Here is a 114,127-nt window from a genome sequence, read left to right as displayed (position 1 = left end):
CATCGTGACCACGGCGCGCGGCAGATCCCAGCCCAGCGAGGTGGCCAGGCAGTACGCCACGAAGCGGGCCAGGTTGTCGCCGAGCGGATCGCCGGGGACGTAGGAGATCCCCGAGGCCATGCCCTGCATCAGGGTCCAGCCCTGCAGGTTCATGGCCGTCCCGTACGCCACGGACGCCACCGCCCCGTACCCGGCGAGCAGCAGTGACTCGGCCCGGCCGCGGAGCCGGGCGGCGCCGGGCAGCAGGCCCGCGCCCATCGCCACCCAGCCCATGGCCAGCATCTGGAACGGCATCCACGGCCCCACGCCGCCGGTGAGCAGCGCGGACGCGAACATCGACACCGCGCCGAGGACGAAGCCGAAACCGGGGCCGAGCACCCGCCCCGACAGCACCATCAGGAAGAACATCGGCTCGATCCCGGCCGTCCCCGCGCCCAGCGGCCGCAGCGCCGCCCCCGCCGCCGCCAGAACCCCGAGCATCGCGATGGCCTTGGCGTCCAGACCGGTGTCCGCGATGGTGGCCACGACCACGGCCAGCAGCAGCGGAAGCAGCGCGGCGAACAGCCAGGGCGCGTCGGCGGCATGGGTGGTGATCCCGGAGTCGCCCGGTGCGAACAGCGGCCAGCCGAAGGCGACGACACCGATCGCGGAGACGAGGGCGAGCGCCGCCACGGAGCGGGGGCCGAGGCGTACGGCCCGGATGCGACCGCTGGAGGCCGCGGTCGGCTTCGTGTCGTGCGTCTCGGTCGGCTTCGTGTCGTATGCCGTGGTCGGCTTTGGGTCGTACGCCTCGGTCGGCTCGGTGGCGTACGCAGCGGTCGGTTGTGCGCCGTACGCAGCGGTCGGCTGTGTGCCGTATGCCTCGGGCCGGTGTGGCTCGCCGCTCAGGGGGCGCTGCCCGCTCACGGTGTTCCCTCCAGCGCCTGGCGCACCTGTGGCACCGTCAGCCACGGCAGCGGCGCCAGAACCTTGGCCACCTGCGGGGCGAACGCGGGGGAGGACACCACCACCTCCGCCGTGGGCCCGTCCGCGACCACCTCGCCCTCGGCCAGGATGACGACGCGGTGGGCGAGTTCGGCCGCCAGCTCCACATCGTGGGTGGCCAGAACGATCGCATGGCCGTCCGCCGCCAGCCCCCGCACCACCTCCACCAGCCGCGCCTTCGCCGCGTAGTCGAGCCCGCGCGTCGGCTCGTCGAGCAGCAGCAGCGGCGGACGGGCGGTGAGGATGACGGCCAGGGCCAGCGCCAGCCGCTGTCCCTCCGACAGATCGCGCGGATGGGCGGCGTCCGCCACCTCCGGCAGCAGCCGGCCGACCAGCTCACGGCAGGTGCCGGACGCCGCGCCCGCGTCCTGGTCGGCCGCCGCGCATTCGGCGGCGACCGTGTCCGCGTAGAGCAGATCGCGCGGCTCCTGCGGTACGAGGCCCACCTGGCGCAGCAGTTCGGCGGGGCGGGTGCGATGCGGTACGACCCGGCCCGGGCCGACCCGCACCGACCCCGAGGCCGGTTCGTGCAGTCCGACCAGGCTCGCCAGAAGCGTGGACTTGCCCGCCCCGTTGCGTCCCATCAGCGCCACCGTCTCGCCCGGCCGCACCGACAGGTCCACTCCGCGCAGCGCCTCGACGCGGCCGTGGCGTACGGACAGCCGCGCCACCTCGCCCACCGGCTCGTCCGGCGGCGGATCGGCCACCGTCCGCGGGGTGAGCGACGCCAGCCGCTCCCGCAGCGGCCCCGCCTTGCGGCGCGCGTCCCGTACGGACAGCGGCATCGGTGGCGGCCACCCCGCGAGGCCGCCCAGCGCCACCACGGGGGGCTGGACGGGCGACACCGGCAGCAACTCGGCCGGTGGCCCGGCCAGCGGGGCGGCGCCGGGGGAGGGCAGCAGGATCATCTGGTCCGCGTACTGCACCACCCGCTCCAGGCGGTGCTCGGCCATCAGCACGGTGGTGCCCAGGTCGTGCACCAGCCGCTGCAACACGGCCAGCACCTCCTCGGCCGCGGCCGGGTCGAGCGCGGAGGTCGGTTCGTCGAGGACGAGGACGCGGGGATGGGTCGTGAGCACCGAGCCGATGGCCACGCGCTGCCGCTGCCCGCCGGAGAGCGTGGCGATGGGACGGTCCCGCAACTCGGCGAGGCCCAGCAGATCGAGGGTCTCCTCGACCCGGCGGCGCATGGTGTCCGGCGCGATGCCGAGGGACTCCATGCCGTAGGCCAGCTCGTCCTCGACGGTGTCGGTGACGAAGTGCGCGAGCGGGTCCTGGCCCACGGTGCCGACGACGTCGGCCAGTTCACGCGGCTTGTGGGTACGGGTGTCCCGGCCCGCGACGGTGACGCGGCCGCGCAGGGTGCCGCCGGTGAAATGCGGTACGAGACCGGAGACGGCGCCCAGCAGTGTCGACTTGCCGACCCCGGACGGGCCGACGAGCAGACACAGTTCGCCCTCGGGGACGGTCAGATCCACGCCCGCCAGTGCTGGCCGCGCCGCCCCGTCGTAGTGCACCGACACCTGCTCGAACCGGATCACGGGCTGGCCTCCTCAGGCCCCGCCTCGGCTCGCTCGTCCTCTCGCTCGCCGGGTGGGGTTTGTGCGGTGGTGGGGTTGGGGTGGTTGTCGGGGGCCGGGGGTGGTTGCGTTGTCGCGTCGCCGGGCTGCCGGTGCGGCTCGGCGGCGGGTCGGGTGCCGGGGTACGGGGGATTGGGGGGTCGCCGGTCCCGGGCGTGGGCCGGGTTGGCGGGGGCGTCGTCCGGCGGGGCCGGTTCGCGGCTCGTGGCTGGGGGCGGTACCGGTGCGGGCGCGGTGTCCGGGGGCGGTTCCGTTGTCGTGTCGCGGGGCCTCTGGTGCCGCCCGGCGGCGGGCCAGGTGTCGGTGCCGGGGAGGTCGGGTCGCCCTCGGTCCCGCGCTCGGGCCGGGTTGGCGGGGGCGTCGTCCGGCGGGGCCGGTTGGCGGGACGCGTCCGGGGGCGGATCTGTGGCCGCGTCGCCGGGCCGCAGGTGCCGCTCGGCTGCGGGCCGGGTGCCGGTGTCCCGGGGGTCGGGGCATCGCCGGTCCCGGGCGTGGGCCGGGTTGGTGGGGGCCCTGTCCGGCGTAGCCGGTTCGCGGGCCGGAGTCCGTGTCGGGGCCGGGGACGCGAAGGCCGGGAGCAGGCCCAGCAGTACCCCAGCCGCGGGCCACAGCGGCAGCGTCGGGGCGGTGAGTGGGACGACGGACGGCTGGAGGGCCCCCGGGGCGTACGAGGCGGCCCGGATCATCAGCGCCGCGACCGCCGCACCCGACCCCGCCACCAGCCACGCCCGGACGCCCCAGCGGTCCGGGCGGTAGCGGCTGCGCACCGAGCGGCGGCCGCCCAGCCACAGTCCGGCGAGCGCGGCGGCGAGGCCCGCGAGCAGCAGCGGCAGACCGTAGCCCGCGCCCTCGGCCGCGAGCAGGCCGTACGTACCGCAGCAGACGCCGAGCAGCCCGCCCAGCGTCAGCGCGGTGGTGGTACGGGCGACGGCGCGCGGGACTTGGGCCGTACGGCCGTAGCCGCGTGCGTCCATCGCCGCCGCCAGGGCCACCGACCGTTCCAACGCGCCCTCCAGCACCGGCAGTCCGACCTGCAGCAGCGCCTTCACGCCGCGGTCGGGGCGGCCGCGCAGCCGACGGGCGGAACGCAGCCGCTGGACGTCCGCCACCAGATGCGGTGCGAAGGTCATCGCCACCACGACCGCCACTCCGGCCTCGTAGAGCGCGCCGGGCAGCGACTTGAGCAGCCGTGCCGGGCTGGCCAGCGCGTTCGCGGCGCCGACGCAGATCAGCAGGGTGGCCAGCCGCAGCCCGTCGTACAGCGCGAACACCAGCCCCTCGGCCGACACCCGGCCGCCGATCCGCACCCCCTGCGCCCAGTGGGGCAGCGGGACTTCGGGGAGCGTGAAGAGCACCCGCGTCCCGGGGATCGGCGAGCCGAAGAAGACCGCGAAGAACAGCCGGATGGCCAGCACCACAAGACCCAGCTTGAGGAAAGCGGTGTACGAGCGGGCCCACGGGGCGTCCGTGCGGCGTACGGCCACCACATAGCCCGCGACCGCGATGAGCAGCCCCAGCAGCAGCGGGTTGGTGGTCCGGGACGCGGCCGTGGCCAGCCCGAGCGCCCACAGCCACCAGGCCCCCGCGTGCAGCGCGCTTCCGCTGCGCGGGGCACTGCCGCGCGGGGCCCCGGCGCGCGGCCGGGTGCGGAACCGGGTGCGGAACCCGAGGCGGGGGCGGCTGCGCGGGGCCGTGGCGTCGGGAGTGGCACGTGGTGGCATGGCGGTCATCCGCGCGCTCATACGCGACGGCGGCGCGCCTGCCACACCGCCGCGGCGCCGAGCAGGACCACGGCGGCGAGCCCGCCGATCAGCCCGGCGGAGGGGCCGGAGCCGCCGTCCGCCTTGCCGCCGTCGCCCTTCGGGGCGGCGTGGGCGTCCACGGAGGTGCTCACCTTGTCCCCGCAACCCGTCTCCGGAAAGCCGGAGATGGCGCACAGCAGCGCGGCGGAGTTGTAGCGCAGCGGCTTCGCGACGGCGGCCAGCGCCTCCCCGGCGGACGCGTCCTCGCCGACCCGTGCGCACTCGGTACGGGGCGTGGGCGGCGTCCGGCGGTCGGGTGCGTCGGTGGCCGTGCCGAAGTCAATGACCACCGCGACCCGTTTGGTGCCGTCCGTGGCCGGGGTGTCGGCGCAGACGGCGGCGAAATCGGCCATGCCGCGCGGCCGGGTGGCGTCGTTCGAGTCCTCGCTGACCGCAAAGCGGAAACCGATCATGTCGCCGTCACCGGGCCGCGCCGAGGAGGGCCCCTGGGCGGCGTAGCTCCAGCCCCCGCCGTCCCGCTGCCAGAACGACCAGTAGCGATACCCATCGGCGGCCTGCGCGGTCGCGGCGCCGAACATCGCGAACAGGACGAGAACGGGCAGCAGCAGGCCGACGACGGGCAACAGCAGCCGGGCGGCGCGGGCTCGCGGGGCGAAGGGCGCGTGCGTGCATGGAGTCGAGGCCGCGTACGCGCGCGGAGCCGAAGCCGGGCGGCTGGGCAGGGCGCGAGCCGTGCGAGTGCACAGGGCCCATGCCGCGTACGCGCACCGGACCCACGCCGCGCGGGCGCGCGGGGCCGAGGCCGCGTGCGTGCGTATGGCCGAGGCCGCGTACGCGCGCGGGGCCCCGGCCACGCGGCTGCGCAGAACCCGAGCCGCGCGCGTGCACGGCACCCATGTCGCGTACGTGTACCGCACCCAAGCCGCGCGAACGCGCCGCGCCTTGGCCGCGCCGGTGCGCGGGGCCGAAGCCGCCTGGGCGCGCCGCGCCCAAGCCGCCTGGGCGCGCGGGGCTGAAGCCTGGGCGCGCGGGGCTGAAGCCTGCGTGCGCGGGGCCGAAGCCTGCGTGCGCGGGGTCGGCATCATGTCCGTGCGGAGGGTCAAAGCTGCCGCCTCTTTCGGCCGCTGAGCAGGAAGCCGATGCCCACGCCCGCGATCGCGCAGACTCCGACGGTCCACCAGACGCCGCCGACCCCGCCGTCGTCGCTCTTCTTCTCGCTCTTGCCGTCCGACTTCGCGCCCGGGGCCGCCGCCTCGGGCTTCGGGCCGGTGGCGTTGAGCTGCTGTACGAGGTCGGCGCCGCCGAAGTCGCGCGGGTCGGCGCCGGCCGCGTGGGCCGCGAGGATCAGCTTGGCGAGTGCGCCCGGGTCGCCCTTGGCCCAGGCCGCCGCGCCGCTGTCCTTGCCCTGCAGCCACTGCAGCGGCTTGCCCGCGGTCGCGCTGTGCTCCCCGGCGGCGAGCGCCACCACCGCGTCGGCGGTGCCGCCGAAGTCGGGCTGGTCCTTGGCGCCGGGCATCGCGGACTTCAGATGCATATCGGTGTCGGACATGACGCGGGAGAGGTGGGCCAGCGCGGCCTCGGCGGCGTCCTTGGGTGAACCGGCTCCATCCGTCCCGCCCGCGCAACGCAGCGGCTTCGGCTCGGCGCCGCCGTCCTTGCCGACCGTCTCGAAGACGAAGCCCTTGCCCTGGGCGGCCAGCGCGGCGCTCGCGGTGGCCAGCTCATTGGCGACGGGCTTGCCCTTGTCCGCGGTGTACGCGAACGCCCCGCGCTCGTCCGCCTTCGCCGAGCACCCGAGCTGCAGTCCGAGCAGCGCGTCGTACGGGCTCTTGCCGCCCTTGGTGTTCAGCTTCGCCGGGTCCTGACCCGTGGCGGCGAAGGCGCCGATGGCCGCCGAGGTGGAGTTGGCGTCGCTCGGCCCGCCCGGGTTCATGCCCCAGCCGCCGTCGTCGTTCTGGTGGCGCTTCAGCCAGCCGATGCCCTTCTCCACGGTGTCGGCGCGGCCGCCCACCGCGGCCAGCGCCTGGATCGCCGCCGCCGTCGCGTCGGTGAACTCGCCCTTCTCCGGGTCGCACGCCTTCGAGGTGTCCGCGCGATACGCCGCGAAGCCGCCGTCCGCGCAGCTCTGCCCGGTCAGCCAGTCGATGGCCGACTTCGCCGGGGTGACGCCCACCGCGTCCTGGGCGAGCAGCGCCAGCGACTGCCGCCACACTCCGTCGAACTTCGGGTCCTTGGCGCCGTAGAGCCCCTCGGAACGCCCGGCCGGGCTGTCGTCGGCGACAGCGGCAGGCGCGACGGCCGCGCCCAGGGCGGCGCACAGGGAAAGAGCCGCCACACTGCGGCGAATGTTCATGGCTGTGGTGCCTCTCGGTCGGTGGACAGGCGCACGCAGCCGCGCACGGCCGTCCATCCGCGTGCGGAACGCTCCGCGACACGTTTGGCACCCGGCTCAGCTCCGCATACCTCGACGGTGCCGCCACCGGTCCTCCGGCGGCGGGAGCCTGCGTCGTCGCGCCCGCCCGGGTGTTCCGGCTCGTACGCCCCGCAGGGCGCGCTCACGGTTGCGGGTCAGCGCCGGAATCGCACCGGCTTCCCCCGATCGGACGCGTATGAAGTTTACGGACACCTTATCCGCCGACTTATCGGGTGACCTCAGCCGCCCTCAGCTCCACGGACGGGGGCCGGACGAGCGTGAGGCAGCGCGTCGTGGTGCCGTCGTCCTCCTCGATGTCGCGGCGGTGCGCGAAGCCGAGCCGGGTGAGCAGGGCCAGCGACGCGTCGTTGGCCGCTGTGACCGTGGCGTGCACCGCGCTCAGGCCGAGCGCGCCGAATCCGTGGCCGACGACCGCCTCGGCCAGCTCCGTCCCCAGGCGGCGTCCCCACGCCTCCGGCGCCAGCGCGTAGACGATCTCGTGGCCGCCGGTGACCTCGGTCGGCTTGATCTCGGCGTGGCCGACGTACCGGCCGTCCTCGCGGACGGCCCAGACGTCGAACAGCCGCCGGGCATAGACCTTGGTCACCTTCTCGGCCGTGAACGGCCGAGCTTGTGTGGCTCGGTGGTTCACGCCTTGTCGCGCTCCCGACTGCCCCCTACGACGGGACGGTCACGGGGCGCATCTCGCTTCAGGCCGGGGTGGGCCCTGGAGCGACGGGCATGGTGACGAATACCCACGCCGAGCGTGCGCGATCGCGCACGTTGACCCCGGCGACGAGGTCGGCGGGGCCAGCGAGCCCGCACCGACGACAACGGAAATGGTCCCGGTCGGGCCGGTTGGCCCGACCGGTGTGCCCACAGCGCGGACAGCGCTGCGAGGTATAGGCCGGATCCACTTCGAGGAACGGCACCCCGGCCCGGCGGGCCTTGTAAGCAAGGTGCTGTCCCAACTGGTGGAAAGGCCAGGCAGAGAGCGTGCCGCGCTGGTCCCGGCGTAGCCGTACCCGGTCCCGGACCCCGCCGAGTTCCTCGACAGCCATCCCGCGACCGGTGCGTTGCGCGACCGACACGATCTCCTTGCTGATCACATGGTTCACGTGGGTGGCATGACGGTGCTCCCTCTTGGCGCGGCGGGCCAGCCGACGGGTGGCCGAGCGGGTCTTCTTGGCCTGGAGTTCGGCGCGTTTGCGGGCCTGCCAACGCCGGTAACGGGACAGGCGCTGTCCCTGGTAGTTGGTGTTGTCGCTGGTGGTGGCCAGATTGACGATGCCGCGGTCCACTCCGATCCAGTCGACCGGCTCGAAGACCTCGGGGTCGGGGATCTCACAGGTCGCGGCCAGGAACCACTTCCCGTCCCGGAAGATCAGGTCACTTTCGCCCTTGCGGTACGCGACCAGGGTCTTGAGCTGGTCGGGCGAGGCGGCGAAGCCGATGTTCTTCAGACGGCCGTGGACGGTCCAGATCGAGACGGTGCGGGCGTCCATCCGCCAGGACAGGCAGCGGTCGTCGAAGGGCTGGGCCGCCTGCGGCCGGAAGGCGATCGGGGAGCCGGTGGCCCTGCGGTACCTCTTCGAGTCCGCCGGGCCGAGATGGCCCGCCTTCAGGTTCGCGCGCAGGGTGGTGTAAGCGTCCACGACTTTCTTCACCACCCGCACCACCGGCTGCGCGGACAGTGCGTACCGGGCCTTCAGATCCGTGTAGACAGCCTTTTGCAGATCGTTGCGGCTCGTCACACCCGTCTCGTACGCAACCCTCGAAGCCTGGTCGGCGGCCCGGTTGCAGGCACGCAAGGTGGCGTCAAGTGCCGCCGCCTGCACGGGCGTCGGCAGCAGCTTCACCTGCACCACCAGCTTCACGCCCCAGACGATAGTGCGACCATGCGACAGACATGTCAGTTGTCCGGCCCCTTCATCACGATCGGCGACCAGCAGTACGTATGTACGCATTGCCCGGCTCGCCGGACATCTGGGGCGGACGCTCCGCGCCCACAGAAGAAGACCGACGCGGCGACGCTCCGCATCGCGGGCCTGGGATGCGATTCCTCCCCGGCGTGAACGCCGGGGCATCCTCGCAAGAATCAGGTGAAGATCCGCCCGAACAGCGCCCGGTCCTCCGCCTCCGGAGCGGGCGTCCCGTCCCCCATCCAGCGGGACACCCGCCGGTCCTGGAACAGCGCCACGAAGGCGTCCTCGTCCTCGGGCCGGTACGGCTCGAGCAGCAGGCGCGCGGTGCGCAGCGTCGCGGTCATGCGCCGCGACGCTACGCGGCCGCCCACCACCCGGCAATCCGATAACGCGGGGAGCCGGGGGACAGCGCGCTCTGCGCTACTACCCGCGGCGCCACCACTGGGCCAGGGACTTCCACCAGCGGCGGCGGGCCTCGTGCTCGGAGCCGGATTCCGGCGCCGCAGACGTGGACGCCGTGGTGGTGGAAGTGTCGTCCGCCGACGGCTCGGTCTCGGCGGGACCGTCGTGCGACGAGGTCTCCCCGGCGACCGGCGGCGTGCTGCCCACCGCTCCCGCGCCGGTCGCCGTCGCCGCGGCGACCATCTCGGCCAGCGCCTCATCGGACTTGGCGGCCGTCCGCGGGAAGCGCACCGGCAGCGCGGCCAGGGCCCGGTGGAAGGGTCCGGGCCGCCACTCCAACTGCTCAGCGGGCACGGCCAGTTCGAGGTCGGGGAGCCGGTCGAGGAGCTTCTCGATGGCGACGGCGGCGATGACCTGGGCCGGGTCCTTCGCGGGGCAGGTGTGCGGGCCCGCGCTCCACGCCAGATGGGCCCGGTTGCCGCGCCGGTTCGACAGCAGATACGGGTCGTTGTTGGCGGCGGCGAGGCTGATGACGACGGGCTCCCCCTTGGGCAGCCGGTGTCCGTCGACCGTCACCTCATGGCGCGGGTAGTGGATGCAGAAGTTGGCCAGTGGCGGGTCCTTCCACAGCACCTCGTTGAGCGCGTCCTCGATCAGCATGGTGCCGCCCGCGAGAGCGCCCGCGAACCGTTCGTCGGACAGCAGGAGCAACAGCCCGTTGCAGATCAGGTTCTGCTGCGGCTGGGTGCCCGCGCCGACGAGGACGACGATCTGGTGGACCAGCTCTTCGTCGGTGAGCTCGGAGGGGTGGGCGATCAGCCAGGACGTCATGTCCGGCCCCGGAGTGGCCCGCTTGAGGGCGATGAGCTCGAAGAGGGTCTCCGCGAGGAGCACATTGGCCTGCTCGGAGTCCTCGGTGATGTCGAAGAGCGCCGAGAGCGCCCTGACGAGCTTGTCGCTCAGCTCGGGCGGGCAGCCGAAGAGCTGGTTGAAGACGAGCAGCGGGAGCCGGGCGGAGTACTCCTTGAGCAGATCGGCCTCGCCCTTGGGGCCGAAGAGGTCGATGAGGAAGTCGGCGCTGCGCTCCACGTAGCGGCGCAGCGCGTGGATGTCCAGCCGGTCGAGGGTGTCGGAGATCGCCGCGCGCAGCCGGTGATGTGCCTCGCCGTCGCTGCACAGCGCGTTCGGCCGGTACATCATCATCGGCACGACGGGGTTGTCCAGGGGGATGGTGCCGTCGGCGAGAGCCTGCCAGTGGCGCGCGTCCTTGGCGAACGTCTCGGGGCTGCGCAGGATGTCCAGCGCGGTCTGATAGCTGGTGACGAGCGAGACGGGGACGCCGGGCGACAGCTCCACGGGCCCGATGTGCCCGTGTTCCCGCAGCCGCGCGTAGGTGGCGGCCGGGTCGGCGGCGAACTCGGGGCCGTGCAGCGACTCCAGCCGTTCCCCGGCCGGGGCCCGACCGGAGTGCGCGGGGCAGCCCGGGGGCGGTGTCGGACCGGCTGCCGGAGTGGAGTCCGGATCTGGGGCCGGGGCGGAATCCGGGCCCGGTATCGCGCCGGAATCCGGGCCGGGCGTCGGCCCGGAATCCGGGCCTGGGGTGGGGGCGGAATCGCGGGTGGGGCTCGTCACGCATGCTCCTGCTGATACGGGGGTGGGTGCGCCGAAGCGGGTAAGGCTAACTGCCCGTCAGGAGGACCGGCACCCCGTACGTCAATCAAATCGCATGGTAGGTAACGGGATCGCTGCCCGGCACCGCTTCCGCCCGGCCCAGCTTCACCAGCCGGCGCAGATGCGCCTCCGCCTCCGAGACCGCGATGTTGCGGGAGCCGTAGGGAATCTGCTCCCAGGGGCGGTTCCACTCCATGGATTCGGCGAGCTGCCACGGGGTGAGCGGGGTGGTGAGCAGGGCCCGCAGCCCGGCCAGCCGCTCCTCGTGGTGGCTCAGCAGCGCGCGCACCCGCGCCGGGGCGTCGGTGAAGGCGTACTGATGGGCGGGGAGCACCTCGGCCGGGGCGAGGGCGGCGACGCGTTCGAGGGAGTCGAGGTAGTCGCCGAGGGGGTCGATGACGGTCGTGTCGTCGGGGTCCTCGTAGAGCCCGATATGGGGGGTGATCTCGGGCAGCAGATGGTCACCGGAGAAGAGACGGCCATGGCCGGGCATGCCCTCGCCGGCCGCCGGGTGGGCCTCTTCGAGGTGGAGGCAGACATGGCCGGGGGTGTGGCCGGGGGTCCAGACGGCGCGCAGCCGGCGGCCCGGCAGATCGAGGAGTTCACCGGGGACGATCTCGCGGTCGGGGAGGGCGGCCCGCTGCCCCGGGAGGCCCGTGCGGCCGGACGCGCGGCTGGCGCGCAGCGGGGCCAGATGCTCCTCGGGCGCCCCGGCCGCGCTGAGCTTCTCCTCCAGGTAGACGAGCCAGCGGGAGGGCTCGGCCTCGCGGGTGCGCCGGACGACCTGGGCGTCGGCGGCGTGCATCGCGATCCACGCCCCGGACGCCTCCCGCACCTGGCCGGACAGCCCGTGGTGGTCGGGGTGGTGATGGGTGACGAGGACGCCGTGGACATCGGAGACGGAGGTGCCGCATGCGGCGAGCCCGGCGGTGAGGGTGTCCCAGGCCGTGGGGTCGTCCCAGCCGGTGTCGATCAGGACCGGGCCGCGGTCGGTGTCGAGAAGGTGGACCAGAGTGTGCCCGAGCGGATTGTCGGGGATCGGGACCGGGATGCTCCACACTCCGCCGCCGTGCTCGGTCACCCGCGCCACCTGCGCCATCGGCTCCCCCTCTCCTCGACACAAGCATTGCCCACTATAGCTGGAACTGGTATCAGTTCTGATGCAGCGTCAGATATTGGCGGCCCCGGGTTCGGGCGAGCTGTTCGGCCCCGGAACGGGCGAGCCAGTGGCGGTCCCGCGATCGGGCGAGCTGTTGGCGGCCCCGAGTGCGGGCCGGCTGTCGGCGGCCCCGGGTGCGGGCCAGCCGGACGTACCCCTCAGTCATCGGCCGGAGGCGAACGATGGGCGATCTCATCGAGCACGGGCAGCTCTTCATCGGCGGCACGCTGACCGACCCGGCGGGCGACGACACCATCGAGGTCGTCTCGCCCCACACCGAGGAGGTCATCGGCCGGGTGCCACACGCCGCGCGCGGCGATGTGGACCGGGCGGTCGCGGTGGCGCGGACGGCGTTCGACGAGGGCCCCTGGCCCCGGATGAGCGTGGCCGAGCGGATCGCGGTGGTCACCCGGATCAAGGACGCCATCGCCGTACGCCATGAGGAGATCGCCCGGGTCATCAGCGCGCAGAACGGCTCCCCGTACTCCTGGAGCGTCCTCGCCCAGGCGCTCGGCGCGATGATGGTGTGGGACGCGGCCATCACCGTGGCCCGCGACTTCGGCTACGAGGAGCGGCGGGCCGGGGTGCTCGGCCCGCTGCTGGTGCGGCGGGAGCCGGTCGGGGTGGTCGCGGCCGTGGTGCCGTGGAACGTGCCGCAGTTCGTGGCCGCCGCGAAGCTGGCGCCCGCGCTGCTCGCCGGGTGCTCGGTGATCCTCAAACCGTCCCCCGAGACGCCGCTGGACTCCTACATCCTGGCGGAGATCACGGCCGAGGCGGGGCTGCCCGAGGGGGTGCTGTCGATCCTTCCGGCCGACCGCGAGGTCAGCGAGTATCTGGTCGGCCACCCGGGCGTGGACAAGGTGTCGTTCACCGGGTCGGTCGCGGCCGGCAAGCGGGTGATGGAGGTCGCCTCGCGCCATCTGACCCGGGTCACGCTGGAGTTGGGCGGCAAGTCGGCCGCGGTGATCCTGCCGGACGCGGATCTGGACGCGGCCGTCGCCGGGATCGTGCCCAACGCCTGGATGAACAATGGCCAGGCGTGTGTGGCCCAGACCAGGATCCTCGCCCCGCGCAGCCACTACGACGAGATCGCCGAGCGCTTCGCCGCCGCCGCCTCCGCCCTGGTCGTCGGCGACCCGCTGGATCCGGCCACCCAGGTCGGGCCGCTGGTGGCGCGGCGGCAGCAGAAGCGGTCGCTGGACTACATCGCGCTGGGGCAGCGGGAGGGCGCCAAGGTGCTGACGGGCGGCGGCCGTCCGGAGGCCCTGGACACCGGCTGGTATGTGGAGCCCACGCTCTTCGGCGATGTCGGCAACGGCATGCGGATCGCCCGTGAGGAGATCTTCGGTCCGGTGATCTGTCTGCTGCCGTACGGGGACGAGGAGGAGGCGGCCCGGATCGCCAATGACTCCGACTACGGGCTGTCCGGCTCCGTGTGGACGGCGGACGTCGGGCACGGCATCGGCTTCGCGCGGCGCATCCGCACCGGCACCTACTCGGTCAACACCTTCAGCCTCGACATGCTCGGGCCGTTCGGCGGCTACAAGAACTCCGGTCTGGGCCGGGAGTTCGGCCCGGAGGGGTTCGCCGCGTATCTGGAGCACAAGATGATCCACCTGCCCCAGGGCTGGGACGGGGAGACGGACTGATGGGGGACCGCTGGCGGATCGAGGTGGACCGGGGCGTGTGCATCGGCTCGGGGATGTGCGTGAGCACCGCGCCGGGCGGCTTCCGGCTCGACGGGGCGCGGCAGTCGCATCCCGTCGAGCCGGAGGCCGATGCTTCCGAGGCGGTGCTCGCGGCGGCCGAGGGCTGCCCGGTCGAAGCGATCGCCCTGCGCCTGGCGGACACCGGCGAACAGGTCTTTCCCTCTGACGAGTAGCGGCTCCCCCAGCCGCCGTCGGCAGGGGTCAGACCCAGCCCTCGCACTGGGATATCCGTATGGCGTCCACGCGGTTGCGCGCCCCGGTCTTCCGGGTGATCGCGGCCAGGTAGTTGCGGATCGTCCCGGTGGACAGGTGGAGCGTACGGGCGATCTCCGGGATGGAGGCGCCGTCGGCGGCCAGCGACAGCACGCCCAGCTCACGCTCGGTCAGTGGGATCTTGGCCGCCTGGAGGAAGCCGTAGCCCAGCGCGTCGTCGACATAGCGCTCCTTCCGTGCCACCCGCCGGATGGCCTCGATCAGCCGCTGCGGTGGGGCGTCCTTGTCGACGTATCCCAGTGCCCGGGCCTCATGGGCGCGGCGCAGTGGGCCCGGCCGCTCCGAGTTGACCAGCACCAGCAGTCCGCAGTCCCCGCCCTCCCCAGAGGCGGAGGCGACGAACTTCCCCCACTCGCCCTTGCGTGCCGCCTTGTCGGCCGCCGGGCAGTCCGTGTCCACCACGCACACCTGCGGCACCAAGGAACGGGCCTTGCTACGCGCGTCACGCCAGGCACACGCGGCTGCCTCGATGTCTGGTTCGGCTCCTATCACCGAGGCCAGAGCCGATCTCAGCAGCCCTGACTCGTGTACCAGAAGTAACCTGATCACGAACTTCTCCACCCCCCACGATGCGTTCTCTCGTCGCGCGCCGTTGTCGCTCTGTCGCGCGCCGTTCATGAATACCGGGATTGGGCAGAGCGTGAACGCGGAATTTGAGCCAAGAGGGGGCGCGAGGGCGCACAAACCACGTCCGGAGGCTCGAAGGGGCGCAAGATTTGGCCCATGCGCCCCTGTTGTGCGGTACGCCGCCCGGCTATCGGACGCCTCGGCCCGGAACGCCGCCCGGCTACCCGGCCGGGGCGGGCGCCGTGAGGTCGATCAGACGGCAGACGGTCTCGATGTCGATCTTGACCTGGGCGATCGAGGCGCGCCCCGAGAGCCAGGTGATCAGCGCCGAATGCCAGGTGTGCTCGATGACGCGGACGGCGGAGAGCTGCTCGGGCGTCGGGGAGTCGTCCAGGCCCATGGCGTCCAGGATGATCGCGGTGGTGAGCCGGGAGACCGTGTCCACCTCCGGGCTGACCGACCGGTCGGCGAAGGTGAGGGCGCGCACCATCGCGTCGGCCAGATGGGGTTCGCGCTGCAGGGCGCGGAAGGCGCGCATCAGGGTCTGGGCGACCCGGGCGGCCGGCTCCTCCTCGGTCGGCGGGCGCTTGCGCAGCGTCTCATGCATATGCTGCAACTGGTCCTGCATCGTGGCGACCAGTAGATGGACCTTGGAGGGGAAGTAGCGGTAGAGGGTGCCGAGCGCCACCCCGGAGTTCTCCGCGACCTCGCGCATCTGGACCGCGTCGAAGCCGCCTCGGCTGGCCAACCGGGCGCTGGCGTGCAGGATGCGCCGGCGGCGCGCTTCCTGTCGCTCGGTCAGCTGCAGGGCGGCTGGCTTGACTTCTGCGGTCATTTGTCCCACTTCGAATGTGTTGCGTGTGCGGGTCGGGGGTAAGCGGACACCGTGCATGATCGCAGGACCGGCCCGGGCCTGCGAGTCACTGGAACTCGTTCTAGGCTAGCGCGGGTCCTCCCCGAAGCACCCGTGTCCGCGCAGTTGGGGCAGGTTGCTGTCGCGGCGGTTGGGACGGGTTGTCGCCGCGCGGCGCTCGCGGGCGGGTCGGCCGGTGGCCCGCCCGGTGCACACGCCCATTGCCAACTTCTCCCCGGCGTCTTGGCTACCGAGTGGTAGGGATCACCCGCCCCGGCCCTGGAGCGGCCATGCGGGGCAGGTATCTTCGTGACTCCTCAGGGGATGCGTTAGTGGAACTTGTTCTAGATAAACGGAAGCGGATACGCTCCCGCTGAACTGCACCAAGGAGGGGGCGCGAGTGACCGCAGAGGCCGCGCAGGAGACCGGGGCCGACCCGCTTCGAGCAGCACCCCCCACCGCCACCGACGAACGGCCGCTGCGCATCGCCCTGCTCAGCTACAAGGGGAATCCATTCTGCGGGGGCCAGGGCGTCTATGTGCGCCATCTCTCCCGGGAGCTCGCCCGGCTCGGCCACACCGTCGAGGTCATCGGCGCCCAGCCGTATCCGGTGCTGGACGCCGGGGAGGGCGTCAGCCTCACCGAGCTGCCCAGCCTCGACCTCTACCGCCAGCCCGACCCGTTCCGCACGCCCCGGCGCGAGGAGTACCGGGACTGGGTCGACGCCCTGGAGGTCTCCACCATGTGGACCGGCGGCTTCCCCGAGCCGCTCACCTTCAGCCTGCGCGCCCGCCGCCATCTCGCCGCGCGCCCCGGCCAGTTCGACGTCGTCCACGACAACCAGACCCTGGGATACGGGCTGCTGGGCCTGGAGCGGCTCGGCTTCCCGCTGGTGACCACCATCCACCACCCCATCACCGTCGACCGGCAGCTCGAGCTGGACGCCGCCGACGGCTGGAAGCGCCGGTTCTCCGTGCGCCGTTGGTACGGCTTCACCCGGATGCAGAAGCGGGTGGCCCGGCGGCTGCCCTCGGTGCTCACCGTCTCCGGCTCCTCCCGCCGGGAGATCGTCGAGGACCTCGGAGTGCGGCCGGACCGGATCCACGTGGTGCACATCGGCGCGGACACCGGGCTGTTCTCGCCCGACCCCGCCGTCCCCGTGACCCCCGGGCGCATCGTCACCACATCGAGCGCGGATGTGCCGCTCAAGGGCCTGGTGTATCTGATCGAGGCGCTCGCCAAGGTCCGCGCCGAGAACCCCGAGGCCCATCTGGTCGTCGTCGGCAAGCGGCCGCAGGAGGGACCGGTGGCCACCACCATGGCGCGCCACGGACTCGAGGACGCCGTCGAGTTCGTCAAGGGCATCAGCGACGCCGAACTGGTGGACCTGGTGCGTAGCGCCCAGATCGCCTGTGTGCCCTCGCTGTACGAGGGGTTCTCGCTGCCCGCCGCCGAGGCCATGGCCACCGGCACCCCGCTGGTCGCCACCACCGGCGGTGCGATCCCCGAGGTCGCCGGACCCGACGGCGAGACCTGCCTGGCCGTACCGCCCGGCGACGCCGGCGCGCTCGCCGCGGCCCTGATCCGGCTGCTGGGCGACGCCGACCTCAGACGACGGCTGGGCGTCGCGGGCCGTGAACGGGTGCTGCGCCGCTTCACCTGGGAACAGGCCGCGCGCGGCACCGTCGAGCAGTACCGCCGGGCCATCGGCGTATCCGCGCCGGCCGCCCGCCGCTGAGCCCCGCCCCCTGCCCCCTCCCGCCCCACGAACCCGCCGGACGAAAGCAGACCCCCGTGCTGACCGTCGATTTCTCCCGCTTCCCCCTCGCCGCCGGCGATCGCGTCCTCGACCTCGGCTGCGGCGCCGGCCGGCACGCCTTCGAGTGCTACCGGCGCGGCGCCCAGGTCGTCGCGCTCGACCAGAACGGCGAGGAGATACGCGAGGTCGCCAAGTGGTTCGCCGCCATGAAGGAGGCCGGTGAGGCCCCGGCGGGCGCCACGGCCACCGCCATGGAGGGCGACGCCCTCGCGCTGCCCTTCCCCGACGACAGCTTCGACGTGGTCATCATCTCCGAGGTGATGGAGCACATACCCGACGACAAGGGCGTGCTCGCCGAGATGGTGCGGGTGCTGCGGCCCGGCGGCCGGATCGCCGTCACCGTGCCGCGCTACGGCCCCGAGAAGGTCTGCTGGGCGCTGTCGGACGCCTACCACGAGGTCGAGGGCGGCCATATCCGCATCTACCGCGCCGATGAGCTGCTGGAGAAGATGCGCGGGGCCGGGCTGCGGCCGTACGGCACCCATCACGCACACGCGCTGCACAGCCCGTACTGGTGGCTCAAGTGCGCCTTCGGGGTCGACAACGACAAGGCGCTGCCGGTGCGCGCGTACCACAAGCTGCTGGTGTGGGACATCATGAAGAAGCCGCTGGCCACCCGGGTCGCCGAGCGCGCGCTGAACCCGATCGTCGGCAAGAGCTTCGTGGCCTACGCGACCAAGCCCCACACCCCGCGTGAGGACCAGGCGTGACGGCGCTCGGACCGCGCCCCGGCCCCCGGACCGAACGGCTCGCGCTGCCCGGCGTGCTCAGCCCCGAACAGGTGCTGCGCACGGTCGGGGGCATCGCCGCCGTCCAGCACGCGGACGGCGCCATACCGTGGTTCCGCGGCCACCACCTCGACCCCTGGGACCACATCGAGGCCGCGATGGCGCTGGACGCGGCGGGCGAGCACGAGCACGCCACGGCCGCCTACCGCTGGCTGGTCCGGCACCAGAACCCCGACGGCTCCTGGTACGCGGCCTACCCCGACACCCCGGACGGCGTGGCCGCCGCCGACCCCACCGACCGCGCCCGGGAGTCCAACTTCTGCGCCTACATCGCCGTCGGCGCCTGGCACCACTACCTCTCCACCGGCGACGACGCCTTCCTCGACGGGATCTGGCCCACCGTCTTCGCCGCCATCGAGTTCGTCCTCGGGATGCAGCAGAGCGGCGGCCAGATCGGCTGGCGGCGCGCCGCCGACGGCACCATCGACCCCGACGCCCTGCTGACCGGCTCCTCCTCCGTCTACCAGGCCCTGCGCTGCGCCCTGGCCATCGCCGAGCACCGCGAGGAGCCCCAGCCCGACTGGGAGCTGTCGGCAGGGCTGCTCGGCCACGCCATCCGCCACCACCCCGAGCGGTTCCTCGACAAGCGCCGCTACTCGATGGACTGGTACTACCCGGTCCTCGGCGGCGCGCTGACCGGCGCCGCCGCCAAGGAGCGCATCGAGGAGGGCTGGGACCGCTTCGTGGTCCCGGGGCTCGGGGTGCGCTGCGTCTCGCCCAACCCCTGGGTCACCGGCGGCGAGAGCTGTGAACTGGCGCTCGCGCTCTGGGCGATGGGGGAGTCCGACCACGCGGTGGACATCCTGCGCTGGATCCAGTCGCCGCTGCGGGCCGAGGACGGGCTGTACTGGACGGGCTACGTCTTCGAGGACGACGCGGTCTGGCCGGAGGAGCGCACCACCTGGACGGCCGGGTCGCTGCTGCTCGCCGTGGCGGCGCTGGGCGGCGACGAGGCGACCACGGCCGTCTTCGGCGGCGAGGGCCTGCCGCGCGGGCTGGACTCGGACTGCTGCGGCTAGGGGGTGTCCGGCGGCTCGTGACGCCTGCGGCGGGCTGCTCCCCGCCCCGCCCCTTCCCGCGGCATCGATATGCGGCTCCGCCGCGTGGTGGGGCTTCGCCCCAGACCCTGGGGTCCAGGGCGAAGCCCCTGGTAACGGGAAGGGGCGGGGAGGGGGAGCGGCCCGCCGCAGGCGTCACGGTCCGTCGGAACCCCTAGCCCCGCCGGAGCCGCCCGGCGACGGCGTGGCCGATGAACAGGTACACCACGGCCGGCAGGCCGTAGTTGAGGACGGTCCGGAGCCAGTCCGTGTCCATGGTGAACAGGTCATGGGACCAGCTCGCGAGCCAGCTCGCCGCGTCATGGACCACCGTGACGAGGTCGTTGGCGCGGTTGGCGTCGAGAAGGGCGAACAGAATCCAGAGGCCGAGGATGACGGCCATGACGTCTGCGACGACCGCCACGACGGTCGCCGCCTGGTTGCTTCCGTGGCGATAACTTCGTGACATGCCTCACGTGTTGCCCGCCTCCGCGGAGCCAAACTACGGCGTGGCCGCACACCCGTACGACGCGCTCAGCCCACCAGCTCCGCCAGCACCCGCAGCGTCCGCGGATCCGGCGCCAGCGCCAGCAGATCCGTGATCGGGCCCTTGCGCCACAACTCCAGCCGCTCCGCGATCCGCTCACGCGGCCCGACCAGCGAGATCTCATCGGCGAACGCGTCCGGCACCGCGTCGATCGCCTCCGCGCGCCGGCCCGCCAGGAACAGCTCCTGCACCCGGTGCGCCTCGGCCTCGTAGCCGAAGCGGGCCATCAGATCGGCGTGGAAATTGCGCGCCGCGTGGCCCATACCGCCGATGTAGAAGCCGAGCATCGCCTTCACCGGCTTCAGCCCCTCCGCCACATCGGTGCACACCCGTACCTGTGTCATCGGCGCCACCATGAAGCCGTCCCGGGCCTCGGCCAGCGTCTCCTGATAGAGCTCCGTCCGCGACGGCGACCAGTACAGCGGCAGCCAGCCGTCCGCGATGCGCACCGTCTGCGCGATGTTCTTCGGCCCCTCCGCCCCGAGCAGCACCGGCAGATCGGCACGGAGCGGATGGACGATGGGCTTCAGCGGTTTGCCGAGACCGGTGGCGTCCGGACCGGCGTACGGATGCGGGTGGTAGCGCCCGTCGAGCCGCACCGGCGCCGCACGGCCCAGCACCTGCCGGATGACCTCGACATACTCACGGGTCGCCGTCAGCGGGCTCTTGGGGAACGGGCGTCCGTACCAGCCCTCGACAACCTGCGGTCCGGACAGCCCCAGCCCCAGCATCATCCGGCCGCCGGAGAGATGGTCCAGGGTGAGCGCCTGCATCGCGGTGGCGGTGGGGGTGCGGGCGGCCATCTGCGCGACCGCCGTGCCGAGCGCGATCCGAGTGGTGTGCGCGGCGAGCCAGGTGAGCGGGGTGAAGGCGTCCGAGCCCCAGGACTCGGCGGTCCACACCGAGTGGTAGCCCAGCCGCTCCGCCTCCTGGGCGAGTTCCAGATGGCGGGGGTCGGGGCCGCGGCCCCAGTAGCCGAGCGCCAGACCGAGCCGCATGGAAGCCCCCTCGTTCCGCCGGACAGGGTGGAGAGACGACTGACGGCAGGTCAGCCGCACCGGCCGGACTGTACGGGCCGGGGGCGCACATGGCAACGGCCCCTCGCCCGAGCGTTACGGGCGAGGGGCCGTGGGCCGCGTAGGCGACGCGCGCGGGCGCGTCTACGGAACGCGTGCGGCGGGTGTCAGCCGCGCTGGATCCCCGTGGTGTCCTGCAGCACGCCGCGACGGCCGTCCTGCGTCTGGGCGACCAGCGCCTGACCGCGCTGCTCCACCGCGAGGTACCAGGTGCCGGGGGCCAGTTCGGCGATGGTGCTCGACGAACCGTCCTCGGCGTACAGCGGACGGGCCACCGGCACCGCGAACCAGAACGGGGCGAAGTCCCCGCCGCCCGAGGGCGCCGGAGCCGGAGCCGGGGCCGGCTGGCCGCCGAAGGGCTGGCCGGGCTGCGGCTGCCCCGGCTGCGGCTGCCCTGGCTGGGCGCCGTACGGCGCGGGGGCGCCGGGCTGGGCAGCACCCGGGTAGCCGTACCCCGGCTGCGGGCCCTGGGCACCGTACGGGGCCGGGGCCGGGCCGGAGGCGTTCATCAGTGGGGCCTTCAGGGCCGGGATGCGCTGGGTGAGCAGCGCGACCGCCGCCATCGCCAGCGTGCCGATCAGGCCGAGGATCTGTCCGACGCCCTTGTCGACCCCCTCCGGGCCACCGATGATCGTCCACAGCGAGCTCCAGGCCGCGAAGACCGCGAGCGCCGTGCCCCACTGGTCGAGCGAGAGCCCGAAGAGGTTGCGGCCCGCGGGCTGGAAACGAGCGGAGACGATGAGCACCGCGGCGATCACCCCGGCAAGGAAGATCGACGGCAGTACGGGGAAGAAGTCGGACTTCCATCCGTTCTCACCGGCGTCCTTGCAGAAGCTGCTGCCGCCGCAGTCGATGGTGTAGAAGTCGAGGAAGGAGGCGATGAACAGCAGCACCGCTGCTCCGATCACCACGCCGTCGCCTCGAGTGAGCGAGCGGATGTTCAACGTGAGGTCCTTTGTCGGTTTCGTCTTAACGTAGCGCTGCCGCCAGGCGCGTGGCGCGAAGGCGTCGGGGGTGGGCCCCATCGTACGGGTGAATCGACCTGCGGAGACCGGGGGTGTCCCATCGGTATCCCGCTCGTGACCTCCCGTTCGGTTGTGGGAGCGCTACTCGTTCAAGAAGTCCGTAATGCCCTGTGCGACACCGTCCGCCGCACGCTCGCGCCAGGCCGAGTCGGTCAGTTCGGCGGCGTCCTGGGAGTCGCGCATATTGCCGCACTCGATGAACACCTTGGGGACGGTGGAGAGGTTGAGCCCACCCAGATCGCCCCGGACATCCAGCCCGCTGCCGTCGCCGATGTACTGCGCGGGCTCGCTGCCGGTGGCCTTCGCGAACCGGCTGCGCAGCCGCTCGCCGAGCCGGCGGGAGGGGGCGGTGATGGCGGAGGTGTCCGCGCCGCCGCCGCGTACGGACTTGGGCAGGATCACATGGAAGCCGCGCTCCCCGGCGGCAGCGCCGTCCGCGTGCACGGAGACCACGGCGTCGGCGTGGGCCTTGTTGCCGATCTCCGCACGCTCGTCCACGCACGGCCCGTACGGCCGGTCGCCGTCCTGGGTGAACCGCACCGTGGCGCCGCGCGCTTCGAGCAGGGTGCGGGCGCGGCGCGCCACATCGAGGGTGAAGGACGCCTCGGCGTAGCCGGAGTTGGTGGCCGTGCCGGTGGTGTCGCACTCCTTCTCGTCGGTGCCGATGTCCACGAGCCGGGCTATCCGCGAGGAGTGGTCGCGGTTGTTCGGATTGTGGCCGGGGTCGATGACCACGACCTTGCCCTCGAGGGGCTTTCCGGACCGCTTTCCGGACGCGTTTCCGGATGGGGTCGGCGGCGAGTGCGCGGCGGGCGCGCCGGACGACGGGGGCGACGGGGAGGACGTCGAGGAGGTCGTGGGCGCGCCCGCCCCGTCCGCGCCGTCGTCCTTCGAACCGCCCAGCGAACTCCACAGCAGCCAGCCGGCGAAGCAGGCGGGAATCAGCGCCGCCAGAACGATGGCGAGGGTGCCGCCGCGGCGACCGGGCTCAGGAGGAAAGCTGCCGTTGGACACGCGGGCGATGGTAGCGGCCCGACCGATGCGACAAGGCCGCCGGGACGGCCGCGGCCCCCCGCCGGCGCGGCCGAGGCCGGTGCCGCACGGTGTCACCGGACGGCCCGGCGGCCGCCGGGCTGCTTCCGGCCGAGGCCGACCACCCGGCGCCTTCGTCGGGCGTACGGCAGGGAAGCCCTGCCGCGCGGCAACCGGAGGACCTTCTGCGCGGCGGCGAGGAGGCACCGTCCGCCCTCCGCCGCCGGGGCGGTCGTCGGCGGGGCGGTCGTCGGCGGGGCGAGCCGCGCCCGGGACGCGCGCGAGGTGGGCGGCGGGGGCCGGGGACGCGGCTCGGCAAGGCGGGCCGGTCGCCGGGGCGGGCCGGCCGGGTGCCCTGCCGCGTGCTCGGACCGGGACGGACGACAGGCGGGTGGGCCGTGAGCGGGGGCTCAGGCGGGGTGCGCGGCGGCGGTGCGGCGCAGTACGCGGAGCGAGCGGGTCGCGGAGACCTCGGTGAACGCGCCGGAGGCGAGCGCGCGGCGGTAGATCCGGTACGGCGCCTGGCCGCCGTCGGCCGGATCCGGGAAGACGTCGTGGATCACCAGCAGCCCACCCGGCGCGAGATGCGGCGCCCAGCCCTCGTAGTCGGCGCTCGCGTGCTCGTCGGTGTGCCCGCCGTCGATGAACACCAGCCCGACCGGCCGCCCCCACACCGCCGCGACCCGCGGCGACCGCCCGACCACCGCGATGACATGGTCCTCCAGGCCGGCCTGGTGGAGGGTGCGCCGGAAGGTGGGCAGCGTGTCCATCCGCCCCACCTGCGGGTCGACCACCTCCGGGTCGTGGTACTCCCAACCCGGCTGCTGCTCCTCCGAGCCCCGGTGATGGTCCACGGTCACGACGACCGTCCCCGCCGCGCGGGCGGCGTCGGCCAGCAGGATGGTGGAGCGCCCGCAGTACGTGCCGACTTCGAGCAGCGGCAGCCCGAGCCGACCGGCGGCGTCGGCCGCGGCGGCATGAAGGGCCAGCCCCTCGTCCAGCGGCATGAACCCCCTCGCCTCCTCGAAGGCGTCGAGCACGGTGCGGTCGGGAACCGCGGACGCGGCGGCGGCAGCAGCAGACTGAGTCACCGGTCCATCCTCCCGTACGACCTCCCCAGCAGGTCGGGGAGGGGTCGGTGTGCGGCGCTCACAGCCAGCCGTTCTGGCGGGCGGCGCGGACGGCTTCCATGCGGTTGCGGGTCTGGGTCTTGCCGATGGCCGAGGAGAGGTAGTTGCGCACGGTGGCGGGGGACAGGTGCACCTTGGCCGCGATGTCCGCGACCGTCGCGCCGTCCACCGCCGCCGAGAGCACATCACGCTCGCGCTGGGTCAGCGGGTTGGGGCCCGCGCTGAGGGCGGCGGCGGCCAGGCCCGGGTCGATGACGCGCTCACCGGCCAGGACCCGGCGGATCGCCACCGCCAGCTCCTCGACCGGGCCGTCCTTGACCAGGAACCCGGCCGCGCCCGCCTCCATCGCGCGGCGCAGATAGCCGGGGCGGCCGAAGGTGGTGAGGATCAGCACCTGGCACTCCGGGAGCGCCTCGCGCAGCGCGGCGGCGGCGTCCAGACCGCTGCGGCCGGGGAGTTCGATGTCGAGCAGCGCCACATCGGGCCGGGTCTCCAGGGCCCGGGGCACGATCTCGTCGCCGTTCCCGAGCTGCGCGACGATCTCGAAGTCCTCCTCCAGCCCGAGCAGCAGGGCGAGCGCGCCCCGCATCATCCCCTGGTCCTCGGCCAGCAGGAGCTTGATCACGCCCTTCGCGTCGTTCGCGTCCTGTGCACTCTGCGTGCCCTGTGCACCCGGCGCGCCCTGCGTGTCGCTCACACCGTCCGCGTCGTTCACGCCGTCCGGGCCTCCTTGACCTCGGGCTCCATCGGATCCTCCATGTCCACCGGCAGTTCGGCGACGAGCCGGAAGCCGCGGCGCCCGCCGGGGCCGGACTCCAGCGAGCCGCCCGCCGCGGACAGCCGTTCGGCCAGGCCATTGAGGCCCGTACCGCCGATCGCGCCCTCTGCCGCTCCGCCGCCCGCGCCCCCAGGGCCTGCCGTTGCCGTGCTCGGGGAGCCTACGCCGCCGCCGTCGTCCGTGATCTCCAGCCGTATCCCGTCAATGCCGCCGCGGACCTCGATCTCGCACCGGGCCGCCCCGCTGTGCCGCACCACATTGGTGACGCCCTCGCGGACCACCCATCCCAGCAGCGCCTCGGTCTGCGGGGCCAGCGGCGGTCCGGAGCGGCGGACGGCGGCCTCGATACCGACGGCGTCCAGCGCCGAGCGGGCCCGGTCCAGCTCGGTGGCCAGGCTGCCCTCGCGATAGCCGGTGACGGCCTCGCGGATCTCGGTGAGCGCCTGCCGACCGACCGCCTCGATGTCCGCGGCCTGCCCCAGCGCGGCCTCCAGGTTCTTCGGGGCGAGCCGGCGCACCGCCTCCGCCTTGACCACGACGACCGACATGGTGTGGCCCAGCAGATCGTGCAGATCGCGGGAGAACCGCAGCCGCTCCTTCTCCACCGCCGTACGGGCCAGCTCCTGGCGGGTGGCGCGGAGCTGGGCGACGGTCTCGAAGAGCGACAGGATGGCCGCCGTCACCAGGCCGGACAGCATGGTCCCGTACGAGACCGTGAGCGAGTCCGAGGCGCCGCCGCGGAGCCCCGAGATGACTCCGGCGGAGCACGACAGGACGATGATGACCGGTCCCAGCGTCCGCCTTCCCCCGCGCAGCACGATGCCGGAGGCCAGTGACAGCAGCGGGAAGCACAGCAGCCAGTTCCCGGCGTAGCCGACGCCCAGCGCGTAGGTGACCACCGCCAGCCCGGCGAGCGCCAGCAACGGGGCCCGGGTGTGGCGGCGGCGCTCGTCCAGGCTGGTGTAGATGGCGGTCACGTAGAGCGCGACGAAGGCCGCCGCCCCCGCGCCGCCGAGCCAGGGCAGGGGGGTCTTCCCCTTGAAGAGCGCCTGCACATCCCCCGAGAGCATGAAGAGCCACGGCAGGAAGGCGCGGCGGCCCGGCGGCTTGAGGCGCTCGATATGCGCGGCGGTGGCATACATGCGTCCGACCTTACGGAAGCCCTTATGAGCTGGGCAGATGCGGATGTCGGGGGATGGCCGTGACATTTGTCCCGGGCCCTTGGTCACCTCGGACAGCGGTTGTCCGAAGGTCATCCGACGGCGGTCCGAATGTCTGTCTGATGGGCCGTCAGCACTCTTCCCCCTTCGGAGCGATTGGGCTATACAGGGTGCCATCGGCTAGAACGCGTTCTACATATCCATGCGAGCGACGCGACCCGGCCGACCAGCGACGACCCCGGCACGGCCGACGGTGCGGACGGGCGGGCCGGGGTCTTCGGACCGTGGCCGAGCGAGCGGACCAAGGAGTGCTGTCGCCCTATGCCCATCGATGCCGCCAAGGCCATCTCGGCCGAACCCCGCAGCACCGCTCTCACCTGGGGGCACAAGGACATCCAGCTCTACCACCTGGGCATCGGCGCAGGTATCCCCGCCACCGACCCCGAAGAGCTCCGCTACACCCTGGAGAGCAGGCTCCATGTGCTCCCCAGCTTCGCGACCGTCGCGGGCGGCGGTATGGCGGTCGCCGGGGGCATGAGCGCCCCCGGGATCGACGTCGACCTCGCCGCCGTGCTGCACGGCGGCCAGACCGTCGAACTCCACCGGCCGATCCCGGTCAGCGGGGACGCCACCCAGACCTCGAAGGTCGCCGCGGTGTACGACAAGGGCAAGGCGGCGGTCATCGTGCTGCGCTCCGACGTCGCCGACGCGGACGGCCCGCTGTGGACCTGCGACACCCAGATCTTCGCCCGGGGCGAGGGCGGCTTCGGCGGCGAGCGCGGCCCCTCCGACCGCGTGGAGCCGCCCGCCCGGGAGCCGGACCACACCGTGGAGCGGGCCATCCGCGAGGACCAGGCGCTGCTCTACCGGCTCTCCGGCGACTGGAACCCGCTCCACGCCGATCCCGCGTTCGCCGAGGTCGCGGGGTTCGAGAGGCCCATCCTGCACGGGCTGTGCTCGTACGGGATGGTGCTCAAGGCGGTCGTGGACACGGCGCTGGGCGGGGACGTCGCCCGGGTGCGCTCGTACACCACCCGCTTCGCCGGGGTGGTGTACCCGGGCGAGACCCTGCGCGTGCGGATGTGGCGGGACGAGGGGCGCGTCCAGGTGACGGCGACCGCCGTCGAGCGGGACGACGCGCCGGTCCTCACCGACACCATCGTCGACCACGTTTGATCCGGTTCGAGCGGGCTCGATCCGGCTTGAGCAGTGTTCCGGCGTGGACAGGCTCGTTCCGGCGTGAACCGGCTCGATCCGGCTTGAGCCAGCGTGATCCCAGTGTGATCCCCAAGGAGGCGTCGTGCGCGCGGCCGTACTGCATGAGACGGGACAGGACAAGCTCGAAGTCCTCGACGACATCGAGGCGGTGGGCTTCGGCCCCGGGAAGGTCCGGCTGCGGCTGAGGGCCACCGGGCTGTGCCACTCCGACCTCTCCGCGATGGCCGGGGTGCTGCCGCAGCCCGCGCCGTTCATCCCCGGTCACGAGGGCGCGGGCGAGGTCCTCGACGTGGGCGACGGGGTGACCGGGCTGAGCGCCGGGGACCGGGTGCTGGTGTGCTGGCTGCCCGCCTGCGGTGACTGTCCGGCCTGTCAGCGCGGTCAGACCGAGCTGTGCCTGGCCGGGTTCATGAATGCCGGAACCCCCAACTTCCGGCGCTCCGGCGGCAGTCCGCAGGAGCTCTTCGGCATGTCCGGGACGGGCACCTTCGCCGAGGAGATCGTCCTCCCCGCCGCCTGTGCCGTGCCGATCCCCGACGACGTCCCGTACGACATCGCGGCCCTCATCGGCTGCGGGGTGACCACCGGGCTCGGGGCCGTCTTCAACACCGCCCGGGTGGAGGCCGGTTCGTCGGTCGCGGTCATCGGCTGCGGCGGGGTGGGCATCAGCGCCATCCAGGGGGCCAGGGCGTCGGGCGCCGCGCAGATCGTCGCCGTCGACCCGGTGGAGTCGCGGCGCGAGGCCGCGCTGCGCTTCGGGGCCACGGAGGCGGTGGCGCCGGACGGTCTGGACACCGCCAAGAACACCGTCACGGCGGGCGAGGGCTTCGACTACGTCTTCGAGGTCGTGGGCCGCTCCGCCACCGCCCGCCGGGCCTACGAGATCACCCGGCGCGGCGGCACGCTGTGCGTGGTCGGGGCCGGGGCGCTCGACGACTTCCTGCAGTTCAACATGTTCGAGCTGTTCTTCGACGAGAAGCGCATCCTGCCCTCGCTCTACGGCGGCGGCGATGTGCTCCGCTCCTACCGGCGCACCATCGACCTGTGGCGGGCGGGCCGGATCGACCTCGAAGGGCTGATCACCCACCGGGTGCGGCTCGGCGAGATCAACGACGCGATCGGCCAGATGCGGACCGGGGAGGCACTGCGCACATGCATCGAGATCTGACGGGTCCCCCGGAGGGGAGTCCACTGACCGGGAGCCCGCTGGCCGGAAGCCCGCTGGCAGGGAAGACCGCGATCGTCACCGGCGCCGGACGCGGCCTCGGCCGCGCCGAGGCCCTGGAACTGGCCCGGCTGGGCGCGAATGTCGTCGTCAACGACTACGGACAGGGCGGACGCGACGGCTCGGGCGAGGCATCGGCCGGCCCCGCCGAGCAGGTCGCCGAGGAGATCCGCGCGGCGGGTGGCCGGGCCACGGCCCATGCGGGCGACGTGGCCGACTTCGCGCAGGCGGGCGAGCTGGTCCAGCTCGCGATCGACACCTACGGCGCGCTGGACATCCTGGTCAACAACGCGGGCATCCTGCGCGACCGGATGGTCTTCTCGATGAGTGAGAACGAGTGGGACTCGGTGATCCGGGTCCATCTCAAGGGCCATTTCAACACCATCCGCTTCGCCGCCGCGCACTGGCGCGAGCGGTCCAAGGCGGCGGAGGGCGGCCCGGTCCACGGCCGGATCATCAACACCTCCTCGGAGGCGTTCCTCGCCGGTTCGCCGGGCCAGCCGAACTACGCGGCGGCGAAGGGCGGCATCGTCGGGCTGACCACCTCCACGGCGGTGGCGCTCGCCAAGTACGGGGTGACGGCCAACGTCATCTGCCCGCGCGCCCGCACCCGGATGACCGAGGACGTCTTCGCGGACTTCGAGGTTCCGGAGGACGGCCGGCTCGACGCCCTCGCCCCCGAACACGCGGCCCCGCTGGTCGGCTATCTCGCCTCACCGGGCGCGGCGAAGGTGAACGGCCAGGTGTTCGTGGTGCACGGCGGCATGCTGGCGATCCTGGAGCGGCCGAAGGTGGCGGCGAAGCTGGACGCCAAGGAGGACGCCTTCGGCTTCGAGGAACTGGACGCGGTGCTGACGCCGTACTTCGCGGAGCGGGGCGGGGAGAGCTTCGCGGCGGTGGAGGTGCTGGGCCTGAAGCGGGGGTGACGGGAGGGGGGCCCGGGTGGGGGCCTGGGACCTGGGTCGGGGGGCCTGGGGGCCCAGGCCGGGGGCGTCCCACGATCGCCGGACGGGCTGGACTTCCGCGGGAAATCCAGCCCGTCCCGCGATCGGAAACGCACCCCGGAGGGCCAAGCCGCCCTGTGCGGGACGAGCCTGAGGTGTGTCAGGACGAGCCTGAGGTTCTCACGACGATCCTGGGAATCTCAGATCCTGAGAATCTCAGGCGGCGTTCTCATTCGGGCGTCGGTGGCGGCCGTTGGCCGGTGCCTGGGACTCCTCGGACGCGGCCTGCCCCCGGTGCTTGCCCTGAGAGCCATCGGCCTGGGCGGCGGCGGCGTTCCGCGGGCGCGCCTGGGTCGTGTCGATGTGGGTTTCGGACATGGTGGGTACGTCACCCCGTCAGATCGCTTTGTACTGTGCGAAGGGGGCTGACCACGATGTCGCACGCCCTTCCATGCGCATCGCCCGGGGCGCCCCGCGCGTGACGGTACGCCGGGGCGCGCAGCCCCCGCCCGAGTCTAACCACGGCGGTGATCCCGGACCCAGCGGGGTGGCCGGGGCTGCGGGGGCCGGGCGAGCGGGGCCTGCTGCAGCGGTACGGGCCGCAGGGCGGGGTTCGTACCGGAGCCGGGATCGGGGTCCGGCTCGGGCCCCATCTCCTGCTCGACCCCGGCCCATGAACCGGTCCCGCCCCACGGCTCGACACCCGATCCGCCCTCGGGCTCCGGCATCCGCACCGGCACCGGCATCGATTCCCGCACCGGCATCGGCGACCGCTCCCGCACCGGCACCGGCTCGGGCGAGGGTGTCCGCGACGGTGCCAGTCCGGCCGTTCGCGAGGGTCTCAGCTCAGGCGTCGGTCCGGCGTTTCGCGAGGGTCTCAGCTCAGGCGTCAGCCCGGCCGTTCTCGACGGTCTGAGCTCCGGTGCCGGTCCAGGTGGCCGCAGCGGCGTCAGCCCAGGCGTTCGCGCGGGATCCGAGCCGCCGGGGCCGCCGACCCGGGCCCACGGTGTGATCCGGGTCGCGATCTCGGCCGCGGGGGACGTCGTCCGGGGTGTCCGCACGTCCCGCGCCGCGGCCGGTGCCGGACCCGGACCCGGGGGCTCCTCGGCCACTCGGCCGGAGGGCTTGGACAACACCCGTGTCACCCGCGCGATCCGCCGCGCTCCCGTCGCCTCATCCGGCCGCCACGATCCCGTCGCGTGGTCCGGTGGCCAAGCTCCCGTCGCGCTGTTTGGTCGCCACGCCCCCGTCGCCTCGTCCCGAGGCCATGCTCCCGTCGCGTCGTCCGGTCGCCACGACCCGGTCGCCTCTTCCGGTCGCCGCGCTCCCGCCGCCTCGTCCCGTCGCCACGACCCCGTCGAGTCGTCCGATCGCCACGGCGTCTCCGGCGCCCCGGACGGTTCCGCCGCGCGTGGGGTGCTCAAGGCACCGCCCGAGGTACCGCCCGCGACGCCCGCGGCACCCGCGGCACCCGAGGCGCCGCCCGAAGTGCCACCCGAGGCACCACTCGGGCTGCCCGCCCCCTCCGGCACGTCCGCCACCCGCGCCGCCCCCGCCCCACCCGTCGCCGCCGCCGGTACCCAAGAACCCCCCGACAGCCTCGGCGCCGCCGCCCCCGGCACCCCCGACGGCCGCACCCGGGCCAGCCCGCAGGACACCTGCGGGGTCGCGTACGGCAGCCGCAGCTCGCCGTCCCGGGTCCACAGGCCCGCGCCCGGAAGCCAGCCCTCCGGTGCGGGGAACTCGCGTAGCCGCCGCTCGGCCGGGCGCCATACGCCCACCCACGGCCGTCCGGCCCCGCCCCGTCCGTCGACGCGGAAGGCCACCGCGCACGCCTCCGGCGTCAGCACCTGCCCCGGCTGCACCGCGAACGGCGTGGCCTCCGACCACCCCGCGGGCCGCAGACAGTCCGGGAACCGCACCGGCCGGGTGCTGCCCAGCACCCCCCACCCCAGCCGCTCCTCCCCGGGTGCGTCGGACCGTACGAGCAGCAGACCGCTGTCGGGGTCGGCGAGCAGCAGCCGGTCGTCGCTGCGCTCGGTGATCTGCAGCAGCGGGCTGGTCTCACCGCCGCGCCGCAGATCGACCACCACGGTCTTCGTCCGGCCGTCGAGTTCGCGGTCGAGCGCCAGCAGCCGGCCCGTTCGGTCCAGCCAACCGCCGCCCGTACAGCGGCCGGGCACCTCGGCCAGATGCTGGGGGAAGAGGACGCCGCCCCCGGCCACCAGCCAGACGGAGGTGGACCGCGGTCCGCGCCCCAGCGCGAACGCGCACAGGCCGCCGGGCGCGGGTGGCAGCAGTGAGACCTCGGCGCGGTCGATGCCGCCGAGCGAGCGCTCGCCGGTGCCGGGACCGGCCGGGTAGAGCAGCGAGAAGGCGTGGTGTCCGGCCACCCGGCGGTGGATGAGCACTTGCCCGTCGGCCAGGGGCAGCAGTTCGCAGTCCGGCTCCTCGGGCTGGGCGGCGGGCAGCGGCACGGCGTAGGGCTCCGGGCCGTCCAGCGTCCAGCGCTCGGGGTACCAGCAGCACGCCTCCTCGCTGAGCGCGAGCCGCGCGCCGTACGAGCGGTCCGAGGCGATGGTGAAACCCCCTCGTGGCCGGTCGCCGACGCCCCCGGTGAGGGCGGTGTCGAAGGCACAGGCAGTCATCGGTCAGTCACCTCCGGCCACTGAACGTAGTTTTCGCACTCCCTGCCGAAGGCCGTAATGGGTGCGCTCCACCCGTAAGTGTGGCTCTTGCCCGATTCGCCTGAGAGGTCGGGGGTGAATGTGCTGTAAGCGACGGGAGGATGGTTTGTGATTAAAGTAAGGCACACCTAAGTGCGATTGGCGCGCTCGTGAGAATGGCGCGCCCCTGCTATCCCAGGAGCTCCGTCATGTCCCTGCGCGTCCGCGGCAGTGCCGCCCTCGCCCTCGCCCTGGCCGGGGCGCTGTCCCTCGCCGCCTGCGGATCGTCGGACGACGGGGACGGCGCCAAGCGCAACGGCGGGGGCGGCAAGTCCGTCGCCCAGGGCGGCAAGGACTTCGGCTCGGCGGCCGAGCAGACCGCGAAGATGGGCACGGACGCCAAGCCCGGCGCGTTCCCCCGCACCATCACCCACGCGATGGGCAAGACCGAGCTCAAGAGCAAGCCGAAGCGGGTCGTGGTGCTCGACGTCGGCGAACTGGACAACGTCGTCTCGCTGGGGCTGAAGCCGGTGGGCTACGCACCCTCCGAGGGCGACCAGGCCATACCCGACTACCTCAAGAAGGACGCCGGGAACCCGAAGAACGTCGGCACCATCAACAACCTCAACCTCGAGGCCATCAACGCCCTCCACCCCGATCTGATCCTCGGCAGCAAGCTGCGCGCCGAGCCGCTCTACGACGAGCTGAAGCAGATCGCCCCGACCGTCTTCGCCATCCGCCCCGGCTTCACCTGGAAGGAGAACTACCTCCTCAACGCCGCGGCGCTGGACCGGACCGCCGACGCCGAGCGCGCACTCGGCGCGTACGAGCAGAAGGCGAAGAAGCTCGGCGAGGACATCGGCCCCGACAAGCCGACCATCACCATGCTCCGCTTCATGCCGCAGGCCACCCGGCTCTACGCCAAGGCGTCCTTCATCGGCACCATCCTCCAGGACGTCGGCCTGCCGCGCCCGAAGAACCAGCAGATCAACGACCTCGCCGCCGAGATCGGCCCGGAGCGGATCGACGACGCCGACGCCGACTGGATCTTCACCGGCGTCTACGGCGACCCCAAGGCCACCAAGCGCGACCAGGCGCAGTCCAACCCGCTGTGGAAGAAGCTGAAGGCGGTCAAGGCGGGCCAGGCCAAGAACGTCGACGAGGAGACCTGGTACCTGGGCCTCGGCGTCACCGCCGCCGACCGGGTCCTCGACGACCTCCGCGGCTACCTCGTCCAGGGATGAGCGTTTCCGCTCGGGAACTCGCGGTGCCGCCCGGGAGCGAGCCCCGCTCCCGGGCGGAGCCCGCGTGGCGACCGTCGTCGCGCTGAGTGAAGGCCGGGGCAGGGCTCAGCCGTGATCCGGGAGGTAGCCTTGCCCCGTGCCCGCACTCAACGACGTCATCGCCGCACTCGACGCCCTCTGGCCGCCCGAGCGGGCGGAACAGTGGGATGCCGTCGGCACGGTGTGCGGTGACCCCGAGGCCGAGGTCACCCGCGTGCTGTTCGCCGTCGACCCGGTCCAGGAAGTGGCCGACGAGGCGGTGGACCTCGGCGCCGATCTGCTGATCACCCACCATCCGCTCTATTTGCGGGGGACGACCACGGTCGCCGCCTCCAGCTTCAAGGGCCGGGTGGTGCACACGCTGATCAAGAACGACATCGCCCTGCACGTCGCGCACACCAACGCCGACACCGCCGACCCCGGCGTCTCCGACGCCCTCGCCGGCGCGCTCGACCTGCGGATCGTCGGCCCGCTGGTGCCCGACGCCACCGACCCCGAGGGCCGCCGCGGTCTGGGCCGGGTCTGCGAGCTCGACCACCCCGAGGCGCTGCGGGAGTTCACCGAGCGCGCCGCCGCCCGGCTGCCCGCCACCGCGCAGGGCATCCGCGCCGCGGGCGACCCGGACCGTACGATCCGCCGGGTCGCCGTCAGCGGCGGCTCCGGCGACAGCCTCTTCGACGCGGTGCGTGCGGCCGGGGTCGACGCGTTCCTCACCGCCGATCTGCGCCACCACCCGTCCTCGGAGGCACGGGAGCACAGCGATCTCGCCCTGGTGGACGCCGCGCACTGGGCCACCGAATGGCCCTGGACGGAACAGGCCGCGGCCCAGCTGGACGAGATCTCCGACCGGCACGGCTGGGGCCTGCGTACGCATGTCTCCCGTATCGTCACCGATCCCTGGACGGCCCACGCCACGGCCCCCGCCGTCCGCGCGGCCGCTCCGTCCTTCTCCGCTTGACCCTGCACCGCTCGACCCTGCACCGCTCGACCCTGCTCCGCTCGATCTGCTCCGCTTGAACGCCCGCTCGCAGTTTCCGCCCCTGACCCCGTGACTTCCCTGACCTCGTTTTCCGTTCCACCCGACTCCCCTGGAGCCCCACGCTGAATGCCGCGCCCGCCGATCAGATCCGCCTCCTCGACGTCCAGGCGCTCGACGTCCGGCTGTCGCAACTCGCGCACAAGCGCAGGACGCTGCCCGAGCACGCCGAGATCGAGACGCTGAACGCCGATCACACCCAGCTCCGCGACCTGCTCATCGCCGCGCAGACCGAGGAGAGCGACACCGCCCGCGAGCAGACCAAGGCGGAGCAGGACGTGGACCAGGTGCGCCAGCGCGCCGCCCGCGACCAGAAGCGCCTGGACTCCGGTGCCGTCACCTCGCCGAAGGATCTGGAGAACCTCCAGCACGAGATCGCCTCCCTCGCCAAGCGCCAGGGCAACCTGGAGGACGTCGTCCTGGAGGTCATGGAGCGCCGGGAGTCCGCCCAGGAGCGGATCGCCGAGCTGACCGAGCGGGTGGAGTCCCTCCAGTCCAAGATCGGCGACGCCCAGTCGCGCCGGGACGCGGCGGCCGAGGGGATCGACGCCGAGATCGCGACCGCCACCAAGGAGCGCGAGGTGATCGCCGGGACCATCCCCGCCGATCTGCTGAAGCTCTACGACAAGCTGCGCGAGCAGCAGGGCGGTGTCGGCGCGGCCCGGCTCTACCAGCGCAGCTGCGACGGCTGCCGTCAGGAGCTCGCCATCACCGAGCTCAACGAGGTGCGCTCGGCGGCCCCCGACACGGTGCTGCGGTGCGAGAACTGCCGCCGGATCCTGATCCGTACGCCCGAGTCGGGGCTGTAGGGCGATGGCGCGGCACTTCGTCGTCGAGGCGGACGGCGGGTCCCGGGGCAACCCGGGGCCGGCCGGCTACGGCGCGGTCGTGCTCGACGCGGAGACCGGTGAGCCGCTCGCCGAGGTGGCCGAGTACATCGGCACGGCGACCAACAACGTCGCCGAGTACAAGGGCCTGATCGCCGGGTTGCGGGCGGCGAAAGCCCTGGACCCGGAGGCCGAGGTCCGGGTGCGGATGGACTCCAAGCTGGTCATCGAGCAGATGTCGGGCCGCTGGAAGATCAAGCACCCCGATATGCGGCCGCTCGCCGCCGAGGCCAAGGCGATCATGCCGCCCGGCCAGTTGACGTACGAGTGGATCCCGCGCGAGAAGAACAAGCACGCGGACCGGCTCGCCAACGAGGCGATGGACGCGGGCAAGCGGGGCGAGCAGTGGCAGCCGAAGGAGCCGCCCGGCGGCACACGGGCGGCGGGCGGCACACGGGCGGCGGGCGCGCCGGAGGCCGCGGCCCCCGCCGCTCCGGCCGACGACGCCCTCGCCGAGCCCGCCGCCACCGGCGCCCCGGCGGTGGGCTGGGGCTCGGCGGACCTGGGCACCCCCGCCACGTTCGTCCTGCTCCGGCACGGGGAGACCCCGCTCACCCCCGAGAAGCGCTTCTCCGGCAGCGGCGGCACCGACCCCGGGCTCTCCGACGTGGGCCGCCACCAGGCCGAGCGGGTGGCCGCGGCGCTCGCCGCACGCGGCACCATCCAGGCCATCGTCACCTCACCGCTGCGGCGCTGCCGGGAGACCGCCGACGCGGTGGCCCGGCGCCTGGGCCTGGATGTTCGCGTCGAGGAGGGGCTGCGGGAGACGGACTTCGGCGCATGGGAGGGCCTGACCTTCGCGGAGGTCAAGGAGCGCCACCCGGAGGACCTGGAGGCATGGCTGGCCTCCACCAAGGTGGCCCCCACCGGCGGCGGCGAGAGCTTCGCGACGGTCACGCGCAGGGTCGCGGCCTCCCGCGACAAGCTGATCGCCCGTTACACGGGCCGTACGGTGCTGCTGGTCACCCATGTCACACCGATCAAAACCCTGGTCCGACTGGCCCTGGGCGCCCCGCCGGAGACCCTGTTCCGCATGGAGCTCTCGGCGGCGTCGCTGTCGGCGGTGGCGTACTACGCGGACGGGAACGCGTCGTTGAGGCTGCTGAACGAGACGGCGCATCTGCGGTAGGGGCGCGGGGAAGCCGCGCCAGGGGCGCCGACCGCGGCAGCGGCTGTCACCCTCGCAGTGCCGCGGCTTCCCGGGCCAGGGACTCGACGCGCCCCCAGTCGCCCGCCGCCAGCGCGTCCGAGGGCAGCATCCAAGTGCCGCCCACGCAGCCGACGTTGGGGAGGGCCAGGTACTCGGGGGCGTTCGAGGCGTTGACCCCGCCGGTCGGGCAGAAGCGGGCCTGGGGGAGTGGCGAGGCGAGCGCCTTCAGATACGGCGTGCCTCCGGCCGCCTGCGCCGGGAAGAACTTCATCTCCTCGACCCCGCGCTCCAGCAGCGCCACGACCTCCGAAGTGGTCGAGACCCCCGGCAGATACGGCAGACCGGACGCGTCCAGCGCGCCCAGCAGCCGGTCCGTCCAGCCGGGTGTGACCAGGAAGCGCGACCCGGCGGCGACGGCCGTCTCCACCTGCTCCGGGCTCAGGACGGTCCCGGCGCCGACGATCGCGTCCGGGACCTCATCGGCGATCGCCCGGATCGCGTCCGCGGCGGCGGGCGTCCGGAAGGTCACCTCGATCGCGGGCAGCCCGCCCGCCACCAGCGCACGGGCCAGCGGGACCGCTTGGGCCGCGTCCTGGACGATGACCACGGGGATGACGGGGGCGAGGTCGAGCAGCGAGGAGTCCGGGGAACCGGGGGAGGGCGCGGTGCTAGTCACGGCGCCCATCCTGCCCAGGCGCGGCGCACCGCGCAATGGCGGTTGCACATGCCGCAACGACGCCCGAGGCGGCTCCCGGGCACTACGGCTCGGAACGCCGCCGGGGTGGGTCCCGGGCGCTACGGCTCGGAACGCCGCCGGGGCGGCTCCCAGGCCCTACAGCTCGGTCACCACCACGTCCAGCCCCCACGCCTGCCCCGCCCGCTCCGGCGCCGCGGCCTCCACCGCGTACCCGAGCCCTCGCAGCGCCTCCACCAGCTCGCCCGGTCCGCTCGGCGTGACCCCGGCGGTCAGCAGGTCCCGTACCATCCGGCCCTTCGTCGCCTTGTTGAAGTGGCTGACGACGGACCGCTTCTCGACCCCGTTCACGATCTTCGACTGGAGCACCCGCACCGTCGCCGTACGCTCGGCGAGCGCCCCCTTGGGCTTCCAGGCCGCCGCGTACGCCGCCGACCTGAGGTCCAGCACCAGCCCGCGCCCGGCGGCCTGCGGAATCACCTCGGCCATCGGGGTCCGATTCCGCCAGTACGTGCCCAGCGCGCCGAGCCCCGGCAGCTTCACCCCCATCGAGCAGCGGTAGGAGGGAATGCGGTCGCCGATCCGTACCGCGCCCCACAGCCCGGAGAACACCAGCAGCGACCGGCCCGCCCGGCGCCGGGCGGCGGTGGGGAGGGTGGCCAGGCCGAGCGCGTCGTACAGCACACCGGTGTAGATCTCCCCGGCGGGCCGGGTCCCGGCCTCCCGCAGCGCCGCGTTCTTCGCGACCTCGCCGCGCAGCCCCTCACTCAGCCCCAGCACCTCGGCGGCCTTCGTCTCGTCGCCCGAGCACAGCGACACCAGCTCGTCCAGGACCTCCGCCCGCGCCTCGCCCAGTTCGGGCAGCGACAGCGCTCCCAGGTCCAGCGGGGAGCGGGAGCCTCCCGTGGCCTTTCCCTCGGACGGCGGCAACAGGACGAGCACGGCGGATCTCCTCGAACGGGTCGTTGACGGCAGGGCAACGGGTCGTTGGACGGCAGGGCGCGGGGCGGACCCGGAGAACCACGCCCGCCCCGCCCGAGCCTACGACCTCCCGCCAACGCAGCCGGACCGTCGTATGCGCGGGCGCCCGGTCCCCGTCGACCGGACCGCTGGCCGGCGCCACCTCCAGGCCCTCCGGCAGCGGTGCCGGGCCCGCTGAGAGACTGCCCAGGCCGTGCCAGCCGGTGGAACGCCGGAAGTGCGGCACCCCCGCGCTCAGCTCCTCCACCGAGCCGACCCACGCCACGCCCTCGTGGCCGCCCAGCGAACGGCGCAGCCGCAGCGCCTTCGCGGCCGCCTCCGAGGCCCCCGCGCGCCGGGCCGCGTCCGGCAGTACACAAAGCAACGACGTGTCCGCCCCGGCCCGTGGTCTTCTGTGCCACGATCGAGTGAGGAAGAGCCTCTTGGCGAGGTGCCAGACCCCCCTGGGTACCTACGCTGGCGGCGAGACAGGGGAGAGGGTGGCATGAGCGCCATGGCACACGAACCACTCACGCAGGATCTCGACCACGTCCTGCTGGAGGGTTTCTTGGCCCTGGAGACGCCGGAAGGCTTCCGGGCCGAGTTGATCGAGGGGGAAATCGTCGTGACACCGCCGCCGGACGGCTACCACGAGAATCACATCAATGTGGTCGTGAAGCAGGTGATCAGGATGTCCGCAACGGACATGGACTTCTCCGGCAACAGGGGCCTCACCGTTCCGCGCGGCGGACTGTGCGCGCGGAACCATGTGATCCCGGACGCAACCTTCGCCCCCACCGAGCTGCAGCTTCTCCGCAGTGCCGAGTCCTGGACGCCGTGCGAGGGCCTCGCCATGGTCGCCGAGGTCACGTCGACCAAGCCGGACCGGGACCGTACGGCGAAGCGTCATTGTTACGCACGCGGGGGGATCCCCCTCTACCTGCTCGTCGACCGGGAGAAGAGCGATGTGACGCTCTTCAGCGACCCGGAGCGCGCCGACTACCGGCAGCACGTCACGGTCCCCTTCGGTAAGCGGATCGACCTGCCCGAGCCGTTCTCCTTCGGGCTGGAGACGAATGACTTCGTCTGAGCCGTCCGGGCTGCCCCTCCAGGTATCATGGTCATCACGGCGGACGAGTCGGCCGGGCGGTCGCGTCGGGGTCCTTCGGATCCCGCCGAGGAACGTCCGGGCTCCACACGGCAAGGTGGTGGGTAACGCCCACCCGGGGTGACCCGCGGGACAGTGCCACAGAAAACAGACCGCCGGGGGCTTCGGTCCCCGGTAAGGGTGAAACGGTGGTGTAAGAGACCACCAGCGTCCGAGGTGACTCGGATGGCTCGGTAAACCCCACCTGGAGCAAGGTCAAGAGGAGCCGCCTCACGGCGGCTCTGCGCGGACGATCGAGGGCTGCCCGCCCGAGTCCGCGGGTAGACCGCACGAGACCGGCGGCAACGCCGGTCCTAGATGGATGGCCGCCTCCCCATGGGCCGCAAGACCCACGGGAGACAGAACCCGGCGTACAGGCCGACTCGTCCGCCACCACCCGCCTGACCTGGGTATCCGCCCCGGCCGGGCGCGCCGACTGTGCGGTAGCCCGCCCCTGCTCCTCTCCAAGGCCCTCCCGGGTCTTCAAGGTTCCGGGGGCGAAGCTGCTTCGCTTACGTAGCCCTCCATGGCAGGCAAGCGACGCACACCGGGGCGCTGACGGCTCTCCCGCTTCTGCGGGACGATTTGGCTGGCGTCGAAGCCCCCACGATGCGGCTCGCGGAAGTGGTGGGCCGTATGTCCTGGATGTCGGACTCGGGGAAAGTGCTTTGCGAACCACCTACTCTGAGATAGACATGCAGGTCGCAGAGTCTGCTCCCCGCACCCGCGGGGATGGTCCCCAGCGGTCGAAAGCGTGGCGTTCTGCCGTGGACTGCTCCCCGCACCTGCGCGGATGGTCCCAACCAAGATCGAAAACCGCTGACCAGGCCAGGCTGCTCCCCGCACGCGCGGGGATGGTCCCCCGGCCCGGCAGACGGCAGCGAGCACGGGGATCTGCTCCCCGCACGCGCGGGGATGGTCCCGCTCAGTTCCCCGAGCTGTCACCCCAAAGTGGCTGCTCCCCGCATTCGCGGGGATAGGCCCACCGCTGCTCGGTGGCGGCGGCCGTCGGCGCCTGAAGCGGGCTGCTCAATCGGGTCAGAGGGTTGGGGAGGGGATTTGGTTGGGAGCACCTCCGCGGTCGGCTGCCGGCTGTCACGGTGGCGGACGGCGGCGGTGTGCTTTCCCTGTTCCCCCTGCTTCCCCGCCGGGAAGCCCGTGGCGGGGGCGAACCGATCGGCCGCGGGACTGCCGATGATCTCCGCCGCTGGGGCGTACCCCGACAGCCGTCGAGCTTCCGCGCTCCACGCCGTCACGCGGCCGCCGGGGTCCGTGAGGGCGATGGCGGCTGACGTGTCGAGAGGGTCGCCGATCATGTCGGGGGCCGGTCGGCCGTGCGCGTCCGGTCTGTCCATGGGGTCCTGCCCTGCCCTCCTCTCACGGCCCCGCCCGCCTCGGGATGGCAAGGCGAGCCTGTGACGTGAGGTGCTTCACGGAAGCGGGTGACGTAGCGAGGGGCGGGGCTGGGTACGCGCCCGCGTGATCACCGCTTGAGATACCGATCTGGTCGGTACATATAGGGCGAAAACATCGTTGGAGAGGAGGCGACATGTCGTCGAAGCGACGTCGCAAGAAGAAGGCCCGTCGTAAGAACGGAGCCAACCACGGCAGCCGTCCCCAGTCCTGATCTGAGGCGCTCTGCCGAGTGACACCGACGGGGCTCCCCGAGCACGTGGCGCCATCGCGCCCGGGCACGGGGAGTCCCGTCAGTCGCTCTATGAGGGGGTCGAGCTGTCCGGGCGGCCTCCGGCACGCTCCCACTGGGCCTCGTCCCACTCGACATATTCGATCTGGGCGCCACCGGGCAGCTTGGCGGTCAGGTTTCTGCCGGTGGGGACCGCCTGCGGGCCGCGTACGATCTCTGCTCCGGTCCGGGTGAGACGTACCTGGCACTCGTCCAGGTCATCCACGATCAGCGTGGCCGACGTCGCCCTGTACGGCTCCAGTGTCCGCTCGTCTCCCGCCACCACCAGAACCCGGCCGACGGTGGCCAGCTCCAGGCCGTTGGGCATGGTGAAGCGGGTGGTGATCGGTTCACCGGTGAGGGCGGTGAGCGGTGCCAGCGCGGCGTCCAGGTCGGTGGCGTAGACGCGCGCGTAGGTGCGGAAGATGCGCATGCTCAGAAGCAAGGTGTCTGCACCGCGGTTATTCCGTTAGGGGTGGCGGCTCCCGCAGAGTGCCGTCTGGACGGCGGCCTTCATGTCGTCGTCCTGTGCGTCCGGGCCGCCCGGGTCGACGTTCGCCATGACCGTCGCCTGCCTGCCCTCGACCGTGGCGCCGCCGATCGTCTCGTACCCGAGTACGTCGCCGGTGTGCCCCCAGGAGAGGCCGCCGCAGGGCAGGGGCCTGCTCTCCAGGCCGAGGCCGTACGCCCGGCCGTCCGGGTTGCCGGTCGGGCGGGTGTTCATCATCTGCCGGAGCTGGGCCGGGCGCAGCAGCCTGCCGCGGACGAGGGCGTCCAGGAACCGGTTGAGGTCGGTGCCGCTGGAGATCATGCTGCCGCTCGGGCCCGCGACCGAAGGGTTGATCTCGGTGATGTCCATGAGCGGGGCGTCCTCGCCCGGCCGCACATACCCGCGCGGGTGCGGTCCGGGGATCGACGGGGCGTCGCCCGGTACGTACGTCTCGCGCAGGCCGAGCGGCGCGATGACGCGCCGGCGGATCTCCTCGCCGTACGTGTGGCCGGTCACCTTCTCGATGAGCATTCCGGCGAGCAGATAGCCGGTGTTGGAGTAACGCCAGCCGGTGCCGGGTTTGAAGGTCGGAGGGTGGGCGAGCGCGATGTTCACGAGGCCGCGGATGTCGTGGTGGGCGAGCGGGTCCTCGAGGATCTCCTGCGGGGTGAGGTGGTCGAGGATGTCGGGTACGCCGCTGGTGTGCTGGAGCAACTGGCGGACGGTGATCCGCCGCCCGTCGTTCCCGTGTCCGCGGACGACACCGGGCAGATAGCGCTCTACGGGCGCGTCGAGGGCGACGCGATGCTCGCCCACCAGTTGGAGCACGACCGTCGCCACAAACGACTTGGTCATGCTGCCGATCCGGAATCTGCTGTCGCGGTGTATCGGCGCATGGCTCTTCACGTCCGCGACGCCGCTGGTCAGCACGGAGCTGCCGCCGTGGCGGTTCCGCACCTCCACGAGCGCTCCGGGCGCGCCGTCGACCGTGGTCAGCCGCCCTAGGAGTGCGCGCAGCCGGGTGTGGTCGGCGGCGTTGGTGGACGTGGCAGTGGTGGACGTGGCAGTGGTGGATGTGGCCGCGGTGGATTCGGCCGTGGTGGCCGTGACAGCCGTGTTCCGCCACGGCGTATCGGCCGGTGTCACCGCCGCGACGCCCATCGCCACCGCCAGCGTGAGCAATCCACCCCGCACCCGCCTGCGCTTGATCACGTTCATCCGACGTCCCCCTCCGAGCCCCCACGCGACCGAATGGCCACGCTAGAGGCCGCCGGGCCCGGGAGCGATCCGGCCGGCCACCCGGACCGCCCTGGGGACAGCCCCACCCCGGGCGCGTCAGACCAGTTCGAGCAGGGCGTCGGTGAATTCCTCCGTGGTGGCCGTGCCGCCCAGGTCCGGGGTGCGGACGGGGGTCTTCGCCAGGACGGTCGCGATGGCGTCGGTGATGCGGGTGGCCGCCTCGGGGTGGCCGAGGTGGTCGAGCATCATGGCGGCGGACCAGATCGCGCCGAGCGGGTTGGCGATACCGCGTCCGGCGATGTCGGGGGCGGAGCCGTGGACGGGTTCGAACATGGACGGGAAGTCGCGTTCGGGGTTGAGGTTGGCCGCGGGGGCGATGCCGATGCTGCCGGCGACCGCGGCGGCGAGGTCGCTGAGGATGTCGCCGAAGAGGTTGGAGGCCACGACGACGTCGAAGCGCCGCGGGTCGAGGACGAACTTGGCGGCGAGGGCGTCGATGTGCTCCTGGCCGCAGGCCACCTCCGGGTACGCGGCGGCGCGTTCGGCCACGAGCTCGTCCCAGAACGGCATGGTGTGGATGATGCCGTTGGACTTGGTGGCCGAGGTGAGGTGTCCGCCGCGCCGCTCGGCGAGCGAGAAGGCGTAGTCCAGGACGCGGGTGACGCCCTTACGGGTGAACACCGCCTCCTGGACGGCCATTTCCTCCGGAAGTCCCCGTCCGAGGCGGCCCCCGATCTCGCCGTACTCGCCCTCGACGTTCTCCCGGACGACGACGAGGTCCACATCGCCTGGCCCCGCCTCGCGCAGCGGGCTGGGCACGCCCTCGAAGACGCGGATGGGGCGCAGATTGACGTACTGCTGGAAGCCCCGGCGGATGGGGATCAGCAGACCCCACAGCGAGACATGGTCGGGGACGCCGGGGTAGCCGACCGCGCCGAGCAGGATCGCGTCATGGCCGCGCAGTCGCTCCAGCCCGTCGTCGGGCATCATCGCGCCCTGGTTGACATAGCGCTCGCAGGACCAGTCGAACGTCTCGTAGCTGAAGCCGAGGCCGTGCCGGGTGGCGACGGCGTCCAGGACGCGGCGGGCGGCCGGGATGACCTCGTTGCCGATGCCGTCGCCGGGGATCAGGGCGATGCGGTGAGTGGTCGTGCGGCGGTTCGTCATGGAGGGGATTGCAGCAGGGGTGCGTCCACCGCGTCCAAGACGCAGATTCCATGTGCCTTATAGGTCTGCCCTATGGGACTGCTCGACTTATGGGACTGCTCGATTTAGGGGACTGCCGTGGCTGTTCTTACGAACGCCTCCGCCGCCGGTGTCAGCGGGGCCCGTCGGCTGACCAGGGCGATATGCAGGCTGGTGCTCGGTTCGAGGTCCAGGACCAGCGCCCCCGCCCGCTCGGCGAGGCCGCGCCAGGCGTCGGCGACCACGGCCAGGCCGACGCCCCGCAGGACCAGCGGCAGGATCGCCACCCGGTGCTCGGTCTCGACCACCACGGTCAGCGCGACGCCCTCGGCCCGGAGGTCGTCGACGAAACGGCGCATCCCGGTGCCCTTCTGGCCCACGATCAGCCGATGTCCGGCCAACTGCTCGTGGCGCACCGGCACACCGGGGCGGAACGGCCCGTCCGGGGGTGCCAGCAGCACAAAGCGCTGTTCGAGCAGCGGGTAGGTGCGCACATCGACCTGGGGCGCGGCGTCGGGGGAGGCCAGCAGCCCCAGCTCGCATACGCCGGTGCGCACCATCTCCGTCACATCGCGGGGGGTGAACGCGGCCTGCACCCGCACGGACACCGCGGGATGGGTCCGGGTGAAGCGGTCGATCAGCCCCGTCAGCGGCTCGACGGCCTGTGAGGGCGGGGCCGCGATGTCCACCCGGCCGCCGCGCAGCCCGTGCACCGACTCCACACTGGCCCGCGCGAGCTGCAGGCTGCGCACCGCTTCCCGGGCCGGTGCGATCAGCGCCGTGCCCGCGTCGGTGAGGACCGCCCGGCGGCCGATGCGGTGGAAGAGGTCGCTGCCCAGGTCGCGCTCCAGGGCGCGGATGGCCTGGGAGAGGGAGGGCTGGGAGAGATACAGCGCGGAGGCCGCCCGGTTGAATCCGCCGTGGTCCACCACGGCCAGGAAGTACTCCAGCTGCCGCACATCCACCGCGCCGCCTCCCCGCGTCTCGCCGCACTTATCGGGCCGCTCGCCACCCTCACAGGCTCGCCACCCGCACACGTCCATAGGTGGCGCCTATAAGGATTGTCGTCAACGGGTCTTGGACGCGCACCGCGGCGGCTGCTGGGATCGGATCATGAGCGATCAGCTACTGGGCGACTTCGACCGCCGCACCCTTGACGTCGAGGGTGTGGGAATCAACGTGCGCACCGCCGGGGACGGGCCGCCCGTCCTGCTCCTGCACGGCTATCCGCAGACCCATATGATCTGGCACCACATCGCCCCGGCGCTCGCGGCCACCCACCGCGTGGTCCTCACCGATCTGCGCGGCTACGGCGACAGCCACAAGCCCGGGTCCGACGCCGAGCACACCACGTATTCCAAGCGGGCCATGGCGCGCGACCAGGTGCTGGTGATGCGGGAGCTGGGCTTCGACCGCTTCGCGGTCGTCGGCCATGACCGGGGCGGCCGGGTCGGCCACCGGCTGGCCCTCGACCATCCGGGGGCGGTCTCCGCGCTCGCGGTGCTCGACATCGTGCCCACGCGGTACGTCTTCCAGCACGCCGACAAGGACTTCGGGCTGGGTTACTACCACTGGTTCTTCCTGGCGGCGGAGAACGGCATCCCGGAGCACCTCATCGGCCAGGACCCCGCGTTCTGGATCCGTACCCGGATGGGGGCCCGCCACGGTGGCGGAACCCCGTTCGACGAGGCGGCCCAGGCCGAGTACATCCGCTGCTTCTCGGACCCCGCGGCCATCCACGCAAGCTGCGAGGACTACCGCGCCGCCGCCTCCATCGACCTGGTCCACGACGACGCGGACGCCGCCGCGGGCCGCCGGGTCACCGCACCGCTGCTGGCCCTGTGGGGCGCGCACGGTTTCGTCGGCCGCCACTACGACGTACCGGAGGTCTGGCGCGGCTACGCGGACGATGTGCGCGGGCAGGCCCTGCCGTGCGACCACTACCTTCCCGAGGAGGCGCCGGACGAGACGCTGCGCCAGCTGCGGACGTTCCTCGGGGACTGCGGCAGCGCCTGACCCGGCGGCGCGCCGGGGTGTCACGGTGCCGTCTGGACGTTCTGCTTCCGCGTGCCCGTCTCCTCGGCCGGTTCGGCGGCCCCGCGCGTCTCCCGCGCCAGTGCCACCGTGACCACGGTGAGCGCGCTCATCAGGGCGATGAAGACGACCACGCCCGTGACGCTGTGGTCGAACCAGAGCAGCAGGGCGGACGCGAGCATCGGGGCGAGGCCGCCGGTGAGGACGGTGCCGATGTTGTTGGCGATGCCGACCGCGCTGAACCGGACCGTGGTGTCGAAGAGTTCGGCGAAGAAGGCGGGCTGGGAGCCGAGGACGGCGGACTGACCGATGCCCAGGGTGATGAAGAGCGCGAGCCAGATGCCCCAGGTGTGGCCGCCGTCGATCACCGCGAAGAACGGCCAGGAGGCGGCCAGCAGCACCAGGGCTCCGCCGATCGAGACCGGGCGCCGGCCGATGCGGTCGGAGAGCGCGCCGAAGCCCGGCACCGTCACCAGCTTCACGGCCGCGACCAGCGAGATGCCGCTGAGGAGTGCGCTGGTCGACAGCCCGCGGTCCTCGGCGTAGGTGACCGAGAAGGTGCCGAAGACGTAGTAGCCCGCGTTCTCGGCGGCGCCCGCGCCGATCACGATGAGCATCTCCTTGGGGTAGCGGCGCCAGGCGGCGACGCAGCGGCTCTCGGCGATCCGCTGCCGCAGCGGGCGCGGCGCCGTCGCGGCGGCGGGGCCCGCCTGCTGGACCTGCTGGAATTCGGCGGTCTCCGGCAGTGAGCGGCGCACCCAGAGGCCGAAGAAGGTCAGCCCCGCGCTGAGCAGGAAGGGAATCCGCCAGCCCCAGTCGAGGAAGGCGTCCTCGGACAGCAGCCCGGTGGTGAGTGCGAAGGCGCCGGTGGACAGGAGGGTGCCGGTGCCGGTGCCGATCGCGGGCAGTGAGGTGAGCAGACCGCGCCACTTGGGCGGTGCGTTCTCGAACAGGATGATCAGCGCGCCGGTCTTCTCGCCGCCCGCGGCGAAGCCCTGGACGAAGCGGAGCAGGGTCAGCAGCACCGGCGCGGCGACGCCGATCTGCGCATGGGTCGGCAGCAGTCCGATGGCCGTGGTGGCGAGCCCCATCATCAGCAGGGTGGCCACCAGTACGCCCTTACGGCCCTGGGTGTCGCCCCGCTCGCCGAAGTAGGCGCCGCCCAGGGGCCGGGCGAGGAAGCCGATGGCGAAGGTGCCGTAGGCGAGGACCGTGCCGACCAGCGGATCGCTGTCTGGGAAGTAGACCTTGTTGAAGACCAGGGCGGCCGCGGTTCCGTAGAGGGCGAAGTCGTACCACTCCACCGTGGTGCCGAAGACGGCGGCGAGGGCGACCTTGGGCTGGAAGACCGGCCTTCTGGTGGCGGAACTGCCGGTTTGCGTCATGGGGGACTCCCTTGTCACCGTGAATCGAGTACCACTGTGTGGTTCGCTTGTGCCGCTTGATGGTTCGGTGATGTTATGGAGGCACACACCCCATGGCAAGGGGTCACGCCCTGATTCGCGCTGGAGGTCAGCCCTTGAGCACGCCCGCCCCCGCCGCCCCACCACCCCTGCTCGACGGCATCCGGGTCCTGGATCTGACCAATGTCCTCGCCGGGCCCTTCGCCGGATATCAGCTCGCCCTGCACGGCGCCGACGTCCTCAAGGTCGAGATGCCGGGGGCCGGGGACCTGGCGCGCCAACTGGGCGCCGACCGGGAGCTGAGCGAGGATCTGCTGGGCGCGTCGTTCCTCGCCCAGAACGCCGGTAAGCGTTCGCTGACCCTGAACCTCAAAGAGGAGAAGGGGCGCGAGGCTCTGCTGCGCGCGGTGCGGGAGTCCGACGTCCTCCTCGAGAACTTCCGCCCGGGGGTGATGGACCGGCTGGGTGTCGGCCGGGAGGTCCTCATGCGGGAGAACCCGCGGCTGGTCTACTGCGCCGTCTCCGGCTTCGGCCAGACCGGACCGCTGCGCGCCCGGCCCGCGTACGACCAGATCGTGCAGGGCCTCTCCGGCATGATGAGCGTGACCGGCACCCCCGAGGTCAGCCCGCTGCGGGCCGGGTTCCCGGTCGCCGACACCCTGGGCGGCATGGCCGCCGCCTTCGCCGTGGCGGCGGCTCTGGTGCGCCGGGAGCGCACCGGGAGCGGCGCGTATCTGGACGTCTCCATGCTGGAGGCCGCGCTCACCGCGATGGGCTGGGTGACCTCCAACTATCTGATCACCGGCCGCCCGCCGCGGCCCATGGGCAACGAGAACTTCACCGCCGCGCCGTCGGGGACGTTCCGCACCGCGGACGGATACCTCAACATCGCGGCCAACCGCCAGCAGCAGTTCGCCACTCTGTGCCGGCTCATCGGCCGTGCGGAACTGCTGGCGGACGAGCGCTTCGCGCATCCCGCGGACCGCAAGGCCCACCGCGACGAGCTGCGCGCCGAGATCGAGAAGGGGCTGGCCGAGCGGGCCGCCGGGGAGTGGGAGGAGATTCTCGCCGACGCCGGGGTGCCGGCCGCGCGGGTGCTGTCCGTACCCGACGCGCTGGGCCTGGAGCAGCTCGCGGAGCGGGACTTCGTCCGGACGCTGCCCTTCCCGGACGGGCGCGGGCGCGAGCTGCGCGTCCTCGGCAGCCCGTTCCGGGTCGACGGCGAACCGGCGGCGGCCACCGCCCCGCCACCGCTGCTGGGCCAGCACACCGAGCAGGTCCTGGCCGAACTCGGCTACAGCCCGCAGGAGATCGACGCGATGAAGGAGCGTGGTGCGATATGACCCGCCGGTCCGCAGGCCAGGAGGCCGCGAGGGCTCCGCAGGGCGTCATGCCGACGCAGGACGTCACGGCTCCCCAGGGCGTCATGCCGACGCAGGACGTCACGACTCCCCAGGACGTCATGGCTCCCCAGGACGTCGTGGATCCGCGGGAGGTCACCGACTGGTGGTCCACCGCCGTCAGCCGCATCCGGCCGGGCGAGCTCCTGCTGCGCGGCTACCCGGTCGAGCAGTTGATCGGCCAGGTGTCCTTCGCCGAGACCATCTGGCTGATGCTGCGCGGCGAGCTGCCCACCCGGACCCAGGGCCGGTTGCTGGAGGCCGCGCTCGTCGCCGCCGTCGACCACGGACCCCAGGCCCCGTCGATCGCCGCCGCCCGGATGGCGGCCACCTGCGGCGTGGGCCTGAACAACGCGGTGGCCACCGGGGTGAACCTCCTGGGGGATGTCCACGGCGGGGCCGGTCAGCAGTGCATGCGGGTGCTGGCCGAGCTGGAGCGGGCCGTGGCCGAGGGGGCGGACGTCGATGGCGCCGCGAAGGACCTGGTGGCGGAGTACCGTGCCACGGGCTCCCATGTCCCCGGATTCGGCCACCGGTTCCACCCGTACGACCCGCGCCGTACCCCCCTGCTCGACCTGGTGGACGCGGCGGTGGCGGACGGCGAGGCGCCGGGCTGGGCGCTGCGCGCCGGGACGGCCCTGGAGCGGGCGCTGGCGGAGGGCCGCAGCCGTCCCGTGCCGATGAACATCGACGGCGCCACCGCCATCGTCTACAGCGAACTCGGCTTTCCGCCCGAGCTCGGACGCGGGCTGTTCGTGCTCTCCCGCAGCGTGGGCATCCTCTCCCACGCCTGGGAGGAGAAGTCCGGTGGGGCCAGGATCAAGGGTCCCCTTCCCCGGCGGCTGCTGCCTTCCTACGAGGGCCCGGCCCCCCGGGACCTCATCCGGCCGGAGAGGAGGGAGGCGGGCGAGAAGAGTGAGAAGAGCGAGGAAAGCACAGGGCGCGCGGAGAGCGCGTGAACGTCAGCCGCTCTCGCCGAGGAACCGCAGCTCCGACAGCCGCCTCGCGGCCTCGGTCAGCGCCGGGCGGAACGACTCGACGCGCTCCTCGGTGAAGCGGCTGGTGGGGCCGCCGAGGCCCACCGCGGCGACGACCTGCCCGGCCGCGTCGGTGACGGGGGCGGCCACGGCGGACACCCCGTCCTCGCGCTCACCGTGGCTGACCGCCCAGCCCCGCCGCGCGGCGAGGCGCGCCCGTTCGGCCAGGGCGGAGGTGAAGTCGGCGTCGCGCCCGGCCGCCGAAGCCACCCGGCCCAGGGTCCGGGGCGAGCCGCCGATGAGCAGGACATGCCCGGAGGCGCCGGCCCACAGGGGCATCTCCTCGCCGATGCGCACCACATGGCGCAGTTGCTGGGTGCCCTCGTGCTGGGCCACGCACACCCGGGAGGCCCCCTGGCGGATGTAGATCCGCGAGGACTCGCCGCCGGACCGTACCGAGAGGACGCGCAGGCACTCCACCGCCTCCGGGGGCAGCCGCCAGGCGTCCTGTGCGAGCGCCGCCCAGCGCAGCAGGCCCGCACCGGGGGTGAGCCGGCCGTCCCCCCGGCTCCACAGCAGCCCGCGCTGTTCCAGCGTGGCCACCAGACGGACCACGGTGGACTTGGCCAGTCCGGTGGCGTCGGTCAACTCCCGTACGCTGCGGGAGCGGTGGGACTCGTCGAACAGGGCGAGCAGATCCAGTGCGCGCAGTACACTCCGTACTCCCTCGCCGCCCTCTCCGGCTGCCGTCCCCATCGCCCGTCCTCCTCGCCGCACCACGCGTAAAACCATCTAACGGTGCGACAGTACCACCAGGTGGTTCACGTTAGGCCGGGATGACGGTGCTCAGATCGGCGGGCATCCGGGCCCGCAGATCGTCCCACTCGCCCTCGCTGATATGGCGCTGCAGGGTCTCCAGGACGGTGTGCACGAGCTGTTCGATATCGCCCTGGATCGAGTACGGGAAGTCGTGCCGGATCCGCCGGTAGAACTCCTCGTTGTGCATCTTCACCGGCGTCTCCGCCGGTCTCCACCCCTCGTAGTAGATGCCGCGTACCAGCATCGGGAGCTGCGCGCCGAACTGGACGGCCTCGTCCACCGTCAGCCGGTCCCGCAACTGGTGCAGGACCGCGCGCAGGGCGGCGTAGGACTGTTTGCGGCGCTCCTTGGGCCAGCCGTACGCGTCCTCGATCTCCTTGAGGAGCCGGTTGGTCTTGTCGACCGTCGTGTCGAAGGAGGGAAAGCCGGTGGCAACCATGGTGTTCGTCCTCCGGTCAGGGGTCAGGGGTCAGGTGGAGCGGCTGCGCGGGTGATGCGGTTGCGCAGGGGAAGCGGATACGTGCGGATCACCGCCCGGCGCGGCGGACCGGCCGGACGGAGCTGGAGCGGCGCCGCTCGGGTGGGTGGGTCCGGCGGCGGTGCGGGCGAGGCGGTCATGGACGTGGTGGATGGCCATCGCCCCCTCGCCGGCCGCCGAGGCCACCCGCTTGACCGAGCCGCTGCGCACATCACCGGCGGCGAAGACCCCCGGCAGCGTGGTCTCCAGGCTCAGACAGCCGCGGCCGGGGCCCGCCCGGACGCCGTGGGCCGCCCGGGCCTCGGCCTCGTCGCCGGTGAGCACGAAACCCCGGTCGTCCAGGGCCAGGACGCCGGTGAGCCAGTCGGTGCACGGCTTGGCCCCGATGAAGACGAACAGGGCGCAGGCGTCCAGGGTGCGGCGCTCCCCGGTGCGGCGGTGCTCCACCACGATCGTCCGCAGCGCGTCCTCGCCGCGCACCTCGCGGAGCTCGCTGTCCAGCATCACGTTCACCCGCGGATGGCGCTCGATCTGGTCGACCAGATAGCGGGACATCCGGGCGCCCAGATACGGGCCCCTGATCAGCAGGTGCACCCGGGGCACCCATTCGGCGAGGAAGAGCGACGCCTGGCCCGCGGAGTTGCCGCCGCCGACCACGGCGACGGGGGCCGCGCCGCACTGCCGCGCCTCGTAGACGGTGGCCGCGTAGTAGACGCTCGTCCGCTCCAGCCGCTCCATCCCGGGGACGTCCAGCCGGCGGTAATGGGCGCCGGTGGCCAGGACGACGGTACGGCACAGCGTTTCGCTGCCGTCGGCGAAGGTGACGCGGTAGTGGCCGTGGGCCGGTTCGAGGGAGGTCGCCTCCGCCGGGATCCGCACCTGCGTCCCGAACTTGCGCGCCTGGAGCATGCCCCGCTCGGCGAGTTCCGAGCCGGGGATCCCGGCCGGGAAGCCGAAGTAGTTCTCGATCAGGGACGTGGTGCCCGCCTGGCCGCCGGGGGCCACCGTGTCCACGACCGTGGTGGTCAGCCCGTCGGAGGAGCCGTAGACGGCGGCGGCGATCCCGGCCGGACCGGAGCCGACGACCAGCAGATCGCAGTGGCTGTGGGGGGTCATCGGTGGGGAGAGGCCGATGAGCTGGGCCAGTTCGGCGTTGCCGGGGTTGCGCAGCACCTGGTGCTCGCGCCAGATGATGATCGGGGTGTCCTCCGGGCTGACCGAGACGCGGCGCAGCAGCGCCTCGGCCTCCTGGTCCGCCTCCAGGTCGATCCAGCGGTGCGGCAGCCGGTTGCGGGCCGCGAACTCGCGCAGCCGCCGGGTGTCGGGCGAGTAGCGCGAGCCGAGGATGCGGAAGCCGACGCCGCCCCCGACCAACTGGGCGCGGCGGCCCAGATAGGCGCGGAGGACGAGGTTGCCGAGGCAGGGGTCACGGGCCAGCAACGCCCGCAGCCGGTCCATCGGGAGGGCCAGCACCTCCCCGGCCTCCTGGGCGTGGGCGGTGTAGAAGGCCACCTGCCCCTGGAGCAGGCTCAGTTCGCCGAGGAAGCGCCCCGGGCCGTGCACCCTCAGGAGCCGCTCGTCCGGGGTGCCGCGGTGTGCGGTGATCGCGACCGAGCCGCTGAGGACGACGAAGAAGTCCGCGGGCGGGCCGCCGTCGCGGATCAGCACCTGACCGGGCACCACGGACCGGCGGGTGCCGTGCCCGGAGAGGTAGGCGATCTGCTCGTCCGTCAGCCGCGGATAAGCGCCGGAAATATCCGGGGTCTCGTCCGGTACGGCTTCTTCCGGTGCGGTGCCCGGTACGGCTTCTTCCCGTACGTCGTCCGGTACGGCTTCCTCCGGTGCGGCGGCCCGGGACCGGTCCTCGTCCGTCATCACATCAGGCCATGGCCTCGTGGGCGTAGCACCACCGCCATGTCTCGCCCGCTTCCAGGGGCTCGACGATCGGGTGTTGTTCGGTGTACGCGTGCGAACGGGCGTGCTTGAGCGGTGAGGAGTCGCAGCACCCGACGTGTCCGCAGGTCAGGCAGAGCCGCAGATGGACCCAGGGGGACCCCAGGCGCAGGCACTCCTCGCACCCCTCGGGGCTGCGCGGGGAGACCGGGCGCACCATCGACAGATGCGGATCGGGCTCGATGGCCATGGCGTTCATCCTTTCTCGCGGTCGCGGCACGGTCCGGCTCGGCATCGTTCTCACGCGGCCTTTCCGAGGCCCGCGATCTCCGGCCGGCGTTCGTAGGTGACCACGAGTTCGCCGTGCTGGGCGTCGACCTTGACGGTGGCGCCTTCTTCGACATCGCCGCGCAGCAGGGCGCGGCCGATGAGGGTCTCGACCTCGTGGGAGATGAAGCGGCGCAGTGGGCGGGCGCCGTAGACCGGGTCGTAGCCCTCGTGGGCGATGACCTTCCGGGCTTCTGGGCTGAGTTCGACGGCGATCAGGCGTTCGGCCAGCCGTTTGCGCAACTCGTCGAACTGCAGCTCCACGATCCGTTCGATCTGGGGCTCGCCGAGCGGCTTGAACAGCACGATGTCATCGACCCGGTTGAGGAACTCGGGGCGGAAGTGGCCGCGCAGCTCGCTCATCACCAGGCCCCGGGCGTCCGGTTTGAGCTCTCCGTCGGAGGTGACGCCGTCCAGCAGATGCATCGAGCCGATGTTGGAGGTCATGATGATCACGGTGTTGCGGAAGTCCACCAGCCGCCCCTGGGCGTCGGTGATCCGGCCGTCGTCCAGGACCTGCAGCAGGGTGTTGAAGACATCGGCGTGCGCCTTCTCGATCTCGTCGAAGAGCACCACCGAGTACGGTTTGCGCCGCACCGCCTCGGTGAGCTGACCGCCCTCCTCGTAGCCGACGTATCCCGGAGGGGCGCCGACCAGCCGGCTGACCGTGTGCCGCTCCTGGTACTCGCTCATGTCCAGGCGGATCATGTTCTCCTCGGTGTCGAAGAGCGCGGCGGCCAGCGCCTTGGCCAGCTCGGTCTTTCCGACGCCGGTGGGGCCCAGGAAGATGAACGAGCCGATCGGGCGGCGCGGGTCCCGGATGCCCGAGCGGGCCCGGATGATGGCGTCGGTGACCAGCTTGACCGCCTCGTCCTGGCCGATGACCCGCTCCTGGAGGATCTCGTCCAGGCGCAGCAGCTTCTCCCGTTCGCCCTCCTGCAGACGGGAGACCGGGATGCCGGTCCAGGCGGAGACGATGTCGGCGATCTCCTCCTCGGTGACCACCTCGCGCAGCAGCCGGTGCGCACCCTGTTTGGCGGCCAGCTGCTCCTCCTCGGCGGCCAGCTTGCGCTCAAGCTCCTGGAGCCTGCCATAACGCAGTTCCGCGGCGCGGTTGAGGTCGTAGGCGCGCTCGGCCTCCTCGGCCTCGCGGCGCACCTCCTCCAGCTCCCGGCGCAGATCCTGCACCCGGCGGATGGACTGCCGCTCGGCCTCCCACTGGGCGTGCTTGGCGTCGGCCTCGGCACGCAGATCGGCCAGTTCGCGACGGAGCTCGGCCAGCCGCTGCCCACTGGCCGGGTCGGTCTCCTTGGCCAGCGCGGCCTCCTCGATCTCCAGCCGGGTGACCCGGCGGGTGGTCTCGTCCAGTTCGGCGGGCATGGAGTCGATCTCGGTACGCAGCCGGGCGCATGCCTCGTCCACCAGGTCGATGGCCTTGTCCGGCAGGAACCGGTCGCTGATGTAGCGGTGGCTGAGCGTGGCGGCGGAGACCAGGGCGGTGTCCTGGATCTTGACGCCGTGGAAGACCTCGAGACGCTCGCGCAGGCCCCGCAGGATGGAGATGGTGTCCTCCACACTCGGCTCCTCCACCAGCACCATCTGGAAGCGGCGCTCCAGCGCGGCGTCCTTCTCGATGTGCTTGCGGTACTCATCCAGGGTGGTCGCGCCGATCATGTGCAGCTCACCGCGGGCCAGCATCGGCTTGAGCATGTTCCCCGCGTCCATGGCGCCCTCGGCGGCCCCGGCACCGACCACGGTGTGCAGCTCGTCCACGAACAGCAGGATCCGGCCCTGGGCGGAGTTGACCTCGGCGAGTACGGCCTTGAGCCGCTCCTCGAACTCCCCGCGGTACTTCGCGCCGGCCACCAGGGAGCCCATGTCCAGGGCGAAGATGGTCTTGTCGCGCAGCCCCTCGGGTACGTCGCCGCGCACGATGCGCTGGGCCAGGCCCTCGACAATGGCGGTCTTGCCGACGCCGGGGTCGCCGATGAGCACCGGGTTGTTCTTCGTCTTGCGGCTGAGGATCTGGGTCACCCGGCGGATCTCGGCATCCCGGCCGATCACCGGGTCCAGCTTGCCCGAACGAGCCTCAAGCACCAGATCCCGGCCATACTTCTCAAGCGCCTCATACGCCACTTCAGGATTGGCCGAGGTGACCCGCTGACTCCCGCGGACCTGAGTCAGGGCCCCCAGGAACGACTCCCGGGTGACACCGTGCTCCTTGAGGACCCGCCCCGCCACGGTGCCGGACCCCTCCTCCGTGAACGCGAGCACCAAGTGCTCCACCGACACGTACTCGTCCTTCAGGCGCTTGGCCTCCTGCTCGGCGGCATCCAGCAACTGGGACAGCCGCTGGGTGACGAAGACCTGCCCCGGTGCGGCCCCCGGGCCGGTGACCCTGGGCTTGCGCGCCACCTCGGCCTCCAGCATGGTGCGCACCGCCTCCGGGTCGGCGCCCACCTGGCCGATCAGCCGGGGCGTCAGCCCGTCGGGCTGTTCGAGGAGGGCCAGCAGCAGGTGCTCGCCGTCGACTTCGGTGTGCCCGAACCGCATCGCGGTGGTCTGGGCGTTCTGGAGGGCTTCCTGGGACTTCTGGGTGAGGCGGTTCATGTCCATGGCGGTTCTTCACTCCTCGCGCCACTGCGGCGCAGTGCGGCTTCGAGCCGGTCAATGCGGTCGAGCAGATCGAGCACCAGACCGATGGAGGCGTAGTTCAGGCACATTCCGGCATGCAGCCGCTCCACGCGGCCCAGCACCGCCGGGGCGTCGGGGGCGAACACCAGCCGCCCCGCGGCGTCACGCTCGGCGTCGACCAGGCCGAGGGCGACGAACCTCGCCACCAGGTCGGGATGGAGCCCGGTGCGACGGGCCACGGTCTCAAGCGAGAGCCTGCGCGCGGGCACCAGCTCGTAGTGGATGGACGGGACGGGCGCGTACCGGGTGACCGTGACGGTCCCTCGTGCGTGGCTGCTCATCGCTCCCTCCTGGGGTCGAAGGAGGAGGTGCGGCCCAGCTCCTCGAACAGCTCCCGCTCGCGGTCGGTGAGTTCGGGCGGCACCATGACGCGGATCTCGGCATAGAAGTCGCCGTTCGGACCGCGGGGGTTGGGCATGCCCTCACCGCGCAGCCTCAGCTTGCGGCCGCTGGAGGACCCGGGCGGGACCGTCACCTTGGCGGTGCCGCCGGGCGTGGGCACCGGGACCGTCGCGCCGAGCGCGGCCTCCCAGGGAGCCACCGGAAGGTGGACGTGGACGTTCCGGCCGTCCAGCCGGAACCGCGGATGCGGCAGGATCCGCACCCGCAGATACAGATCCCCGGCCGGTGCCTCACCAGTGCCCCGGCCGCCCTGCCCGGCCAGCCGGATGCGCTGCCCGTCGACGACGCCCGGCGGGACGTTCACCTCGAAGGTGCGCTGCTGCCCCGAGGCCCCGGCCAGGGTGACGCCGCGGCGGCCCCCGTGGAAGGCGTCCTCGACGGTGAGCGGCAGCTCCGCCTCCTGGTCGGCTCCGGGGATATCCACGCGGCCTCCGCCCCGGCCCCCCGTGCCGCCACCGAAGAACGCGCCGAACAGGTCCTCGAAGTCCACGCCCTCGCCCCCGGCGTCGTCGCCGAAGCCACGGGTGAACCGCACCCGGCCGCCGTCGCTGGCGGTCGTCCAGCCGTGGAAACCACCGCCCGGGGCACCGGCGCCGACGCGCTCCTCCCAGTCCTCGGGGATCTTGCGGAAGTCCTCGCCGAACCGGTCGTAGCGGGCCCGGGTCTTCGGGTCGGAGAGCACGCTGTAGGCGTCGTTGAGCTCCTTGAACCGCTCCTCCGCGTTCGGGTCCTTGTTCACATCGGGGTGATGGCGGCGGGCCTGGGTGCGGAATGCCTGCTGGATCTCGTCCTGGCTCGCACCCCGTGAGACACCGAGCACCTCGTAGTAGTCCCGTGCCATGGCCGTCTCACTCCCGCTTCGCCACGGCCACGGCCACCGGCCTGAGTTGGTTGCCGGGATCCCCGTAGCCGGGGCGCAGCACCTGGACCACGGTGCCCGGTTCGGCCTCGGGGTCCTCGATCACACCGAGCACTTCGTGCCGGGCCGGGTCGAACGGCACGCCCGTCTCGCCCCGCCGCTCGTAGCCCAACTGGGCCAGGGTGTTCACGGCCTGGTCGCGGATGGCCTTGACGCCCTCCACGATCGAGCCGGGGTCGGCCTCGGCGTGGGACAGGGCGAGTTCGAGGTTGTCGATGACGGGCAGCAGGGCCGCCGCCGTACGGGCCCGCTCGGCGGCCCGCTCCCGCTCCAGCTCCTTGGCGTGGCGCTTGCGCAGATTCTCCAGATCGGCCAGGGCCCGGCGCCAGCGGTCCTCCAGGTCCGCCAGCGCGGCCGCCTGCTCGCCGGATTCGGTGTCGGCGGGGCCGCCGGCCGCGTCCGGGCCGGGGCCCTCACCGCCCGCGCCGCGCGCCTCCGCGGTGCCCGGGGCGGGCAGGTCCTGCTCCCGCTCCTGCTCCGTCACGGCGCCCTCCGGCACCGGTTCGGGCTGCTGCGGTTGAGTGGACATGGCGGCCTCTCCGTCAGCCTTCCGCTGCCTTCGCCGTATCGGCCGGGTCAGTCGTACGGGGCCGGTCGGTCAGCCCTTGTCGAACTCGGCATCGATGACATCCTCATCGCCTCCACCACCTCCGGCCCCGGTGTCCTGGGCGCCGCCCGCCCCGGGCCCACCGCCCGGCGCGCCCGCGCCCGGACCGGCGCCGGCCGTCTCATGGGAGGCCAGGCCCGCGTAGACCTGCTGGAGCTCGGAGACCAGCGGCCTGGTCCGGTCGACACCGGCCTCGTTCCTGACCGCCTCACGGGCGTCGTTGACCAGCATCTCGGCGCGCGACCGCTCATGAGAGGGCACCGCGTCACCCAGCTCGGAAAGGCGCTTTTCAACCTGGTAGGCGACAGCGTCCAGTTCATTGCGCGCGTCCACGGCCTCACGCAGCGCCTGGTCCTCACCACGGTTGCGCTCGGCCTCCTGAACCATCCGGTCCACCTCACCGCGATCCAGGTTTCCGGTCTCGCTGATCTGGACGGACTGCTCCTTGCCGGTGTCCTGGTCCCGCGCCGTGACATTCAGGATCCCGTTGGCGTCGATATCGAAGGTCACCTCCACCTGCGGCTCACCGCGCGGCGCCGGACGGATACCGGTCAGCTGGAAGCGCCCCAGCACCCGGTTGTCGGCCGCCCGCTCCCGCTCACCCTGAAGGATCACGATGTCCACGGCCTGCTGATTGTCCTCGGCCGTGGAGAACGTCTCGGTACGGCGCACCGGGATCGTGGTGTTCCGATCGATGATCTTCGTCATGACCCCGCCACGGGTCTCGACACCCAGCGACAGCGGGGTGACATCGAGCAGCAGAACGTCCTTCACCTCACCCTTGAGCACCCCGGCCTGGATCGCGGCACCCAGCGCCACGACCTCGTCCGGGTTGACACTCATATTGGGCTCCTTGCCGCCGGTCAGCCGGCGGACCAGGGCCTGCACGGCCGGGATCCGGGTCGAGCCCCCGACCAGGATCACCTCATCGATATCACTCTCCCCCGCCTTGGCATCGGCCATCGCCTGCTGCACCGGGCCCAGACAGCGCTCCACCAGATCGCCGGTGATCTGCTCGAAGGTGGACCGCATCACGGTCTCGGTCAGATGCTTGGGACCGGCGGCATCCGCCGTGATGAACGGCAGGCTGACCTGGGTCTGGGTCACCGAACTCAACTCGGTCTTGGCCTTCTCCGCGGCCTCGAAGAGCCGCTGCAGCGCCTGCGGATCCCGGCGCAGGTCGATGCCGTTCTCCTGCTGGAACTTGTCCGCGAGGTGGTCGACCAGCCGACGGTCGAAGTCGTCGCCGCCCAGATGGCTGTCGCCCGCGGTCGAGCGGACCTCCACCACCCCGTCCCCGACATCGAGAATCGACACGTCGAAAGTGCCGCCACCGAGGTCGAAGACCAGGACCGTCTCATGACCCTTCTTGTCCAGGCCATAGGCGAGAGCGGCCGCGGTCGGCTCGTTGATGATCCGCAACACCTTCAGCCCGGCGATCTCACCGGCGTCCTTGGTAGCGCTGCGCTGGGCGTCGTTGAAATACGCCGGCACCGTGATGACCGCCTCGGTCACCCGCTCGCCCAGCTGCTTCCCGGCATCGTCGGCCAGCTTGCGCAGCACCTGGGCACTGATCTCCTCCGGCGAGTACAGCTTCTCGCGCACCTTGAAGCGGGCCAGGCCCTGCTCGTCCGCGACGACGTCGTAGGCCACCGCCCTGGCCTCGGCGGACACCTCGTCGTAGTGGCGGCCGATGAACCGCTTGGCCGAATAGATGGTGCCCTTGGGGTTGAGAATCGCCTGGCGCCGGGCCAACTGCCCCACCAGCCGCTCACCGGTATCGGTGAAAGCCACCACCGACGGCGTGGTGCGGTTTCCCTCGGAATTCGGAACCACCGAGGACTCACCACCCTCCCACACGGCGATCACCGAGTTGGTGGTACCCAGGTCGATTCCGACTGCCTTGGCCATGGCAACTCCTTCCGAGGCGGCCACGGGCTGCAGTCAGCGCCCGGTCGGCCGCGGGAGCGGGATCGGTTAGCGGGCCCTCTAGGCAAATGGTGACAAATCAGACCGCTGCCGGTCCAGTGCCCGGAGGTCGAATATCGGCGTCCCGAATGCACCCACGGGACAGGGCATCCGTGGTCAGTCCGGGGAGAGGTCCTGCTCGACCCAGATCGTCTTGCCGTCCGCGCCCTGCCGGGTGCCCCAGCGCGTCGCCATCTGGGCGACCAGCATCAGACCGCGGCCGCCCTCGTCGAAGACCCGGGCCCGCCGCAGATGGGGCGCCGTGCTGCTGGCGTCGGAGACCTCGCAGATGAGGCCGCGGTCGCGGATCAGCCGCAGCCGGATGGGCGGGCGGCCGTAGCGGATCGCGTTGGTGACCAGTTCGCTGACGATCAGCTCGGTGGTGAAGAGCGTCTCCTCAAGACCCCAGGCGAGCAGTTGCCCGGTGGTGTTCCGGCGGGCCTCGGCGACGGCGGCCGCGTCCGCGGGGATGTCCCAGGTGGTGACCCGGTCGGCGGGGAGCGGCCGGGCGCGGGCGAGGAGCAGGGCGATGTCGTCGTCGGGACGGACCGGCAGCAGGGCCCGCAGGACGTTGTCGCAGAGCGCGTCCAGGGACGGGGCGGGCCGGCTCAGGACCTCACGCAGCGTCTCCAGCCCCTCGCCGATCTCGCGGTCGCGGCCGTCGACCAGACCGTTGGTGTACAGGGCGAGCAGACTGCCCTCGGGCAGCTCCGTCTCCATGACCTCGAAGGGCAGCCCGCCCAGCCCCAGCGGCGGACCGATGGGCAGATCGAGCGGATCGGCGGTGCCCTCCGGGCCGACCACCAGCGGTGCGGGATGGCCCGCCGCGGCGATGGCGCAGTGGCGGGAGACCGGATCGTAGACCGCGTACACACAGGTGGCGCCGAGCGGCCCGAAGCTCTCGGGCTTCTGGTCCGCGGACAGCCGGGTGACCAGGTCGTCGAGATGGGTCAGCAGCTCACCGGGCGGCAGATCGATATCGGCCAGGATGCGCACGGCGGAGCGCAGCCGCCCCATGGTGGCGGCGGCCTCGACGCCACGGCCCACGACATCGCCGACCACCACGGCGGCGCGGGCGCCGGACAGCGGCATCGCGTCGAACCAGTCGCCGCCCACCCCGGCCCAGGCGCCCGAGGGCAGATAGCGCGAGGCGATCTCCAGCGCCGTCAGGTCGGGCAACCCCTGCGGCAGCAGGCTGCGCTGCAGGGTCTCGGCCGTCATGCGTTCCCGCAGATAGCGGCGGGCGTTGTCGACACAGACGGCCGCCCGTGCGGTGAGCTCCTCGGCCAGCATCGTGTCGTCCTCGGTGAAGGGCGCCGGTGTGCGGTGGCGGGCGAAGAGCGCCGTACCGAGGGTGACCCCGCGGGCGCGCATCGGCGCCACGATCACCGAATGCGCTCCGTGCTCGCGGATCCGGGCGGCCCGGCCGGGGTCCTTGGCCTCCCAGCCCGCCAGCAGGGACTCCGTCACCTGGTGCCGCGCGGCCCGGCCCTCGATCAGGCACGCCGCCGTGGGGGAGTGCTCGGGATGCGTGGCCAGGTCCCCGATGTCGACCAGCGCCTCCGGGGCGCCCCTCAGGACGGACCGGTGGGCCGCGCGCCGCAGGGTGATGGGCTCGCGCAGCGGCCCCGCCGGGGGCTCGTCGCCCTGGTGGAGGAAGGTGAGCAGATCGACGCTGGCGAAGTCGGCGAGCCGGGGGACCGCCACCTCGGCCAGCTCCCGGGCGATCCGGTCCAGGTCCAGGGTGCTGTCCAGCCGCGCCCCCGCCTCGCTGAGCAGCAGCAGCCGCTGCCGGGCCTCCTGTTCGGCGGTGGTGTCGCGGGCCGCGAAGCACACGCCGCACAGCCCGCCGGACCGGTCCGTCAGCGGGGCCAGGGAGACCGACCAGGCGTGTTCATGGCTCTCGCCCGGCCCCCGCAGATGCGTCTCCAGTTCGAGCCGTTCGCCGCTCTCCAGCACCTCCCGCATGGCCCGCTCGACCCGCTCGCTCTCCCCGCGGCCCACCAGCTCCGTCAGCCGCAGCCCGCGCATCTGATCCTCGCCGCGGGCGGTGGCGGCCTGCATATCGGCGTTGGCCCGCGACAGCCGCAGCTCGGTGTCGAAGAGCGCCAGGACGCACGGGCACTGGGCGAACGCGCGGTCCACCGGTGCGCCAGGCTCCTGGGAGAGCGGCTGGGGGAGCGACTCCCCGGGGAGCGGCTCCCGGGGCGCGGCCGAGACCAGCAGCCAGCCCGCGGATCCATCGCCCACCGGGCCGCGCTGGGCCAGCAGCTCGACCTCCACCCGATGGCCGTCCCGGTGGCACAGCGCGACCCGTCCGCTCCACCGGGGCTCGTCCGCCAGGCACGGCCCGGCGCCGCCCGCGGCGTCCCCGAGGGTCTTCTCCGCGCACAGCTCGCCCGCCGACCGCCCTACGACGTCCTCGGCGCGATAGCCCAGCAGCCGCCAGGCGCCCTCGCTCCACCCGGTCACCACGCCGTGCTCGTCGACCGTGGCCGTGGCCAGGTCGGGGGCGCCGGGCGGGGGGTTCGGCCGGACGGGGCGGGTGGCGGGGTCGGGGGGCGTCGTCATCGGATATCGCCTCGACGGCTCAGGGATCCGGCGGCTGCCACTCGATCATCAAAATCGTGGCGTCGTCGCTGAGTTGGCTGTGCCCGTGGTCGAGGATGGCGTGGATGAGCAGCCGGAGCACCTCGGGGGCGTTCTCCCCGGCGGCCGTCGAGCGGATGATGTGGTCGGCGAAGCGCTCCAGGCCGAACTGCTCGCCTCCCTCGTCGCGCGACTCCACGACCCCGTCGGTGTACAGCAGGATCCGGTCGCCGGGCTCCAGGGCCGTCTCATGGATCCGGCGGGGGGTTTCCGACAGCCGCGTGGGCAGCCCCAGCGGCGGTTCGGAGGTCCGCTCCAGCTCCTTGTCCAGCAGTCGCCGGCGGCGGATGACCAGCGGGGTGGGATGGCCGCAGTTGGACCAGCGCAGCGCGCCGCTCGGCATGTGCAGCCGGAGGAAGACGCCCGTGCAGAACTGGTCCGGAAGCCATTTGGCCAGGGCCTCGTCCACGGTGGTGACCAGCTCCGCCAGGTCGGCGCCGGTGCGCCGGGCGTTGCGGCTGCCCGCCATCGCCACGGAGGTGGTCAGCCCGGACGCCAGATCGTGGCCCATGGCGTCGAGGATCGTGGCGTGCAGGACATCTTCGGTGAACGAATGGTCGAAGGCATCGCCGCCCAGCTCGTACGCGGGCTCCAGAACGGCCGTCGAGATCACCCGGCCGGTGCCGATCGAACGCGGCGGGAGGAAGGCCCGCACCATCTCCGTGGGCAGCTCCATGGACCGGGTCCGGGTGCGCCGCGCGAAGGTGTCGATGGAGGTGCGCTTGGACGTGATGACCAGGGAGAGGAGGGAGGCCAGCGTCCGGCAGCGCCAGAGCGTGAACCCGTCCAGGGAGTCCATCCGCAGCTTCAGCACCCCCAGCCGCTCCGCGCCGTTCATCAGCGGCAGCCAGACGTCCAGCCCGCCCTCGTTGTCCTCCTTGACCCGCACGGTGCTGGTCCGGTAGGCGAGTCCGGCCAGGGAGTCGTCGAGGTCCAGGCGCGATACGTCCTCGTCGAGCGGTATCAGCAGCCGCTGCTGGAGGTCGATCAGGTAGACGACCGCATGGCCCATGTGCATGGCCGCGGTGTAGCGGTCCAGGGCTCCCGGGAGCTCCGCGGGTGAAGCCTCGTGGGACGCCCGGAGCAGCTCGTCCAGCGACTGCTCAGCGGTCTCGGCCGAGGTCGACACGCTCGCGTCCACCATGCGGTCCACCTTACGGCGGCGGGCCGCCCGGCGCCCGGACGATCACGGGGGCGTGGGCACCGGCTCCCGCGCCGACTCCCGCACGGGTTCCCGAACCGGTTCCCGCACGGGTTCCCGGGGGACGGCGGCGGGCTCGCGCAGGGCCTCATCGGGTGCGCGGCTCTCCGGTACGGCCGCCTCGCGTGCGGTGGCCCGCCGTACGGTCGCGGCGGCCTCCCGTACGGCCACGGCGTCCCCGCGCACGTCCGCGCCCGCCTTGGGCGCCCGGGAGAGCAGGACCACGCCACGGGCCGCCGCCGCCGCGCCGGCGGCGGCCAGGGCCCAGCCCGCCGGGCCGCCCCGGAAGCGCTCGTCCAGCAGGACGATCCCGATGGCGGCCGCCGCCACCGGGTTGGCGAGGGTCAGGGTGGCGAGGGGTGCGCCGAGGCCGCTGCCGTAGGCGCTCTGGGCCAGCAGCAGACCGCTCACCGCGAAGACCGCGACCAGGACGGCCACGATCACCGTCCGCCAGGACACCAGGGCCACCCCGGGCGCGTGGGAGCCGGCGAGCGCGACGGTGAGGGTCTGGGTGAGCGCCGAGGCGACGCCCGAGGCGACCCCGGACGCGGTGGCGTACCGCAGACCCCGGCCCGACGTATCGCGCCCCCCGCGCCCCGGCCGGACGCACAGCCCGATGAACGCCAGGACGACGCCCGCGAGCGCGACCGCCTGCGGCAGGCTGAGCGTGTCGCGCGGGGTCTCCCCGGCGGTGACCGGCAGCAGGGCGCCGAGGCCGAGCAGAGCGAGGGCCACGCCCCGCCACTCGTTCCGGGCCACCCGCCGCCCCGCGAGCCGCGCGCCCAGCGGGACGGCCGCGACCAGGGTCAGCGCGCCGAGCGGCTGGACCAGGGTGAGCGGTCCGTACCGCAGCGCGGCCACATGCAGCAGGGCACCGGTGGAGTTGAGGCCGACCGCACCCCACCAGGCGCCGCGCAGCAGCAGTCCCGGCATACGGCCCGGCCGCCCGCCGGCGGCCAGCCGCTCCTGGGCCACCGCGGCGGTCGCGTAGGCGACGGCCGAGGCGAGCGCGAGCGCGACGGCTATGACGGTCGGGTTCATCCACCGTGCCTTCCTCTGGGCGCCTCTCTGCCTGGCGCCATCGGCACACAAACGTATCGATACGAGAGTGTACCGGTTCTGAGCTGTATCGGTACATGGGTGTATCGGTACGCCGATGTGTCGGTACACTGCGTGGTCAGGGGGCCGGAGTCCGGTGACCGAGGAGGAGAGCCATGGCGACGCAAGGCCCGGAGACGGCCGCGCCGCAGCGCCGTTCCAAGATCAGCCCCGAGCGGGAGCAGGAGTTCTACCAGGCAGTCCTCGATCTGCTCCAGGAGGGCGGCTACGAGGCCCTCACCATCGAGGCGGTCGCCGCCCGCACCCGCGCCAGCCGCTCCACCCTCTACCGGCAGTGGTGCAGCAAGCCCCAGCTCGTCGTCGCCGCGCTGCGCTCGTGCAAGCGCCCCTTCGCGCTGGAGGGCATCGACACCGGCTCCCTCGCGGGCGATCTGCGCGCCGTCGCGGCGGCGGTGGGGGAGGCGCGGGAGGTGTGCGGCGGTGACACGGCGCTGGTGTACGCCGTTGGGCACGCCGCGCTGCAGGACCCCGATCTGCTCCAGGCGCTGCGCACCGCGCTGATCGAGCACGAGGTGAAGACGATCCAGGCGATGGTCCGCCGGGGCGTGGAGCGCGGCGAGGTGGCCGCGGACAACCCCGCCGTCGAGTTCGTCCCCACCCAGCTGATCGGCGCGATGCGGGTCCGCCATCTGCTGGAGGGCCGCTTCGCCGACCGCGACTACCTGACGCGCTTCCTCGAGGCGTCGGTCTTCCCCGCCCTCGGGCTGGCCCCATAGGGCCGCCGGTCACGCCACCGGGCGCCGTCGGCCCGTCGGCCCGTCGGCCCGTCGGTCCGTCAGCCCATCAGATCACGGGTGGGCGGCCGAGTTTGGTCATGTGCCATACCGTGCGCCAGCGCATCGGGCGGCGTTTGCCGCAGGAAGTGCGCAGCCCCTCCAGAAAGCCGCCCGCCCAGGCCCGCAGCCCCGTCAGGGAGCGGGTGCGGGCGAGCGTGAGCAGCGTCCAGGTGCCGAGATAGAGCGGGACCAGCGGCAGCGGCAGATGGCGGCGGGCCAGCCAGACCCGGTTGCGGGCGGTCATCCGGTGGTAGACGGCGTGCCGGGCGGGGGACGTCTTGGGGTGCTGGAGCAGCAGCTCGGGGGCGTAGAGGACCTTCCAGCGCGCGTCGAGCGCCCGCCAGGCGAGGTCGGTCTCCTCATGGGTGAAGAAGAACGCGTCCGGCCAGCCGCCGATCTGCTCCAGCATCGCCACCGACAGGGCGTGGCCGCCGCCGAGGAAGGTGGTCACCTCGCCGCCGCGCATCGGATCGGAGGCGCGCAGCCGGGGTACGTGGCGGCGCTGGGTCTCACCCGTCTCATCCGCGATGCGGAAGCTCACGATGCCCAGGCGCGGGTCCTCGGCGTACAGATCGCGCACCCTGCGGAAGACGTCGGCGTCCACCAGCAGTCCGTCGTCGTCGAGGTCGATGACGACGTCCACGTCGCCGAAGTCGCGCAGCCGCCGCCAGGCGACATTACGGCCGCCCGAGACGCCGAGGTTCTCCGCCAGCTCGACCGCGGTCACCTCGGCGGGGAACTCCGGGAGCGGGGAGCCGTTGCCGACGACCACGATGCGGGCCGGGGGCACGTCCTGCTTCGCGACCGACTCCAGCAGGGCGGCCACCTCCCTGGGCCGGTTGCCCATGGTCAGGACGGCGATACCCAGGCGTGGTTCGGAGGCGGCGGACACGGTGGGACTCCAGAGCTCGGGTGCGATGCCCGCGATCGTATCCGTTCACCCGGAAGGACACTTCCGTACGGCTGATGTTCATCGAGGACTGAGCCGCCGACCTCAAAGGGCGAGCGGCACAAAACGACCGAGCAGAACGAAACGACCGAGCAGAGCGGGAAGGCTGGGCGGAACGATCAGCCGTCGAGCGCGGAGAGGGCCTTCTTGGCCGCGCTGATGGCGCCCTTACGGATCGCATCGCCGTCGGCGGCCTTGTGGCTCTCGAAGTCGCCGCCGTTGTAGGTCACGGTGACCGTGGCGTTGTCCTGGTGGACCGTCACCACCGCCTCGCGGATGCCCTGGTCGTCGTCCTCGGTGGTCTTCTCGGTCACCGACGCGTCGTCGCCGAGGCCGGGCACCGCGTCGCCGCCCTCGCTCCCGCTCTTCTTCCCCGCGGTGCTCTTGACGTCGTAGGCGATGTCCAGCCAGCGGTATTCGAAGTCGTCCAGGGCGTGCCAGGAACAGCCCGTGCGGCGGCCCAGGTCGCTGGACTTCAGCTCGTTCCCGGCCGCCTTGGCGCCCGGCACCAGGTCCTTGATCATCGACTCGGGGAGGGTGGTGCACGCCTCCGCGGGCGGCTTGGCGTAGCGCGGCGCGGCGGCGCCGGTGGCCGGGGCCGAGGTCTGCGGGGAGGGGCCCGCCGGGGTGGCGCCCGTGTCCGAGTCGTCCGACGTCGTCATGGCCACCCCCGCGGCGGCGAGGACGGCGACGGGCAGCAGACGGGCGACCAAGGTGAGCGGCAGAGAACGCACGGCGGTCTCGCTTCGTTCGGAAGGCGGTCGTGGGGCGGTGGTGAAGGGTGTGGCGCGGTGGGAAACGACCCTGCCATATGGAGCGGGCGTCGAACAGCCCGGGGGCGGGGGAGGGCGCCGGTCCGGGGATGGGTGAGCGGGTGCGTCGGCCGTGGCGTCGGAGCCGCTGCGCCGATGGAGTGAATTGCCCGCATCCTCACATTATCTCCACAATTGGAGGGTTATCTAGGACGGGTGACGAACCCTCATCCGTCAGCCGCGGCCGATGTACGGCATCGCCGTCGCCATGACCGTCGCGAACTGCACGTTGGCCTCCAGCGGCAGCGACGCCATATGCCGGACCGTGCGCGCCACGTCCGCGACGTCCATCACGGGCTCGACCGCCACCTCCCCGTTCGCCTGCGGTACACCGGCGGACATCCGCTCCGTCATCTCGGTCGCCGCGTTGCCGATGTCGATCTGCCCGCAGGCGATGCGGTACCGCCGCCCGTCCAGCGACAGCGACTTGGTGAGCCCCGTGATGGCGTGCTTGGTGGCGGTGTACGCCACGCTGTCCGGCCTGGGCGCGTGCGCCGAGATGGAGCCGTTGTTGATGATCCGGCCGCCTTGTGGCTCCTGATCCCGCATCAGCCGGAACGCCGCCTGGGCGCACAGGAACGCGCCCGTCAGGTTGGTGTCCACGACCGACCGCCAGTCCTCGTAGGCCAGGTCCGCCAGGGCCACGCCGCGCGGGCCGAAGCTCCCCGCGTTGTTGAACAGCAGATCGAGCCGTCCGAACCGCTCCCGCACCGCCTCGAAGAGCGCCTCCACCCGCTCCGGCCTGGCCACATCCGTCGGCACCACGGGGGCCGGGGGACCGCCACCGGCCAGCCGCGCTGTCTCGGCCAGGGCCTCCTCGCGGCGCCCCGCCAGCACCACCGACCAGCCCGCCTCCAGGAGTTCGAGCGCCACCGCCCGGCCGACCCCGGAGCCCGCGCCCGTCACCACCGCCACTCTCGACACCACCGACACACGACCGTCGCTCATGGCGCCGCAGCGTACGCCACGTCAGTTCGCCGTGTGGAGGTGTCGATTCGCCGCAATGGTCCCTTCCGGCAACGGACCTCACCCAGCGGTCATATCGATGTCGGGTGCACGCAAGCGGCCGGCCGTCCCCCGACACTGCAATTCCTCTGACGCCACGAGCCAGGGGAGAGCACATGGCACACGACTCGCACCAGCAGGCCATACGGGACGCTGCCGCACGTCTGGGGCGCCGCCGCTTCCTCACCGTCACCGGGGCCGCCGCCGCGCTCGCGTTCACCACCAACCTGCCCAGCGCCCACGCCGCGCAGGTGTCTCCGCGCGCGCTCGCCGACAACCCCTTCACCCTCGGCGTGGCCTCCGGCGACCCGCTGCCCGGCGCGGTCGTGCTGTGGACCAGGCTGGCGCCCCGTCCGTACGAGCCCGGCAGCGGGCTGCCCGAAGAGGGCACCGTCAAGGTCGACTGGGAGATCGCCCGCGACGAGAAGTTCCGGCGCGTCGCCCGCCGGGGGACCACCTCCGCGCACGCCGAGTTCAACTACACGGTGCACGTGGACGCGGGCGGGCTCGAGCCGGACCGCGTCTACTGGTACCGCTTCCGGGCCGGGAACTGGACCAGCCCGGTGGGCCGCACCCGCACCACCCCCGCCCCGGGCGCCAAGGTCCGGGACGTGCGCTTCGGCCTGGTGTCCTGCCAGGCGTACCACGACGGCTACTTCACCGCCTACCGCCACCTGGCGGACGAGGACCTGGACGCCGTCTTCCACGTGGGCGACTACCAGTACGAGTACGCGGTCAACGCCATGGGCGGCGCCCGGAAGTACACCGACCGCACCCTCCCCGCGGTGTTCAACGCCGAGACGATGACCCTTGAGGACTACCGGCTGCGCTACGCGCTCTACAAGTCCGACGAGGACCTCCAGGCCGCCCACGCCGCCTTCCCCTGGTTCGTCACGTGGGACGACCACGAGACCGAGAACAACTACGCGGACGACATCGACGAGAACGGCGGCCCCTCGGACGAGTTCCTGATCCGCCGGGCCGCCGCCTACCGGGCGTACTGGGAGAACATGCCGCTGCGGATGCCGCAGCAGCCGGACGGCGCCGACATGCGGCTCTACCGCCGCTTCCACTACGGCAAGCTGGCCCAGTTCGACATCCTCGACACCCGGCAGTACCGCTCCAACCAGGCGTACGGCGACGGCTGGCAGTACCCCGGCCCGGAGTCCGAGGACCCCGCGCGCACCCTCACCGGCAGCGCCCAGGAGCGCTGGCTGCTGAGCGGCTTCCAGAGCTCCACCGCCACCTGGAACGTACTGCCGCAGCAGGTCACCTTCTCCCAGCGGAAGAACACCACGGCCGCCCGCTCCAAGCTCTCCATGGACTCCTGGGACGGCTACCCCGCCTCCCGGGAGCGGATCCTGGCCGGAGTCGAGCAGGCGGGCCTGGAGAACTTCGTGGTGCTCACCGGCGATGTGCATGTGCACTACGCCTTCGACATCAAGAAGGACTTCGACGACCCGGACTCCCGCACCCTGGGCGTGGAGTTCGTCGGCACCTCCATCACCAGCGGCAAGGACGGTGCCGACAAGCCCGACAACTGGGCCACCTACCTGGCCGCCAACCCGCATATGAAGTTCTACAACGGCCGGCGCGGCTATGTGACCGTCTCGCTGGACGAGGAGCGGGCACGCGCCGACTACAAGACCGTCTCCGCGGTCACCACCCCGGGCGCGCCGCTCACCACGGCGGCGTCGTTCGTCAGCGAGGCCGGGAACCCCGGGCTGAAGCAGGTCTGACGGACGGGCGGGGCCCGGCGCGCACCCCAAGCGCCGGGCCCGCCCGGGTCACCCCTCGTACCTCGTCCTCATACCTCGTCACACCACGCGCTCGTCCTCGCCGGGATACCGCACCCCGAGCCGCTCCCGCGCCGCGTCCAGGGTGCGCATCACCGCCAGGGTGCCGTCCAGCGGCACCAGCGGAGACTCCGTCTCGCCCGCGCGCAGGCAGCGCATCACCTCCGCCGCCTCCCGCTGGTAGGAGCGCAGCCCGTCCACGGCCGTGATCTCCTCCGGATCCCGGCCGGGCCGGCGCAGCACGAAGCGCTCGGGGTGGAAGAAGCCACGCGGGAACTCGATCCGCCCCGCCGTGCCCGTCACCGCCGCCGTCATCGGCGTATCCGCGGTGATCGAGCAGGAGAGCAGCGCCACCGCCCCGCTGTCCCAGCCCAGCGCCAGGCCCGTGTTCACATCCACGCCCTCGGGGGAGAGCTGTCCCACCGCCCGTACCTCGTCCGGCTCGCCGAGCAGCAACTGCGCGAAGGACACCGGATAGACGCCGAGGTCCAGCAGGGCGCCGCCGCCCAGCGCCGGATCGCGCAGCCGGTGGTCCGGGTCGATCGGGCCGGGCAGCCCGAAGTCCGCGTGGACCGCCCGGACCTCGCCGATCGCGCCGTCGTGGACCAGCTCGGTCATCCGGCGGACGACCGGATCGCAGTACGTCCACATCGCCTCCATCAGGAAGCGGCCGCGGGCCCGGGCGAGGCCCACCAGCTCCTCGGCCTGCCGGACATTGAGCGTGAACGGCTTCTCGCACAGCACCGCCCGCCCCGCCTCCAGACACAGTCCGGCCGCCTCCCGATGGGCCGAGTGCGGGGTGGCGACATAGATCACATCGATGTCGTCATCGGCGGCCAGCTCCGCCCAGCCGCCGTAGGCGCGGGATATCCCGAACCGCTCCGCGAACCGCTCGGCCGACTCCGGCCGGCGCGAGCCGACCGCGGTGACCTGCGCATCCGCCATCTCCAGCAGATCCGTGGTGAACGAGGCGGCGATCCCACCGGTCGCCAGAATCCCCCACCGCACGGCCCTTGACCCGCTTGTCCCGGCCATCCCGACCCCGTTCCCCCCTGTCCACAGGAGTTCGACCCCATTCGAATTGCTGAGAGCATAGAGACGCATCAACGACTCATGGAAGGTACGCATGCAGCAGCCCGGCCAACCGGCCGCCGCTCCCACCCGGGCCGACCGGCCCGGAACCTTGACCCCCGACACCTCCGCCGCCTCCCGCACCTCCGCTGCCGCCCCTCCCGGGCTCACCGCGCAGCGCCGTACGAGCCTCCTCGTCACCCTGATCCTCGGCGGGCTCACCGCACTCCCGCCGCTGTCCATGGACATGTACCTCCCGGCCCTGCCGGAGGTCACCGACGGGTTCCACAGCTCGGCCGCCACCGCCCAGCTCACCCTCACCGCCTGCCTGATGGGCATGGCGCTCGGCCAGCTCGCCGTCGGCCCGATGAGCGACCGGTGGGGGCGCCGCCGTCCGCTGCTCATCGGCATGGTGATCTACGTCATCGCCACCGCCATCTGCGCCTTCGCCCCCACCGCCGGGCTGCTCATCGGCTTCCGGCTGCTCCAGGGGCTCGCGGGCGCGGCCGGTATCGTGATCGCCCGCGCCGTGGTCCGGGACCTCTACGACGGCATCGCGATGGCCCGCTTCTTCTCCACCCTGATGCTGATCTCGGGGGTGGCGCCGATCGTGGCCCCGCTCATCGGCGGCCAGATCCTGCGCTTCACCGACTGGCGCGGGGTCTTCGCGGTGCTCACCGTGATCGGCACCCTGCTCACCTTCGTGGTCTGGCGGTGGCTGGGGGAGACGCTGCCGCCCGAGCGGCGCCAGGACGGAGGGCTCGGCCAGACCCTGCGCACCATGCGCGGGCTGCTCGCCGACCGCGTCTTCACCGGCTACATGCTCGCGGGCAGCTTCGCCTTCGCGGCGCTCTTCGCCTATGTCGCCGGGTCGTCCTTCATCGTCCAGGAGATCTACGGCGCCTCACCGCAGACCTTCAGCCTGCTCTTCGGGCTGAACTCGATCGGCCTGATCGCCACCGGCCAGCTCAACGGCCGGGTGCTGGTCGGCCGGGTCAGCATGGACAAGGTGCTGATGGTCGGGCTGGTCGTGATCACCGTCGCGGCGGCCGCGCTGCTCGTGCTGGCCTCCGGGGTCTTCGGTAAGGCCGGGCTCGTCCCGGTGGCGGGGAGCCTGTTCGTGCTGATGTCCGCGATGGGCCTGGCCATGCCGAACACCAACGCCCAGGCCCTGAACCGCACCCCGCACGCCGCCGGTTCCGCCTCCGCGCTGCTGGGCACCTCCACCTTCCTGCTGGGCGCCGTCGCCTCCCCGCTGGTGGGGATCGCGGGGGAGACCACGGCGGTGCCGATGGCCGTCGTCCAGCTCGTCTGCGCGCTCGCGGCCATCGCCTGCTTCATGGGACTCTGCCGTCCGTGGCAGCGACGTACCAAGCAGAGCGTGACCGTGGTCTGACCCGGCTGCTGGAGACCGTCAGGGCGCTTCCCGAGGGGGAGCGCCCTTGGTGTTCGGGGGTGGCACTGGCCGCCGGGACCGCAACGGGCCCGCTGGCCGAGGAGTCCTTCGGCTGGGCGGTGCGCTACGCGGCGTACGACGAGCGGGCCGACCGGGGCGTGGAGCTGCCGCGCGAGCGGTGGGTGCCGGTGCGCCGCGACACCCTCTTCGACCTCGCCTCGCTCACCAAGCTGTGCACCACGATCGTGGCGCTGCGGGCCGCCGAGCGCGGGCTGATCGCGCTGGACGGGCGGGTCGCCGCGTACGCCCCGGAGTGCACGGCCGCCGCCGAGCACGGCATCACCGTGCGGCAGCTCCTCACCCACACCTCGGGGCTGGTTCCCGAACTGCCGCTGTACGAGGAGGACGGGGTGGAACGGCGGCTGGCCCGGCTCGCGGCCGAGCCGCCGGCCACCCCGCCCGGCACCGCCCGCCGCTACTCCGACCTCAACTTCCTGCTGCTGCAGCGGGTGCTGGAGCGGACCGCGGGGCGTCTCCTGGACCGGCTCGTCCAGGAGACGGTCACCGGCCCGCTGGGCATGGCCGACACCCGCTTCCGCCCGCCCTCCTCCTGGCTGCCCCGGATCGCGGCCACCGAGGACCAGCGGCGGCCCTGGGGCAAGGTGGACCGGGGGATGCTGCGGGGCGTGGTGCACGACGAGAACGCGTGGACGCTGGGCGGGGTCGCGGGCCACGCCGGGCTCTTCTCGACCGCCGGGGACCTGGCGGTGCTGTGCCGGGCGCTGCTGGCCGGTGGCGGGCCCGTACTGTCACCGGAGTCCACCGAGCTGATGCTGACCGCGCCGGGGCTGGGCTTCGAGGTCGACCAGCCGTGGTTCATGGGCGAGTTGGCGGGGCGCGGCGCCGCGGGACACACCGGCTTCACCGGAACGAGCCTGGTCGTGGACCGGTCCCGCGGGGTCTATCTGGTGCTGCTCGCCACGACGGTGCATCCGCGGCGTCGGCCCGGGGACAGTGCGCCTCGCGCGGCGGCGGCGACGGCGCTGGCGCGGGCGGTGGGCTGAGCGGGCTCCGGGCTCTGGGGGGATCTGTCCCCTACCCGCCCCTTCCCGAACCGGGGCTCCGCCCCGGACCCCGCTCCTCAAACGCCGGAGGGGCTGGATGCGTTACCGGTCGGAGGGGCTGGATTACTCCTCCGGCGGCCAGACATCGCCCCAGGAGACATCGCGGGCGGCCCGGTACAGCGGCCCCTGACGCTTGGTCACCGTGGTGCGGCCCAGCCCCTCCTCCGGGGCGCACAGGTCCAGCAGCACCTGGCCCTTGCGAATCTGCGGGCGGCGCACCACCCGCGCCCCGGCGGGCGCGGCGTCGAACCGTACGGCCGCGACATAGCTGAACTTCTCGTCCTCGTACGGCAGCGAACCGCCCTTGACCTGCCGGTGGAGGGAGGAGCGGCGGACCCGGGCGGCGAAGTGGCACCAGTCGGCGCCGGGCTCGATCGGGCAGGCCGCGCCGTGCGGGCAGGGGGCGACGATGCGCAGCCCGGCCGCCAGCAGCCGGTCCCGCGCCTCGCGGATCCGCAGATAGCCGTCCGGGGTGCCCGGTTCGATCAGCACCACGGCCTGGGCCGCGCGCGCCGCCTCGGCCACCACGGCCTGCCGGTCGGCCTCGGTCAGCTCGCCCAGCACATAACTGACGGTGACCAGGTCGGTCCCGTCCGGCAGCGCGAGCCCGTCGCCGATCGCCCGGCGCTGCCAGCGGGCGGTGCGCAGCGCTTCGGAGGGCGCCTGCCCGGCCAGCTCGCGGCCGAGGGCGAGCGCGGGCTCGGCCCAGTCCAGGACGGTGGTGGTGTGCCCGTCGCGCGGCCAGGTGGCGGCCACCGCCCAGCTCGCCGCGCCCGTACCGCCGCCGATGTCGATATGCGAGGCCGGGGCCCATGCGGGCGTCCGGGCGCGGAAGGCGGCGAGGGCGGCGCGCACGGCCTCGAAGGTCGCGGGCATCCGGTACGCGGCGTAGGCGGCGACGTCGGAGCGGTCGCGCAGCACGGGCGCGTCGGTCGGGGTGCGCCCCCGGTAGTGGCCGATCAGCCGGTCGACCGCCTGGGCCGCCTGGCGGGGCGGCAGACCGTCGAGCAGGCCGGCGAGCGCGGTCTGCGGCGTCTCGTCGGTAAGGGCGGCGTCGGGGGCGTGCATTCGGCGAATTCTACCGGCGGGAGGGGGCGCCTTCGGCGCACGGGCCGGGGGTCGCCGTCTGGGCCGGGGCCCTGGGCCGAGGGCCTCGCGGGGGCCGCCGCGCTCAGGGCCGGCTTCGCGCAGGGTCGGCCTCGCCGCCCGGGCCGGGGCGGCTGGTCGGCCCGCTCGCCCACCGCGGACCGCCGCTCATTCCCCGCTGGGCGCCGGCGGCATTCGTACGGGCGTGGAGACCAGCAGGGCCGGTGCGTCCGTGATGATGCCGTCGCACCCCAGCCGCAGCATCCGGTCCCGCTGTGCCGGGGTCTCCACGGTGTGGGCCCACACCCGCGGTATCCCGGAGGCGACGGCCCGCCGCACATCCTTCTCGCGCGCCCGGTAGTCGACGTCCAGCAGATCGACGATCCCGCGCCAGTCGCGCGGGGTGTCGGTGCGCATCTGCCGGGCGGACCGCCATAGCTGGGTCATCAGCCCCTTACGGTGGGCCTCGCGGGCCACCTCGGGGCGGTTGCTGTTGACGTAGACGGAGTGGATCAGACCCCGGTCGCGGATCATCCGCGCCAGCCGCGGCAGGCTTTCGGGGTCCTTGGCCTCCACCATCAAGGTGATCCGGCCGCCGAACCGGTCCAGCGCCTCGGCGACGGTGGGCGGCCGCTCGGGCCGCCAGGTGCCGCGCAGGGAGGGGTCGGGGCGCAGCCGGACGCCCCGCCACTGGGCGGCGGTCAGCGCCCGTACGGGCCCGGTCCGGTCGGTGGTGCGGTCCAGCGTCGCGTCGTGCATCACCACGAGCGTGCCGTCCCGCAACATGCGGGTGTCGAAGTCGAGGACCTGGACGTCGTGCCGCCTGAAGGCATTGGCCAGCCCGGACATGCTGTTCTCGGGCACTTCCAGGGCGCCGCCGCGGTGCGCGGTGTAGACGACGGCGGGCTTTCCGGCCGACGGCGCCGTGAGCGCGGGCTGGAGCCGCGCCGGTTCGCCGGCCGGGGGTATGAGACGTCGTACGGACGGACGAGCGGTGGGGTGGGCCGCGACGGCCGCCGGTATGGAGAGGCCGAGCACCACGACGGCGGTCAGAAAATGCCTGCTGATCATAGATGGAACGCTAGGGGTGAGATGTCTTGCATGCCCTGATATCGACACCCGGTCGAGGTGGTCTCACCCACCCCGGATGCGGACACCGGCCACTTCCGGAGCAGGATGGTGGCAGCATTGAGCGGGTACCGGCCGTACCGCCGGTACCGGCGGTGAAGCGAGGCGGTAGATGGAACGCAAGGGCAGGTTCTCCCAGTGGCTGCGTCGGCCGAGGAGCGGAGCGGGCGGCGACCACGACACGGGAGCGGGCGCCGGCGGCGTCCGCGAGGACCTGCTCATGGCCGCCGCGGCGGCGGGATTCCCGCTCGCGCCGGCCGCCCACCCCTCCGGCTACGGCTGTTCCTGTGACCGCATCGGCTGTCCCACTCCGGGCCGCCACCCCGTCTCGTTCGCCTGGCAGACCCAGGCGACCACCGACCCGGACAAGGTCGCGCAGTGGCTGCGCGCCGATCCGCAGGCCAACTTCATCACCGCCACCGGCATCGTCCACGACGTGCTCGACGTGCCCGCGGACGCCGGGCGGCTGGCCCTGGAGCGGCTGGGCGCGGCCGAGGTCGAGGTCGGGCCCGTGGCCACGAGCAGCGGCGATCTCCAGCAGGGGCGGATGCTGTTCTTCACCGCCACCCGGGGCACGCCGGATGACGAGGACGAGTGGTGGCCCTGTGAGCTGGACTGCCACCCGGAGACGATGGACGAGCATCCGGGGCTGCGGTGGCATTGCCGGGGCAGCTATGTGCTGATGCCGCCCGCTCGGCTGCCGGGGGATGGGCATGTGGGGTGGTTGCTCGGGCCGGAGCGGCCGCTGCCGGATCCGCTGACGTTGCTGGAGACGCTCACCGATGCGTGTGCCCGCTTCGCGGGCGAGGACCAGGATCATGCGGCTGCTTGGCCCATAGGGCGGTAGCTTCGCGGGTTTCGTGGTCGGGTGCGGGCCGGTGGGTGGGGTGTGCCCACCCGTCCCGCCCCGCGGGACGATTGCCCACAACCATGCCTACTCGCCCTTCGCGGCGGTTACGCCTTCCAGGCGGTTGAGGAAGACCACCTTCGGGTCCGCCGCATCCTTGGCGGGGACCCGCACCGCCGACTCCGAAACCCTCGTCAGCGTCACCGCCTTCTTCGCCTCGCCCGTCATCAGCGCCTTGATCTGCGGATCCGGGTTGGGCCGGAAGCCCTTCGCCATCGTCTGCTTCTGCCGGTGGTGCGAGGAGAAGAACACGATCGCCCCGCCGTCCGAGGTGCGCAGCCCCACCGGGGCGTCCTGCGCGCCCCGCGCCGGGGTGTCGATGTACTCCGTCCAGAACTTCGGGGTGCGCAGGAACTTCTTCCGGGTGTCCCGCAGCCCCGAGGTCGACTGGCCGTCGGCGAAGACCGAGCCCTCGCCCGTCATCAGGTAGTCGGTGTACTCCGCGCTCAGCTTGTCCGGGCGGGTCGCCAGCTTCGGGGTCGGCCCGTCCGTCGGGACCGGCTTGGCCCAGCCGTCCTTGTCGGTCGCGAAGTCCGGCACCTCGTCCTGGCTGAGGATCGAGAGATACGCGGCCTTCCACGGCTCGTCCGCACCGCCACGGGTGAAGACGAACAGCCAGCGGTTGTCGTCGCGGTTGCTGTCGGTGTCCGCGACGAAGAACTTCGGCCAGCCCACCTGCTTGGGGATGCGGTAGGTGACGTCGGACAGCTTCAGCGCCGGGTACTTGGGGTTGCCGTTCGGGGAGCTCGCGTGCTGGGCCTTGAGGTCGGCGGTGGTGATGGCCTCCAGCGGGCCCGTCTCCACCTGGCTCGCCACCGCCGGATCGAGCTCCCGGTACGCCTTGTTGTACGCGTCGGTGAACTGCTTGAGCGCCCCCGGCGCCTCAGCCTTGTCCACCGACGGAATGTTCTCCCGCTCGCCGTGGACCGTCATGCACCCCGTCAGCGTCATCCCCAGCGTCAGTACCGCCGCTGCGGTCGGAACTGTCAACTGCCGACGGGGCGGCCTGCGTGTCATGGGGCTCCGGCTCCCGATTCCTGGGGGCTGCTGTGGACGGCGACACCCTACCGGGACGCAGGAACAGCGCGAGCGTGGGGACCAGATAGAGCGCCCACATCCACACCTGAAGCCAGGTCGGGTCCGGCTGGAAGTTGAACACGCCCTTGAGCACCGTGCCGTACCAGGAGTCCGGCGCGATGGTGGAGCTGATGTCGAAGGCCAGCGAGTGCAGCCCGGGCAGCCAGTCGGCCTCCTGCAGATCGTGGAAGCCGTACGCGAGCACCCCCGCGGCCACCACGACCAGCATCGCGCCCGTCCAGGTGAAGAACTTCGCCAGGTTGATCCTGAGCGCACCCCGGTAGAACAGCCAGCCCAGCGCCACCGCGGTGATCAGGCCCAGGACCACGCCGATCAGCGGATCCGCCGTACCGTCGTTGCTCGCCCGCACCGCCGTCCACACGAACAGCGCGGTCTCCAGACCCTCCCGGCCCACCGCCAGGAAGGCCGTGGCCACCAGCGCCCCGGTGCCCATCGCGAGCGCCGCGTCCAGCTTGCTGTGCAGCTCGGACTTCAGATGGCGGGCGGTGCGCCGCATCCAGAACACCATCCAGGTCACCAGGCCCACCGACAGGACCGACAGCGAGCCGCCCAGCGCCTCCTTCGCCTCGAAGGTCAGCTCCTGCGAGCCGAACTCCAGCGCCGCGCCGAAGGACATGCTCAGCAGCACCGCGACGGCGACCCCGAGCCACACCGGGCGCAGCGCGTCCCGGCGCTTGGTCTTGACCAGATAGGCGACCAGGATGCACACCACCAGGCTGGCTTCGAGCCCTTCGCGCAGACCGATCAGGTAATTGCCGAACACGGGGTTCGCCTTCCTTGTCGAGGGTTCCGGAGGGAGTCCGTCAGGAGAACAGCGCCCTGCCCCACCAGTCGTCCGCGTCCCGGACGCCCGGCGGGACCGCGAAGAGCGCCGAACCCACGTGCTGGATGTACTCGTTGAGCGCGTCGGAGCGCGCCAGCCCCCGCTGCACCGGTACGAACCCGTCCCGTACGTCGTGCTGGTAGGCGAGGAAGAACAGCCCCGCGTCCAGCCGCCCCAGACCGTCCGTGCCATCGGTGAAGGAGTAGCCGCGGCGCAGGATCCGCGCCCCGCCGTTGGAGTCCGGGTGCGCGAGCCGGACATGCGCGGTGGGCAGCATCGCCTTCAGATTCGGCTCGTCGCGCTCACGCTGCCTGCCCTGCGGCGCGCCCTCGCCCTTGTCCCGGCCGAAGACGTCCTCCTGCTCCTTGAGGGAGGTGCGGTCCCAGGTCTCGATGTGCATCCGGATGCGGCGCGCCACCAGATACGAACCGCCGGCCAGCCACGCCGGGCCCGCCTTCCCGCTCACCCACACATGCTTCTCCAGGGCGGCGGTGTCGGTGCCCGCGATGTTCCGGGTGCCGTCCTTGAAGCCCATCATGTTGCGCGGTGTCTGGGCGTCCGGTGTGGTCGAGGACGTCTTGCCGAAGCCCAGTTGCGACCAGCGGATGGCCACCTTGCCCATGCCGATCCGGGCCAGGTTGCGGATGGCGTGCACGGCCACCTGCGGGTCGTCCGCGCACGCCTGCACACACAGATCGCCGTCGCTGCGCGCCGCGTCGAGGTTGTCGCCCGGGAAGGCGGGCAGGTCGATCAGCGCCTCGGGGCGGCGGTCGGCGATGCCGAAGCGGTCCTTGCCCTTCTTGTCCTCGAAGAGCGTGGGCCCGAAGCCGATGGTGAGGGTGAGCCGGGACGCCTTGAGACCGAGCGCCTCGCCGGTGTCGTCCGGCGGGGCCTCCGCCAGATCGCTCACCGCGCCGCCGCCGACCGCGTGCCCCTGGGTCATCCGGGCCGCCGCCTTCGTCCACTCCTTCAGCAGCGCGATCAGCTCGGCGCGGTCGTCGGTGGTGACGTCGAACGCCGCGAAGTGCAGCCGGTCCTGCACCGCCGTGGCGATCCCCGCCTGGTGGGCCCCGTGGAAGGGCACCGCGGCGCCGCTGTCGGCGACCGTCTGGGTGTCGTCCGCACCGCCGCTCAGCGCGACCGCAGCGCCGCCGGCTGCAGCGGCGCCGAGCGCTAGCCCGGCGCCTCCCCAGCCGATCAGCGCCCGGCGCGAGGGTGCGGTACCGGTCTCGTCGCTCATGCCCGGCTCCCTCACTTGGTGACGACGGCGGCGGCGAGCCGGGAGAGCGGCTCGGCCAGCGCGTTGACCGCGTCGGACAGCTCCTTGCGCTTGGACTCCGTGACGGTGTCGTACGACACGAAGCCATCGCCCTCGCGGTACTTGTCCAGCAGCTTCCCGACGGCCGCGAACTGCTTGTCGAGCGACTTGGCCAGCTCCGGGTCGTTCTTGGACGCCACCGGCTTGAGCAGCTTGTACGAGGTCTCGGCGCCCTCGACGTTGCCCTCGAAGTCCACCAGGTCGGTGTGGCTGTAGCGCTCCTCCTCACCGGTGACCTTGCCGGTCTGCACCTCGTCCAGCAGCTCCTTGGCGCCGTTGGCCATGCCGGTGGGGGTGATGTCGGCGGTGCCGACGCGCTTCTGCCAGTCCTTCAGGTCCTTGATGAGCTGGTCGGCGAGGTCGTGGTCGGCCGCGGTGATCTTCTTGGTCTGCCACAGCGACTTCTCCAGCCGGTGCCAGCCGGTCCACTTCTGGCCCTTCTCCAGGCCGTCCTCGCGCACATCGACCTTGGGGTCGATGTCGCCGAAGGACTCGGCGACCGGCTCGGTGCGCTCCCAGCCGACGCGGGAGGGGGCGTAGAGCTTCTTGGCGCCCTCGAGGTCGTCCTTCTTGACCGCGTCGGCGAACTTCTGGGCCGCGGGCAGGGTCTCGTCGGCCTGCTGCTGGGCGTAGGCGCGGTACGCGGCCACCGCCTTGTCCAGCTTCGGATCGCGCTTGGCCACCGCGCCCTTGCCGGTGGCGGACACCTTCTGCCGGATGCCGTGGCCCTTCATCCCGGGCTTGCAGGCGATCTCGTACGAACCGGTCTTGATCTCGGCGCTGATCGAGGTGGAGGTGCCGGGCCCGATGTTCTCCCGCTCGGTGACGATCCGGTCGCCCGGGGCGTAGACGTACACCTCGGTCACCTTGGAGCCCTTGTTCTCCACCGCGAGCTTCACATGCCCGGCGGGGAAGGAGGTCTTGGAGACCTCGCACGCGTCGTCGGAGGCGGTGACCTGGACGGCGTCCGAGCCCTTGGCGTCGGACTTCTGGGCGCAGCCGGCGACGGCGGTGATCGTCGCCAGCGCCGATATCGCGGCGACAACGGAGGTGCGAGCGGCTCGCATACGGGCTCCAGACGGAATCAGGGCAGGGCGGACGGAGGGCGGTCGGATAAGGCTGGCCTAACTTAACTGAGCCTTGCCTGTGTGGATCCCGTGCAAGGTCAAGGAGTGGCCTGTGGATGGCAAAGACTTCGCCAAGATGGCTGATTTGATCCGGTTCGGAGTCAGGGAAAAGTGATGCACGCCTCTCGCGGGCGCGGCTCGTTGCATGTCTCCGCCCGGCCACGTCGCGGCAGCGCGATCCGCTCCCCGGGTGCGGGGATGGGGGAGTACCTCCACCGGCTGCCGGTAGGCCCGGGACGGCGGCGCGGCGTCGAAGACCGCCGAGGGTGCCCCCTCCGCCGTGATCCGGCCCTCGTGCAGAACGGCGGCCCGGTCCGCGTAGGTGGCGGCCGGCCACAGGTCGTGCAGGACCCCCACCACCGCGTCCCCCGCCGGTACGGGTGGAAAGGGCGGCGCGGGCGCCCGCGCTCGACGGGTCCTGGCAGATCCGCCGCACCCGTCGCCCGCGCTCGCCGATCCCTCCTGCCCGGTGGGCGCGGGCTTCGCGCGTACGGTGCCTCAGGCGCTGAGCCGGAACTCCTCGGCCAGCTCCTGGAAGATCCCCGCGTTCAGCGCGTACGCGCGCTTGCACTCCTCCGCGACGCGCTGCTTCTCCAGATCGTCCACCGGCAGTGCGTCCAGCAGCGCGCGGTACTCCCGCTTGAAGGCGGCGGGGTTGCCGATCGACTCGAAGACGTAGAACCGCACCCCGTCGCCCTTGCGGGCGAAGCCCCAGGTCTTCTCCGCCGTGTCCCGGACGTACTGGCCGCCGGAGAGATCGCCCATATAGCGGGTGTAGTGGTGGGCGACATAGCCCGCCGGCCAGTCGCGGGCGCACTCGGCCACCCGCGCCGCGTACGCCGTGGTGGCGGGCAGCGCGGTGAGGCCGGTGCGCCAGTCCGGGCCGCCGAGGTAGGCCAGATCGCGCTCCAGCTCGGCTATGCGGGCCAGCTCCGGCCGGAGGAACGGGCCCGCCACGGGGTCCGTCGCGAGTGCGTCGGCAGGGATCTCCAGGGCGCGGTAGACGAACCACAGCTGCTCGGAGTAGCGGCGGTAGGCCGCCACGCCCAGGCGCCCGCCGAGCAGATCGGTCATGAACGACGAGCTGCCGACGTCCGTGTGCGCTTCCCGTGAGGCGGTGCGGATCAGGGTGGAGAACTCCACGGTGGACCTCCGGGGGCCGGGGTATGTAGGTTAGGCTTGCCTAAGTAGGGACCACTGCCTACGTCAATAGCTTTCCCGACAAGCTGTCGGCAAAACGGCCGCCGAAGAATCGGCCCCCGGCACAGGACATTCGGTGAACCGGCCCGGCCGCTACGGAAGGGTGAGGATCTCCGCCCCGGTCTCCGTCACCACCAGTGTGTGCTCGAACTGCGCCGTCCGCTTGCGGTCCTTGGTGACCACGGTCCAGCCGTCCTCCCACATGTCGTACTCATAGGTGCCGAGCGTCAGCATCGGCTCGATGGTGAAGGTCATCCCCGGCTTGATCTCGGTGGTGTGGTGCGGGCTGTCGTAGTGCGGCACGATCAGGCCGGAGTGGAACGAGGAGTTGATCCCGTGGCCGGTGAAGTCGCGGACCACGCCGTAGTCGAAGCGCTTGGCGTACGACTCGATGACCCGGCCGATGATGTTGATCCGGCGGCCCGGCTTGACGGCCTTGATCGCGCGGTTGAGGGACTCCCGGGTGCGCTCGACGAGCAGCCGCGACTCCTCGTCCACCTCACCGCACAGATACGTGGCGTTGTTGTCCCCGTGCACCCCGCCGATGAAGGCGGTCACGTCGAGGTTCACGATGTCGCCGTCCTGGAGGACGGTGGTGTCCGGGATGCCGTGGCAGATGACCTCGTTGACCGAGCTGCACAGCGACTTGGGGAACCCGCGGTAGCCCAGCGTCGAGGGGTACGCGCCGTGGTCGCACATGTACTCATGGGCCACCCGGTCCAGCTCGTCCGTGGTGACCCCCGGCGCGATCAGCTTGGCGGCCTCCTCCATCGCCCGTGCGGCGATACGCCCCGCGATCCGCATGCGCTCGATCGTCTCGGCGTCCTGGACCTCGGGCCCGTCATAAGGCGTCGGGCCCGCCTTGCCGACGTACTCCGGACGCGGGATCGAGGCGGGGACGGGGCGGGTGGGGGAGAGCGTCCCCGGGACTAGAAGCGACTGGCCAGACATATCAGCGAGTGTATCGGCGGCGCATGGGGCAGCATGGCCGCAAGGGCCCTTCGGGCCACTGGGGAACGAGCGAAGGCCGGAGGCCGGGATGGCGCTGTTCAAGAGGGGAACCGCCGGCAAGCCCGGTGAGTGGTACTACTGCATCCGGCACCAGAAGGTCGAAGAGGGCCCGGAATGCCGCGCCGCCGACCGCCTCGGGCCGTACGCCTCCCCGGAGGAGGCCGCCCACGCCATGGAGACCGCGCGCGAGCGCAACGAGGAGTGGCAGAACGACCCCCGCTGGCGGGACGACGAGCCCCCGGCGGCGCGCTGAGACGCACTGGGTGTGGTGAGCTTCCCCGGGTGCTCGGGCCCCTGCCGGGGCGCGGAGAGCTTCCCCGGGTGCGGGGCGCCGGGGGATCAGCGGCCCGGCCCCCAGTGCCGGGCCGCCCACTGCCTCGGCGCGTCCGCCTCCGGAGGAGGCCGCCCGCGCGATGGAGACCGCGCGAGAGCGCGAGCCACCGGCGGCGGGCTGAGGCTTCCCGGGTGCCGTGAGCTATCCCGGGTGCCGAGGCTTTTCCGTGCGCCGTGCGCCGTGCGCACGGCGATCAGCCGGTGGCGGGGCGGAGCTCGCGCGCCTCGCGCGCTTGGCGGGCGTGTTCGTCCGTCCGGGCGTCGTAGCTCATCAGCCGGGGCAGCGCCAGTGCCAGAAGGCCGACCGAGGCCACGCAGGCCAGCCCGCCGGACCACACCGAGGCCCGTACGCCGGTGAGCCCGGCCATGGTTCCGGCCCGGACCTGGCCCAGTTGGGGGCCGGTCGCGTAGGAGAGCAGCTCGATACCGGCCAGCCGGCCGCGCAGCTTCTCCGGGATCGTCTGGTTCCACAGCGTCGAGCGGAACAGGCCGCTGACCATGTCCCCGCCGCCCGCCACCGCCAGGCACAGCAGCACCAGCCAGACGTTGGACAGCCACCCCGCGGCGGCCATCGCCAGCCCCCAGACCGCCGCGCCCGCGACCACCATCCGGCCGTGGCGGTGGATCCGGGCGGTCCAGCCGCTGGTCAGGCTCACCGCCACCGAACCGGCCGACCCCGCCGCGTACATCAGGCCGAGCGCCCAGGGCGCGTCCAGATCGTCGGCGAGGAAGGGGAAGATCGCGTTCGGGAAGGCGAAGAACATGGCGGCCATGTCCACCGCGTACGTGCCCAGCAGCTCCTTGCGCCGCCATGCGTAGCGCGCGCCCTCGCCGACCGCGCGCAGCGACGGCGGCTCGGCGTCGTGCGCGGGCGGGGCGGAGGCCAGCCGGAGGGCCATGAGCCCGGAGACCAGGAAGGTCAGCAGATCGAGGCCGTAGGCGAGTGGCAGCCCGGCGTACGCCACGACGACCCCGGCCAGCGAGGGCCCCACGATGGCGGACAGTTGCCAGCGCAGCGCGTTGAGCGCGGCGGCAGCGGTGAGCTGGTCATGCGGGACGATACGGGCCACCACCGCGTCGATGGCGGGGCGCTGCAGCCCGGTCAGCGCGCTGGCCAGCGCGGCCACGATGTACAGCGGCCACAGCATGGGATCCGGCAGCAGGCTGTTGACCAGCAGCAGCGCGGCGAGCAGCCCGAGCCCGGCCTCGGTGAGCAGGATCAGCCGCCGCCGGTCGACGGCGTCGGCCAGCGCACCGCCGTACAGCCCGAAGACGATCAGGGGCACCAGCTCGACCGCCCCGATCGCGCCGACCGCGGCGGCGGAGCCGGTCAACTCCTTGATCTGCAGCGGCAGCGCCACCATCGTCAGGAAGCTGCCGAAGGCGGTCACCAGCCCCGCGGTCCACAGCAGCCGGAAGTCGCGGGAGGAGTGCCAGGGCGCGAGATCGGGCAGCAGCGCCCGGGAACGCGGCGCGCGGCGCGCCGGGGGGTCGTCCTGGTCGGTCACGGTCACGAGGTGACATCGTCCGGCCGGGCCGCCGTACCGGGCAACCGAATTACGGCCGTGGGGCGCCGACTGGCCGTGGCCGCCTTACGGCCCGAGCGGCGCCGGGCGGTGTGAGCCCTACGGCCTGAGCAGCGCCTTACGGGGTTCGGGACCGACGTGCTGGCGGCGGCTGGCCGAATGGCAGGCGGCAGGCGTGTGGGATGAGCTGCAGCAGGTGCTGCTGGACCGGTTGCGGGCGGCGGACCGGCTGCACTTCTCCTGTGCCACGATCGATGCCTCGCACGTGCAGGCCAAGCGGGGGCGACGCCGCCCAAAAGTCGGTCCGGGTCCGGTCGACCGTGCGCGGCCGGGCTCGAAGCACCATGTGCTGACCGACGGGAACGGTCTTCCGCTGCGGGTGTCGCTGACCGGCGCGCACCGCAACGACGTCACCCAGCTCCTGCCTCTGGTCGATGGACTGCCGCCGGTGCGGGCAAGCGGGGCCGACCCCGGCGCAAGAAGATCGCGCGTCGCGGACAGGCCCACGGGTCGGGGTTGGGCCGCGTCCGCTGGGTTGCCGAATCCGCCATCGACGTCGCCGACCCGCGGTTTCGGCCCGTACATGGGCGCCGCCGGGCCCGGGCCCCACTGCCGTGAACCGACATGGGCCGTCACTCTTAGATGTGGCGCAGCGCCCAGCACGCCCAGACAATGACGGCCACCGCCGCCACGATGGCCACCGTGCCGAGGGTGATCCCGGCCCGCGCCCGGATGCGGCTGGCTCCCTCGTCGCCGTGCATGCGTCGCAGGGCGATGCTTCCCGAGACGACCGCCCAGATTCCCAGGGGCAGGATGAAGTAGACAGGAAGGTAGCGGAGCTGGTTCGGAACGGACTCCGGAAGCAGGGGGCAACCGATCGCCGCGACAGCAATGGCCCCCAGCATGAGTGACCACGCGCCCGTCAACTGCGGGAGAGCCTCTTCTTCGAACGAATCGATCTGCTGTGCGGAACTCATGGTCCGAAGGCTAGGCGGCAGACGGTGTGTTCCGCCTGGGTGCGGCTACCTAGATGAGCGTGAGTAGGCCGGGCGGCCGGAGTTGGCCACGTCGCCCGGCGCGGGCTCCCGGATCCGCTTGCGCCCGGATACCAGTAGCGGCGTTCGTGCCTGGGCAGGAGCGGTTCGATCACCGCCCACAGTTCGTCACTGATCTCCCACGGCTTCAGCCGGGTCATCCTCACCCCCGAGGAACGAGATCACCTGCCCCTCCACCGTGCCACATGAAGATCCTTTTGCAAGGACTCCTAAGGCCCGCAGCGCGCCGTCACCAGCCCGTAGGGCGCGCTCACCAGCCCCCAAGCGCCCCTCACCAATGCGTCGGCGGCGCCGCCAAGTGTTCGGCCAGCCGGGCCAGCCGGTCCTGGAAGCGGCGGCGGCCGGGGCGTGGCAGGCTGTTCTCCCCGGCGGCCGCGCTGACCAGGTGCTGGAGGGTGTCGAGGTCGAGCTCGCCGCCTTCGGGGGCGGACAGCGCGTCATGGGCCAGGGCGTGCAGCCCGGCGTCGCCGCCGTCGAGGGCGAGCACGGTCGCCCCGCCCCGGCGGGCGTCGTTCACCCGCTCCAGCAGCCCGGCCCCGGGGTCGCCCGGCGCGACCACCAGCAGGGTCTCGCCGCGGCCCGCCCGCTCCAGCCGCCCAAGACCGACCGCCAGATGCGTGGGGACGGCGGCGCCCTCCGGCACTCGGTGGCGGACGAGCGTGGGGGACAGCTCGGGCAGTCCGGACCAGGCCGCCTCGTCGTCGAGATGCGCGGCCAGATGCCACGGTTCGTATCTCTCGCTGCCGACCAGCAGTAGTCCGCCCTCGCGCGGTCCGACCGAGGCCCGTAGCGAGCCCGCGAAGCGGCGGGTGGCCTGGAGCCATTCGGTTCCGGCGAGGACCTCGCGCAGCAGTGCAACCCTTACGGCGTCCATGGCATCCGCATCCTGCCGCGGCCAGCGGCCCCGCGGGCCCGATTCGGGCCCGGCTCACTCGTTCGGGACATATGCGGAGGGCATGCCGCTGGCCGGGTCCGTGTCCGTCGGTCGCGCGTGCTCCTGTCGCGTCTCCAACTGTTCATGCGCCGTCTCTTGACGCTCTGTAAGGCAAACCCTAAGGTCGCGGCACACAAGGGACGTCCTACGTCCCATTTTTCTGACTCGGCACTCGATTGCGACGGGCATCGGGAGGTCTGGTGACTCCACCCACGCGTGAACGCGCGGGCTTCCTGCGTCACTGGCTAAGCAGCGTCGCAGAGGGCCAGCCCGGCCCTGTTGAGGACGTTCAGTGCGCCGATGTGGTCCGCGTTGGCGGTGAACCCGCAGGAGACGCATGCGAACTTCGCTTGGGTGAGACGGTTCCTGTTGTCCACGTGCCCGCATGCGGTGCACGTGATCGAGGTGTTGCGGGCGTCCACCGGGATCACGAGGCGACCGGCACTCTCAGCCTTGTTCGCCAGGATTCGGAGGAACTGTCCCCAACCCGCGTCGAGGATGCTGCGGTTCAGCCCGGCCTTCGCGGCGGCCCCGTTCGCAAGGAACGCCCCGTCACGCTGGGGGTCGGGCTTGGGTGCGGGTGCTTTGGTCATGCCCGCCGTGTTCAGCTTTTCGTGGGCGATCACGTCGTGCTCCCGCACGAGCGTGAGCGCCTGTTTGTGGTGGTGGTCCAGGCGCTGACGCCGGATCCTGGCGTGCAGCCTGGTGGCCTTCCGGGCTGCCGCCTTGTGCTTCTTGGTCCGGCGTCGGGTGCGTTTGGGGAAGGTGGACAGGTGCCGCTGGGCTTTGGCCAGTTCCTCGGCCATCGCGCCAAGGAACCCGGGGTTCGGGACGTGCTCGCCGTCCGAGGCGGTGAAGAAGTGCACCGTGCCCATGTCGATGCCGACGACGCTGCTGGTGGGAGGCAAAGGCTCGGCGGGCACGCTGTCGCAGGAGAGGATCACGTACCAGCGGCTGCCCTCGCGCTTGACCGAGACCGTCTTGACGCGGCCCTCCACGGCCCGGTGCTGATGCACGCGCACGTGCCCCACGCCCCGGAGACGCACGCGGGTCTGGGTGTCGTGGGGGGTGGAGTCCCAGCGGCAGCCGTCCCCGTCCTTCGGGAAGGCGACGGTGTCGAAGTGGCCGACACCCTTGAACCTGGGGTATCCGGGTTTCCCGCCGCTCCTGACCCGGCGGAAGAACGCCCGGAACGCTTTTTCGAGCCGCCTGAGTGTGGCCTGCTGGCTGGAGAAGGACCAGCGGCCCTGACGCTCCGGGTCGAACGCCCGGATCTCCCTCAGTTGCGCGGACTGATCTCCGTAGGTGATGTTGGTCTTCGATGCGTGCCGCCATGCGTCGCGGCGTTCCTGCAAAGCCCCGTTGTAGAGCGAGCAGTGGTCGGCCAGCATCTCCGTCAGGGCCTGTGCCTGTCGAACGGTGGGCCGCAGCAGGAACTTGTACGCGCGCAGCAACACAGCCCACCCTCCTCTCAACGTCTCCGCTGGTCAAAGCCGGTGCCTTCACCCTACCGGCCACCACTGACAACGCAGCGAACTACGCCGTTTCGCGGCTCCGTTTCGGCGATTCGATTCCCCCACCGGCTGAGGCCGGTGGCCTCCTTGAAGGAAGGGTGATGGCAGTCGGCACGGGGGCGGCACGCTCGTACGAGGTGTCCGTTCCGTTCCGGGCGGGGACCGAGGGCTATGCGAGCTACCGGATCCCGGCAGTGGTGCTGACCCACGCCGGAACGCTCCTCGCCTTCGCCGAGGGCCGGGCGGACTCCTCCGCCGACTACGGCCGCATCGACCTCGTGCTCAAGCGGTCGGCCGACGGCGGACGGACCTGGGGCGCCTTACAGCTCGTCGCCCGCAACGGCGATGGCACGGCGGGCAATCCGGCCCCCGCCGTCCTCGACGGCGGCCCCCACCACGGCCGCGTCCTGCTAGTGCACATCCGCAGCGCCGCCTCCGCCACCGAGGACCGGATCCGGCGCGGCGAGGTGAGCGCGGCCGACGGGCGGCGGGTGTGGCTGACGTACAGCGATGACGACGGCGCGAGCTGGAGCGAGGCCCGCGAGATCACCGCGAGCACCAAGCGGCCCGAATGGCGGTGGTACGCCACCACCCCCGGCCACGCCCTCCAACTGCGCTACGGCGCCCACGCGGGCCGGATCGTCGTCGCGGCCAACCACTCCCTGCCCCCGACCGTCCCCGGCGACGACGGCACCGAGGGGCGGTACAACGGCGGACACGATCTGCTCAGCGACGACGACGGCGCGACCTGGCGGATCGGGTACGTGGACGACAACTCCGACGGCTACGTCAACGTCAACGAGACCACCGCCGCCCAACTCCCGGACGGCCGCGTCTACTTCAACACCCGCACCGACGCGACCGCGCCCGGCACCCGCGCCGACGCCCACTCCGGCGACGGCGGCGCCACCCTGGACCTCCCCTTCCGGCCGCAGGCCGGTCTGGTGGCCCCCGTGGTCGAGGGCAGTGTGCTGCACCTCGGCGAGCCGGACGCGCTGCTCTTCTCCGGCCCCGCCGACCCCGCGTACCGGGCGCTGATGACCGTCCGCACCAGCCATGACGGCGGTGTCACCTGGCGGCCCACGCACACCGTGAACGGCCTGCCCGCCGCCTACTCCGATCTGGTCCGACTCGACGACGCCACGGTCGGACTGCTCTACGAGACCGGCGACTTCAGCGCCTACTCGACCATCACATTCCGGCGCATTCCGATGGAGGAGCTGGTATGAGCGATACCGCAAGAAACCGGAACACCTGGCTGTCCGGCGCGCCGCGCCGCGCCGTCCTCGGCGGTGCGGCCGCCGCGGCGGCCGGGTTCGCCCTCGCGGGCTGCGGCTCGGACGACGACGGGGGCGGGGACCCCAAGGGCCGCAAGAAGGGCGAGAAGATCACCCTGACCTTCTGGTCCTGGGTGCCGGGCATCGACAAGCCCGTCGACCTGTGGAACAGCAAGAACCCCGAGGTGCGGGTCAAGGTCGAGAAGGTCTCGGCCGTCGACGGCGCCCAGTACGCCAAGATGCACGCCGCCATCAAGGCGGGCAATCCGCCGGACCTCGGCCAGATCGAATACCCGGTCGTGCCCAGCTTCCTGGTCGACAACGGGCTGCTGGATCTGACCAAGTACGGGGTCGCCGAGCACAAGGACATGTTCGTCGGCTGGCAGTGGCAGCAGTCCGTCTTCGGCAAGGCCGTCTACGCCGTACCGCAGGCGTCCGGTCCGATGGGCCTGTTCATCCGTCAGGACCTGTTCGACAAGTGGGGCATAGAACCGCCCACCACCTGGGACGAGTACGAGGCGGCGGCCACGGCGATCCGTAAGAAGGGCGCCTGGATCGAGACCTTCTCGGCCACCAACGGCAACCGTTTCGCGGGGCTGGCCTGGCAGGCCGGGGCGCGCTGGTTCGGCACCGAGGGCGACACCTGGACCGTATCCATCGACGACGAGCCCACCCGTAAGGTCGCCGACTACTGGTACGACCTGGCCCGGCGGAAGCTCATCAAGACCATTCCGGACCGGCAGAACGCCTGGTACAAGGACGTCCAGACCGGCTCCATCGCCGCCTGGCTCGGCGCGAGCTGGGGCGACACCCTGCTGGTCGGCAACGCGCCCAAGACCGCGGGCAAGTGGCGCGTGGTGCCCATGCCGCAGTGGAAGAAGGGCGACGCCTCCTACGCCAACTGGGGCGGCTCCACCACCGCGGTCTTCGCCAAGACCAAGTACCCCAAGGACGCGCTGGCCTTCGCGATCTGGCTCAACACCGACCCCGAGTCGATCAAGCTCCTGATCGAGAACGGCTATGGCACCCCGGGCGCCAAGCAGGGGTACACCACCTCCCAGCTCGATGTGCACAAGGACTTCTTCGGCGGCCAGGCATACAGCAAGGTCTTCGACGAGGCGAGCAAGGGCGTGGACACGAGCTGGAAGTGGGGCCCCGCCACGGACACCCTCTACCAGCGGCTCGGCGACGCCTTCACCGCCGCCATCGGGGACGGGTCCGACTTCCGTTCCGTACTGAAGAAGGTGCAGGGCGAGACGATCACCGACCTCAAGGAAAAGGGCCTCAAGGTGAAGGCCGGGTGAGGCGGGTGAGCAAAGCCCCCCGCCGCTTCACCCGGACCGAGGCACGCAGCGCCCGGGCGGCGTCCGGGTTTCTGCTGCCCTTCCTCGCACTCTTCCTGCTGTGCTTCATCGCCCCCATCGCCTACGCCCTCTACGAGAGCCTGCTGAAGGTCGAGCGCACCGGGCCGCTCGGCCTCGGCGGGGAGACCAAGCAGGTGTGGGCGGGCCTGTCCAACTACGCCCACGCCCTGGAGGACGACCGGTTCACGGCGGGCTTCGGCCGGGTGCTGCTCTTCGGCGCCGTCCAGATCCCGTTGATGATCGCCTTCGCCACCGCGCTCGCGCTGCTGCTGGACGCGGCCTCCGCGCGCTGGGTCGGCTTCTTCCGGACCGCCTTCTTCCTGCCGTACGGCGTGCCCGGTGTGATCGCGTCGATCCTGTGGGGCTTCCTCTACGTCCCCGGGATCAGCCCGCTGGTGGAGATGGCCGATTCGATGGGCTGGGACGTGGACTTCCTGGGCCGCGGGGCGGTCCTGTGGTCCATCGCCAACATCGTCACCTGGCAGTTCACCGGCTACAACATGCTGGTGCTGATCGCCCAGCTCAAGGCCGTACCCGGAGAGCTCTACGAGGCGGCGCGGATCGACGGGGCCAATGCCTGGCAGGTCGCCCGGCACATCAAACTCCCCCTGATCCGGCCCGCGCTCGTGCTCACCACCGTCTTCAGCCTCATCGGCACCCTGCAGCTCTTCGCCGAGCCGAAGGTGCTCAAACCGCTGAGCAACTCCATCGACTCCGGCTACACCCCCAATCTGGCCGCCTACAACGAGGCGTTCACCAGCAACAACCAGCACATCGCGGCGGCCGAGGCGGTCCTGCTCGCCCTCGTCGCCTGCGTGCTGTCCTTCGGATTCCTGAGACTCGTGGGCCGGCGGGGGAAGGACGGCGACAACGGATGAACGAGGCGAACGACCTGGCGGGCGCGGTCGCGAGCGAGCCCGCGGACGAGGCCGCATCCGGTCAGGGGCGGCCCGAGGCGGTCCCGCCCGATGACCGGCCCGGTGCGGGCCGACGAGCGGCGAGGGGCCGGGAGGGGACGGAACCCCCCTTGCGGCACCGGATCATCACCGTCTCGCTGCTCACCGTCGCCGCCATCTACTTCCTGACCCCCGTCTACTGGCTCGTCATCTCGTCCACCAAGTCCAGCAGCGATCTCTTCGGCACCTTCGGCTTCTGGTTCCACGACCCGCACCCGCTCGACTATCTGCACCGGGTGCTCACCTACGACGACGGCATCTACGTCCGGTGGTTCGCCAACAGCCTGATGTACGCGGGCGTCGGCGCGCTCGCCGCCACCCTGCTGTCGGCCGCCGCCGGCTACGCCCTGGCCAAGTTCCGCTTCCCCGGCCGGGAGGGCATCTTCAACGTCATCCTGGCCGGAGTGCTGATCCCGGGCACGGCACTCGCCCTCCCGCTCTATCTCCTCTTCAGCGAGATCGGCCTGGCCAACACCTACTGGGCCGTGCTGATCCCCAGCATCGTCAGCCCCTTCGGGGTCTATCTGTGCCGGATCTACTCGGCCGCCGCCGTCCCGGACTCCCTCCTGGAGGCGGCGCGGATCGACGGCGCGGGGGAGGCCCGGATCTTCTCCACCCTGGGGCTGCGGCTGATGACCCCGGCGCTGGTCACCGTCTTCCTGTTCCAGTTCGTGCACATCTGGAACAACTTCTTTCTGCCGCTGGTCATGCTCTCCGACTCCGATCTCTACCCGATCCAGCTCGGCCTGACGTCCTGGCAGGGGTACGCGGACCGGCAGCCGGAGCTGTACCAGTACACGGTCGGCGGGGCGTTCCTGTCCGTCCTGCCGCTGATGGTGCTGATGGGCGTACTCCAGCGGTACTGGCGCACAGGGCTGACGGAGGGGAGTGTCAAAGCGTAAGAGACGTCACCGTGAAGGTGGCCGCGGTGCGTGACAGGATCACTGTCATGACTACTCCTGATGCCCCGAACTCCGCGTCCGACGCCCCCGCGAAGAAGGCCCCCGCCAAGGACCCCTGGGACCTCCCCGATGTGTCCGGCCTGACCGTCGGCGTCCTGGGCGGCACCGGCGACCAGGGCCGCGGCCTCGCCTACCGGCTGGCCAGGGCCGGCCAGAAGGTGATCATCGGCTCGCGCGCCGCCGAGCGCGCGCAGACCGCGGCACGGGAGCTGGGCGGCGCGGAGCTCGGCATCGAGGGCGCGGACAACGCCGAGTGCTCGCGCCGCAGCGACATCGTCATCGTCGCGGTCCCGTGGGACGGCCACGCCAAGACGCTGGACTCGCTGCGCGAGGAGCTCAGCGGCAAGCTGGTCATCGACTGCGTCAACCCGCTGGGCTTCGACAAGAAGGGCGCGTACGCCCTGACGCCGGAGGAGGGCAGCGCCGCCGAGCAGGCCGCCGCCCTGCTGCCGGACTCCCGGGTCACCGCGGCCTTCCACCACCTCTCGGCCGTACTGCTGCAGGACCCCGAGGTCGAGCAGATCGACACCGATGTGATGGTGCTGGGCGAGTCGCGCGCCGACACCGACCTGGTCCAGGCGCTCGCGGCCCGCATCCCCGGCATGCGCGGCGTCTTCGCGGGCCGGCTGCGCAACGCCCACCAGGTGGAGTCGCTGGTGGCCAATCTGATCTCGGTCAACCGCCGCTACAAGGCCCATGCGGGCCTGCGCGTCACCGACGTCTGAGGGCGCTGCCGCCCGACCGGCGCATCCGGGGCGCCCCGCCCCCGCGGCGGTGCATGGGGGACAATGTGGGGGAGTGCCACATCCCCCGACAGGAGCCGATCGCATGCCCCGCCTCGCCCTTTGCACCCTGGCCGTCTGCGTCCTCGCGATCGCCGCGGCCGTCGTGTCCTTCGCGCGGGGGAGCTGGCTCGGGATCATCTGGGTCATGATCGCCGGTATCTCGTCCAATATGGCCTGGTACTACGTCCGCAAGGCCCGGGTCGACCGTGCGGCCGACCGGGAGAGCACGGGCGCCACGAGCTGAGGCCACGGCCGCGGGCCGAGATCACGGGGGAGCTGCTACGGGTGTCCGGCGGACCACGCGGCGGAGCCGCATGTCGATGCTTTCCGCTGCCCGCCCCTTCCCGAAACTGGGGCTCCGCCCCAGCCCCCGGGGGGTCCAGGGGCGAAGCCTGGTCAGGGGAAGGGGCGGGGAGGGGAACAGCCCGCCGCAGGCACCCCTAGGAGCGGAATCCGGCGATATCGGGCTCGCCCTGCCAGAAGCGGAAGAACTCCTGCCCCCAGTAGGTGTCCCATTCCGATACGCCCAGGGCCCGCATCACCGCGTCGATCGCGCCGAAGAACGCCTCGTTGACCTCGGGTATCCACAGGATTCCGAAGACCGCGAGCAGCCCGAACGGCGCGTACGGCTCGACCTGGCGCCGGATGCGGTGCGACAGCCAGGGCTCGATCACTCCGTAGCCGTCCAGGCCCGGGACCGGCAGGAAGTTCAGGATCGCCGCCGTGACCTGCAGCAACGCCAGGAAGGCGAGTGCGAAGCGGAAGAGCTCCGGCACCTGGTCCGTGGCATCGAGCCAGAAGGGGGCGGTCAGCGCGGCCGCGAACAGCACGTTCGTCAGCGGGCCCGCGGCCGAGATCAGGCTGTGCTTCCAGCGGCCCTGGATCCGGTGCCGCTCGATGAACACCGCCCCGCCCGGCAGCCCGATCCCGCCCATGATCACGAAGACCACGGGCAGCACGATGCTCAGCGCCACATGCGTGTACTTCAACGGGTTCAGGGTCAGATAGCCCTTCGCGCCGATCGACAGATCCCCGCCGTGCAGCGCGGTGCGCGCATGGGCGTACTCATGCAGGCACAGCGAGACGACCCAGCCGGAGACGACGAACAGGAAGACGGCGAAGCCGGGGCTCGCGGAGTACTCCGTCCACACCGCCCACGCGGACACGACCATGATCGCGAACAGTCCGAGGAAGACGGGGCTGATGCGCCGCTCGCGGCGGCTGATGGCGGTGGTCATCGAGTGGGGTCTCCATACGGGCTGGTGAGCGCTGAGGGGGAAACGTCGAACGGGGGGCGCGGAGTTCCGGGCCAGGGTAAACGGGAGAACCGCCGGGCCAGGGAAAACGGGGGAACGGCCGGGCCACGGGAAACGGGAGAATGGCCGGGCCGGGGTCAATGGGAGAACGGCCGGGGCAGGCGCGGTCGGCCGGGTGACGGGCATCCCTCAGAATGGGGCCGTGCGCTACGGCATCCTCGGCACCACCCAGGCCCGCCACGACGACGGCACCCCCGTGGACGTCGGCGGGGCGCGGCTGCGTGCGCTGCTGGCGGCGCTCGCGCTGGCGCCCGGGCGGGCGCGGACCACCGGGGCGCTCATCGGGGAGATCTGGGTCACCGATCCGCCCGCCGACGGGCACGGCGCGCTGCAGGCGCTGGTCGGACGGCTGCGGCGGGCGCTCGGCAAGGACGCCGTGGAGTCCGTGCCAGGCGGGTACCGGCTGACCGCCGACCCCGACGACGTCGATCTGCACCGTTTCGAGCGGCTCGCGGAGGAGGGCGCCCACGCCCTCGCCGACGGCGATCCGGCCAAGGCCGTCGATCTGCTCGACGCCGCCCTCGCGCTGTGGCGCGGGCCGGCGCTCAGCGATCTGCCCGACGCCACCGCACCCGCCGCCCGCGCCGAGGCGCGACGGCTGGACGCGCGGCGCGCCCGGCTCGCCGCCGACCTCGCCCTCGGCCGCCCCGCCCGGGCCCTCCCCGCGCTCACCGGGCTCTGCGACGGCCACCCGCTGGACGAGCCGCTGCACGCGCTGCGCATCCGGGCCCTGCGGGACGTGGGCCGGGTGGCGGAGGCGCTGGCCGCGTACGAGGTGATCCGTACGGAGATCGCCGAGCGGCTGGGCGCCGATCCGGGGCCGGAGCTGCGGGGGCTGTACGCCGAGCTGCTGGCGGCGGCCGATGAGGGCTCTCCCGTACCGCCCGGCCCCGTTCCGCCGCGCCCCGCCCCCGCCCGTGGCGGCGGTGGCAATCTGCGGGCCCGGCTGACCAGCTTCGTCGGCCGCGAGGCCGATCTGGCGACCCTGCGCGGCGATCTGTCCGGCCACCGGCTGATCACCCTCCTCGGGCCCGGCGGTGCCGGGAAGACGCGGCTGTCGCAGGAGGCCGCCGAATCGTTCGCGCCCGACTGGCCGGACGGGGTGTGGCTGGCCGAGCTGGCGCCCGTCGACGACCCCGAGACCGTTCCTGAGACGGTGCTCAGCGCGGTAGGGGGGCGCGAGACGGTCCTCCTCGGCACGTCGCCCGAAGGGCTGCGCGCCGCGACCGACCCGGCCGTGCGCGATCCGCGCGCCCGGCTCATCGAGCACTGCGCCCCGCGCCGGATGCTGATCGTGCTCGACAACTGCGAACATCTCGTCGCGGCCGCGGCCCACCTCGCCGAGTCCCTGCTCGCCCAGTGCCCCGGGGTCACCATCCTGGCCACCAGCCGCGAACCCCTCGCCGTCCCGGGCGAGTTGGTGCGTCCCGTGGAGCCGCTGCCCGACCCCGTCGCGCTGCGGCTGCTCCAGGACCGGGGCGCGGCGGCCCGGCCCGGTTTCCGTACGGAGGACGATCCGGCCGCGTGTGCCGAGATCTGCCGGCGCCTCGACGGACTGCCCCTGGCGATCGAACTGGCCGCCGCGCGGCTGCGGCTGCTCACCCCACGGCAGCTCGCCGACCGCCTCGACGACCGCTTCCGCCTCCTGACCAGCGGCAGCCGTACGGCGCTGCCCCGCCAGCAGACCCTGCGAGCCGTCGTCGACTGGTCCTGGGACCTCCTCGACGCCCCCGAACGCACCGTGCTCGCCCGGCTGTCCGTTTTCGCGGGAGGCTGCGGTCTGACCGAGGCGGAGGCGGTGTGCGCGGACGCGGCCGAGGCGGTGCGCGGATACCCCGAAGAAGACGCGGAAGCCACAGAGCGCGCGAAACACGAACAGCGCGCCGGGCACACCGAGGCCGTGGAGCCCCGGGACGTGGCCGCGCTGCTCGGCTCCCTTGTCGATAAATCGCTGGTCGTCACCGCGCCCGGACCGGAGCCCGGGGCGGACGGGGAGATGCGGTACCGGCTGCTGGAGACCGTCGCCGAGTACGCGGCGGAGCGGCTGGACGAGTCCGGCGAGCGGGCCGCGGTCGAACAGCGCCATCTGGTCGCCTACCGGGAGCTGGCCCGTACCGCCGATCCGCTGCTGCGCGGCCCCGCACAGCGCCACTGGCTGGTCCGGCTGGAGACGGAGCACGAGAATCTGCGCACCGCGCTGCGCCGGGCCGTGGCCGCCCGCGACGAGCAGGAGGCGCTGTGCCTGGTGCTCTCGCTCGGCTGGTTCTGGCATCTGCGCGGCCACCGCGGCGAGGCACGCCAGTGGGCGAACGCCGCGGCCGGCCTCGGGCCGAGCCCCTTCGCACCGCCCGTGGTCCCCGCGCCGCCGCTGTACGTCAGCTGCACGGCCGCCTCGCCGCCGATGGAGCCCGAGCTGCTGGCGGAGGCGCGGCGGGGAGTGCGGCTGTACGCGCTGGCCAACATCGACGGCGACCTCCGGGCCATGGTGGGCGACGACATCCAGCGCGAGTTGGAGGGCATCGTCGCCGCCTACCGGCCGGGGCTGCCCCAGACCTGCCGTCTCCCGGGCGTCCTGTGGTTCTTCGCGGTGTTCCTCAGGGGGGACTTCGTCCTGCTGCGGGAGATGGCCGACGAGGCGGTGCGCACCTGCCGGGAGCTGGGCTACGCATGGGAGCTGGCGTTCACCCTCCAGCTACGGGCCAAGTTCTACCGGGAGCCGAGCGGCGAGCACCAGGGCGCGACCCGCGATTCCGACGAAAGCCTGGAGATCTTCCGCAGGCTCGGTGACGTATGGGGCGAGGCGGAGGCGCTGGCCGGCCGCGGCGAGACCCGGGAGAAGCGTGGCGAGGGCGCGGCCGCGGCCGCGGACTACCGCGCGGCGATCCGCTGCGCCCAGGAGCTCGGGGCCCATGACCAGGTGCTGCTCCTCCGGTCCCGGCTGGCCGGGCTGTTCGTGGAGTTCGGGGACGAGGAGAAGGCCGCCGAGGGCGAGCGGATGCTGCGCGAGGTGGTCGAGCAGGGGCAGCATGCGGGCGCCGAGGCGCTGTCCTACGCCCGGATCCATCTGGCGCAGCGCTACGGCATCACGGGCCGCCTCGCGGAGGCGCGGACCCTTCTGGTCACCATGCACGGGGAGTTCGAGCACCGGGCGCTGCGGATGTTCGAGGGCATGGTGGAGGGGCTGCTGGCCTGGCTGGACCTGGTGGAGGGACGGCCGGGCGACGCCCTGGCGACCGTGCGCGGCGCGCTGGCGAAGACCACCGGCCGGATGACGGAGATGGTCGCGCCGTTCATCCCGGTGACCCATCTGCTGACCGCCGCCGAGGCGCTGAGCGGCCTCGGCGACCCGGAGCGGGCCGCGGCCGCGGCGCGGCTGCTGGGGGCGTACGACACGCTGCGCAAGCGCCAGCAGTACCGGATCTCCACCGGTGAGCGGACGCGCCGGGAGTGGACCGAGGCCGCGGCGCGGGCCGAGCTCGGGGACGCCGTGTACGAGCGGACCCACGCCGAGGGCGGCGACCTCACCCTGGACGAGGCCATCGCACTGGTCTGAGCGGGCCGGTGAGCAGGCCGGGGAAGCACCGGGAGGGGCGAGAGACGACCGGCCGGGCGCCCCCCGTAGGGCGCGCCCGGCCGGTGGCTCGAGACCGTGGACCGTCAGGTGGTCTTGTTGCGGAACTTGCGCACCGCGAGCGGTGCCATGAACACCGTGATGGCCACCGTCCAGACCAGGGTCACCGTCACCGGTTCGGCTATCGCGCCATGGCCGCTGGTGAGCGCCCGCGCGGCGTCCGCGAGCCGGGACAGCGGGTTGTACTCGGTGAAGGACCGCAGCCAGTCCGGCATGGTGGCGGTCGGGGCGAAGATGGACGAGCCGAACTGCAGGGGCATCATCACCAGGAAGCCCATGCCGCTGACCGCCTGCGGGGTGGGCAGCGACATGCCCAGCAGCATGAAGATCCAGGTCAGCGAGGATCCGAAGAGCACGGCCAGCGCCACCGCGGCCAGCAGCTCCAGCGGCCCGGTCTTGAGCTCGAAGCCCATGATGAAGCCCATGATCAGCAGGATGATGGTGGACAGCAGCATCCGGCCGCACTCCACGACCAGCTTGGCGATCAGCACCGAGGAGCGGGCGATCGGCAGCGTGCGGAAGCGGTCCATGACGCCCTTGTTGAAGTCGTCATTGACGCCGCTGCCGATCGACATCGCGATGTTGAGCCCGCCCATCGCCATGAGGCCGGGGATGAAGTAGTTGACGTACTCGGAGCGGTTGCCGCCCGTCATCGCGCCGCCGAAGACATAGGTGAACAGCAGCGCGAAGACGATCGGCATCGCCAGGGCGTCGAACATCGCGAACGGTTCGTACCTGATCTGCATGGCGTTGCGCCGCACCAGTGCGCCGATGTGGCGCAGATTGGCGCGGGGGCCGATCCGGCCGTCGCTCTTTCCCCGCACGGGCGCGGTCATCGTGGCCGTACTCACGCGGCGACCTCTTCCAGCGTCTTGTTGTCCTGCGGTGCGGACGCCTTCCGGCCGGTGATGGCCAGGAAGACCTCGTCCAGGCTGGGCATATGGGTGTCGATCCCGGCGATCGCGAAACCGCGCTGACTGAGCAGACCGATCAGGGCGGTCAGTTGCTCGTCGCTGACGATGGGCACACTGACCTGGCCCTCCTCCGCATCGGCGGTCGCGCCGCCGATGCCGTCGAGACCCGCCTGGGCGATGGCGCCGGCCATGCGGTGCACCTCGGCGGGGTCGGACGGGCGGATCTTCAGGGTGCGGCCGCCGACCTTGGCCTTGAGCTCGTGCACCCGGCCCTCGGCGATGACCCTGCCCCGGTCGATCACCGTCAGGTTGTCGGCGAGCTGCTCGGCCTCCTCCATGTACTGGGTGGTGAGCAGCACGGTGGCCCCCTCGGTGACCATCCGCCTGACCTCGTCCCACACCTCGTTACGGGAGTGCGGGTCCAGGCCGGTCGTCGGCTCGTCCAGATAGAGCACCGAGGGCCGGCCGATCATGGACGCGGCCAGGTCGAGCCGGCGGCGCATACCGCCGGAGTAGGTGCGCACGCGCCGCTTGCCGGCCTCGGTGAGCGAGAACCGCTCGAGCAGGGCGTCCGCCCGCGCACGGGCCTCCTTGCGGGAGAGATCGAGCAGCCGCCCGATCATGTAGAGGTTCTCCCAGCCGGGGAGCTTCTCGTCGACCGAGGCGTACTGCCCGGTCAGCCCGATGGTGCGGCGCAACTGCCGGGGCTGGCGCACCACGTCGTATCCGGCCACCACCGCGGTGCCGGCGTCCGGCACCAGCAGAGTGGACAGACAGCGGACAAGTGTCGTCTTACCGGCGCCATTGGGGCCCAGCACACCCAGGACGGTGCCCTCCGGCACGTCCAGATCCACTCCGTCGACGGCCTTGGTGTCACCGAAGTGCTTGACCAGCCCCCGAACTTCGACGGCATTGCCGTCCCTGATCCTCTGTTCCCGCGTCATGCGCCCAGGATGACAGCCGTCACCGACAGACCGCCGACAGGCGGCAGACAGCCCGCCGACGGGGGAAGATCGGCGGGCTGTCGTTGTACCGCAGTGGCTCGTGGTGCCTAAGCGCTCCGCTGGAAGTGCCGTGATGCGTCGTCGGCCGTCTGCTGCGCCGTCGTGGCTGGTCGCGCAGTTCCCCGCGCCCCTTCGGGGCGCCATCGAACCGTAGCGGACTTCTTCTGACCTGCTCAGTGGAAGGAGTGCTCCTCGGCCGGGTAGGCCCCGCCGACGACGTCCTCCGCGAAGGCCCGCGCCGCGTCGCCCAGGCCCTGGCGCAACTGTGCGTACTGCTTGACGAAGCGCGGCACCCGGCCGTCGGTCATGCCCGCCATGTCCGTCCACACCAGGACCTGGGCGTCGCACTCGGATCCGGCGCCGATGCCGATGGTGGGGATGTGCAGCGAGCGGGTCACCTCGGCGGCCAGCTCGGCCGGGACCAGCTCCAGGACGACCGCGAAGGCGCCCGCGTCCTGGACCGCCTTGGCGTCCCGCAGCAACTGCTGGGCCGCCTCCTCGCCGCGCCCCTGGACCGGATAGCCGCCGTAGGCGTTGACGGACTGCGGGGTCAGGCCCACATGCGCCATGACCGGGATGCCGGACTGGACCAGCAGCTCGATCTGCTGGGCGGAGCGCTCCCCGCCCTCCAGCTTCACGGCTCCCACGCCCGCCTCCTTGACCAGGCGGGTGGCGTTGCGCAGCGCCTGCACCGGGCCCTCCTGGTACGAGCCGAAGGGCAGATCGCCGACGACGAGGGCGCGCCGGGTGCCGCGCACCACGGCGGCGGAGAGCAGCGCGATCTCGTCCATGGTGACGGGGACGGTGGACTCATAGCCCAGGTGGCAGTTGCCCATCGAGTCGCCGACCAGCAGCACCGGGATGCCCGCCTGGTCGAAGACGGACGCGGTCATCGCGTCGTAGGCGGTGAGCATCGGCCACTTCTCGGCGCGCTCCTTGGCGGCCGCGATGTCACGGACGGTGATGCGGCGGGAGCTGGTGCCGCCGTAGAGGGCCTTCTCGGACTGCTTCTGCGCAGGACTGACGTGCGTCATCGCTACGGCTCCTGTTCATCATCTCGAGGCGCCCTGACGGCGTCCCCGGACCAACCCCATGCTGGCACGGCTCCTGCCGGGGCGAAAGTGGGCCCGGATCCCCCGGGCGGTGGCCTCGACCACCTTTTCGCGGGCCCTTCTCCGGCCCGTTGGCCAAAGCCTCGCAAAGATCTTCCGATACGATACGGTCTCGTATCGTAAGTCGCCTAGCCTGGGCGGCATGGCCTCCCCATCCAGCACTCAGGGCGCCCCGGACGGGTCCGGCGTCCCCGAGGCGATCTACCGCAGACGCTGGGCGATCCTCGTCGTCCTGATGTTCAGCGTCCTGGTCGTCGTCCTCGACAACTCGATACTCAACGTGGCGATGAAGACGATCGCCTCGCCCAAGCCCACCGGGCTCGGGGCCACCCAGAGCCAGCTCGAGTGGGCGATCAACTCCTACACACTGGTCTTCGCCGGGCTGCTGTTCACCGCGGGGATCCTCGGGGACCGGATCGGCCGTAAGAAGGTCCTGCTCGGCGGGATGGTGGTGTTCGGCGCGGGCTCGGTGCTCGCCGCCTTCTCCGGTTCGCCCGGTGAACTCATCGGCTTCCGGGCGCTCATGGGTCTTGGCGCCGCCTTCGTGATGCCCGCGACCCTCGCCATCCTGGTCAATGTCTTCGAACGCGAGGAACAGGCGAAGGCGATCGGCATCTGGGTCGCCGCGGTGGGGCTGGCCATCGCCATCGGGCCGATCACCGGCGGACTGCTGCTGGAGCACTTCTGGTGGGGTTCGGTCTTCTTCGTCAACGTGCCGATCGTGATCGTCGGACTGATCGCGATGGTGGTGCTCGTCCCCGACTCCAGGGACCCGGCGCCCGGCCGGGTCGACCCGCCGGGCGTGCTGCTGTCCGTCGTCGGGCTCGTGCTGCTGGTCTACGGCATCATCAAGGGCGGCCAGCTCGCCGACTTCACCGACGCCCAGGTGCTGGGCTCCATCGGCACCGGGCTCGCCGTCCTGGTGCTGTTCGTGCTGCACGAGAAGCGCAGCCACCACCCGGCCATCGATATCGGCTACTTCCGCAACCCGGCCTTCTCCGCCGCCATCGCCGCCGTCGCCCTGGTCTTCTTCGCCCTCATGGGCGTGACCTTCTTCATGGTCTTCTACACCCAGAGCGTGCGCGGCTACAGCGCGCTCGAATCCGGGCTGCTGATCCTGCCGCTGGCCGTGGCGCAGTTGATCTTCGCCCCGCGTGCCCGGCTGGTCGTCGAGCGGTTCGGCGCCCGCGCGGTGTGCACCGGCGGCATGCTGCTGGTGGCCGCCACCATGTCGGGGTTCCTGCTGCTGGGCGTGGACACCCCGATCGTCGTGCTGGAGGTGCTGTTCTTCGCCCAGGGCGCCGGAATGGCGCATATCATGCCGCCGGTGACCACCGCGATCATGCAGGCGCTGCCACGCCAGAAGGCCGGCTCCGGCTCTGCGCTCAACAACACCTTCCGGCAGGTCGGCGGCGCGCTCGGGGTCGCCGTGCTCGGCTCGGTGCTCTCCTCCACCTACCGCGAGGGCATCCGGGGCACCCTGGCCGCCGTGCCCGGACTTCCCGACTCCGTACGGCACTCGGCGGGCGAGTCCGTCGAGGCCACCCTGGGGGTCGCCGAGAAGCTGGGGCCCAGGGGCCAGGAGCTGGTGGGCCCCGCGCAGGACGCCTTCGTCCACGCCATGCATGTCACCGCCCTCGGCTCGGCGGGCGTCGCCCTCGTCGGGGCGCTGGTCGTGCTGGCCTTCCTGCCTGGCAAGGGCGCCTCCGGCGAGGCCCCCGACGGCGGGCGGCCGCACCCGCGGAAGGAGGCGTCGGCCGACCGATGACCGCACCGGAGAGCTCCGCGCCCAAACTCCGCGGCCGACCCCGCAGCCTCGCCACCGACGCCGCGATCATCGAGGCCGCGCTGCGGCTGCTGGAGGAGGGCGCCTCGGTCGGCGGGCTGTCGATCGAGGGGATCGCCCGCGAGGCGGGCGTCGGTAAGGCCACCGTGTACCGCCGCTGGCCCGGTAAGGACGCGCTGATGCTCGATGTGCTGCGCTCCCTGGAGGAGCCCAGCCCCGAGCCGGCCGGGGTCTCGGTGCGCGACGACCTCGTCACCGTCCTGGAGTTCATGCGCCGCCGCGGGCTCGCCAAGCGCAACTCCGCCCTGCTGCGCAGCGTCATCACGCAGATGCACGCGCACAAGGAGCTGTGGCGGGCCTACGACGAGAACGTCATAGCGGCCCGCCGCGCGACCCTGCGCGCCGTGCTGCGGCGGGGGCGGGAGAGCGGTGAGATCCGCGCCGATGTGGACCTGGAGCTGCTCGCCGACCTCTTCACCGGCCCGATGCTCGCCCGCGCCATGCTCCACGAGTGGAAGGAACTCCCCGACGGGCTGGCCGAGCGGATCGTCGACACGGTCCTGGACGGGGTCTCCCCACGCCGCTGAGCGGTTTGTGCCTGTTGTGTCACAACACCCCCTCCCGCGCCGGGAGGTGGAACTCCCGGCCGCCGACCCGACGTCCTCGGACGGGAGACGCCCCGGGGGCGTCCGGAAAAGCCCTGGTCATCACCTAGGGTCGTAGCCAAGGCGCGGCAGTTGAGGCAGTGAGGGACGGCGAATGACGCAGGCGTACACACAGGAGACACGACAGCTCGGGGACGCGCCCGGGCGATCGGGCTCCCGGATCGGCCGCCTGCTCCACCGGCTCCGGGACGATCGCGGCATCTGGCGGCGCGGACTGGTGCTGGCGGCGATCGCGATCCTGCTCGCGCTGGTCATGATCTTCCACGCCGAGATCCCCAACCGGGTGGGCAACCTCGGCTCCCTGCTGGAGACCTTCCTGCCGTGGCTGGGCCTGGCCGTGCCGGTGCTGCTGGTGCTCGGCCTGGTGCGGCGGTCGGCGAGCGCCGTGCTCGCGCTGGTGCTGCCCGTCGCCGTCTGGCTGAACCTCTTCGGCGGGCTGATGTTCTCCGACAAGTCCGGCAGCGGCGGCGAGCTGACCGTCGTCACCCACAACGTCAACGCGGAGAACGCCGACCCGACGGGCACCGCGGAGGACGTGGCCGGATCGGGCGCCGATGTGGTGGCGCTGGAGGAGCTGACGGGCGCGGCCGTGCCCACGTACGAGCGGGCCCTGGCGGGCACTTACCGCTACCACACCGTGCAGGGGACGGTGGGGCTGTGGAGCAAGTACCCGCTGTCCGGCACCAAGCCGGTGGACATCAAGCTGGGCTGGACGCGGGCGCTGCGCACCACCGTCGCCACACCGCGCGGTGAGGTCGGTGTCTATGTGGCCCATCTGCCCTCGGTGCGGGTGAAGTTCAACGCGGGCTTCACCGCCGGGCAGCGCGACGCCAGCGCCGAGGCGCTGGGCCAGGCCATCTCCCGGGAGCGGCTCCGCAAGGTGATCCTGCTCGGCGATCTGAACGGCACCATGAACGACCGGGCGCTGGCCCCCGTCACCGCGCAGATGCGGTCCGCCCAGGGCGCGGCGGGCGACGGCTTCGGCTTCAGCTGGCCCGCCTCGTTCCCGATGGCGCGGATCGACCAGATCATGGTGCGGGGCATGGATCCGGTCGCGGCGTGGGCGCTGCCCAAGACCGGCAGCGATCACCTTCCGCTGGCGGCGTCGGTCGACTACTGAGCCTGCGGACGAACCCAGCCGGATGAACTTCGGCGGATGAACCCCGCCGGATGAACCCCGGCGGGTGAACACCGCCAGGTGAACCCTGGCGGATCGACCCTGGCGGGTGAGCCAGCTCACGGTCCATCCGGCGAGATCTTACGTCCTGTTCATCTTGGGGATCTCCTCGGGAACATCCGGCGTGAGAGACTTTGTTCAGCTAGAGAACATACGCATCCTCTGCACGTTTCTCCTTCGTTTGAAAGGTCTCTCATGCCCCTGGCCCTGCTCGCCCTTGCTGTGAGCGCCTTCGGCATTGGTACTACCGAGTTCGTGATGATGGGCTTGCTGCCCAATGTCGCCGGCGATCTGGGCACCTCGGTACCCACGGCCGGATACCTCGTCTCCGCCTATGCCATCGGGGTCGTGGTGGGCGCTCCGCTGCTGACCGCCCTCGGTTCCCGGATCCCGCGCAAGCGGATGCTCGTGTTGCTCATGGCGCTCTTCACGGTGGGCAACCTCGCCTCCGCCCTCGCCCCCAACTTCGGGCTGCTGATCGCGGGCCGGGTGCTCGCCGGGCTGCCCCACGGCGCGTTCTTCGGCGTCGGTGCGGTGGTCGCCTCGCGGCTGGTGTCCGAGGACCGGCGGGCCCGCGCGGTCGCCACCATGTTCCTCGGGCTGACCATCGCCAATATCGTCGGCGTCCCCGTGGCCACCCTGCTCGGCCAGAACCTCGGCTGGCGCGCGACCTTCCTTGTCGTCTCCGCGATCGGCGTGGTCGCCATGGGCGCGCTCGCCCGGCTCGTCCCGCAGGTCTCCCATGAGCAGCAGGGCGGCCTGAGCCAGGAGCTCGGCGCGCTGCGCGACCGGCAGGTCATCCTGGGACTGCTCACCGCCGTCTTCGGCTTCGCCGGGGTCTTCGCCGTCTACAGCTACCTCGCCTCGATGATGACCGAGGTCACCGGGTTCGGTGAGTCGACGGTCACCCTGGTGCTGGCGCTGTTCGGCATCGGCATGACACTGGGCGCCCTGATCGCCGGTCCGCTGACCGACCGGGCGCTGCGGCCGACGCTCTACGGCTCGCTGGCGGCGCTTGCGGTCACGCTCGTGGCCTTCGACTTCACGGTGCATGTGAAGTGGGCCGCGCTGCTGTCGGTCGTGGTGCTGGGCGCGGTCGGCTTCATGACCACCACCCCGCTGCAGATGCTGGTGATGAACAAGGCCCAGCACGCCCCGACGCTGGCCTCCGCCTCCAACCACTCCGCGTTCAACCTGGCCAACGCCGGTGGCGCGTGGCTGGGTGGCGTCGCCATCGCGGCGGGCTGGGGCTGGACCTCCCCGACGCTGGTCGGCGCCGTGCTCGCGGTGATCGGTCTGGCGATCGCGCTGATCGCGGGGCGGACCGACCGGGCCCCGGCGAGCGGCTCGCGGGTCGTCGCGAGCAGCGAGTCGATGCCGCACCTGTCCGAGGTGAGCTGAGCTACGGGGGGTCCGGCGGATCTGTCCCCTCCCCGCCCCTTCCCGAAACCGGGGCCCGGCCCCGGGCCCCGGTGGGGGCTCCGCCGCAGACCCTGGTGGGGGCTCCGCCGCAGACCCTGGTGGGGGCTCCGCCTCGGGCCCTGGTGGGGGCTCCGCCCCGGACCCCGGCCGGGGCTCCGCCCCTGGGCTCCGCTCCTGAAGCGCCGGAGGGGCTGGATTGGCTCAGACGAGGCCCCCGCCATCCGGCGGGGGCCTTTTCCGTTGCCGGGGCGCCCCGGATCCCGTCTCGCTTGACTTTGACACCGATGTGAGGCTCTAGCGTCCCGGTCATCAGCCGCGAGACGAAGGACACCACTGATGACCAGCACCTCACCCCTGGCCCGCATCGTCCGGGGTACCGGACCCGGGCTGCTGCTCGCCCACGGCGGGACCGGCTCCATCGACGGAAACTACGGCCCGATCCTGGACGGCCTCGCCGAGCGCCACCGCGTGGTCGGCCCCGATTACCCCGGCTCCGGCCGCACCCCGCGCGCGAGCGGGCCGCTGGACCTGGACACCCTCGCCGACCAGTTGGTGGCCGCCGCCGTCGAGGAGGGTCTGGACACCTTCGCCATCGCCGGATACTCCCTCGGCGGTCCGGTCGCCCTGCGCGCCGCCACCCGCCATCCGGAGCGGGTCACCGCCCTGGTCCTGACCGCGACCTTCGCCCGCCCCAGCGCCCGGATGCGGCTCCTGGTCGAGGAATGGCTGCGCCATCTGCGCTCGGACGACCAGGAGGCGGCGGCCCGCTGGGCGGCGCTCATCGGCGCGGGCGCGCCGTATCTGGACCGGATGACCCCCGAGCAGCTCGACATGGTGATCAAGGGTGCCCGGGCCTCCGTACCGCCCGGCGCGATCGACCAGGTCGAACTGGTCGGCCGGGTCGACGTCCGGGAGGACCTGGGCCGGATCCGGGTGCCCACCCTGGTGATCTCCACGACGCTGGACACGATGGCGACGCCGTACCACCACCGCCAGGTCGCGGACGCGATCCCCGGCGCGCGCTTCGTCGAGCTGGAGTCGGGCCACCTGCCGTTCGTGGAGGCGCCCGCTGAGTGGCTGGGCCTGATCAGGGCGTTCCTGGACGCCCAGTAAGTACGCCCATTACGCCCAGTAGAACCAGGCGTAGCCCACAGGGCCCCGCCCACCGGCTCAGGTGCGCTCGCGCCAGCGGTTGGTGATGGGCAGCCGGCGGTCCTTGCCGAAGCCCTTCGCGGAGATCTTCGTGCCCGGCGGGTACTGCCGGCGCTTGTACTCGGCGGTGTCCACGAGCCGCAGGATCCGGGTCACCAGCGGATCGTCGTACCCCGCCGCCACGATGTCCTTACGTCCCTGGTCACGGTCGACGTACAGCTCCAGGATCCGGTCCAGGACCTCGTAGTCGGGGAGCGAGTCGGTGTCGACCTGGCCGGGGCGCAGCTCGGCGCTCGGCGGCTTGGTGATCGAGTTCTCGGGGATGGGCGGGGTCTGGCCCCGCTCTTCCGCCGCGCGGTTACGCCATTTCGCCAGGCGGAAGACGGAGGTCTTGTAGACGTCCTTGATCGGGCCGTACGCGCCGACCGAGTCCCCGTAGAGCGTGGAGTAGCCGCAGGCCAGCTCGGACTTGTTGCCGGGGGCGAGGACGATATGGCCCTCCTGGTTGGAGATCGCCATCAGCATCGTGCCGCGCAGCCGCGACTGCAGGTTCTCCTCGGCCAGCCCGGTGAGCTGCAGGGAGTCCATATAGGCGTCGAACATCGGGGCGATCGAGACCGTGCGGAAGTTGAGCCCGGTGCGCCGCGCCAGCTCGGTGGCGTCGGCGACGGAGTGCTCGGAGGAGTAGCGCGAGGGCATCGCGACGCCGTACACGTTCTGCGCGCCGACCGCGTCACAGGCGAGGGCGGCCACCAGCGCGGAGTCGATCCCGCCGGAGAGTCCGATCAGCACACTGCGGAAGCCGTTCTTCGCCGCGTAGGCCCGCAGCCCCACGACCAGCGCCGTGTAGACCTCCTCGTCGTCGCCGAGCCGCTCGGCCTCGCCGCCCGCGAGCTCCGGCTGGTAACCAGGCAGCGGGTCGGGGGAGAGGGTGACATGGTCGATGCGCAGCCCGTCGTCCACGACCCCTTCGGGGACGGAGTCCGGGTCGGCGGCGGGCAGCTCGAGGTCGAGCAGCACACAGCCCTCGGCGAACTGCGGGGCGCGCGCGATGACTTCGCCGTCCCGGTCCACGACGATCGAGTCGCCGTCGAAGACCAGCTCGTCCTGGCCGCCGATCATCGCCAGATACGCGGTGGTGCAGCCCGCCTCCTGGGCCCGCTTGCGCACCAGGTCCAGCCGGGTGTCGTCCTTCTCCCGCTCGTACGGCGAAGCGTTGATCGACAGCAGCAGCCCGGCCCCCGCCGAGCAGCTCGCCGGCACCCGGCCGCCGTCCTGCCACAGGTCCTCGCAGATGGCGAGCGCGACGTCGATGCCGTGGACGCGCACCATGGGCAGGGTGTCGCCGGGCACGAAGTAGCGGAACTCGTCGAAGACGCCGTAGTTCGGCAGATGGTGCTTGGCGAACGTCAGCGCGACCGTGCCGCGGTGCAGCACGGCGCCCGCGTTCTGCGGTGAGCCGGCCGGCTGGCCGTAGCGCCGGGCGCGCTCGCTGCGGTCGAGATAGCCGACGACCACCGGCAGCTCGCCCAGCCCCTCGGCGTTCAGCCGCTCGGCGAGTGAGTGCAGGGCCGCGCGCGACGCCTCGACGAAGGACGAGCGCAGCGCCAGGTCCTCGACGGGGTAGCCGGTCAGCACCATCTCGGGGAACGCCACCAGATGGGCGCCCTGCTCGGCGGAGTGCCGGGTCCAGTGGAGTATCGACTCGGTGTTGCCGTCGAGGTCTCCGACGGTCGAGTCGATCTGGTTCAGAGCGAGGCGAAGTTGAGGCACGCGCCCAGTGTAATCGTCTGTCTGACGCGATAGCCGGGGGTGTCTCCCTTCTCACGCTTCTCACGCCCGACGGCGGCGCCGGGGCGGACCCTGCCCGGCCCCTTCGCCTCCGGGGGCCGGGCCGTCCCGGACGCCGCGGCTACTTCTGGTAACCGAGGATGGTCATCATCCCGGACTCCGAGTGGTAGACGTTGTGGCAGTGGACCATCCACAGCCCCGGATTGTCGGCGTCGAGATCCACGCTCACCTTGTGGTGCGGCCGCAGGATCGTGGTGTCCTTACGGGGGCCGCCGTCCGGCAGCCCGAAGGTGTGGCCGTGCAGATGCATCGGATGCCACATGTCGGTGCCGTTGATGAAGGAGATCCGCACCCGCTCACCGGCCCGCACCGGATAGCGCTGAGTGGGGTCGTACGGCCGGCCGTTGATCGCCCAGTCGTAGCGCCGCATCGAGCCGGTGAGCCGCATCCGGATGATCCGGTCGGGCTCCTTGGGTGCCAGGCGTACGTCCTCCGCCGCCTTCAGCCGGTCCGCGGTGAGCAGCTCGCCGTCCAGCTCCTTGGGGCGCGGGAACTTCACGGGGCTCTTGCCGCGGGTGCGCAGCACCGCCATCGCGGAGCGCCCCTTGCCCTCGGCGAGGACGGCGAGCGGGAAGACCCCGTCCTTGACGGTGACCAGCACGTCGTAGCGCTCGCCCATGCCCAGCAGCAGCGCGTCCGTCTTGGCCGGTACGACGGGGTAGCCGTCGGTGTGGGTGACGGTCATCCGGTGGCCGCCGAGGGCGACGCGGAAGGCGGTGTCGCCGCCCGCGTTGATGAGGCGGATGCGGATCCGGTCGCCGCGCTTGGCGCGGAAGACCTGCGGGGACTCCGGGGTGCGGCCGTTGACCAGGTAGTAGGGGTAGGTGACATCGCCCGCGTGGCCGCCCAGCAGCTCGCTCTCCATGGGCGCGGCGGGCGCGGCCTTCTTCGGCGCCGCGGGACGGGCCGCGCCGCGCTTCGCGGCGCCCGCGGCCGTGCCTTTGGCCGCGCCCTTGGCGGCTCGTTTGCCGCCGTCCCCCATGGAGTGGCCGCCCCTGCCGCCGCCCAGCCGTTCGAGCTCCGTGTCCGGGGTGCGACCGCCCACCCCGTCGAGCCAGTCGTCGAGGACGACGACCCACTCCTTGTCGTACTTCAGCGGCTCCTTCGGGTCCTCCACGATCAGCGGTGCGTACAGCCCCCGGTCGAGCTGGACGCCCGAGTGCGGATGGACCCAGTAGGTGCCCGGGTAGTACGCGGTGAAGCGGTAGTCGAAGGTGGCGCCGGTCTTGACCGGCCGCTGGGTCACCCCCGGGACGCCGTCCATGTCGTTGCGCAGCCGGATGCCGTGCCAGTGCAGCGTGGTGGGCTGCGGCAGGTTGTTGGCGAGGGTGAGGGCGATCGTGTCGCCCGCGGTCACCCGGATCTCCTGGCCCGGCACCTGGTCCTCGTACGCCCAGGACGCCACCTTGCGGGCGCCGATGTCCAGGGTGGTCGCGGTGGCGGTGAGCCGGAACGTCCGCACTGGGCCGGGGCCCCGCCGCTGTTCGGTCGCGGCGACCTCCGGCCCGTGGGGGGAGACATACTCCGGCGGGGCGTCCTCCGCGGGCGCGCCGGCCCGGGCGGGGGCGCCCATCGTGTTGCTGTCCATACCGTCGCGGCCCGCGGCCCGGGGGTGGGGGCCGGGGGAGCCACAGGCCGCGAGCAGACCGCTGCCCGCGGCGGCGATGCCTGTGCCGAGCACGGCACGGCGAGTCTTTTCGTGCATGAGTCGGTACCCCAATGCTGATGTGTGCCGGATGCGTGAGGGTCGGCGCGTCCGCCGCCCCGCCGGAAGGGCGGGCGGCCGACGCGCCGCTCTATGCGACGCATCAGCGGTCGGCTGTGGGGTGAGGGGCTCTGGTACACCGCCGCCTCCATCTGACCGTTCAGATCATCTGACCGTTTGATCATCGTGATAGTCGGCACACTACCCCCAAGGGGTATGGAGCTCCCGCAGGCGCCACGGTGGGCGCGGAACGCCCGGGGCCGGGACCGGCTGGGTGAAAGTACGATGCACACATCGTGGTGAGCTGAGGGGAGACCGGAGAGCCCGGACGAAACCTCCGTGTAATCCCACCGCGTGATACTGGGCTGCGGAAGGTGCCCCGCGCCCGCGAAAAGAGCCGTTTGACCTGCAAGGATAGGGGACCATGGATAAGCAGCAGGAGTTCGTGCTCCGCACACTCGAAGAGCGCGACATCCGGTTCGTGCGGCTCTGGTTCACCGATGTGCTCGGCTTCCTGAAGTCCGTGGCCGTCGCGCCGGCCGAACTCGAGGGCGCCTTCGACGAAGGCATCGGCTTCGACGGCTCCGCGATCGAGGGCTTCGCCCGTGTCTACGAATCCGACATGATCGCCAAGCCGGACCCCGGGACGTTCCAGATCCTGCCCTGGCGCGCCGAGGCCCCCGGGACCGCCCGGATGTTCTGCGACATCCTGATGCCGGACGGCTCACCGTCCTTCGCGGACCCCCGCTTCGTCCTCAAGCGCATCCTCGCCAAGACCTCCGACCTCGGCTTCACCTTCTACACCCATCCCGAGATCGAGTTCTTCCTGCTCAACCAGAAGCCGGTGGACGGCACCCGCCCGGTGCCCGCCGACTCCTCCGGCTACTTCGACCACACCCCGCAGAACATCGGCATGGACTTCCGCCGCCAGGCGATCACCATGCTCGAATCGATGGGCATCTCGGTCGAGTTCTCCCACCACGAGGGCGCCCCCGGCCAGCAGGAGATCGATCTGCGCTACGCCGACGCGCTCTCCACCGCCGACAACATCATGACCTTCCGCCTGGTCATGAAGCAGGTCGCGCTGGAGCAGGGCGTACAGGCCACGTTCATGCCCAAGCCGTTCTCCGAATTCCCCGGCTCGGGCATGCACACCCACCTCTCCCTCTTCGAGGGCGACCGCAACGCCTTCTACGAGTCCGGCTCCGAGTTCCAGCTCTCGAAGGTGGGCCGCTCCTTCATCGCGGGGCTGCTCCGCCACGCCGGGGAGATCTCCGCCGTGACCAACCAGTGGGTCAACTCCTACAAGCGCATCTGGGGCGGCTCCAAGCGCACCGCCGGCGCGGGCGGCGAGGCCCCCTCCTACATCTGCTGGGGCCACAACAACCGCTCCGCCCTCGTCCGCGTCCCCCTCTACAAGCCCGGCAAGACCGGCTCCACCCGCATCGAGGTCCGCTCCCTGGACACCGGCGCCAACCCCTACCTGGCCTACGCGGTGCTGCTCGCGGCCGGGCTCAAGGGCATCGAGGGCGGCTACGAACTCCCGGCCGGCGCCGACGACGACGTCTGGGCCCTCTCCGACGCCGAGCGCCGCTCCCTCGGCATCGAGCCCCTGCCGCAGAACCTGGGCGAGGCGATCGACCTGATGGAGCGCAGCGAACTGGTCGCGGAGACGCTCGGGGAGCATGTCTTCGACTTCTTCCTCCGGAACAAGAAGCAGGAGTGGGAGGAGTACCGCTCCGAGGTCACCCCCTTCGAGCTGCGGAAGATGCTGCCCGTTCTCTGATCTCCCCACGTCCGATAACTGTCGCTTCTGGTTGCGAGAACCATGAGCTCTTGGACTTATGGCAGCACTGCCGAAACCCTTGAGCTCATGGATCTCGTGGACATCAGAAGAGCGATCGCGGCCGAACGCCGGGAGCTGGCGGACCTGTTGGACACTCTGACGGCCGAGCAGTGGGACGCGCCCAGCCTGTGTGCGGGGTGGCGGGTGCGGGAGGTCGCGGCGCATATGTCCATGGGGTTCCGGTATCCGCTGCCCGCGGTGCTGTGGGAGCTGACCAAGGCGCGCGGCGGCCTTCACCGGATGACCGACCGGCTCGCCCGTAAGGACGCGGCCACCGCCTCGACCGGCGAACTGGCCGCGTTCCTCAGGGACCACGCCGACCACCCTTGGAAGCCGCCGGTCGGCGGGATCGAGACGGCGCTGGGCCACGATGTGATCCACGGCCTGGACATCACCGTCGCGCTCGGGATCGACCGCCGGGTCCCCGAGGAGCGGCTTCGCGTCCTGCTGGGGACGGTCAGCCCCAAGAGCCTGAAGTTCTTCGGGGCCGACCTCGACGGGGTCCGGCTCCGCGCCGACGACCTCGACTGGTCCTACGGCACCGGCGACGAGCTGACCGGCGCGCCCAGGACCTTCTCCTGGTCGCCTACGGCCGCAGGCTCCCGACGGGCCGTCTCCACGGTGAGCCGCGGGCCCGTTTCGTCGTCGCCTGACCCCGCTCGGACCTGCCGCTTCGCCCTCGGGGTCGCTTAGGCTCGTCAGCGGCGCCTTTGATCACCGGTGTGCGCGTGGTCGAACGGCGCGGAGTCGACCAGGGACGGGAGGCGGCGGGATGTCCGTACCGCAGGGACGCAGGAGCAGCAATGTCACCCGGCTGCTGCGGC

The 114,127-nt window shown here is 72.1% G+C and carries 96 protein-coding genes, 1 other RNA gene, 6 pseudogenes and 1 riboswitch (2 of these 104 only partly in view); of the genes and pseudogenes, 39 read left to right on the top strand and 64 right to left on the bottom strand.

What is annotated here, in order from left to right:
- From CGL27_RS15800 to CGL27_RS15755, 10 genes and pseudogenes are all read right to left on the bottom strand, one after another.
- On the bottom strand, positions 1-702 hold the 5' portion of the coding sequence (locus CGL27_RS15800; RefSeq protein ID WP_119994407.1) for an ECF transporter S component. 153 nt of this gene lie to the left of the window's left edge; 702 of the gene's 855 nt are visible here — the first part of the coding sequence; it begins with the start codon at positions 700-702; the stop codon falls past the left edge of the window.
- A 200-nt stretch (positions 703-902) separates the two neighbouring features.
- Positions 903-2,525 (bottom strand): ABC transporter ATP-binding protein, encoded by a 1,623-nt coding sequence (locus tag CGL27_RS15795; RefSeq protein WP_119987584.1) that lies wholly within the window; start codon positions 2,523-2,525, stop codon positions 903-905.
- Between the two features lie 590 nt (positions 2,526-3,115).
- Positions 3,116-4,156 (bottom strand): annotated as a pseudogene (locus tag CGL27_RS52000) (energy-coupling factor transporter transmembrane component T); the annotation flags it as partial.
- 146 nt (positions 4,157-4,302) lie between these two features.
- Positions 4,303-4,905 carry an SCO2322 family protein gene (locus CGL27_RS15785; RefSeq protein ID WP_240450981.1) on the bottom strand — a complete coding sequence of 201 codons (603 nt, stop codon included), beginning with the start codon at positions 4,903-4,905 and terminating at the stop codon, positions 4,303-4,305.
- 521 nt (positions 4,906-5,426) lie between these two features.
- Positions 5,427-6,680 (bottom strand): prenyltransferase/squalene oxidase repeat-containing protein, encoded by a 1,254-nt coding sequence (locus tag CGL27_RS15780; protein ID WP_119987579.1) that lies wholly within the window; start codon positions 6,678-6,680, stop codon positions 5,427-5,429.
- Between the two features lie 168 nt (positions 6,681-6,848).
- Positions 6,849-6,923: riboswitch (cobalamin riboswitch) on the bottom strand.
- 43 nt (positions 6,924-6,966) lie between these two features.
- Positions 6,967-7,392 (bottom strand): GNAT family N-acetyltransferase, encoded by a 426-nt coding sequence (locus CGL27_RS15775; RefSeq protein WP_240450512.1) that lies wholly within the window; start codon positions 7,390-7,392, stop codon positions 6,967-6,969.
- A 58-nt stretch (positions 7,393-7,450) separates the two neighbouring features.
- The gene (locus tag CGL27_RS15770; RefSeq protein WP_240450511.1) at positions 7,451-8,617 is read right to left on the bottom strand and encodes a transposase; all 1,167 of its coding nucleotides are present in this window, start codon (positions 8,615-8,617) and stop codon (positions 7,451-7,453) included.
- 224 nt (positions 8,618-8,841) lie between these two features.
- Positions 8,842-9,009: pseudogene (locus CGL27_RS15765) on the bottom strand (GNAT family N-acetyltransferase); the annotation flags it as partial.
- A 79-nt stretch (positions 9,010-9,088) separates the two neighbouring features.
- The gene (locus CGL27_RS15760) at positions 9,089-10,699 is read right to left on the bottom strand and encodes a cytochrome P450 (RefSeq protein WP_119987576.1); all 1,611 of its coding nucleotides are present in this window, start codon (positions 10,697-10,699) and stop codon (positions 9,089-9,091) included.
- 85 nt (positions 10,700-10,784) lie between these two features.
- Positions 10,785-11,837 (bottom strand): MBL fold metallo-hydrolase, encoded by a 1,053-nt coding sequence (locus CGL27_RS15755; RefSeq protein ID WP_119987574.1) that lies wholly within the window; start codon positions 11,835-11,837, stop codon positions 10,785-10,787.
- Positions 11,838-12,079: 242 nt separating this feature from the next.
- Here CGL27_RS15755 and CGL27_RS15750 point away from each other — a divergent pair, with 242 nt between their 5' ends.
- Both CGL27_RS15750 and CGL27_RS15745 read left to right on the top strand, forming a co-directional pair.
- Complete coding sequence (locus tag CGL27_RS15750) at positions 12,080-13,546, top strand: aldehyde dehydrogenase (RefSeq protein ID WP_119987571.1); 1,467 nt, start codon at positions 12,080-12,082, stop codon at positions 13,544-13,546.
- Positions 13,546-13,779: a ferredoxin gene (locus CGL27_RS15745; protein ID WP_119987569.1), complete on the top strand. Its 234-nt coding sequence runs from the start codon at positions 13,546-13,548 to the stop codon at positions 13,777-13,779. The genes CGL27_RS15750 and CGL27_RS15745 overlap by 1 nt, the downstream gene beginning before the upstream one ends.
- Positions 13,780-13,807: 28 nt before the next feature.
- Here CGL27_RS15745 and CGL27_RS15740 read toward each other — a convergent pair whose 3' ends face one another.
- Together CGL27_RS15740 and CGL27_RS15735 are read right to left on the bottom strand one after the other, a co-directional pair.
- The gene (locus CGL27_RS15740; protein WP_205587702.1) at positions 13,808-14,428 is read right to left on the bottom strand and encodes a response regulator transcription factor; all 621 of its coding nucleotides are present in this window, start codon (positions 14,426-14,428) and stop codon (positions 13,808-13,810) included.
- 238 nt (positions 14,429-14,666) lie between these two features.
- Complete coding sequence (locus CGL27_RS15735; protein ID WP_078641115.1) at positions 14,667-15,281, bottom strand: TetR family transcriptional regulator; 615 nt, start codon at positions 15,279-15,281, stop codon at positions 14,667-14,669.
- A 418-nt stretch (positions 15,282-15,699) separates the two neighbouring features.
- Between CGL27_RS15735 and CGL27_RS15730 the strand changes: the two genes are divergently transcribed.
- From CGL27_RS15730 to CGL27_RS15720, 3 genes are read left to right on the top strand one after another with little or no spacing between them, the layout of a single operon-like run.
- Positions 15,700-17,037 carry a glycosyltransferase family 4 protein gene (locus tag CGL27_RS15730; RefSeq protein WP_119987567.1) on the top strand — a complete coding sequence of 446 codons (1,338 nt, stop codon included), beginning with the start codon at positions 15,700-15,702 and terminating at the stop codon, positions 17,035-17,037.
- Positions 17,038-17,093: 56 nt separating this feature from the next.
- Complete coding sequence (locus CGL27_RS15725; RefSeq protein ID WP_119987565.1) at positions 17,094-17,828, top strand: class I SAM-dependent methyltransferase; 735 nt, start codon at positions 17,094-17,096, stop codon at positions 17,826-17,828.
- Complete coding sequence (locus CGL27_RS15720; RefSeq protein WP_119987562.1) at positions 17,825-18,925, top strand: prenyltransferase; 1,101 nt, start codon at positions 17,825-17,827, stop codon at positions 18,923-18,925. The genes CGL27_RS15725 and CGL27_RS15720 overlap by 4 nt, the downstream gene beginning before the upstream one ends.
- A gap of 193 nt (positions 18,926-19,118) precedes the next feature.
- Here the strand turns inward: CGL27_RS15720 and CGL27_RS15715 are convergent, their stop codons facing one another.
- The 7 genes from CGL27_RS15715 to CGL27_RS15685 form a co-directional block, all read right to left on the bottom strand.
- A complete protein-coding gene (locus tag CGL27_RS15715) occupies positions 19,119-19,412 on the bottom strand; it encodes a hypothetical protein (protein WP_119987559.1) in 294 nt (97 codons plus the stop codon).
- Positions 19,413-19,477: 65 nt separating this feature from the next.
- Complete coding sequence (locus tag CGL27_RS15710; protein ID WP_119987557.1) at positions 19,478-20,488, bottom strand: LLM class F420-dependent oxidoreductase; 1,011 nt, start codon at positions 20,486-20,488, stop codon at positions 19,478-19,480.
- A gap of 185 nt (positions 20,489-20,673) precedes the next feature.
- On the bottom strand, positions 20,674-21,510 hold the full coding sequence (locus tag CGL27_RS15705) for a DUF5336 domain-containing protein (RefSeq protein ID WP_205587701.1): 837 nt from the start codon (positions 21,508-21,510) through the stop codon (positions 20,674-20,676).
- A 162-nt stretch (positions 21,511-21,672) separates the two neighbouring features.
- Complete coding sequence (locus CGL27_RS15700; protein WP_240450510.1) at positions 21,673-22,605, bottom strand: N-acetylmuramoyl-L-alanine amidase; 933 nt, start codon at positions 22,603-22,605, stop codon at positions 21,673-21,675.
- Between the two features lie 428 nt (positions 22,606-23,033).
- Positions 23,034-23,630 carry a class I SAM-dependent methyltransferase gene (locus CGL27_RS15695; protein ID WP_240450980.1) on the bottom strand — a complete coding sequence of 199 codons (597 nt, stop codon included), beginning with the start codon at positions 23,628-23,630 and terminating at the stop codon, positions 23,034-23,036.
- Between the two features lie 142 nt (positions 23,631-23,772).
- Positions 23,773-24,378, bottom strand: a complete 606-nt coding sequence (locus CGL27_RS15690; protein WP_043240772.1) for a response regulator transcription factor — start codon at positions 24,376-24,378, stop codon at positions 23,773-23,775.
- A gap of 86 nt (positions 24,379-24,464) precedes the next feature.
- A complete protein-coding gene (locus CGL27_RS15685; protein ID WP_119987552.1) occupies positions 24,465-25,673 on the bottom strand; it encodes a histidine kinase in 1,209 nt (402 codons plus the stop codon).
- Between the two features lie 339 nt (positions 25,674-26,012).
- Between CGL27_RS15685 and CGL27_RS15680 the strand changes: the two genes are divergently transcribed.
- The 3 genes from CGL27_RS15680 to CGL27_RS15670 all read left to right on the top strand — a co-directional run bounded on the left by CGL27_RS15680 (position 26,013) and on the right by CGL27_RS15670 (position 29,060).
- Entirely contained in the window at positions 26,013-26,867 is an 855-nt protein-coding gene (locus tag CGL27_RS15680; RefSeq protein WP_119987549.1) for a MaoC/PaaZ C-terminal domain-containing protein, read from the top strand.
- A 124-nt stretch (positions 26,868-26,991) separates the two neighbouring features.
- Positions 26,992-28,077 (top strand): Zn-dependent alcohol dehydrogenase, encoded by a 1,086-nt coding sequence (locus CGL27_RS15675; protein ID WP_078641107.1) that lies wholly within the window; start codon positions 26,992-26,994, stop codon positions 28,075-28,077.
- Positions 28,062-29,060, top strand: coding sequence for a 3-oxoacyl-ACP reductase (locus CGL27_RS15670; protein ID WP_240450509.1), 999 nt, complete (start codon positions 28,062-28,064; stop codon positions 29,058-29,060). The genes CGL27_RS15675 and CGL27_RS15670 overlap by 16 nt, the downstream gene beginning before the upstream one ends.
- A 234-nt stretch (positions 29,061-29,294) precedes the next feature.
- Here the strand turns inward: CGL27_RS15670 and CGL27_RS50040 are convergent, their stop codons facing one another.
- Positions 29,295-29,456 carry a hypothetical protein gene (locus CGL27_RS50040; RefSeq protein ID WP_162952987.1) on the bottom strand — a complete coding sequence of 54 codons (162 nt, stop codon included), beginning with the start codon at positions 29,454-29,456 and terminating at the stop codon, positions 29,295-29,297.
- 137 nt (positions 29,457-29,593) lie between these two features.
- Positions 29,594-31,726 (bottom strand): hypothetical protein, encoded by a 2,133-nt coding sequence (locus tag CGL27_RS53480; protein ID WP_205587700.1) that lies wholly within the window; start codon positions 31,724-31,726, stop codon positions 29,594-29,596.
- Positions 31,727-31,953: 227 nt separating this feature from the next.
- Between CGL27_RS53480 and CGL27_RS15660 the strand changes: the two genes are divergently transcribed.
- The 4 genes from CGL27_RS15660 (at position 31,954) to CGL27_RS15645 (ending at position 36,079) form a co-directional block, all read left to right on the top strand.
- Entirely contained in the window at positions 31,954-32,988 is a 1,035-nt protein-coding gene (locus CGL27_RS15660) for an iron-siderophore ABC transporter substrate-binding protein (RefSeq protein WP_119987547.1), read from the top strand.
- Positions 32,989-33,124: 136 nt separating this feature from the next.
- Positions 33,125-33,985, top strand: coding sequence for a Nif3-like dinuclear metal center hexameric protein (locus tag CGL27_RS15655; RefSeq protein ID WP_119987544.1), 861 nt, complete (start codon positions 33,125-33,127; stop codon positions 33,983-33,985).
- Between the two features lie 143 nt (positions 33,986-34,128).
- On the top strand, positions 34,129-34,872 hold the full coding sequence (locus tag CGL27_RS15650) for a C4-type zinc ribbon domain-containing protein (protein ID WP_119987540.1): 744 nt from the start codon (positions 34,129-34,131) through the stop codon (positions 34,870-34,872).
- A 4-nt stretch (positions 34,873-34,876) separates the two neighbouring features.
- Positions 34,877-36,079, top strand: coding sequence for a bifunctional RNase H/acid phosphatase (locus CGL27_RS15645; protein ID WP_119987537.1), 1,203 nt, complete (start codon positions 34,877-34,879; stop codon positions 36,077-36,079).
- Positions 36,080-36,125: 46 nt separating this feature from the next.
- Here the strand turns inward: CGL27_RS15645 and eda are convergent, their stop codons facing one another.
- Together eda and yaaA are read right to left on the bottom strand one after the other, a co-directional pair.
- Positions 36,126-36,785, bottom strand: a complete 660-nt coding sequence (eda, locus tag CGL27_RS15640) for a bifunctional 4-hydroxy-2-oxoglutarate aldolase/2-dehydro-3-deoxy-phosphogluconate aldolase (RefSeq protein ID WP_078641102.1) — start codon at positions 36,783-36,785, stop codon at positions 36,126-36,128.
- A gap of 147 nt (positions 36,786-36,932) precedes the next feature.
- Positions 36,933-37,736 carry a peroxide stress protein YaaA gene (gene yaaA / locus CGL27_RS15635; RefSeq protein ID WP_119987534.1) on the bottom strand — a complete coding sequence of 268 codons (804 nt, stop codon included), beginning with the start codon at positions 37,734-37,736 and terminating at the stop codon, positions 36,933-36,935.
- 532 nt (positions 37,737-38,268) lie between these two features.
- Here yaaA and CGL27_RS15630 point away from each other — a divergent pair.
- A complete protein-coding gene (locus CGL27_RS15630) occupies positions 38,269-38,844 on the top strand; it encodes a Uma2 family endonuclease (protein ID WP_119987531.1) in 576 nt (191 codons plus the stop codon).
- A 44-nt stretch (positions 38,845-38,888) separates the two neighbouring features.
- Positions 38,889-39,291, top strand: an RNA gene (rnpB, locus tag CGL27_RS15625) — RNase P RNA component class A.
- 1,325 nt (positions 39,292-40,616) lie between these two features.
- Here rnpB and CGL27_RS15620 read toward each other — a convergent pair.
- From CGL27_RS15620 to CGL27_RS15605, 4 genes are all read right to left on the bottom strand, one after another.
- Complete coding sequence (locus CGL27_RS15620) at positions 40,617-41,018, bottom strand: hypothetical protein (RefSeq protein WP_119987528.1); 402 nt, start codon at positions 41,016-41,018, stop codon at positions 40,617-40,619.
- A 36-nt stretch (positions 41,019-41,054) separates the two neighbouring features.
- On the bottom strand, positions 41,055-42,293 hold the full coding sequence (locus CGL27_RS15615) for a serine hydrolase domain-containing protein (RefSeq protein ID WP_240450507.1): 1,239 nt from the start codon (positions 42,291-42,293) through the stop codon (positions 41,055-41,057).
- Positions 42,294-42,410: 117 nt separating this feature from the next.
- A complete protein-coding gene (locus CGL27_RS15610; RefSeq protein WP_119987526.1) occupies positions 42,411-43,481 on the bottom strand; it encodes a tartrate dehydrogenase in 1,071 nt (356 codons plus the stop codon).
- Positions 43,482-43,585: 104 nt separating this feature from the next.
- Positions 43,586-44,464 (bottom strand): LysR family transcriptional regulator, encoded by an 879-nt coding sequence (locus tag CGL27_RS15605; RefSeq protein WP_119987523.1) that lies wholly within the window; start codon positions 44,462-44,464, stop codon positions 43,586-43,588.
- Between the two features lie 148 nt (positions 44,465-44,612).
- Between CGL27_RS15605 and CGL27_RS15600 the strand changes: the two genes are divergently transcribed.
- Positions 44,613-45,515, top strand: a complete 903-nt coding sequence (locus CGL27_RS15600) for an alpha/beta hydrolase (protein WP_078647375.1) — start codon at positions 44,613-44,615, stop codon at positions 45,513-45,515.
- A 20-nt stretch (positions 45,516-45,535) separates the two neighbouring features.
- Here CGL27_RS15600 and CGL27_RS15595 read toward each other — a convergent pair whose 3' ends face one another.
- Entirely contained in the window at positions 45,536-46,918 is a 1,383-nt protein-coding gene (locus tag CGL27_RS15595) for an MFS transporter (RefSeq protein ID WP_119987520.1), read from the bottom strand.
- 134 nt (positions 46,919-47,052) lie between these two features.
- Here CGL27_RS15595 and CGL27_RS15590 point away from each other — a divergent pair, with 134 nt between their 5' ends.
- Entirely contained in the window at positions 47,053-48,279 is a 1,227-nt protein-coding gene (locus CGL27_RS15590) for a CaiB/BaiF CoA-transferase family protein (protein ID WP_162952986.1), read from the top strand.
- Complete coding sequence (locus CGL27_RS15585; RefSeq protein WP_240450506.1) at positions 48,276-49,295, top strand: citryl-CoA lyase; 1,020 nt, start codon at positions 48,276-48,278, stop codon at positions 49,293-49,295. The genes CGL27_RS15590 and CGL27_RS15585 overlap by 4 nt, the downstream gene beginning before the upstream one ends.
- Before the next feature lie 3 nt (positions 49,296-49,298).
- Here the strand turns inward: CGL27_RS15585 and CGL27_RS15580 are convergent, their stop codons facing one another.
- From CGL27_RS15580 to CGL27_RS15525, 12 genes are all read right to left on the bottom strand, one after another.
- The gene (locus CGL27_RS15580) at positions 49,299-50,069 is read right to left on the bottom strand and encodes an IclR family transcriptional regulator (protein ID WP_078641095.1); all 771 of its coding nucleotides are present in this window, start codon (positions 50,067-50,069) and stop codon (positions 49,299-49,301) included.
- Between the two features lie 70 nt (positions 50,070-50,139).
- Positions 50,140-50,571, bottom strand: coding sequence for a DUF2267 domain-containing protein (locus CGL27_RS15575; RefSeq protein WP_119987515.1), 432 nt, complete (start codon positions 50,569-50,571; stop codon positions 50,140-50,142).
- 30 nt (positions 50,572-50,601) lie between these two features.
- The gene (locus CGL27_RS15570) at positions 50,602-52,485 is read right to left on the bottom strand and encodes a cyclic nucleotide-binding domain-containing thioredoxin-disulfide reductase (protein WP_119994400.1); all 1,884 of its coding nucleotides are present in this window, start codon (positions 52,483-52,485) and stop codon (positions 50,602-50,604) included.
- 4 nt (positions 52,486-52,489) lie between these two features.
- Positions 52,490-52,753 (bottom strand): UBP-type zinc finger domain-containing protein, encoded by a 264-nt coding sequence (locus CGL27_RS15565; protein WP_119987512.1) that lies wholly within the window; start codon positions 52,751-52,753, stop codon positions 52,490-52,492.
- A 50-nt stretch (positions 52,754-52,803) separates the two neighbouring features.
- On the bottom strand, positions 52,804-55,446 hold the full coding sequence (gene clpB / locus CGL27_RS15560; RefSeq protein WP_119987509.1) for an ATP-dependent chaperone ClpB: 2,643 nt from the start codon (positions 55,444-55,446) through the stop codon (positions 52,804-52,806).
- Complete coding sequence (locus tag CGL27_RS15555) at positions 55,437-55,805, bottom strand: chaperone modulator CbpM (RefSeq protein ID WP_119987506.1); 369 nt, start codon at positions 55,803-55,805, stop codon at positions 55,437-55,439. The genes clpB and CGL27_RS15555 overlap by 10 nt, the downstream gene beginning before the upstream one ends.
- Positions 55,802-56,767, bottom strand: a complete 966-nt coding sequence (locus CGL27_RS15550; protein WP_119987504.1) for a DnaJ C-terminal domain-containing protein — start codon at positions 56,765-56,767, stop codon at positions 55,802-55,804. Before CGL27_RS15550 ends, CGL27_RS15555 begins: the two co-directional genes overlap by 4 nt.
- Before the next feature lie 7 nt (positions 56,768-56,774).
- On the bottom strand, positions 56,775-57,374 hold the full coding sequence (locus tag CGL27_RS15545) for a nucleotide exchange factor GrpE (protein ID WP_119987501.1): 600 nt from the start codon (positions 57,372-57,374) through the stop codon (positions 56,775-56,777).
- A gap of 69 nt (positions 57,375-57,443) precedes the next feature.
- Complete coding sequence (gene dnaK / locus CGL27_RS15540) at positions 57,444-59,363, bottom strand: molecular chaperone DnaK (RefSeq protein WP_119987498.1); 1,920 nt, start codon at positions 59,361-59,363, stop codon at positions 57,444-57,446.
- A 174-nt stretch (positions 59,364-59,537) separates the two neighbouring features.
- Positions 59,538-61,991 (bottom strand): SpoIIE family protein phosphatase, encoded by a 2,454-nt coding sequence (locus tag CGL27_RS15535; RefSeq protein WP_119987495.1) that lies wholly within the window; start codon positions 61,989-61,991, stop codon positions 59,538-59,540.
- A gap of 19 nt (positions 61,992-62,010) precedes the next feature.
- Entirely contained in the window at positions 62,011-63,213 is a 1,203-nt protein-coding gene (locus tag CGL27_RS15530; RefSeq protein WP_119987492.1) for a PP2C family protein-serine/threonine phosphatase, read from the bottom strand.
- Between the two features lie 42 nt (positions 63,214-63,255).
- Positions 63,256-64,311 (bottom strand): DMT family transporter, encoded by a 1,056-nt coding sequence (locus tag CGL27_RS15525; protein WP_119987489.1) that lies wholly within the window; start codon positions 64,309-64,311, stop codon positions 63,256-63,258.
- A gap of 173 nt (positions 64,312-64,484) precedes the next feature.
- Between CGL27_RS15525 and CGL27_RS15520 the strand changes: the two genes are divergently transcribed.
- Positions 64,485-65,105, top strand: a complete 621-nt coding sequence (locus CGL27_RS15520) for a TetR/AcrR family transcriptional regulator (RefSeq protein WP_119987486.1) — start codon at positions 64,485-64,487, stop codon at positions 65,103-65,105.
- Between the two features lie 67 nt (positions 65,106-65,172).
- On the opposite strand, the gene CGL27_RS15515 is transcribed toward CGL27_RS15520, so the two are convergent.
- The 3 genes from CGL27_RS15515 to CGL27_RS15505 all read right to left on the bottom strand — a co-directional run bounded on the left by CGL27_RS15515 (position 65,173) and on the right by CGL27_RS15505 (position 67,874).
- Positions 65,173-66,057 carry a glycosyltransferase family 2 protein gene (locus CGL27_RS15515; RefSeq protein ID WP_261341261.1) on the bottom strand — a complete coding sequence of 295 codons (885 nt, stop codon included), beginning with the start codon at positions 66,055-66,057 and terminating at the stop codon, positions 65,173-65,175.
- A gap of 176 nt (positions 66,058-66,233) precedes the next feature.
- A complete protein-coding gene (locus tag CGL27_RS15510) occupies positions 66,234-66,848 on the bottom strand; it encodes a hypothetical protein (protein WP_119987483.1) in 615 nt (204 codons plus the stop codon).
- 252 nt (positions 66,849-67,100) lie between these two features.
- Positions 67,101-67,874: an SDR family oxidoreductase gene (locus CGL27_RS15505; protein ID WP_078641082.1), complete on the bottom strand. Its 774-nt coding sequence runs from the start codon at positions 67,872-67,874 to the stop codon at positions 67,101-67,103.
- Between the two features lie 173 nt (positions 67,875-68,047).
- On the opposite strand from CGL27_RS15505, the gene CGL27_RS15500 reads away from it, so the two are divergent.
- Positions 68,048-69,670: an alkaline phosphatase D family protein gene (locus CGL27_RS15500; protein WP_119987480.1), complete on the top strand. Its 1,623-nt coding sequence runs from the start codon at positions 68,048-68,050 to the stop codon at positions 69,668-69,670.
- A gap of 78 nt (positions 69,671-69,748) precedes the next feature.
- On the opposite strand, the gene CGL27_RS15495 is transcribed toward CGL27_RS15500, so the two are convergent.
- A complete protein-coding gene (locus CGL27_RS15495; RefSeq protein ID WP_119987477.1) occupies positions 69,749-70,762 on the bottom strand; it encodes a Gfo/Idh/MocA family oxidoreductase in 1,014 nt (337 codons plus the stop codon).
- A 91-nt stretch (positions 70,763-70,853) separates the two neighbouring features.
- On the opposite strand from CGL27_RS15495, the gene CGL27_RS15490 reads away from it, so the two are divergent.
- Positions 70,854-72,194 carry a multidrug effflux MFS transporter gene (locus CGL27_RS15490; RefSeq protein WP_119987474.1) on the top strand — a complete coding sequence of 447 codons (1,341 nt, stop codon included), beginning with the start codon at positions 70,854-70,856 and terminating at the stop codon, positions 72,192-72,194.
- Positions 72,195-72,253: 59 nt separating this feature from the next.
- Entirely contained in the window at positions 72,254-73,258 is a 1,005-nt protein-coding gene (locus CGL27_RS15485) for a serine hydrolase domain-containing protein (RefSeq protein WP_119987471.1), read from the top strand.
- A 123-nt stretch (positions 73,259-73,381) separates the two neighbouring features.
- Here CGL27_RS15485 and CGL27_RS15475 read toward each other — a convergent pair whose 3' ends face one another.
- Together CGL27_RS15475 and CGL27_RS15470 are read right to left on the bottom strand one after the other, a co-directional pair.
- Positions 73,382-74,386, bottom strand: a complete 1,005-nt coding sequence (locus CGL27_RS15475; RefSeq protein ID WP_119987468.1) for a small ribosomal subunit Rsm22 family protein — start codon at positions 74,384-74,386, stop codon at positions 73,382-73,384.
- A 186-nt stretch (positions 74,387-74,572) separates the two neighbouring features.
- A complete protein-coding gene (locus CGL27_RS15470; RefSeq protein WP_119987466.1) occupies positions 74,573-75,475 on the bottom strand; it encodes a glycerophosphodiester phosphodiesterase family protein in 903 nt (300 codons plus the stop codon).
- Positions 75,476-75,644: 169 nt separating this feature from the next.
- On the opposite strand from CGL27_RS15470, the gene CGL27_RS15465 reads away from it, so the two are divergent.
- A complete protein-coding gene (locus CGL27_RS15465) occupies positions 75,645-76,379 on the top strand; it encodes a bifunctional DNA primase/polymerase (protein WP_119987463.1) in 735 nt (244 codons plus the stop codon).
- A gap of 87 nt (positions 76,380-76,466) precedes the next feature.
- Here the strand turns inward: CGL27_RS15465 and CGL27_RS15460 are convergent, their stop codons facing one another.
- The 7 genes and pseudogenes from CGL27_RS15460 to map all read right to left on the bottom strand — a co-directional run bounded on the left by CGL27_RS15460 (position 76,467) and on the right by map (position 82,956).
- Entirely contained in the window at positions 76,467-77,372 is a 906-nt protein-coding gene (locus CGL27_RS15460; protein ID WP_119987460.1) for a hypothetical protein, read from the bottom strand.
- On the bottom strand, positions 77,323-78,300 hold the full coding sequence (gene efeU, locus CGL27_RS15455; RefSeq protein WP_119987458.1) for an iron uptake transporter permease EfeU: 978 nt from the start codon (positions 78,298-78,300) through the stop codon (positions 77,323-77,325). Before efeU ends, CGL27_RS15460 begins: the two co-directional genes overlap by 50 nt.
- A gap of 40 nt (positions 78,301-78,340) precedes the next feature.
- Complete coding sequence (efeB, locus tag CGL27_RS15450) at positions 78,341-79,600, bottom strand: iron uptake transporter deferrochelatase/peroxidase subunit (protein WP_119987455.1); 1,260 nt, start codon at positions 79,598-79,600, stop codon at positions 78,341-78,343.
- 11 nt (positions 79,601-79,611) lie between these two features.
- Entirely contained in the window at positions 79,612-80,745 is a 1,134-nt protein-coding gene (gene efeO, locus CGL27_RS15445; protein WP_119987452.1) for an iron uptake system protein EfeO, read from the bottom strand.
- A 161-nt stretch (positions 80,746-80,906) separates the two neighbouring features.
- Positions 80,907-81,177 (bottom strand): annotated as a pseudogene (locus CGL27_RS51990) (hypothetical protein); the annotation flags it as partial.
- Positions 81,178-81,303: 126 nt separating this feature from the next.
- Positions 81,304-81,948, bottom strand: coding sequence for a biliverdin-producing heme oxygenase (locus CGL27_RS15435; protein WP_119987449.1), 645 nt, complete (start codon positions 81,946-81,948; stop codon positions 81,304-81,306).
- 150 nt (positions 81,949-82,098) lie between these two features.
- The gene (gene map / locus CGL27_RS15430; RefSeq protein WP_078641069.1) at positions 82,099-82,956 is read right to left on the bottom strand and encodes a type I methionyl aminopeptidase; all 858 of its coding nucleotides are present in this window, start codon (positions 82,954-82,956) and stop codon (positions 82,099-82,101) included.
- 88 nt (positions 82,957-83,044) lie between these two features.
- Between map and CGL27_RS15425 the strand changes: the two genes are divergently transcribed.
- Entirely contained in the window at positions 83,045-83,269 is a 225-nt protein-coding gene (locus tag CGL27_RS15425; RefSeq protein WP_014060179.1) for a hypothetical protein, read from the top strand.
- A gap of 274 nt (positions 83,270-83,543) precedes the next feature.
- Here CGL27_RS15425 and CGL27_RS15420 read toward each other — a convergent pair whose 3' ends face one another.
- Positions 83,544-84,863 (bottom strand): MFS transporter, encoded by a 1,320-nt coding sequence (locus CGL27_RS15420; protein WP_240450505.1) that lies wholly within the window; start codon positions 84,861-84,863, stop codon positions 83,544-83,546.
- Positions 84,864-84,999: 136 nt separating this feature from the next.
- Here CGL27_RS15420 and CGL27_RS15415 point away from each other — a divergent pair.
- Positions 85,000-85,424, top strand: a pseudogene (locus tag CGL27_RS15415) (transposase); the annotation flags it as partial.
- 89 nt (positions 85,425-85,513) lie between these two features.
- Here the strand turns inward: CGL27_RS15415 and CGL27_RS15410 are convergent.
- The 4 genes and pseudogenes from CGL27_RS15410 to CGL27_RS15395 all read right to left on the bottom strand — a co-directional run bounded on the left by CGL27_RS15410 (position 85,514) and on the right by CGL27_RS15395 (position 88,318).
- Entirely contained in the window at positions 85,514-85,852 is a 339-nt protein-coding gene (locus CGL27_RS15410) for a hypothetical protein (protein WP_240450504.1), read from the bottom strand.
- A gap of 122 nt (positions 85,853-85,974) precedes the next feature.
- Positions 85,975-86,070 (bottom strand): annotated as a pseudogene (locus CGL27_RS50965) (IS5/IS1182 family transposase); the annotation flags it as partial.
- 131 nt (positions 86,071-86,201) lie between these two features.
- Positions 86,202-86,804, bottom strand: coding sequence for a hypothetical protein (locus CGL27_RS15400; RefSeq protein ID WP_119987428.1), 603 nt, complete (start codon positions 86,802-86,804; stop codon positions 86,202-86,204).
- Between the two features lie 305 nt (positions 86,805-87,109).
- Positions 87,110-88,318 (bottom strand): RNA-guided endonuclease TnpB family protein, encoded by a 1,209-nt coding sequence (locus tag CGL27_RS15395; RefSeq protein WP_119994397.1) that lies wholly within the window; start codon positions 88,316-88,318, stop codon positions 87,110-87,112.
- Positions 88,319-88,479: 161 nt separating this feature from the next.
- Between CGL27_RS15395 and CGL27_RS15390 the strand changes: the two genes are divergently transcribed.
- From CGL27_RS15390 to CGL27_RS15365, 6 genes are all read left to right on the top strand, one after another.
- Positions 88,480-89,607, top strand: coding sequence for a sialidase family protein (locus CGL27_RS15390; RefSeq protein WP_119987425.1), 1,128 nt, complete (start codon positions 88,480-88,482; stop codon positions 89,605-89,607).
- Entirely contained in the window at positions 89,604-90,959 is a 1,356-nt protein-coding gene (locus tag CGL27_RS15385; RefSeq protein ID WP_119987422.1) for an extracellular solute-binding protein, read from the top strand. The genes CGL27_RS15390 and CGL27_RS15385 overlap by 4 nt, the downstream gene beginning before the upstream one ends.
- The gene (locus tag CGL27_RS15380; protein ID WP_059143140.1) at positions 90,956-91,897 is read left to right on the top strand and encodes a sugar ABC transporter permease; all 942 of its coding nucleotides are present in this window, start codon (positions 90,956-90,958) and stop codon (positions 91,895-91,897) included. The genes CGL27_RS15385 and CGL27_RS15380 overlap by 4 nt, the downstream gene beginning before the upstream one ends.
- The gene (locus tag CGL27_RS15375; RefSeq protein ID WP_240450503.1) at positions 91,894-92,877 is read left to right on the top strand and encodes a carbohydrate ABC transporter permease; all 984 of its coding nucleotides are present in this window, start codon (positions 91,894-91,896) and stop codon (positions 92,875-92,877) included. Before CGL27_RS15380 ends, CGL27_RS15375 begins: the two co-directional genes overlap by 4 nt.
- A 47-nt stretch (positions 92,878-92,924) precedes the next feature.
- The gene (gene npdG, locus CGL27_RS15370; RefSeq protein WP_119994395.1) at positions 92,925-93,662 is read left to right on the top strand and encodes an NADPH-dependent F420 reductase; all 738 of its coding nucleotides are present in this window, start codon (positions 92,925-92,927) and stop codon (positions 93,660-93,662) included.
- Positions 93,663-93,765: 103 nt separating this feature from the next.
- Entirely contained in the window at positions 93,766-93,966 is a 201-nt protein-coding gene (locus CGL27_RS15365) for a hypothetical protein (RefSeq protein ID WP_078641060.1), read from the top strand.
- A gap of 196 nt (positions 93,967-94,162) precedes the next feature.
- Here CGL27_RS15365 and CGL27_RS15360 read toward each other — a convergent pair whose 3' ends face one another.
- Entirely contained in the window at positions 94,163-94,960 is a 798-nt protein-coding gene (locus CGL27_RS15360) for a site-2 protease family protein (RefSeq protein ID WP_119987419.1), read from the bottom strand.
- Positions 94,961-95,180: 220 nt separating this feature from the next.
- Between CGL27_RS15360 and CGL27_RS15355 the strand changes: the two genes are divergently transcribed.
- Positions 95,181-98,591, top strand: coding sequence for a BTAD domain-containing putative transcriptional regulator (locus CGL27_RS15355; protein WP_119987416.1), 3,411 nt, complete (start codon positions 95,181-95,183; stop codon positions 98,589-98,591).
- 104 nt (positions 98,592-98,695) lie between these two features.
- Here the strand turns inward: CGL27_RS15355 and CGL27_RS15350 are convergent, their stop codons facing one another.
- The 3 genes from CGL27_RS15350 to panB all read right to left on the bottom strand — a co-directional run bounded on the left by CGL27_RS15350 (position 98,696) and on the right by panB (position 101,621).
- Entirely contained in the window at positions 98,696-99,520 is an 825-nt protein-coding gene (locus tag CGL27_RS15350) for an ABC transporter permease (protein WP_237298855.1), read from the bottom strand.
- Positions 99,517-100,527 (bottom strand): ATP-binding cassette domain-containing protein, encoded by a 1,011-nt coding sequence (locus tag CGL27_RS15345; RefSeq protein ID WP_078641058.1) that lies wholly within the window; start codon positions 100,525-100,527, stop codon positions 99,517-99,519. Before CGL27_RS15345 ends, CGL27_RS15350 begins: the two co-directional genes overlap by 4 nt.
- Positions 100,528-100,760: 233 nt before the next feature.
- Positions 100,761-101,621, bottom strand: coding sequence for a 3-methyl-2-oxobutanoate hydroxymethyltransferase (gene panB / locus CGL27_RS15340; protein ID WP_014060167.1), 861 nt, complete (start codon positions 101,619-101,621; stop codon positions 100,761-100,763).
- Between the two features lie 220 nt (positions 101,622-101,841).
- Between panB and CGL27_RS15335 the strand changes: the two genes are divergently transcribed.
- The 5 genes from CGL27_RS15335 to CGL27_RS15315 all read left to right on the top strand — a co-directional run bounded on the left by CGL27_RS15335 (position 101,842) and on the right by CGL27_RS15315 (position 107,862).
- Positions 101,842-103,467: an MFS transporter gene (locus CGL27_RS15335; RefSeq protein WP_119987413.1), complete on the top strand. Its 1,626-nt coding sequence runs from the start codon at positions 101,842-101,844 to the stop codon at positions 103,465-103,467.
- Entirely contained in the window at positions 103,464-104,072 is a 609-nt protein-coding gene (locus CGL27_RS15330) for a TetR/AcrR family transcriptional regulator (protein ID WP_119987410.1), read from the top strand. Before CGL27_RS15335 ends, CGL27_RS15330 begins: the two co-directional genes overlap by 4 nt.
- 172 nt (positions 104,073-104,244) lie before the next feature.
- Positions 104,245-105,270: an endonuclease/exonuclease/phosphatase family protein gene (locus CGL27_RS15325; protein ID WP_119987407.1), complete on the top strand. Its 1,026-nt coding sequence runs from the start codon at positions 104,245-104,247 to the stop codon at positions 105,268-105,270.
- 252 nt (positions 105,271-105,522) lie between these two features.
- The gene (locus CGL27_RS15320) at positions 105,523-106,728 is read left to right on the top strand and encodes an MFS transporter (RefSeq protein WP_119987404.1); all 1,206 of its coding nucleotides are present in this window, start codon (positions 105,523-105,525) and stop codon (positions 106,726-106,728) included.
- A gap of 357 nt (positions 106,729-107,085) precedes the next feature.
- On the top strand, positions 107,086-107,862 hold the full coding sequence (locus CGL27_RS15315; protein WP_119987402.1) for an alpha/beta fold hydrolase: 777 nt from the start codon (positions 107,086-107,088) through the stop codon (positions 107,860-107,862).
- A gap of 57 nt (positions 107,863-107,919) precedes the next feature.
- Here CGL27_RS15315 and CGL27_RS15310 read toward each other — a convergent pair whose 3' ends face one another.
- On the bottom strand, positions 107,920-109,674 hold the full coding sequence (locus CGL27_RS15310) for an NAD+ synthase (protein WP_119987399.1): 1,755 nt from the start codon (positions 109,672-109,674) through the stop codon (positions 107,920-107,922).
- A gap of 139 nt (positions 109,675-109,813) precedes the next feature.
- On the bottom strand, positions 109,814-111,457 hold the full coding sequence (locus CGL27_RS15305) for a multicopper oxidase family protein (protein WP_119987397.1): 1,644 nt from the start codon (positions 111,455-111,457) through the stop codon (positions 109,814-109,816).
- Between the two features lie 424 nt (positions 111,458-111,881).
- Here CGL27_RS15305 and CGL27_RS15300 point away from each other — a divergent pair, with 424 nt between their 5' ends.
- The 3 genes and pseudogenes from CGL27_RS15300 to CGL27_RS15290 form a co-directional block, all read left to right on the top strand.
- On the top strand, positions 111,882-113,243 hold the full coding sequence (locus CGL27_RS15300; protein WP_078641050.1) for a glutamine synthetase family protein: 1,362 nt from the start codon (positions 111,882-111,884) through the stop codon (positions 113,241-113,243).
- 87 nt (positions 113,244-113,330) lie between these two features.
- Positions 113,331-113,956, top strand: a pseudogene (locus tag CGL27_RS15295) (maleylpyruvate isomerase family mycothiol-dependent enzyme).
- A gap of 119 nt (positions 113,957-114,075) precedes the next feature.
- Positions 114,076-114,127, top strand: partial view of a bifunctional [glutamine synthetase] adenylyltransferase/[glutamine synthetase]-adenylyl-L-tyrosine phosphorylase gene (locus tag CGL27_RS15290; protein ID WP_119987394.1) — the 5' end (the start) only. 3,206 nt of this gene lie beyond the right edge of the window; only the first 52 of its 3,258 coding nucleotides appear in the window; it begins with the start codon at positions 114,076-114,078; its stop codon lies off the right edge, out of view.

The organism is Streptomyces sp. 11-1-2, from assembly GCF_003595545.1.
Classification (GTDB): domain Bacteria; phylum Actinomycetota; class Actinomycetes; order Streptomycetales; family Streptomycetaceae; genus Streptomyces; species Streptomyces hygroscopicus_B.
The sequence above is the reverse complement of the archived record's forward strand: the minus strand, read 5'-3'. Positions and strand labels throughout refer to the sequence as shown.

What these genes read in the sequence shown, in the direction of transcription:
- CGL27_RS15785 (WP_240450981.1), bottom strand. Translation starts at nt 4,905, where the DNA reads ATGTTCGGCGCCGCGACCGCGCAGGCCGCCGATGGGTATCGCTACTGG.
- CGL27_RS15780 (WP_119987579.1), bottom strand. Translation starts at nt 6,680, where the DNA reads ATGAACATTCGCCGCAGTGTGGCGGCTCTTTCCCTGTGCGCCGCCCTG.
- CGL27_RS15755 (WP_119987574.1), bottom strand. Translation starts at nt 11,837, where the DNA reads ATGGCGCAGGTGGCGCGGGTGACCGAGCACGGCGGCGGAGTGTGGAGC.
- CGL27_RS15750 (WP_119987571.1), top strand. Translation starts at nt 12,080, where the DNA reads ATGGGCGATCTCATCGAGCACGGGCAGCTCTTCATCGGCGGCACGCTG.
- CGL27_RS15745 (WP_119987569.1), top strand. Translation starts at nt 13,546, where the DNA reads ATGGGGGACCGCTGGCGGATCGAGGTGGACCGGGGCGTGTGCATCGGC.
- CGL27_RS15735 (WP_078641115.1), bottom strand. Translation starts at nt 15,281, where the DNA reads ATGACCGCAGAAGTCAAGCCAGCCGCCCTGCAGCTGACCGAGCGACAG.
- CGL27_RS15715 (WP_119987559.1), bottom strand. Translation starts at nt 19,412, where the DNA reads ATGTCACGAAGTTATCGCCACGGAAGCAACCAGGCGGCGACCGTCGTG.
- CGL27_RS15710 (WP_119987557.1), bottom strand. Translation starts at nt 20,488, where the DNA reads ATGCGGCTCGGTCTGGCGCTCGGCTACTGGGGCCGCGGCCCCGACCCC.
- CGL27_RS15695 (WP_240450980.1), bottom strand. Translation starts at nt 23,630, where the DNA reads ATGCCGCTGGACGAGGGGCTGGCCCTTCATGCCGCCGCGGCCGACGCC.
- CGL27_RS15685 (WP_119987552.1), bottom strand. Translation starts at nt 25,673, where the DNA reads ATGTATGCCACCGCCGCGCATATCGAGCGCCTCAAGCCGCCGGGCCGC.
- CGL27_RS15680 (WP_119987549.1), top strand. Translation starts at nt 26,013, where the DNA reads ATGCCCATCGATGCCGCCAAGGCCATCTCGGCCGAACCCCGCAGCACC.
- CGL27_RS15670 (WP_240450509.1), top strand. Translation starts at nt 28,062, where the DNA reads ATGCATCGAGATCTGACGGGTCCCCCGGAGGGGAGTCCACTGACCGGG.
- CGL27_RS50040 (WP_162952987.1), bottom strand. Translation starts at nt 29,456, where the DNA reads ATGTCCGAAACCCACATCGACACGACCCAGGCGCGCCCGCGGAACGCC.
- CGL27_RS53480 (WP_205587700.1), bottom strand. Translation starts at nt 31,726, where the DNA reads ATGACTGCCTGTGCCTTCGACACCGCCCTCACCGGGGGCGTCGGCGAC.
- CGL27_RS15660 (WP_119987547.1), top strand. Translation starts at nt 31,954, where the DNA reads ATGTCCCTGCGCGTCCGCGGCAGTGCCGCCCTCGCCCTCGCCCTGGCC.
- CGL27_RS15645 (WP_119987537.1), top strand. Translation starts at nt 34,877, where the DNA reads ATGGCGCGGCACTTCGTCGTCGAGGCGGACGGCGGGTCCCGGGGCAAC.
- eda (WP_078641102.1), bottom strand. Translation starts at nt 36,785, where the DNA reads ATGGGCGCCGTGACTAGCACCGCGCCCTCCCCCGGTTCCCCGGACTCC.
- CGL27_RS15630 (WP_119987531.1), top strand. Translation starts at nt 38,269, where the DNA reads ATGGCACACGAACCACTCACGCAGGATCTCGACCACGTCCTGCTGGAG.
- CGL27_RS15620 (WP_119987528.1), bottom strand. Translation starts at nt 41,018, where the DNA reads ATGCGCATCTTCCGCACCTACGCGCGCGTCTACGCCACCGACCTGGAC.
- CGL27_RS15615 (WP_240450507.1), bottom strand. Translation starts at nt 42,293, where the DNA reads ATGAACGTGATCAAGCGCAGGCGGGTGCGGGGTGGATTGCTCACGCTG.
- CGL27_RS15610 (WP_119987526.1), bottom strand. Translation starts at nt 43,481, where the DNA reads ATGACGAACCGCCGCACGACCACTCACCGCATCGCCCTGATCCCCGGC.
- CGL27_RS15600 (WP_078647375.1), top strand. Translation starts at nt 44,613, where the DNA reads ATGAGCGATCAGCTACTGGGCGACTTCGACCGCCGCACCCTTGACGTC.
- CGL27_RS15595 (WP_119987520.1), bottom strand. Translation starts at nt 46,918, where the DNA reads ATGACGCAAACCGGCAGTTCCGCCACCAGAAGGCCGGTCTTCCAGCCC.
- CGL27_RS15585 (WP_240450506.1), top strand. Translation starts at nt 48,276, where the DNA reads ATGACCCGCCGGTCCGCAGGCCAGGAGGCCGCGAGGGCTCCGCAGGGC.
- CGL27_RS15580 (WP_078641095.1), bottom strand. Translation starts at nt 50,069, where the DNA reads ATGGGGACGGCAGCCGGAGAGGGCGGCGAGGGAGTACGGAGTGTACTG.
- CGL27_RS15575 (WP_119987515.1), bottom strand. Translation starts at nt 50,571, where the DNA reads ATGGTTGCCACCGGCTTTCCCTCCTTCGACACGACGGTCGACAAGACC.
- CGL27_RS15570 (WP_119994400.1), bottom strand. Translation starts at nt 52,485, where the DNA reads ATGACGGACGAGGACCGGTCCCGGGCCGCCGCACCGGAGGAAGCCGTA.
- CGL27_RS15565 (WP_119987512.1), bottom strand. Translation starts at nt 52,753, where the DNA reads ATGGCCATCGAGCCCGATCCGCATCTGTCGATGGTGCGCCCGGTCTCC.
- clpB (WP_119987509.1), bottom strand. Translation starts at nt 55,446, where the DNA reads ATGGACATGAACCGCCTCACCCAGAAGTCCCAGGAAGCCCTCCAGAAC.
- CGL27_RS15555 (WP_119987506.1), bottom strand. Translation starts at nt 55,805, where the DNA reads ATGAGCAGCCACGCACGAGGGACCGTCACGGTCACCCGGTACGCGCCC.
- CGL27_RS15550 (WP_119987504.1), bottom strand. Translation starts at nt 56,767, where the DNA reads ATGGCACGGGACTACTACGAGGTGCTCGGTGTCTCACGGGGTGCGAGC.
- CGL27_RS15545 (WP_119987501.1), bottom strand. Translation starts at nt 57,374, where the DNA reads ATGTCCACTCAACCGCAGCAGCCCGAACCGGTGCCGGAGGGCGCCGTG.
- dnaK (WP_119987498.1), bottom strand. Translation starts at nt 59,363, where the DNA reads ATGGCCAAGGCAGTCGGAATCGACCTGGGTACCACCAACTCGGTGATC.
- CGL27_RS15535 (WP_119987495.1), bottom strand. Translation starts at nt 61,991, where the DNA reads ATGACGACGCCCCCCGACCCCGCCACCCGCCCCGTCCGGCCGAACCCC.
- CGL27_RS15530 (WP_119987492.1), bottom strand. Translation starts at nt 63,213, where the DNA reads ATGGTGGACGCGAGCGTGTCGACCTCGGCCGAGACCGCTGAGCAGTCG.
- CGL27_RS15525 (WP_119987489.1), bottom strand. Translation starts at nt 64,311, where the DNA reads ATGAACCCGACCGTCATAGCCGTCGCGCTCGCGCTCGCCTCGGCCGTC.
- CGL27_RS15520 (WP_119987486.1), top strand. Translation starts at nt 64,485, where the DNA reads ATGGCGACGCAAGGCCCGGAGACGGCCGCGCCGCAGCGCCGTTCCAAG.
- CGL27_RS15505 (WP_078641082.1), bottom strand. Translation starts at nt 67,874, where the DNA reads ATGAGCGACGGTCGTGTGTCGGTGGTGTCGAGAGTGGCGGTGGTGACG.
- CGL27_RS15500 (WP_119987480.1), top strand. Translation starts at nt 68,048, where the DNA reads ATGGCACACGACTCGCACCAGCAGGCCATACGGGACGCTGCCGCACGT.
- CGL27_RS15495 (WP_119987477.1), bottom strand. Translation starts at nt 70,762, where the DNA reads ATGGCCGGGACAAGCGGGTCAAGGGCCGTGCGGTGGGGGATTCTGGCG.
- CGL27_RS15490 (WP_119987474.1), top strand. Translation starts at nt 70,854, where the DNA reads ATGCAGCAGCCCGGCCAACCGGCCGCCGCTCCCACCCGGGCCGACCGG.
- CGL27_RS15475 (WP_119987468.1), bottom strand. Translation starts at nt 74,386, where the DNA reads ATGCACGCCCCCGACGCCGCCCTTACCGACGAGACGCCGCAGACCGCG.
- CGL27_RS15470 (WP_119987466.1), bottom strand. Translation starts at nt 75,475, where the DNA reads ATGATCAGCAGGCATTTTCTGACCGCCGTCGTGGTGCTCGGCCTCTCC.
- CGL27_RS15465 (WP_119987463.1), top strand. Translation starts at nt 75,645, where the DNA reads ATGGAACGCAAGGGCAGGTTCTCCCAGTGGCTGCGTCGGCCGAGGAGC.
- CGL27_RS15460 (WP_119987460.1), bottom strand. Translation starts at nt 77,372, where the DNA reads ATGACGGTCCACGGCGAGCGGGAGAACATTCCGTCGGTGGACAAGGCT.
- efeB (WP_119987455.1), bottom strand. Translation starts at nt 79,600, where the DNA reads ATGAGCGACGAGACCGGTACCGCACCCTCGCGCCGGGCGCTGATCGGC.
- efeO (WP_119987452.1), bottom strand. Translation starts at nt 80,745, where the DNA reads ATGCGAGCCGCTCGCACCTCCGTTGTCGCCGCGATATCGGCGCTGGCG.
- map (WP_078641069.1), bottom strand. Translation starts at nt 82,956, where the DNA reads ATGTCTGGCCAGTCGCTTCTAGTCCCGGGGACGCTCTCCCCCACCCGC.
- CGL27_RS15425 (WP_014060179.1), top strand. Translation starts at nt 83,045, where the DNA reads ATGGCGCTGTTCAAGAGGGGAACCGCCGGCAAGCCCGGTGAGTGGTAC.
- CGL27_RS15410 (WP_240450504.1), bottom strand. Translation starts at nt 85,852, where the DNA reads ATGAGTTCCGCACAGCAGATCGATTCGTTCGAAGAAGAGGCTCTCCCG.
- CGL27_RS15400 (WP_119987428.1), bottom strand. Translation starts at nt 86,804, where the DNA reads ATGGACGCCGTAAGGGTTGCACTGCTGCGCGAGGTCCTCGCCGGAACC.
- CGL27_RS15390 (WP_119987425.1), top strand. Translation starts at nt 88,480, where the DNA reads ATGGCAGTCGGCACGGGGGCGGCACGCTCGTACGAGGTGTCCGTTCCG.
- CGL27_RS15385 (WP_119987422.1), top strand. Translation starts at nt 89,604, where the DNA reads ATGAGCGATACCGCAAGAAACCGGAACACCTGGCTGTCCGGCGCGCCG.
- CGL27_RS15375 (WP_240450503.1), top strand. Translation starts at nt 91,894, where the DNA reads ATGAACGAGGCGAACGACCTGGCGGGCGCGGTCGCGAGCGAGCCCGCG.
- npdG (WP_119994395.1), top strand. Translation starts at nt 92,925, where the DNA reads ATGACTACTCCTGATGCCCCGAACTCCGCGTCCGACGCCCCCGCGAAG.
- CGL27_RS15365 (WP_078641060.1), top strand. Translation starts at nt 93,766, where the DNA reads ATGCCCCGCCTCGCCCTTTGCACCCTGGCCGTCTGCGTCCTCGCGATC.
- CGL27_RS15360 (WP_119987419.1), bottom strand. Translation starts at nt 94,960, where the DNA reads ATGACCACCGCCATCAGCCGCCGCGAGCGGCGCATCAGCCCCGTCTTC.
- CGL27_RS15345 (WP_078641058.1), bottom strand. Translation starts at nt 100,527, where the DNA reads ATGACGCGGGAACAGAGGATCAGGGACGGCAATGCCGTCGAAGTTCGG.
- panB (WP_014060167.1), bottom strand. Translation starts at nt 101,621, where the DNA reads ATGACGCACGTCAGTCCTGCGCAGAAGCAGTCCGAGAAGGCCCTCTAC.
- CGL27_RS15335 (WP_119987413.1), top strand. Translation starts at nt 101,842, where the DNA reads ATGGCCTCCCCATCCAGCACTCAGGGCGCCCCGGACGGGTCCGGCGTC.
- CGL27_RS15330 (WP_119987410.1), top strand. Translation starts at nt 103,464, where the DNA reads ATGACCGCACCGGAGAGCTCCGCGCCCAAACTCCGCGGCCGACCCCGC.
- CGL27_RS15325 (WP_119987407.1), top strand. Translation starts at nt 104,245, where the DNA reads ATGACGCAGGCGTACACACAGGAGACACGACAGCTCGGGGACGCGCCC.
- CGL27_RS15320 (WP_119987404.1), top strand. Translation starts at nt 105,523, where the DNA reads ATGCCCCTGGCCCTGCTCGCCCTTGCTGTGAGCGCCTTCGGCATTGGT.
- CGL27_RS15315 (WP_119987402.1), top strand. Translation starts at nt 107,086, where the DNA reads ATGACCAGCACCTCACCCCTGGCCCGCATCGTCCGGGGTACCGGACCC.
- CGL27_RS15305 (WP_119987397.1), bottom strand. Translation starts at nt 111,457, where the DNA reads ATGCACGAAAAGACTCGCCGTGCCGTGCTCGGCACAGGCATCGCCGCC.
- CGL27_RS15300 (WP_078641050.1), top strand. Translation starts at nt 111,882, where the DNA reads ATGGATAAGCAGCAGGAGTTCGTGCTCCGCACACTCGAAGAGCGCGAC.